General features: G+C 39.6%; 100 protein-coding genes and 3 pseudogenes (1 of these 103 only partly in view). 49 read left to right on the forward strand and 54 right to left on the reverse strand.

Annotated elements, in window-relative coordinates; all coding sequences use genetic code 11:
• The 4 genes in view from bcsB to bcsR are tightly spaced (each overlapping or abutting the next) and all read right to left on the reverse strand, a layout consistent with a single transcriptional unit that may run on beyond the window.
• Positions 1-1,659 carry the 5' portion of a cellulose biosynthesis cyclic di-GMP-binding regulatory protein BcsB gene (gene bcsB / locus J8Z25_RS05800; protein ID WP_250661818.1) on the reverse strand. It extends 591 nt beyond the left edge of the window, so 1,659 of the gene's 2,250 nt are visible here — the first part of the coding sequence; its start codon is at positions 1,657-1,659; its stop codon lies beyond the left edge, outside the window.
• Positions 1,656-4,322: a UDP-forming cellulose synthase catalytic subunit gene (gene bcsA / locus J8Z25_RS05805; protein WP_250661819.1), complete on the reverse strand. Its 2,667-nt coding sequence runs from the start codon at positions 4,320-4,322 to the stop codon at positions 1,656-1,658. Before bcsA ends, bcsB begins: the two co-directional genes overlap by 4 nt.
• The gene (bcsQ, locus tag J8Z25_RS05810) at positions 4,315-5,034 is read right to left on the reverse strand and encodes a cellulose biosynthesis protein BcsQ (protein ID WP_178926757.1); all 720 of its coding nucleotides are present in this window, start codon (positions 5,032-5,034) and stop codon (positions 4,315-4,317) included. Before bcsQ ends, bcsA begins: the two co-directional genes overlap by 8 nt.
• Positions 5,031-5,258, reverse strand: a complete 228-nt coding sequence (bcsR, locus tag J8Z25_RS05815) for a BcsR/BcsP family cellulose biosynthesis protein (RefSeq protein WP_178926758.1) — start codon at positions 5,256-5,258, stop codon at positions 5,031-5,033. Before bcsR ends, bcsQ begins: the two co-directional genes overlap by 4 nt.
• A 121-nt stretch (positions 5,259-5,379) precedes the next feature.
• Between bcsR and J8Z25_RS05820 the strand changes: the two genes are divergently transcribed.
• The 5 genes and pseudogenes from J8Z25_RS05820 (at position 5,380) to tyrR (ending at position 11,438) form a co-directional block, all read left to right on the forward strand.
• Complete coding sequence (locus tag J8Z25_RS05820) at positions 5,380-6,171, forward strand: BcsE family c-di-GMP-binding protein (protein ID WP_250661820.1); 792 nt, start codon at positions 5,380-5,382, stop codon at positions 6,169-6,171.
• A 65-nt stretch (positions 6,172-6,236) separates the two neighbouring features.
• Positions 6,237-7,136, forward strand: coding sequence for an IS5 family transposase (locus J8Z25_RS05825; protein WP_250661049.1), 900 nt, complete (start codon positions 6,237-6,239; stop codon positions 7,134-7,136).
• Between the two features lie 43 nt (positions 7,137-7,179).
• Positions 7,180-8,037: pseudogene (gene bcsE, locus J8Z25_RS05830) on the forward strand (cellulose biosynthesis protein BcsE); the annotation flags it as partial.
• Between the two features lie 169 nt (positions 8,038-8,206).
• On the forward strand, positions 8,207-9,787 hold the full coding sequence (gene bcsG / locus J8Z25_RS05835; RefSeq protein WP_178926760.1) for a cellulose biosynthesis protein BcsG: 1,581 nt from the start codon (positions 8,207-8,209) through the stop codon (positions 9,785-9,787).
• A 94-nt stretch (positions 9,788-9,881) separates the two neighbouring features.
• Positions 9,882-11,438 (forward strand): transcriptional regulator TyrR, encoded by a 1,557-nt coding sequence (gene tyrR / locus J8Z25_RS05840; RefSeq protein ID WP_178926761.1) that lies wholly within the window; start codon positions 9,882-9,884, stop codon positions 11,436-11,438.
• Positions 11,439-11,668: 230 nt separating this feature from the next.
• Here tyrR and J8Z25_RS05845 read toward each other — a convergent pair whose 3' ends face one another.
• Positions 11,669-12,157: a hypothetical protein gene (locus J8Z25_RS05845; protein ID WP_167658468.1), complete on the reverse strand. Its 489-nt coding sequence runs from the start codon at positions 12,155-12,157 to the stop codon at positions 11,669-11,671.
• 109 nt (positions 12,158-12,266) lie between these two features.
• On the opposite strand from J8Z25_RS05845, the gene J8Z25_RS05850 reads away from it, so the two are divergent.
• Entirely contained in the window at positions 12,267-12,797 is a 531-nt protein-coding gene (locus J8Z25_RS05850) for a thioesterase family protein (RefSeq protein ID WP_250661822.1), read from the forward strand.
• 59 nt (positions 12,798-12,856) lie between these two features.
• Here the strand turns inward: J8Z25_RS05850 and J8Z25_RS05855 are convergent, their stop codons facing one another.
• A complete protein-coding gene (locus J8Z25_RS05855) occupies positions 12,857-14,101 on the reverse strand; it encodes a DUF642 domain-containing protein (RefSeq protein ID WP_130051936.1) in 1,245 nt (414 codons plus the stop codon).
• An 88-nt stretch (positions 14,102-14,189) separates the two neighbouring features.
• On the opposite strand from J8Z25_RS05855, the gene J8Z25_RS05860 reads away from it, so the two are divergent.
• Complete coding sequence (locus J8Z25_RS05860) at positions 14,190-15,089, forward strand: IS5 family transposase (RefSeq protein WP_250661049.1); 900 nt, start codon at positions 14,190-14,192, stop codon at positions 15,087-15,089.
• A 371-nt stretch (positions 15,090-15,460) separates the two neighbouring features.
• On the opposite strand, the gene J8Z25_RS05865 is transcribed toward J8Z25_RS05860, so the two are convergent.
• From J8Z25_RS05865 to J8Z25_RS05925, 14 genes are all read right to left on the reverse strand, one after another.
• Complete coding sequence (locus J8Z25_RS05865) at positions 15,461-16,399, reverse strand: carbohydrate binding domain-containing protein (protein WP_250661823.1); 939 nt, start codon at positions 16,397-16,399, stop codon at positions 15,461-15,463.
• Positions 16,338-16,628 (reverse strand): hypothetical protein, encoded by a 291-nt coding sequence (locus tag J8Z25_RS05870; RefSeq protein ID WP_250661824.1) that lies wholly within the window; start codon positions 16,626-16,628, stop codon positions 16,338-16,340. The genes J8Z25_RS05865 and J8Z25_RS05870 overlap by 62 nt, the downstream gene beginning before the upstream one ends.
• A 328-nt stretch (positions 16,629-16,956) precedes the next feature.
• Positions 16,957-17,592 (reverse strand): hypothetical protein, encoded by a 636-nt coding sequence (locus tag J8Z25_RS05875; protein ID WP_250661825.1) that lies wholly within the window; start codon positions 17,590-17,592, stop codon positions 16,957-16,959.
• Between the two features lie 227 nt (positions 17,593-17,819).
• The gene (locus J8Z25_RS20880; RefSeq protein ID WP_502934598.1) at positions 17,820-18,053 is read right to left on the reverse strand and encodes a hypothetical protein; all 234 of its coding nucleotides are present in this window, start codon (positions 18,051-18,053) and stop codon (positions 17,820-17,822) included.
• A 37-nt stretch (positions 18,054-18,090) separates the two neighbouring features.
• Positions 18,091-19,584 (reverse strand): hypothetical protein, encoded by a 1,494-nt coding sequence (locus J8Z25_RS05880; protein ID WP_250661826.1) that lies wholly within the window; start codon positions 19,582-19,584, stop codon positions 18,091-18,093.
• A gap of 19 nt (positions 19,585-19,603) precedes the next feature.
• Entirely contained in the window at positions 19,604-19,861 is a 258-nt protein-coding gene (locus J8Z25_RS05885; protein WP_250661827.1) for a hypothetical protein, read from the reverse strand.
• A gap of 2 nt (positions 19,862-19,863) precedes the next feature.
• Positions 19,864-21,057, reverse strand: coding sequence for a hypothetical protein (locus tag J8Z25_RS05890; RefSeq protein ID WP_250661828.1), 1,194 nt, complete (start codon positions 21,055-21,057; stop codon positions 19,864-19,866).
• Positions 21,050-25,324, reverse strand: a complete 4,275-nt coding sequence (locus J8Z25_RS05895) for a hypothetical protein (RefSeq protein ID WP_250661829.1) — start codon at positions 25,322-25,324, stop codon at positions 21,050-21,052. Before J8Z25_RS05895 ends, J8Z25_RS05890 begins: the two co-directional genes overlap by 8 nt.
• Complete coding sequence (locus J8Z25_RS05900) at positions 25,309-26,052, reverse strand: hypothetical protein (protein ID WP_250661830.1); 744 nt, start codon at positions 26,050-26,052, stop codon at positions 25,309-25,311. Before J8Z25_RS05900 ends, J8Z25_RS05895 begins: the two co-directional genes overlap by 16 nt.
• A complete protein-coding gene (locus tag J8Z25_RS05905; RefSeq protein WP_250661831.1) occupies positions 26,042-27,235 on the reverse strand; it encodes a hypothetical protein in 1,194 nt (397 codons plus the stop codon). Before J8Z25_RS05905 ends, J8Z25_RS05900 begins: the two co-directional genes overlap by 11 nt.
• A 382-nt stretch (positions 27,236-27,617) precedes the next feature.
• A complete protein-coding gene (locus J8Z25_RS05910; protein WP_175081192.1) occupies positions 27,618-28,715 on the reverse strand; it encodes an ISAs1 family transposase in 1,098 nt (365 codons plus the stop codon).
• Between the two features lie 34 nt (positions 28,716-28,749).
• Entirely contained in the window at positions 28,750-29,538 is a 789-nt protein-coding gene (locus J8Z25_RS05915; protein ID WP_250661832.1) for a hypothetical protein, read from the reverse strand.
• Positions 29,525-31,798: a poly-gamma-glutamate biosynthesis protein PgsC/CapC gene (locus J8Z25_RS05920; RefSeq protein ID WP_250661833.1), complete on the reverse strand. Its 2,274-nt coding sequence runs from the start codon at positions 31,796-31,798 to the stop codon at positions 29,525-29,527. The genes J8Z25_RS05915 and J8Z25_RS05920 overlap by 14 nt, the downstream gene beginning before the upstream one ends.
• 16 nt (positions 31,799-31,814) lie before the next feature.
• On the reverse strand, positions 31,815-32,639 hold the full coding sequence (locus tag J8Z25_RS05925) for a poly-gamma-glutamate biosynthesis protein PgsC/CapC (RefSeq protein WP_250661834.1): 825 nt from the start codon (positions 32,637-32,639) through the stop codon (positions 31,815-31,817).
• Between the two features lie 405 nt (positions 32,640-33,044).
• Between J8Z25_RS05925 and J8Z25_RS05930 the strand changes: the two are divergent.
• Positions 33,045-33,945: pseudogene (locus J8Z25_RS05930) on the forward strand (IS5 family transposase).
• A 32-nt stretch (positions 33,946-33,977) separates the two neighbouring features.
• Here J8Z25_RS05930 and J8Z25_RS05935 read toward each other — a convergent pair.
• From J8Z25_RS05935 to J8Z25_RS05950, 4 genes are all read right to left on the reverse strand, one after another.
• Positions 33,978-35,567, reverse strand: coding sequence for a hypothetical protein (locus J8Z25_RS05935; protein ID WP_250661835.1), 1,590 nt, complete (start codon positions 35,565-35,567; stop codon positions 33,978-33,980).
• An 88-nt stretch (positions 35,568-35,655) separates the two neighbouring features.
• The gene (locus tag J8Z25_RS05940) at positions 35,656-36,198 is read right to left on the reverse strand and encodes a hypothetical protein (protein ID WP_250661836.1); all 543 of its coding nucleotides are present in this window, start codon (positions 36,196-36,198) and stop codon (positions 35,656-35,658) included.
• Positions 36,155-37,792, reverse strand: a complete 1,638-nt coding sequence (locus tag J8Z25_RS05945; protein WP_250661837.1) for a CapA family protein — start codon at positions 37,790-37,792, stop codon at positions 36,155-36,157. Before J8Z25_RS05945 ends, J8Z25_RS05940 begins: the two co-directional genes overlap by 44 nt.
• 329 nt (positions 37,793-38,121) lie before the next feature.
• Positions 38,122-38,775, reverse strand: coding sequence for an OmpW/AlkL family protein (locus tag J8Z25_RS05950; RefSeq protein ID WP_130051927.1), 654 nt, complete (start codon positions 38,773-38,775; stop codon positions 38,122-38,124).
• Positions 38,776-39,009: 234 nt separating this feature from the next.
• Here J8Z25_RS05950 and J8Z25_RS05955 point away from each other — a divergent pair, with 234 nt between their 5' ends.
• Together J8Z25_RS05955 and dapE are read left to right on the forward strand one after the other, a co-directional pair.
• Positions 39,010-40,428: an MATE family efflux transporter gene (locus J8Z25_RS05955; protein WP_250661838.1), complete on the forward strand. Its 1,419-nt coding sequence runs from the start codon at positions 39,010-39,012 to the stop codon at positions 40,426-40,428.
• A gap of 70 nt (positions 40,429-40,498) precedes the next feature.
• Complete coding sequence (dapE, locus tag J8Z25_RS05960; RefSeq protein WP_167658477.1) at positions 40,499-41,677, forward strand: succinyl-diaminopimelate desuccinylase; 1,179 nt, start codon at positions 40,499-40,501, stop codon at positions 41,675-41,677.
• Between the two features lie 52 nt (positions 41,678-41,729).
• Here dapE and olsF read toward each other — a convergent pair.
• Positions 41,730-43,449: pseudogene (gene olsF, locus J8Z25_RS05965) on the reverse strand (bifunctional ornithine lipid synthase OlsF).
• Positions 43,450-43,572: 123 nt separating this feature from the next.
• Between olsF and J8Z25_RS05970 the strand changes: the two are divergent.
• The gene (locus J8Z25_RS05970) at positions 43,573-44,493 is read left to right on the forward strand and encodes a 2-hydroxyacid dehydrogenase (RefSeq protein ID WP_167658479.1); all 921 of its coding nucleotides are present in this window, start codon (positions 43,573-43,575) and stop codon (positions 44,491-44,493) included.
• Positions 44,494-44,586: 93 nt separating this feature from the next.
• Positions 44,587-44,721 carry a hypothetical protein gene (locus J8Z25_RS20795; RefSeq protein ID WP_256854724.1) on the forward strand — a complete coding sequence of 45 codons (135 nt, stop codon included), beginning with the start codon at positions 44,587-44,589 and terminating at the stop codon, positions 44,719-44,721.
• Between the two features lie 223 nt (positions 44,722-44,944).
• Here the strand turns inward: J8Z25_RS20795 and smrA are convergent, their stop codons facing one another.
• The 3 genes from smrA to J8Z25_RS05985 form a co-directional block, all read right to left on the reverse strand.
• A complete protein-coding gene (smrA, locus tag J8Z25_RS05975) occupies positions 44,945-45,526 on the reverse strand; it encodes a DNA endonuclease SmrA (RefSeq protein WP_250661839.1) in 582 nt (193 codons plus the stop codon).
• Positions 45,527-45,674: 148 nt separating this feature from the next.
• The gene (locus tag J8Z25_RS05980; RefSeq protein ID WP_036969134.1) at positions 45,675-45,920 is read right to left on the reverse strand and encodes a hypothetical protein; all 246 of its coding nucleotides are present in this window, start codon (positions 45,918-45,920) and stop codon (positions 45,675-45,677) included.
• A gap of 100 nt (positions 45,921-46,020) precedes the next feature.
• Entirely contained in the window at positions 46,021-46,464 is a 444-nt protein-coding gene (locus tag J8Z25_RS05985; RefSeq protein WP_130051922.1) for a hypothetical protein, read from the reverse strand.
• A 151-nt stretch (positions 46,465-46,615) separates the two neighbouring features.
• Here J8Z25_RS05985 and J8Z25_RS05990 point away from each other — a divergent pair, with 151 nt between their 5' ends.
• Positions 46,616-46,999, forward strand: a complete 384-nt coding sequence (locus J8Z25_RS05990; protein WP_054561914.1) for a response regulator — start codon at positions 46,616-46,618, stop codon at positions 46,997-46,999.
• A 100-nt stretch (positions 47,000-47,099) separates the two neighbouring features.
• Here the strand turns inward: J8Z25_RS05990 and rpsT are convergent, their stop codons facing one another.
• The gene (gene rpsT / locus J8Z25_RS05995) at positions 47,100-47,360 is read right to left on the reverse strand and encodes a 30S ribosomal protein S20 (RefSeq protein ID WP_054561913.1); all 261 of its coding nucleotides are present in this window, start codon (positions 47,358-47,360) and stop codon (positions 47,100-47,102) included.
• Positions 47,361-47,603: 243 nt separating this feature from the next.
• Between rpsT and murJ the strand changes: the two genes are divergently transcribed.
• The 12 genes from murJ to J8Z25_RS06055 all read left to right on the forward strand — a co-directional run bounded on the left by murJ (position 47,604) and on the right by J8Z25_RS06055 (position 61,940).
• The gene (gene murJ, locus J8Z25_RS06000; protein WP_276319779.1) at positions 47,604-49,184 is read left to right on the forward strand and encodes a murein biosynthesis integral membrane protein MurJ; all 1,581 of its coding nucleotides are present in this window, start codon (positions 47,604-47,606) and stop codon (positions 49,182-49,184) included.
• Positions 49,185-49,257: 73 nt separating this feature from the next.
• A complete protein-coding gene (ribF, locus tag J8Z25_RS06005; RefSeq protein ID WP_130051921.1) occupies positions 49,258-50,184 on the forward strand; it encodes a bifunctional riboflavin kinase/FAD synthetase in 927 nt (308 codons plus the stop codon).
• Positions 50,185-50,209: 25 nt separating this feature from the next.
• Positions 50,210-53,035, forward strand: coding sequence for an isoleucine--tRNA ligase (gene ileS, locus J8Z25_RS06010; RefSeq protein WP_250661840.1), 2,826 nt, complete (start codon positions 50,210-50,212; stop codon positions 53,033-53,035).
• 9 nt (positions 53,036-53,044) lie between these two features.
• Positions 53,045-53,545 carry a signal peptidase II gene (gene lspA, locus J8Z25_RS06015; protein WP_130051919.1) on the forward strand — a complete coding sequence of 167 codons (501 nt, stop codon included), beginning with the start codon at positions 53,045-53,047 and terminating at the stop codon, positions 53,543-53,545.
• Positions 53,542-53,982 carry an FKBP-type peptidyl-prolyl cis-trans isomerase gene (gene fkpB, locus J8Z25_RS06020; protein WP_250661841.1) on the forward strand — a complete coding sequence of 147 codons (441 nt, stop codon included), beginning with the start codon at positions 53,542-53,544 and terminating at the stop codon, positions 53,980-53,982. Before lspA ends, fkpB begins: the two co-directional genes overlap by 4 nt.
• A complete protein-coding gene (gene ispH / locus J8Z25_RS06025) occupies positions 53,982-54,911 on the forward strand; it encodes a 4-hydroxy-3-methylbut-2-enyl diphosphate reductase (protein ID WP_130051917.1) in 930 nt (309 codons plus the stop codon). Before fkpB ends, ispH begins: the two co-directional genes overlap by 1 nt.
• 37 nt (positions 54,912-54,948) lie before the next feature.
• Positions 54,949-55,974: a sensor histidine kinase gene (locus tag J8Z25_RS06030; protein WP_250661842.1), complete on the forward strand. Its 1,026-nt coding sequence runs from the start codon at positions 54,949-54,951 to the stop codon at positions 55,972-55,974.
• The gene (locus J8Z25_RS06035; protein ID WP_175580442.1) at positions 55,971-56,681 is read left to right on the forward strand and encodes a LytR/AlgR family response regulator transcription factor; all 711 of its coding nucleotides are present in this window, start codon (positions 55,971-55,973) and stop codon (positions 56,679-56,681) included. The genes J8Z25_RS06030 and J8Z25_RS06035 overlap by 4 nt, the downstream gene beginning before the upstream one ends.
• A gap of 175 nt (positions 56,682-56,856) precedes the next feature.
• A complete protein-coding gene (gene pilV, locus J8Z25_RS06040; RefSeq protein ID WP_250661843.1) occupies positions 56,857-57,411 on the forward strand; it encodes a type IV pilus modification protein PilV in 555 nt (184 codons plus the stop codon).
• A gap of 1 nt (position 57,412) precedes the next feature.
• Complete coding sequence (locus tag J8Z25_RS06045; protein WP_250661844.1) at positions 57,413-58,408, forward strand: PilW family protein; 996 nt, start codon at positions 57,413-57,415, stop codon at positions 58,406-58,408.
• Entirely contained in the window at positions 58,396-58,878 is a 483-nt protein-coding gene (locus J8Z25_RS06050) for a pilus assembly PilX family protein (protein ID WP_250661845.1), read from the forward strand. Before J8Z25_RS06045 ends, J8Z25_RS06050 begins: the two co-directional genes overlap by 13 nt.
• A 14-nt stretch (positions 58,879-58,892) precedes the next feature.
• Positions 58,893-61,940, forward strand: a complete 3,048-nt coding sequence (locus tag J8Z25_RS06055; protein WP_250661846.1) for a PilC/PilY family type IV pilus protein — start codon at positions 58,893-58,895, stop codon at positions 61,938-61,940.
• 131 nt (positions 61,941-62,071) lie between these two features.
• Here the strand turns inward: J8Z25_RS06055 and J8Z25_RS06060 are convergent, their stop codons facing one another.
• On the reverse strand, positions 62,072-62,971 hold the full coding sequence (locus tag J8Z25_RS06060) for an IS5 family transposase (protein ID WP_250661049.1): 900 nt from the start codon (positions 62,969-62,971) through the stop codon (positions 62,072-62,074).
• 532 nt (positions 62,972-63,503) lie between these two features.
• On the opposite strand from J8Z25_RS06060, the gene J8Z25_RS06065 reads away from it, so the two are divergent.
• Positions 63,504-66,698: a pilus assembly protein gene (locus J8Z25_RS06065; RefSeq protein WP_502934592.1), complete on the forward strand. Its 3,195-nt coding sequence runs from the start codon at positions 63,504-63,506 to the stop codon at positions 66,696-66,698.
• Positions 66,699-66,857: 159 nt separating this feature from the next.
• Positions 66,858-67,283, forward strand: coding sequence for a type IV pilin protein (locus J8Z25_RS06070; RefSeq protein WP_250661848.1), 426 nt, complete (start codon positions 66,858-66,860; stop codon positions 67,281-67,283).
• Positions 67,284-67,286: 3 nt separating this feature from the next.
• On the opposite strand, the gene J8Z25_RS06075 is transcribed toward J8Z25_RS06070, so the two are convergent.
• Together J8Z25_RS06075 and J8Z25_RS06080 are read right to left on the reverse strand one after the other, a co-directional pair.
• Entirely contained in the window at positions 67,287-67,814 is a 528-nt protein-coding gene (locus tag J8Z25_RS06075) for a GspH/FimT family pseudopilin (RefSeq protein WP_167658483.1), read from the reverse strand.
• Between the two features lie 71 nt (positions 67,815-67,885).
• A complete protein-coding gene (locus J8Z25_RS06080; RefSeq protein ID WP_130051909.1) occupies positions 67,886-68,434 on the reverse strand; it encodes a GspH/FimT family pseudopilin in 549 nt (182 codons plus the stop codon).
• 139 nt (positions 68,435-68,573) lie between these two features.
• Between J8Z25_RS06080 and J8Z25_RS06085 the strand changes: the two genes are divergently transcribed.
• Positions 68,574-68,912 carry a P-II family nitrogen regulator gene (locus tag J8Z25_RS06085; RefSeq protein ID WP_054551748.1) on the forward strand — a complete coding sequence of 113 codons (339 nt, stop codon included), beginning with the start codon at positions 68,574-68,576 and terminating at the stop codon, positions 68,910-68,912.
• Between the two features lie 68 nt (positions 68,913-68,980).
• On the opposite strand, the gene J8Z25_RS06090 is transcribed toward J8Z25_RS06085, so the two are convergent.
• Positions 68,981-69,739, reverse strand: coding sequence for an outer membrane protein assembly factor BamD (locus tag J8Z25_RS06090; RefSeq protein WP_130051908.1), 759 nt, complete (start codon positions 69,737-69,739; stop codon positions 68,981-68,983).
• A gap of 129 nt (positions 69,740-69,868) precedes the next feature.
• Between J8Z25_RS06090 and rluD the strand changes: the two genes are divergently transcribed.
• From rluD to clpB, 3 genes are all read left to right on the forward strand, one after another.
• A complete protein-coding gene (gene rluD, locus J8Z25_RS06095; protein WP_130051907.1) occupies positions 69,869-70,846 on the forward strand; it encodes a 23S rRNA pseudouridine(1911/1915/1917) synthase RluD in 978 nt (325 codons plus the stop codon).
• A complete protein-coding gene (gene pgeF / locus J8Z25_RS06100; protein WP_502934599.1) occupies positions 70,846-71,574 on the forward strand; it encodes a peptidoglycan editing factor PgeF in 729 nt (242 codons plus the stop codon). The genes rluD and pgeF overlap by 1 nt, the downstream gene beginning before the upstream one ends.
• Before the next feature lie 98 nt (positions 71,575-71,672).
• Positions 71,673-74,249, forward strand: a complete 2,577-nt coding sequence (gene clpB, locus J8Z25_RS06105; RefSeq protein ID WP_130051906.1) for an ATP-dependent chaperone ClpB — start codon at positions 71,673-71,675, stop codon at positions 74,247-74,249.
• A 58-nt stretch (positions 74,250-74,307) separates the two neighbouring features.
• On the opposite strand, the gene J8Z25_RS06110 is transcribed toward clpB, so the two are convergent.
• A complete protein-coding gene (locus J8Z25_RS06110) occupies positions 74,308-75,855 on the reverse strand; it encodes a methyl-accepting chemotaxis protein (protein ID WP_167658485.1) in 1,548 nt (515 codons plus the stop codon).
• Positions 75,856-76,247: 392 nt separating this feature from the next.
• Between J8Z25_RS06110 and gshA the strand changes: the two genes are divergently transcribed.
• Entirely contained in the window at positions 76,248-77,822 is a 1,575-nt protein-coding gene (gshA, locus tag J8Z25_RS06115) for a glutamate--cysteine ligase (protein ID WP_130051904.1), read from the forward strand.
• A gap of 136 nt (positions 77,823-77,958) precedes the next feature.
• The gene (locus tag J8Z25_RS06120; protein ID WP_130051903.1) at positions 77,959-78,567 is read left to right on the forward strand and encodes a transglycosylase SLT domain-containing protein; all 609 of its coding nucleotides are present in this window, start codon (positions 77,959-77,961) and stop codon (positions 78,565-78,567) included.
• A gap of 87 nt (positions 78,568-78,654) precedes the next feature.
• Here the strand turns inward: J8Z25_RS06120 and queC are convergent, their stop codons facing one another.
• On the reverse strand, positions 78,655-79,335 hold the full coding sequence (gene queC, locus J8Z25_RS06125) for a 7-cyano-7-deazaguanine synthase QueC (protein WP_267894589.1): 681 nt from the start codon (positions 79,333-79,335) through the stop codon (positions 78,655-78,657).
• 121 nt (positions 79,336-79,456) lie between these two features.
• On the opposite strand from queC, the gene queE reads away from it, so the two are divergent.
• Positions 79,457-80,122: a 7-carboxy-7-deazaguanine synthase QueE gene (gene queE / locus J8Z25_RS06130; protein ID WP_130051902.1), complete on the forward strand. Its 666-nt coding sequence runs from the start codon at positions 79,457-79,459 to the stop codon at positions 80,120-80,122.
• Positions 80,123-80,258: 136 nt separating this feature from the next.
• Here the strand turns inward: queE and bcp are convergent, their stop codons facing one another.
• Together bcp and J8Z25_RS06140 are read right to left on the reverse strand one after the other, a co-directional pair.
• Positions 80,259-80,738, reverse strand: a complete 480-nt coding sequence (gene bcp, locus J8Z25_RS06135; RefSeq protein ID WP_130051901.1) for a thioredoxin-dependent thiol peroxidase — start codon at positions 80,736-80,738, stop codon at positions 80,259-80,261.
• Between the two features lie 10 nt (positions 80,739-80,748).
• Positions 80,749-81,282, reverse strand: a complete 534-nt coding sequence (locus J8Z25_RS06140; RefSeq protein WP_130051900.1) for a glycine cleavage system transcriptional repressor — start codon at positions 81,280-81,282, stop codon at positions 80,749-80,751.
• Positions 81,283-81,650: 368 nt separating this feature from the next.
• Between J8Z25_RS06140 and bamC the strand changes: the two genes are divergently transcribed.
• Complete coding sequence (gene bamC, locus J8Z25_RS06145; protein WP_130051899.1) at positions 81,651-82,712, forward strand: NlpB/DapX family lipoprotein; 1,062 nt, start codon at positions 81,651-81,653, stop codon at positions 82,710-82,712.
• Positions 82,713-82,783: 71 nt separating this feature from the next.
• Complete coding sequence (locus J8Z25_RS06150) at positions 82,784-84,151, forward strand: YjiH family protein (RefSeq protein ID WP_130051898.1); 1,368 nt, start codon at positions 82,784-82,786, stop codon at positions 84,149-84,151.
• Positions 84,152-84,184: 33 nt separating this feature from the next.
• On the opposite strand, the gene J8Z25_RS06155 is transcribed toward J8Z25_RS06150, so the two are convergent.
• Both J8Z25_RS06155 and J8Z25_RS06160 read right to left on the reverse strand, forming a co-directional pair.
• Positions 84,185-84,331 carry a DUF2897 family protein gene (locus tag J8Z25_RS06155; RefSeq protein WP_250661849.1) on the reverse strand — a complete coding sequence of 49 codons (147 nt, stop codon included), beginning with the start codon at positions 84,329-84,331 and terminating at the stop codon, positions 84,185-84,187.
• 39 nt (positions 84,332-84,370) lie between these two features.
• On the reverse strand, positions 84,371-84,907 hold the full coding sequence (locus tag J8Z25_RS06160) for an acyloxyacyl hydrolase (RefSeq protein WP_502934593.1): 537 nt from the start codon (positions 84,905-84,907) through the stop codon (positions 84,371-84,373).
• A 235-nt stretch (positions 84,908-85,142) separates the two neighbouring features.
• On the opposite strand from J8Z25_RS06160, the gene J8Z25_RS06165 reads away from it, so the two are divergent.
• Together J8Z25_RS06165 and J8Z25_RS06170 are read left to right on the forward strand one after the other, a co-directional pair.
• Positions 85,143-85,736, forward strand: coding sequence for an MlaC/ttg2D family ABC transporter substrate-binding protein (locus J8Z25_RS06165; protein WP_250661850.1), 594 nt, complete (start codon positions 85,143-85,145; stop codon positions 85,734-85,736).
• A gap of 300 nt (positions 85,737-86,036) precedes the next feature.
• The gene (locus J8Z25_RS06170) at positions 86,037-87,374 is read left to right on the forward strand and encodes an ankyrin repeat domain-containing protein (RefSeq protein WP_250661851.1); all 1,338 of its coding nucleotides are present in this window, start codon (positions 86,037-86,039) and stop codon (positions 87,372-87,374) included.
• Positions 87,375-87,456: 82 nt separating this feature from the next.
• On the opposite strand, the gene J8Z25_RS06175 is transcribed toward J8Z25_RS06170, so the two are convergent.
• Genes J8Z25_RS06175 through J8Z25_RS06195 form a run of 5 tightly spaced genes read right to left on the reverse strand, consistent with a single transcriptional unit; the run spans position 87,457 to position 90,992 of the window.
• A complete protein-coding gene (locus J8Z25_RS06175) occupies positions 87,457-87,912 on the reverse strand; it encodes a DUF2069 domain-containing protein (protein ID WP_250661852.1) in 456 nt (151 codons plus the stop codon).
• Entirely contained in the window at positions 87,909-88,463 is a 555-nt protein-coding gene (gene wrbA, locus J8Z25_RS06180; protein ID WP_130051893.1) for an NAD(P)H:quinone oxidoreductase, read from the reverse strand. Before wrbA ends, J8Z25_RS06175 begins: the two co-directional genes overlap by 4 nt.
• A complete protein-coding gene (arsC, locus tag J8Z25_RS06185) occupies positions 88,463-88,810 on the reverse strand; it encodes an arsenate reductase (glutaredoxin) (protein WP_130051892.1) in 348 nt (115 codons plus the stop codon). Before arsC ends, wrbA begins: the two co-directional genes overlap by 1 nt.
• A 54-nt stretch (positions 88,811-88,864) precedes the next feature.
• Positions 88,865-90,325, reverse strand: a complete 1,461-nt coding sequence (gene bepA, locus J8Z25_RS06190; protein ID WP_130051891.1) for a beta-barrel assembly-enhancing protease — start codon at positions 90,323-90,325, stop codon at positions 88,865-88,867.
• A gap of 1 nt (position 90,326) precedes the next feature.
• The gene (locus J8Z25_RS06195; protein WP_130052308.1) at positions 90,327-90,992 is read right to left on the reverse strand and encodes a hypothetical protein; all 666 of its coding nucleotides are present in this window, start codon (positions 90,990-90,992) and stop codon (positions 90,327-90,329) included.
• 366 nt (positions 90,993-91,358) lie between these two features.
• On the opposite strand from J8Z25_RS06195, the gene J8Z25_RS06200 reads away from it, so the two are divergent.
• Together J8Z25_RS06200 and J8Z25_RS06205 are read left to right on the forward strand one after the other, a co-directional pair.
• Positions 91,359-92,426 carry an AI-2E family transporter gene (locus J8Z25_RS06200; RefSeq protein WP_130051889.1) on the forward strand — a complete coding sequence of 356 codons (1,068 nt, stop codon included), beginning with the start codon at positions 91,359-91,361 and terminating at the stop codon, positions 92,424-92,426.
• Positions 92,427-92,544: 118 nt separating this feature from the next.
• The gene (locus J8Z25_RS06205) at positions 92,545-94,800 is read left to right on the forward strand and encodes an aminotransferase class V-fold PLP-dependent enzyme (RefSeq protein WP_250661853.1); all 2,256 of its coding nucleotides are present in this window, start codon (positions 92,545-92,547) and stop codon (positions 94,798-94,800) included.
• Between the two features lie 64 nt (positions 94,801-94,864).
• Here the strand turns inward: J8Z25_RS06205 and J8Z25_RS06210 are convergent, their stop codons facing one another.
• On the reverse strand, positions 94,865-95,896 hold the full coding sequence (locus J8Z25_RS06210; protein WP_130051887.1) for a LacI family DNA-binding transcriptional regulator: 1,032 nt from the start codon (positions 95,894-95,896) through the stop codon (positions 94,865-94,867).
• A gap of 348 nt (positions 95,897-96,244) precedes the next feature.
• Here J8Z25_RS06210 and pgi point away from each other — a divergent pair, with 348 nt between their 5' ends.
• The 5 genes from pgi to J8Z25_RS06235 all read left to right on the forward strand — a co-directional run bounded on the left by pgi (position 96,245) and on the right by J8Z25_RS06235 (position 105,347).
• Positions 96,245-97,891, forward strand: a complete 1,647-nt coding sequence (pgi, locus tag J8Z25_RS06215; protein WP_250661854.1) for a glucose-6-phosphate isomerase — start codon at positions 96,245-96,247, stop codon at positions 97,889-97,891.
• A 268-nt stretch (positions 97,892-98,159) separates the two neighbouring features.
• Positions 98,160-99,632: a glucose-6-phosphate dehydrogenase gene (gene zwf, locus J8Z25_RS06220; protein ID WP_130051885.1), complete on the forward strand. Its 1,473-nt coding sequence runs from the start codon at positions 98,160-98,162 to the stop codon at positions 99,630-99,632.
• A 5-nt stretch (positions 99,633-99,637) separates the two neighbouring features.
• A complete protein-coding gene (gene pgl, locus J8Z25_RS06225) occupies positions 99,638-100,348 on the forward strand; it encodes a 6-phosphogluconolactonase (protein ID WP_250661855.1) in 711 nt (236 codons plus the stop codon).
• A gap of 653 nt (positions 100,349-101,001) precedes the next feature.
• Entirely contained in the window at positions 101,002-103,596 is a 2,595-nt protein-coding gene (locus tag J8Z25_RS06230) for a TonB-dependent receptor (RefSeq protein WP_168990027.1), read from the forward strand.
• Between the two features lie 239 nt (positions 103,597-103,835).
• On the forward strand, positions 103,836-105,347 hold the full coding sequence (locus J8Z25_RS06235; protein WP_130051883.1) for a tryptophan halogenase family protein: 1,512 nt from the start codon (positions 103,836-103,838) through the stop codon (positions 105,345-105,347).
• Positions 105,348-105,385: 38 nt separating this feature from the next.
• Here the strand turns inward: J8Z25_RS06235 and J8Z25_RS20840 are convergent, their stop codons facing one another.
• The 3 genes from J8Z25_RS20840 to J8Z25_RS06245 are packed head-to-tail and all read right to left on the reverse strand — an operon-like array spanning position 105,386 to position 107,325.
• Entirely contained in the window at positions 105,386-105,538 is a 153-nt protein-coding gene (locus J8Z25_RS20840; protein ID WP_350338353.1) for a DUF6445 family protein, read from the reverse strand.
• A 16-nt stretch (positions 105,539-105,554) separates the two neighbouring features.
• Positions 105,555-106,652 carry an ISAs1 family transposase gene (locus tag J8Z25_RS06240; RefSeq protein ID WP_175081192.1) on the reverse strand — a complete coding sequence of 366 codons (1,098 nt, stop codon included), beginning with the start codon at positions 106,650-106,652 and terminating at the stop codon, positions 105,555-105,557.
• A gap of 34 nt (positions 106,653-106,686) precedes the next feature.
• The gene (locus tag J8Z25_RS06245) at positions 106,687-107,325 is read right to left on the reverse strand and encodes a DUF6445 family protein (RefSeq protein ID WP_250661856.1); all 639 of its coding nucleotides are present in this window, start codon (positions 107,323-107,325) and stop codon (positions 106,687-106,689) included.
• A 242-nt stretch (positions 107,326-107,567) separates the two neighbouring features.
• On the opposite strand from J8Z25_RS06245, the gene J8Z25_RS06250 reads away from it, so the two are divergent.
• Together J8Z25_RS06250 and J8Z25_RS06255 are read left to right on the forward strand one after the other, a co-directional pair.
• Positions 107,568-108,272 carry a SapC family protein gene (locus tag J8Z25_RS06250; RefSeq protein WP_130051881.1) on the forward strand — a complete coding sequence of 235 codons (705 nt, stop codon included), beginning with the start codon at positions 107,568-107,570 and terminating at the stop codon, positions 108,270-108,272.
• Between the two features lie 125 nt (positions 108,273-108,397).
• Positions 108,398-109,432: an isoaspartyl peptidase/L-asparaginase family protein gene (locus J8Z25_RS06255; protein ID WP_250661857.1), complete on the forward strand. Its 1,035-nt coding sequence runs from the start codon at positions 108,398-108,400 to the stop codon at positions 109,430-109,432.
• Positions 109,433-109,499: 67 nt separating this feature from the next.
• On the opposite strand, the gene queF is transcribed toward J8Z25_RS06255, so the two are convergent.
• Positions 109,500-110,345, reverse strand: coding sequence for an NADPH-dependent 7-cyano-7-deazaguanine reductase QueF (queF, locus tag J8Z25_RS06260; protein ID WP_130051879.1), 846 nt, complete (start codon positions 110,343-110,345; stop codon positions 109,500-109,502).
• A 59-nt stretch (positions 110,346-110,404) separates the two neighbouring features.
• On the opposite strand from queF, the gene syd reads away from it, so the two are divergent.
• Positions 110,405-110,944, forward strand: coding sequence for a SecY-interacting protein (gene syd / locus J8Z25_RS06265; RefSeq protein ID WP_250661858.1), 540 nt, complete (start codon positions 110,405-110,407; stop codon positions 110,942-110,944).
• Positions 110,945-110,994: 50 nt separating this feature from the next.
• On the opposite strand, the gene J8Z25_RS06270 is transcribed toward syd, so the two are convergent.
• The 3 genes from J8Z25_RS06270 to J8Z25_RS06280 all read right to left on the reverse strand — a co-directional run bounded on the left by J8Z25_RS06270 (position 110,995) and on the right by J8Z25_RS06280 (position 112,419).
• Positions 110,995-111,768, reverse strand: coding sequence for a Zn-ribbon-containing protein (locus tag J8Z25_RS06270; protein ID WP_130051877.1), 774 nt, complete (start codon positions 111,766-111,768; stop codon positions 110,995-110,997).
• Positions 111,768-112,034, reverse strand: coding sequence for a hypothetical protein (locus J8Z25_RS06275; protein WP_130051876.1), 267 nt, complete (start codon positions 112,032-112,034; stop codon positions 111,768-111,770). Before J8Z25_RS06275 ends, J8Z25_RS06270 begins: the two co-directional genes overlap by 1 nt.
• A gap of 154 nt (positions 112,035-112,188) precedes the next feature.
• On the reverse strand, positions 112,189-112,419 hold the full coding sequence (locus J8Z25_RS06280) for a DUF2789 domain-containing protein (RefSeq protein ID WP_036969581.1): 231 nt from the start codon (positions 112,417-112,419) through the stop codon (positions 112,189-112,191).
• A gap of 147 nt (positions 112,420-112,566) precedes the next feature.
• On the opposite strand from J8Z25_RS06280, the gene J8Z25_RS06285 reads away from it, so the two are divergent.
• Complete coding sequence (locus J8Z25_RS06285) at positions 112,567-113,214, forward strand: GNAT family N-acetyltransferase (protein ID WP_167658497.1); 648 nt, start codon at positions 112,567-112,569, stop codon at positions 113,212-113,214.
• 732 nt (positions 113,215-113,946) lie between these two features.
• Here J8Z25_RS06285 and J8Z25_RS06290 read toward each other — a convergent pair.
• Entirely contained in the window at positions 113,947-114,246 is a 300-nt protein-coding gene (locus tag J8Z25_RS06290) for a DUF3301 domain-containing protein (protein ID WP_130051874.1), read from the reverse strand.
• Positions 114,247-115,275, reverse strand: coding sequence for a DUF3549 family protein (locus tag J8Z25_RS06295; protein WP_250661859.1), 1,029 nt, complete (start codon positions 115,273-115,275; stop codon positions 114,247-114,249).
• Between the last annotated feature and the right edge of the window lie 68 nt (positions 115,276-115,343).

Consider the following 115,343-nt stretch of genomic DNA (forward strand, 5'->3'; position numbering starts at 1 on the left):
AGGATAGCCAGTAATAGCGCCTAAATGACCTGTGAAGTTAAGTAATAAGCTAATCGCATTAACTGAGCTGTTAGCTTCCATTACTAAAGTACTTTGGTGTAAATCGGCATATTTGGTGAATGGAAAACCACCATTTGCAAAAGCGCGTAAGTTTGGCATGGCAATGTAGTGATGGAAGTCACTTACATCAATCGTTGAGCTGCCATCAATTGCACCAAACTCACCACCGGCAGGAATGGCACTACACTCACCTGTTTTTACTACTGCAAAATTAAAATCATAAGTTAGTTGATTCTTAGTTGTTAAATCAAGGCCTGTTAATTCAAAATCTTGGCGAGTTTTTGTTGGGTTGTAATCTGAAAGTAGAGGCAATAAGGTATTGGTTGTAATAGTCTTACCACCTTCATTATCAAGAATAAAGCCATCCACAAATTTATCGTTTATCAGCATATTTAAACGCGACAACATGTTTTTCTCAACTGGTGTGTTGCGGTAATTCAAAGTAATAGGAATACCGTTTTCACGCCAAGTGAATAAATCTGGTGCAAAGCGTAAATCTAAACGAACTGGCAGACCGCGATAACCCTCTGACTGAAGTTGGGTTGGGTATTCAATAAACTCATCAAAGCTCACTGCGCGATCAGAACGCACCCACAGTGGCGCATCATAAGCTTCTCTAAGTGGTAAGTTGCTAATTGCATCAATAGTCGCACTGCGACCTGTCATCACTTTATAGCCAAAGACTAAACCAACAACGGCTTCTTTTAATTGTGCTGTGTCTTTACCTAAAACCAGAAGTATTTTGGCGTAGCGCTGAGTCGGGCTGCTGATAATTTCTACAGTTGGTTTTTCAACATCTGGGTAATTCAATAAAAAATCAGGTTTGTTGTCGTTTGTTGCAAAGACGACACTATGCTCTGTTGGTGTTGCATTGATTTGTACAGGGAATTGCGCTTTGCGCCATTTTGCTTGTGCGCCAAAAAAGCTTGATAGCGCTGCAGCTGCTTCTAGCGTATTTTCATCCGGTTGTGATGCAAAAACAAATGGTAAGGTTAGTCTGCTGTAATCACGTGAATCAAAAAATGGCGCAGGGAAATACTCAAGTAAGCTTTCTAGAGCTAGTGACTGACGGTCAATAGAAATACGGCTGCTTTTACTAAGCTCGGCCCATATTGTGTCACTGTAGCCATCTTGACAAACCATGTCGTAATAACCTACTAGTTCAAAACGTATTTGGTTGAAGTCTTTAATCAACTTAGGATTAAGTACAACACTCTGCTCAGACACTTTGCCAATTGGAGAGTCTTTCTTATCAAAAGGTAACACTGTTACTAAGTTTTCATTTAAGAAAATCTTTAAATGTGACACTCGGGCAAGAAGTGATGGTGACGATGTGTATGAAAAGTCTAGGGTTAGCTTTTTACCTAGCTTATCTAAGCGATTCGTAAAATCAACACGCGTACTGTTGCTAATACCATCAAGTTTAAACTTGCTTAAACCAAGCTTTTCAAAGCTTAATGTCATGGTTTCAATTGGCGCTTGTTCAGGGTAACCATCATCAAAAATAGCTTTATTAGGGAGAGGCTCAGCACTTATCGCCCAATTAGATGTGCTGAGTGTGACAACAGCTAATAACAAGGTCAAAATAGTTTTTATCATGATGTTTTTAGTACTTTTGTTGGTTTTTTAGGTAATAATGACGCCACAAAGTACAAGACCCTTGATACAAAGGAAATCACTGGTCTTAATTCATTTGGAGCATGGAAAATCAAGTTCTTAAAGCCTTTTAGGCTGGTATAAAAAACGTGAGAAAAACTGTATGAAGGCTTATCGTGTTTAAAGTTCTCTTGCCAATCAAGCCAAGCATCGGCACGTGAGAAAGTGCATTGAATAAAGGCTTTTTGTTTTTCTAAATCTAAATCTCTTAGGGTAAGACCCAGCTGCTTATCGCGGGTGTTACAGATATAAGTTGGAAATGAAAGCTGCTTTAAGCCACGACTCATTAACAGCTCTACCTTATCGTTTACACGGCAAAGATGGGTATGTTCAGTTTCCAGACCAACACCATTGTTTGAGTAATCAGTAATTTTAACTTTAATGGTACGGCCATTAGCCAGACGAATGGCTGCAGGGAAGTTTGCTTTTATACGATGTGAGCTGCGCACTTGTTTCGCTTCAGCGGCAACGGCCACAGCTGCACCTAGAATTATCACGTTATAGCTTGCCCATAACATGCTAATGACCAGTACACCTATTTGTGAGCTGTCACCAAAGAACAATCTGAACACGCCATAGGCCATACCCAACACGTTAACAAGTAACAAGATGATATAGGGCTTTGAAATCGTCCAGTCGTAGTGATCTTGTTTGTTTAAACCACCTTTTTCAGTCACGTTAAATTTGCCCTTATTCGGATTGATAAGCGCAACTGTGGTGGGTTTTAAGATATACCAAGCAAGTACTGACTCATAAACTTCGCCCCAAAATGAATAGCGGTACTTACCTTGAATTCGGGAATTGGTTATTTTTACTTGTAATAAGGTCGGTACAATATAAAGAAAGATGGCAACAAACGGTGCATAGATAATTTGCGCATTAAAATAAATTAATGCCAGTGGCGCTGTTAAGAACACAATACGCGGGATACCCGATAAAAAGTGCAGCATGGCGTTTAAGTAGCATAACCGCTGGGCAATATTTAAGCCTTTACCAAGCAGTGGGTTATCTAATCGGAATATTTGTGCCATGCCGCGTGCCCAGCGAATACGCTGACCAACGTGGGCAGATAAACTGTCAGTGGCAAGGCCGGCAGCTTGCGGAATATTAATATATGTTGTTTTGTAGCCAGCGCGCTGCATTCTCAAAGCAGTGTGGGCATCTTCTGTGACTGTTTCTACGGCAAAACCACCAATTTCTTCAAGGGCACTGCGTCTTAAAACAGCACAAGAACCACAAAAGAAGGTCGCATCCCACATATCATTACCATCTTGGATTAAGCCATAGAACAGCATATTTTCATTTGGGATTTTACGATGGTTTTTTAGGTTGCGTTCAAACGGATCGGCAGAGAAAAAGTGGTGAGGTGTTTGTACTAAACACACTTTACTGTCATTAATAAATTGCCCCATAGTCATTTGTAAAAATGAGCGAGCAGGGATATGGTCACAGTCAAAAATAGCAATGTAGTCGCCATTAGTTACTTTCATCGCATGGTTCATGTTACCGGCTTTGGCATGGTTGTTATCAGGGCGAGTTAAATAACCAACACCAATTTGCTTTGCGAATTCGGCAAATTCAGGGCGCTTACCATCATCTAAAATATAAATGTTAAGCTTATCTGCAGGCCAATCAATACTTTGCGCGGCGATTGTAGTCGGTTTAACAACATCAAGCGGCTCATTATAAGTAGGAATATAAATATCAACTGTTGGCCAGTTTACTGTGTTTTGATCTAAAGCGATTGGTTTACGGTTTAAAGGATTGATGGTTTGGAAAAAGCCTAATATTAGTACTAACCAAGCGTAACTTTCAGCAAGCAGCAAACCAATCCCTAGGGTAAGGGCTAAAGGGTCACCCCAGTTAAGAGTGTCAGTGTAGCGCCACCATAGATAACGTGTAGAGGTTGTCACAGAAAGGATGATCATCACAATAGTGGCTATTTTCCCTTCAACGCGTCTAAGTGAGTAAGCAACAATTAAAATTAAACTAATAAACACCGCTTGTGCTTCAATACTAAATGGTACAGTCACAAATATAGCTACGGCAAAAACAATGAAAGTGAAAAACGCGACTTTTAATGTGCTGTTTTTCCAAAGTGAAGAGCGGGTTAGTGTTTTATATGAGTTAGTATTTGTTTGATCTCTTGCAATTAACCAAAGCCCTTTAAAAGAGCGAACTAACTTATTATCTGCAAGTCTTAATAAGCGGGCTGATCGCGTGATTTTACGCCAAGATTTACGCTGCTCCGCGGCTATTTGTTGTTGTGAGGTTGTGGTGGTGTTGAAAAGCGCAAGGTACACACTTTGCAATACGATCCGAATGCAGTTAGTCGGTGTCAAAACAGGTTGTGAAACATGAGGGTATAAGCGTTTAAGTTTAAGCTTTAGTTCACGTTTTTTATTGTTATCTAATTTAATAAATAATGACAAAAAAAGTACAAAGAAAGGAAGTAAAAACGCACCCAACAAGCTCATTTTATGCTGATTGTAATAACTATAAAATTTAATAAATACAAAGCGCACAAGTTGTTTCGTTAAAAACAAACTTAAAAGGCCCTTGAGCAGGCGATGCGAAACCCCGTTTGAACTTGTATTATTACTCATTCTGACTCGCACGGCTTACAAGCCAACCAGCTAGCGTTTCAAAATCGTCATTGGCAACGCTATATGGCGCACAATTAATTGCCACATTACGAAACGCAGTGGCTTCTTTGATAACTTCATCTCTATTGATATATAAAGGTGCAATTAATGGTAATTCAGTTTGCCAAAGCTGCAATAAATCTGATTCAAGCTCAGAGGCTGAATTATATTTATTGGTTAAAAAATAATGCTGCCATGATGATTCAGCCTGCTTTAGAGTGTTTAAACGTTTGAAAGCAAAACTGTGACAAATTGCATCACAATTAATAATCTCAAGGAATATATCGTCTTCATTTAGCGAATAGCGGTGCACATCAACATGGGCTGGGCAGTCAAATAAAAACCAGCTGTCATCGCTGTCATTAAGCTGCTGACAACTCTCTATAATACATGAAAAGTCTAACCCTAAGTTCGAACGGCTGCCATAGGGTAAAAACTTTACGCCATCGTTATCTTGGTGAAACTGCTCACATGCAGAGGCAAAGTTTGGGTAATCACTCCAGCCTAGCTGATGCTCCCACGCAAGACCAAGATGTAGGCCTAAGTCGCTCTTTGGGTCTAAATCGATGGCATACACAGGCACATTTGATTTTCTCAAAGCACAAGCAAGGTTGGCCACAATAGATGTTGTACCTGTTCCACCCTTAATACCTTTCAAGAAAACTCGTTTCATTTATGATTCTTTATTGCGTTTTTGTTAATTTTTTCTGTGCGCAGGGCTTCTTTGGTCGCTAGTGCAATATCGTTAAGCAAAGGGTACTTTTCAATCGTTTTGCGATTTTTTTCAACATCAACAATTTCAACATAATCCGTTTCCTTGCCGCCAAATTGTCGTAACAGCTTTTCAATATCGTATTGAGTTAAGGTGTGTGAATTTTTTACTGCAAAGTCATTCATCTAAAAAACCGTTATGAGAAAAATTAGCTTAAAAATGTTCACGATCCATGGACATAATCTGCATTATATATAGAATAGCGTTTAAAACTAGTACTAAAGTATCTTTTTTAAGGGTTTGTTGGTGCCTCATTTAAATATTACAGGACTAAACGGAGCTTTCTCTGAGCTAAAGCGAGGCGCAAACTATGCTTTACTTGCCCCGCTAGATAATCAGCTATTAGAGTTAACAAGGCATCTTTTAACCAATCATAAAGACTCTGTTTTTTTGCTTTCTGAACAAGTCGAATTATTTTTCGAAGGAGAGGGAAGCGAGTTATTATTTACCTTGTTCGAACAAAAGGTGCTGCACCCATTCCATTTACATCATAATGAGAATGTATCAAAAAGTTTGCATTTTTCCCGTGGTGTTATTAACGAAATAAAACAGTATGAGCAACTGAAAAACAGTACGGTTATCGTGCATGTCGATTCAGAACATTTAGTCTCTTTGAACGAACAGCAGCTTGGTGAAAAACTCAAGCTCTATGTTGCTTTGTCACAATCAAAAAATGTCACTTTAGTGTTTTTAATGTCAGGTGCTTATGTCAGTGAATTGAGACGTCAGTTATTAGCCTTAAACCGTTTCTTTGATGGCCTTATTTATATAACTCAAGAGGCATCAATTCGCACTCTTGAGTATGATTATTGGTGTCATAAAGAAGGAGTTATCGCTGGGCGTTCGGTTAATTTACAGCTTCATGATGGTCAACTTGCATTAGTTGAGGTAGAGCAAGAGGCTGATGATAAGTCGCAAGCAACGGAGCAAGACTTTGATGAAGACGAGGTATGGCTAACTCAGAGTGCTGTACCTGAGGGTACAAAGCTACCCGTGTTTTATAAAATAATTGATGATAATGATGGCGTTGTTTCCTAAAAGTTTGAACTATCTTGCCAGCCTGTGATCAGATCATCTATATCCTACTAGCCCGTGCAACAACAATGAGCAAAATCACAAACTGGTCTCACTATAATCAAGCCCTCGTTAACCGCGGTAATATTCGCTTCTGGTTTGACGAAAAAGCAACGCGTCATTGGTATAACGAATGTACTCACGGTGGGCGTGGCCGCTCTAATCATTTCTCTGATCTTGCTATTGAAACTTGCTTAACACTCAAAGCTGTCTTTGGCTTGTCGTTCAGGGCACTACAAGGGTTCACACAATCGGTATTATCTTTGATGAAGCTTCCGCTTGAAGCCCCAACCTACAGTTGTCTGTGTAAGCGCAGTGCTGAGTTGAATATTAAATTTCGCAGTAAAGTCCGCACCACTGGATTTGTAGATATTGTAGTTGATAGCACAGGACTTAAGGTGTTTGGCGAAGGTGAATGGCATGCACAGAAGCACCACGTAAAGGCAAGAAAAAAGTGGCGAAAACTGCACCTTGCGGTGGATGCCAACACGCATGATATTGTGGGGGCGCAAATGACGCTCAGTAACGTCACCGACGGCGAGACCCTCCAAGATTTGATAAGACCATTACGCCGGCGTATAGATAGAGTGAGCGCTGATGGTGCTTATGATAGCCGCCGCTGCTATGCAGAAATTACTGAAAAAGGCGCGATACCTGCTATCCCGCCGAGAGAGAATGCACGGCTGTGGACTGATAAGCATCCACGCAATGAGGCTGTCATGTTGTGCAATAAGTTAGGAATCGCACAATGGAAAAAGCTCAGTGGATATCATGTGCGCTCATTAGCAGAAACAGCGATGTACCGTTTTAAACAGTTGATGGGGGCTAAGCTAAATGCGCGTGATTACAATCGCCAGCTGGTTGAAGCGATGATCAAAGTGAAGGCGCTAAATAAGATCAACACCCTTGGTCTGCCTAAATATCAGTAAGTTAAGTGAGTTTGTTAGAGAGCTGTATTTGATCAACAAGGCCGATAATGATGCTCTTTTTTCTAAAGGGCTTACCAAAAAATCAGCGACGTTAGTTTTTGCAGTTACCCGATACACTGATTTAAAAGCGTTAGCCAAAGATTGTTTCTCTCTTCGAAAGAAATGTGGTCGCCGACTGAAATTAGTAATTCAAAATGTTGATGGCATAATTCGTCATCAGGACGAGTGCTTATTTTTAACTTTAGGGGTTAACCTTATTTTATATAGTTATTCTGAGCCTTCGCGTTTGCTATCACAAATTCAGTCAATTCAAGGATTTCAATTTTCAAGACCACTCCCTAAATCAATTGATGATGTTCTGAAATACAGTGAAAATACCTTAGCAAAAGGCTATCTACCAATCACCAAGTTTGCACAGCAGGTTACCAAGCATAGCGATTCTGCGGCAAATCTTGGTGTAAGTGGGGTGCTTGTTATGCTAGAGCTTTTACCTCGCATTGATGCTATACACCCATTGCATTTATTTCATGTGAAACGTGAAGGAGATATTTTTAGTTTTGCAGATGGCTCGATTTATCTATATCTGCATGCTTGTCGAGAGCATGATGTAGAAAGTGCGATTAAGCATTTATTTAAATTACAGGTGAGTGACTTTTTTATGTCTAAAAATGTCATTGCCGATCATTTTTATATTCAGCAAGAATGTCGCCGTATACAACGTAATTTTGCAAATGTTGAAATAACTGATTTTACTCAACAATTACAAGAAAATGTGAGTTATATTTTTGATGCAAAAGGTTCAGATATAGCGACTTTAAATACAGAGACACCGGAATTCAAAAAAGTGATTCGACCAATATCCGAGCCAGTAAAAGTGACCTTAAAAGGTGATCTATCATGAGCTTAAATCAGTTTTTTATCACTTTTATTGTTGCAATGCTTATCGGTATTTTATTGAGTAATATAGGTAAGGCATTGTTTAATAAAGCAGTAGTGCTCTACCGAAAACTAACATTTAGGCATGTATTATTAACCCCTTATACGCCAAAACGACACAAGAAGGATAACAAGTGAGGCTTTCAGGATTAGGTGTTTGGAATTTATACTTTTTAGTTAAGTTTGTTCTGTATAGCCGAGGTGACATTTCTTTTGATTTAATTGCAAACTTAGCATTTTTTGCTTTTCTAGCTATCTCTTTTCAACATATATGGTTGTCTCGTTTTAAACACGCTGTGAGTGTGGTGGTAGGTGCGGCCTTGTTATATTACGATTCGTGGTTACCTCCAATTTCTCGGCTCACTAAGCAAGCCGGTAATGTACAAGATTTCAGTATTGACTATTTTTTTGAAATTACAGCGCGTGTCATCAGTCTTGATATGGTGTTGGCACTTTTCACTTTGGTGGTTTTTTATTGGTTAACTGTAAAATGGTTGCGCTATACCAGTATATCAATCATCGGCTTTGTTTATGCGTATTGGTTAGGGGGAGTCGCTACCGGTAATGAGGTTATGCCTCAAGTGGCAACTAATAGCCAAACTACAAAAAAACAAGTACCCGTTTTAGTTTCTGATACAGCAAAACAAAAGACACCGGATCAACAGTTACAAGACTTTTACCAGCAACAGAATTTACTACAAAGCCAGTTTCCTGACGTATTTAATGGCCAGCCATTTGATGTTGTTGTGCTAAATATTTGCTCTTTAGCGACGGCTGATTTAAAAGCGATAGGTGTTGAGCCACGTAACTTATTTGCTGATTTTGATATTCTGTTTAGCCAATTTAACTCAGCAACGTCGTACAGTGGCCCTGCGGCAATTCGTTTATTACGAGCAAGTTGCGGGCAAACAAGTCAAGAGCAACTATTTAAACCTGTTGATGAGCAATGTCAGCTATTCACTAACCTTGCTGAGCTTGGCTATAAAACCAGTGTGGCTCTTAACCACGATGGACATTTTGATGACTTTATAGGTTTGATCAGGCAATACGGTGGTGTCTCTGTGCCAAAACTGGATTTTAGCAAATTTAGTGCTGCGCAATATGGCTTCGATGGTAAACCGATTTATTCTGATGCGGATATACTCACTAATTGGTTGAAAAAGCAAGGTTCGAGTGAGCAGCCTAGGGCTCTTTATTACAACACCATTAGCTTACACGATGGCAATCAACTTGCTGGTCGTGAACGTATGAATAGCTTTGAAAGCTATCCGCTTAGACAACAGCGCTTATTTAATGACATCGATAAGTTTATAACTGAGTTAAAAGCGCAAGGTCGAAATGTAATGCTGGTGGTTGTGCCGGAACATGGGGCTGCCTTACAGGGTGATAAACTACAATTCTCTGGTTTGCGCGAAATTCCGAGCCCTTCAATAGTTTCAGTGCCAACTGCGGTTAAATTCATCGGTCCTGATATAAAGCATGATGGGCTGAATGTCGTTGATGAAACAATGAGTTATTTTTCACTGTCAGAGTTAATCAACAATACGATGAAGCTTGACTTGTTCACAGGTACGGTACCCATTAACCGAGTGCTTGATAATTTACCAACTTCAGCCAAGGTCGCCGAGAATGAAGATACGGTAATGATGTATATAAAAGGGCAGCCTTACATCCAATTAGATGGTGGAGAATGGACCAAGTACCCGACTAATTAAGTTATTTGTCCAAAATTGTTTACAATAGACTACCCAGTTGCAGGGAGTTAGCGTATCATTCTCATACTATAGGTTCCCGTTTTTTGAGGATGTAATGCGTTTAGATATCCACTGTGCTGACCGAATTGGTATCGCACAAGAGATTCTCAATATCTTGGTGAGTTACCAAGTTGATTTAAAAGGCATCGAAGTAGATTCGATTAATTGTCGAATGTATGTCAGCTTTCCGCCTATTGAATTTGAACAATTCCAAAAAATTATGCCATCTATCCGCTTGATAGATGGTGTGAAAGACGTTCGTACGACTGCATTCTTACCTTCTGAGCGAGAGCATAATGAGTTAAATACATTACTGCGTGCATTACCTGATGGTGTTATATCTATTGATGCTAAAGGGTGGGTGCGTTTATGTAATGATGCTGCTTGTCGCGACTTACAACTATCCGAAAGTGAAGTTATTGGCGCTAATATAAATAACTTGCTTAAAGGCTTTAACTTTACTCGCTGGTTAGAAGGTAAAGAAGTACTTGGCCAAACAACGCGTGTCGAAGTAGCTGGCGAAGACTTTATTGCTGATATTCTGCCAATTTCAGTACCACAAGGTGCAGAAGGGGATGTGTTAGCCGGTGCAGTTATCAATATCAAATCACAAAGTAGACTAGGTCAGCAAGTAAGTGCGTTTCGCCGTTATGGGCAAGAAAGCTTTGCAACTATACATAATTTTAGTACTGCAATGCGTCGTGTGGTTCGTGAAGCACGAAAAATGGCACAGCTTGAAGCGCCGATCCTCATTACTGGTGAAACAGGCACAGGTAAAGAGTTACTCGCCCGTGCTTGCCACTACGCATCAAACCGTTCAGTAAAACCATTTATCGCTTTATCATGTGCTTCTTTGCCAGATGATGTCGCTGAGTCAGAATTATTTGGTTATGCAGGCTATGAAGAGAATGCAGCACCTAAACGTGGTGTGCTAGAGCAAGCTGATGGTGGTACAGTGTTTTTAGATGAAGTCGGTGAAATGTCGACTCAGCTGCAAACTAAGTTACTACGTTTTTTACAAGACGGTACCTTCCGTAAGGTCGGTGATGAAAACGAAGTTAAAGTTAATGTGAGGATTATTGCAGCAACACAAAAAGACTTACCTGCAATGGTCCAAGAAGGAACATTTCGAGAAGATCTTTACTATCGAATTAACGTGTTAACCCTTGAAATTGCGCCATTACGTGATAGAAAAGCAGATATTGGCCCTTTGGCTGAGCACTTTATTCAAAAGTATGCCCAGCAAAATGGTCATTCTGTGCCTGTAATGTCTGAAGATTGTTTACGCTTTTTACAAGATTACCCATGGCCAGGTAATGTACGCCAATTAGAAAATGCGATTTATCGAGCAGTATCATTATTAGATGATAATGAATTGCGCATTGAGCATCTGCAGTTACCAACGTTTACCCATGATTTAGGTTATCTAGAGTCTGACTTTGAAGGAACCTTAGACCAAGCGGTAAAACGCTTTGAAGCGACTTTACTTCGCAAGCTTTACCCTGCTTATCCAAGCTCTCGTCAGCTTGCAAAGCGGTTAGGTTTAAGTCATACAGCAGTAGCAAATAAGCTTCGAGATTATGGGATTAATCGTAAGACTGTAAAGGTTTAATGATACTAACTTAATTTATTAAATAAAAAAGGCTTGGGTGAAAACTCAAGCTTTTTTCTTTGTTGTTCAATATCATACCAATCCGCAATAATACTTGACCATTTTGAGGTATTATAGCTGTCGCTACCTGCGTTAAAAATTTCTGATTTAGAACTACTAAATAACAAATTTTTTTGAAATCAACGAGGTTTTATTGCCTAAAAATAGACCAATTAATTAAGCGAATGGTATTACTGTTTGGTACCCATATCTTTGGTGACACCATCAATGGCGATATTCTTAATACCATCATTGTCGAATTTAATAACAATACTGATGTTATTGCGAGAAAAAAAGTAATCTCGGTTATCCAGGCTAATAACATAATCGCCTTTTACAGTATCGCTAAATTTGCGCTTTTCGAGTTTTAGGGTGTGATCGGCAATTTGCCAAGTGAATCCCTCAATAAAGCCATTATTAAACTCCTGCACCCATACTTGTTCCTCGTCTTTGCTAAGTGTAATTGCCACTGAATATGACTCTGGCAGAGACATGTCATAGCTTTTATCACCAATCGAGAATTTTTCAGCATCTTGTTGCCACGCAAAGCCAAAATTAAAGGCCTTTTCTACACCCGTTGGGTATTTTAAAGTACCTTCACCAGGAAAGTTAAAGTCAGCAAATGCTGAAGTGGTGAATAAACTCGCACTAAATAAAGTTACCAAACTAAAAAATTTCATTAGGTTATTCTTTTTTTATACTAATATATGCACAGATTAGAGCAGAATATTCGCCTTAGCAATATGCTGTGATACACTTTGTGCATCATCAACTGGTTAGACCTTTGCCGTGAACCTCTATTTTCGACTAATACTACTGTTTTTTAAAATTAAACGTAATCGTGATTATCAACAACTGTTAGACACAATTGATATTGAATTCAAAGCGTTACCAACGGATTGCGATATTAATTTCCATCTGACTAATTCTCGTTATTTAGCGATGATGGATCTTGCCCGTACCTGGATGACTGAGCGAGTAGGTTTATTAAAGCACATTATGAAAAGCCGTTGGTTTCCAATCGTTAACGCAACTGCAATTACCTATATTCGCGATATTAAACCAATGCAAAGGTACACTGTTAGTACACGTTTGGTTGGCTGGGATCATAAATACTTTTATATTGAGCAAAAGTTTCACTCTGATCGTGGCCTGCACGCGATTGCTTATGTGCGCGGTGTTTTTAAACGCAAAAAAGGCGTTGTAAGTGTCGAAGAGATGCTTGAGGTTGCTGGTTTTAATGGTGTAGCACCTATTCTGCCTGCAGAAGTAATGCACTGGAAAGAAATGTTAGAACAAAAGAAACTCACAAATAAGTGATGCCAAAGGTCAGTAAAAAAATGCCAGCTAAGCTGGCATTTTATGGCTTTAAACACAGTTTACTCTGCTGCGCAAACTGCTTCACTAACAAACGTTAAGTCGTTTACGTGTGCTGGGCCATCCATTACGAATGTCGCTTCAGCGGTGTTTTGATCTAAGGTGTAGATTTTTGCATTTTCGCCGCTTTCTCTACCTGAGATATAAATTGTCCCGTTATCAGCAATTGCAAGGCCTGATGCCCAGTTTATACCGTGCTCACCGATTAGTGTTAACTCTAGGCTACCTTCATCTAGAGTATATAGCGCCTTTCCTGTTAACACGTAAAGTACGTTGTAGTCACTTGAGTATGCGATGTCGCCGTCTGCAAATGTGTCACCTTCATACGAAAGCTTACCTAATACTGTTTTCTCACCTGTAGTTAGATCAAAGTCATACAAATACGTTTTGCTTGTCGCACGTAAAAACAGGCCATCTGCAGTTACCGTTGAGCGGTAAATAGGGAATGATGTCGCATCTACAACTTCAGCTTGTGTGTTAGTGGCTAAATTTAGGCTATAGATTTTTGATGCTTTGCTATTCTTATCAAGTTGCTCCATGAAATACAGCATACCGTCTTTGTTGGCAATATTTGATGCTGTATTGTTAAGGCCTGCAACAACAGTTACAGCGCTTGATTCTGGGTTAAAGTGGTATACATAGCCTTCAGTCTCAGAGCCAAAGTTATTAATACCATATAAACCTGTTGCAACAGCACATGGTTCAGCAACTTCAGTGACTACTACGTTATCGATGAATGCACCTACTGAATCAGATGTACCAGTACCTGCAAAGCTTAATACCGAGCTTGTGCTATCAGCTTCAACGATGAAGCTATATTTTGTCCAGCCTTTACTTGAGCTATTAACAACAGCTAAAGAGCTACCATTCCAAAAAACTTCAGCTTTATTTGTTGTTTCATTACCTTCCTTACGGGCAGAATAGTAAAAGGTTAACTCGTACTGTTTGCCTGGTTGTGTAGTAATATTTTGAGAAATACTGTAATTGGCTGTTGAGTCAAGCTCTAGATATTGGTTACCTTCTTGTGCAGTCACGATCCCTAGTTTATTTGTTTGAATTTCGAATTTAGCATGAGTACTTCTTGTCCAGCCAGGAATCTCGTTAAATAACTGCCATTGACCATTGTGATCGGTCACTGTATCTGTGTTTTCGAATGATCCGTTTTCTACTAAATTTGTGCCAGCCATTGCAATACCCGATACAATAGTTAGAGGTAAAACAGCTAGTTTAGTAACAAAGTTTTTCATGAATTTCTGGCGTTGTTTCCTAAAAGTTTGAACTATCTTGCCAGCCTGTGATCAGATCATCTATATCCTACTAGCCCGTGCAACAACAATGAGCAAAATCACAAACTGGTCTCACTATAATCAAGCCCTCGTTAACCGCGGTAATATTCGCTTCTGGTTTGACGAAAAAGCAACGCGTCATTGGTATAACGAATGTACTCACGGTGGGCGTGGCCGCTCTAATCATTTCTCTGATCTTGCTATTGAAACTTGCTTAACACTCAAAGCTGTCTTTGGCTTGTCGTTCAGGGCACTACAAGGGTTCACACAATCGGTATTATCTTTGATGAAGCTTCCGCTTGAAGCCCCAACCTACAGTTGTCTGTGTAAGCGCAGTGCTGAGTTGAATATTAAATTTCGCAGTAAAGTCCGCACCACTGGATTTGTAGATATTGTAGTTGATAGCACAGGACTTAAGGTGTTTGGCGAAGGTGAATGGCATGCACAGAAGCACCACGTAAAGGCAAGAAAAAAGTGGCGAAAACTGCACCTTGCGGTGGATGCCAACACGCATGATATTGTGGGGGCGCAAATGACGCTCAGTAACGTCACCGACGGCGAGACCCTCCAAGATTTGATAAGACCATTACGCCGGCGTATAGATAGAGTGAGCGCTGATGGTGCTTATGATAGCCGCCGCTGCTATGCAGAAATTACTGAAAAAGGCGCGATACCTGCTATCCCGCCGAGAGAGAATGCACGGCTGTGGACTGATAAGCATCCACGCAATGAGGCTGTCATGTTGTGCAATAAGTTAGGAATCGCACAATGGAAAAAGCTCAGTGGATATCATGTGCGCTCATTAGCAGAAACAGCGATGTACCGTTTTAAACAGTTGATGGGGGCTAAGCTAAATGCGCGTGATTACAATCGCCAGCTGGTTGAAGCGATGATCAAAGTGAAGGCGCTAAATAAGATCAACACCCTTGGTCTGCCTAAATATCAGTAAGTTAAGTGAGTTTGTTAGAGAGCTGTATTTGATCAACAAGGCCTGAATTTCTCCATTATTTTTTAATATTAAAATTTTAATGTTATTAATTTAAATATCAAATATTTATATTTTATATTTTATATTTTTTATTTTAATTGTTTTTTGTGTTTAAGTGTTTGAATCTTAATGTTGTTTTTTAGGGTAGGAAATTTCTTATTTTACTTTTCTATTTTTTTATAATTTTTTGTCTGATATTTTTTTATTGCTTTAAGTTTTTTTGTTGATATTTTGTTTTTATTTTTTTTTGAGGGCGTTAGGTGAGTGTTTCGTGTTGAAGTTTTTATAGTTATAAATGCCAGTATTTAACTGGCATTTATAATATTAAAAGTTTACTGTGTTGAGCAAGTTGACCCACTAATAAATGTTAGATCATTTAGATTAGCTGGACCTCGCATTATATATGTTGCTTCAGCAGTGTTTTGATCTAGCGTATAAAGCTTCGCGCTTTGACCACTCTTTCTTCCAGTAACATAGATCGTACCATCATCGGCAACTGCAAGGCCTGATGCCCAGTTAACTCCATGCTCACCTACTAATGTAAGTTCTAAAGTATCTTGATCAACTGTGTATAGTGCTTGTTCAGTTAATGCATAAAGTACGTTATTGTCACTTGAGTATGCAATATCACCACCTATGAACTCTTCACCTTCGTAGCTTAGTTTTCCTAGAACTGTCTTTTCACCAGTTTCAAGGTTGAAGTCATACATGTAGGTTTTGCTTGTTGCACGTAAGTTAAGACCATCAGGAGAAACTGTAGAACGAATAATAGTATAAGAGTTAGTATCTGCGACTTCGCTTTGCGTATTTGATGCTAAATCTAGACTGTAAATTTTTGAGTCTCTAGTCTCACTATCTAGCTTTTCCATAAAGTATAGCTTACCGTCCATACCTGCTATGTTTGCAGCTGTATTAGTAACACCAGCAACTTTTGTTACAGCTGATGTTTCAGGGTCTAAGTGGTAAATATAGCCTTCTGAATCAGAACCATATTTATTAATTGCATACAAACCCGCTTGGACTGAGCAGTATTCTGTAGCTTCACTTACAGAAACATTATCGATGAAGCCACCCACACTACTTCTGCTACCAACGCCAGCTAATGTAATCTCTGAACTTGTGCCAGTTGCCTCTACAGTAAAGCTGTACTTAGTCCAACCTTTAAATTTAGCATTAACAACACCTAAGGATTCACCATTCCACAGCACTTCAAACTGTACTCGCTGTATCATCACCAGACACACGTGCTGAGTAATAGAAGCTAATTTCATACATTTTACCAGCTGTTGTAGCTACGGCTTGAGACACGCTATATTGCTGCGTAGAGCCAAGTTCTAGATATTTTTGGCCTTCTTTCGCTTTGAGAATTCCTAGACTACTCGTTTGTATTTCAAAAGGTGCGTTTTCGCTGCGTGTCCAACCAGTGATTTCATTGAATAATTGCCATTGGCCATTATGATCAGTGACAACCTCGGCTTCGAATGATCCATTTTCAATCAAATTGTGTGTTAGCCACGGCAAGTGCAGAGGTAATAGCAAGTGGTAATACAGCTAACTTATAAAATAAACTTTTCATATAACTATCCTTTGTATTAGATAAAATGTTTTATCAGTTATATTTTTATCTTTTATAAAGTTATTTTCAATTTAGGTACGCTGTTTTATTTTGTTTTATTTTTAATTTGCACATAATATATTGATGAGGCTGGTTATTTTTGTTTGTAGGAAATTTCTTATTTTTGTTTTTGTTTTATTTGTGTTTTCTTTTTTGAATTTGTTTTTATTATTTTTCATTATTGTTTTTATTTTTATTGATAATAAAGTTCTCTTATTTTTTGTCGTAAAGTTTTCGTTTATTTGTGAACCAACCTGACTTTTGGTTACGGTTCATCTCGCTAAGTAATTTAATTGCTTTTTCTAATGTTATGCGCTGTTCTGCTATATCATTGTATATTTGAATAGCACGTTTTTTACGTTTTACAGCAGCACCTGCATCTAAAAATGATTCGATCACTTGGTTAAAGTAACGAGTAGGGCGAGATTGCGAATTTTCTTCGTCTACTTTTAAATACTCCTCATTAACTTTTTCTTGAAGAGTCGTTATTTCTGCTTGGCAGAACTCATTTTGAGCAAGCTGACTTTTCTTCAATATATCTAACTTTTGTTTTAAGTAGTCAGTTTCAAGTAAGTTAAATGACACTATCATATTTAAACTAGTTAATGCCGTTCTGAACTCTTTAGCTGTGCAGTGCTTACTCAGCATATTCGTAATAGTTTGTGATATTTTTTGCCATTGCTGCCAGGCATAAACGTAATTTAACCCTGCTCCTTTAATGTTTTGCATACCAACAACGACCTGATGAGTATTGGGCAAAGCTAAATCCGCAATCGAATTGGTTATTTCATCTGCAGATATATTGCTATCGTCAAGTAATGTGACTTTAGATTGGAGGATGGAAATCAAGCGTTCTTTTATTTCTTTATTATTCTTTGCGATATCACTTTTTAGGTAATCCCAGGTGCATACGCTGATAATAAATACTTAGGGTATAGAGAATTGTGGTTAGTTCTTGATCAGGGATCTCTCCTGTGATCTCTTTTATGTAAGATTTATTAACAACCCCCTCGCTAAGTGTAAGTAAATTCTCAGCTGCTACACTGCCATATGCAATTCTAAACCTTGCTCTAACTTCAGCTCTGGTGAGTAAAATTAAATTGCTCTAGAAGCTTATCTAGGCTTTCGAGATCATTAATTTCAATTAACTTTTCTACTCTTTCTATAAATGCATCGAGAAAGTAACTGTAGAATCCCTCTACATTACTTCCTATTACCACAACACGGTCAAAACGTAGGTCATTACTGAGCATCGCAGCAAAAACTTTTGAGCGCGCGACACGGTCGTTACGATTATTTATAAGCGCGATTACCTGGTTTTTTGGGTCGTTATTTAATCTTTCAAGCTTAAGGCGCTGCCAGTTTTTCTAATGTAGCTAAGCGTTCGTTTGCAGACATGCTATTGACGAACGATTGACTAATTTTTCCGATAGGCGCTTCAGTAAAGTGCTTTAATACGCCAATATCAGGCACTATTCGTGCGGATGTTTCTTTGAATACATAATCTTTATTTAAGCCGATATGTTCCGCCATTTTGCACACGAGTGCTATATTGGATGGGTGTTCCTGGTAGGGGTATAAAGAGCGAATGTCATCAGTTATTTGCAAACCATCGGCCCAGTGAACTTGAATTAAGTTAGCGTTTTTTTGTTTTGCATTTAATTCAAGAATTGGGTTCATATTTTGTTCGCTGGTGAACACTAAACTATTCTCACCGATAAAATGGCTTGTTTCATTTGCAACATCAATTCCTGTTGGACCTAATGTATCCTCATGGTCTGGGTAAGCATTGGTAATAGTTGAAAAGTTATCATCCATCCAATTCCTTAATATTTTTACATAGCGCGGGGTCAATCCCATACATTCCCAAAGAAATACATCGGCTTTTACTTTTGTTGCAAAATGCAAAACATCGCTTTGTTCCCAAATACTCGCTTTATCAAAAGGTCTGAATAATGGAATTTCGAATTGCTCTCCACTTGCTCTTGCATAAATAAGAGTTGCTTCACAACCTGTTGTTTTACTAATCACTTTAAGAGTTAAACTACTAAATAATGCTGCTTTTAATCGTTCAGTTCCTGACTTTCCTCGTGTTCCCCAACCCCCGATTGAAACGGGAATTTTGGCTCTATCTGACTTTATTTGCCTACTTATTTTTATGTGGCGAGCCCAAAAGTAGGCTGAGAAAGCCATAACGAAAAAGATCAGTTGACCAATACTATTTTGATAAAGCGAATAGGCATATTCTTTAAAGCTTGACCACATATTAAACAAGAAGGGCGTGAGGGATAGTTTTTGATATAAGTTGGCAATACTCGGCTCAACAGGGAATTCGGCATTAAGCACTGATCCATATTGTTGGAAATCAAGTGTGAAGCCTCTTGCTTTTATTAACTCTAGAAAGTCTTGTTGTTCGTGGTCAGAACCATTTCGTAAATCATCTAATTTTTCAAAGTTGAAAGAAATCCAGCTATACGCAAACATGCGTTGGAGTACGTTACAGGGAGGGGTGACGATTAAAATACCATCAGGAGTGAACGATTTAGCTGGCGTTTTCAGATTGTCTTGTGACAATGTACTCAGTAGAAAATCTAACATAGGTAAATGAGGTCGAGCACTAAACTGTTTAGCATCAAACCGGGGCTCTCCAGGTACCTCCGTTTGGCTAATCTCCGCGACGGTGCAGCTCGGCACATGCATAAATGCACTTGGTTTTCTGGCTTGTACATGATTAAAGCTTTGGCGTTTACCTGTACTTGGATTTTTAAATTCATGCCATACCCGCCAAAAACGAAAGCCCCGCCTGTAACCTCGTTGTATTTGCCAGCCTTTATTTTTCATTGCTACATTAAAGGCTTCATTATTCTGGCGCTTGCTTACTCAAAAGTCGGCCTAATAAATCTTGCTCAACCCATTCAGAGTTTAAATTAATGGTAAAGTTTGAGTTTAAGTTAAACTCGAGCTCAGCGACTTGTTGCTGGTACACAAAGCTGACAAGCTGCTCTCTGACACGGCTAATAATTCGCTTTACGGCAGTATCTTTCTCATTTTCAAGCTGCGTATTTAAGACATTGATAAAAGACTTAAACCAATATATCTGCTTGGCTTTGCTGATCATAATCAACTTGTAAGTTGAACAATATCCTTGGCGTTAACTCGAGTAATAAACGCTTCTGGGCAAAGCTTTGTGCAATTTTCAGTTGTTTTCGCCATATGTGAAAAAACTTGCAACTCTTTGGTTAAACGAGGATCTGTTAATTGCTTAATGAGTGTTAGTCGTACCGCTTCATGGGTTTCTTTTTGGAGCCGAACTGTTAATAGTTTGAGAGCAAATGCCCTGGGTAATAATGCGCATTGTTCAATGACACTTTGCCTTACTCGAGGGTAAGTATGCTTAGCAAGTAAAATGAGAAGCTTATAATTAGCTTCACTTAATTTAGGCTGTTTACATATAATTTTTGAAAATGACGCCAATAAAAACAGGTGCTGAGCTTCGATTTTTTCATTTGGTAAAACATCTAAATCAATTTGAGAGCGCATAAAATAGTGAGTAAAAGTGGGTCTTAAATTGATCAGAATTTCTAAAATATCTACTTTTGCAGCATGTGGGGTTGATTGTTTTTCAAGAGATAGTAATAACAGCTCAACAAGATCAGAATCGAATTGAGTTTCACTTACATATTCGCTAATTAAGTTTACCTGGTTGGCAAGGGCGCGAAAAATAGAGTTACGAATAGCTTCGTTCTCACTTTTTTCTAGTAGCCCCAAAAAGAAGCTTTCTAAATTGAGTGTTAACCATGATTTTGTTATTTCCCCCGAGTGGATCCGTAAATAGCGATTAGTTAAATCACCCAGTTTACCTATTAGAAACTTAAGAGATTGCTCAAGTTCAGAGAGTTTATCTTGGTATCTGTTGATGATAGCTCCCTCATCAAACCAGCGTTGAAAAGCATCTTGATCTTTTTTTAATTGTTCTCGGTTTGCACCTAAAGTATACGCGTAATCGAGAATATGAAACTCACGCTCAGCTTTTAATTCGGCATGATTTAAACGCTCGATAAAGCGCCTGTGATCGGCATCAATTTTGATTAATTGACTTTGTAGGGTATCAATTTTATGAGTTAAAAATGAAATAGTTTGCAGTAGTAACCAATCATCTTCCTCATAGTCATCAGGCTGATTTTTTATTAATTCCCATTCACTTAATTCATCAACTAGTTCGCGGTATTTTTGGCGATATAAGTCTAACCAAAAACTGGCAATGTCTGCGAAAAGCAAGTTTTCAAGGCGTTTTGTAAGTAAGTGGTTACTCATAGTCAGTGTGCTCTAGCAAATGATTTAATTGAAGTGCTGGGAAAATGATTTCATCATGGGCAAAAGGGGTAAATCCGGTATGTTGGTTGTTACCAGATGAAAACTCGATGCTAATATTGTGGTTGTCCCATACCCAATCCTGTTGTAGTCGCACCTTTAGCCAACCATGTGAAAAATCACCTAAACTAATTTGTGTTTGCCAAGCAAACTGTGTGATGTATTGCCACGTAGCTGTGGCACGGTTGTCATCTTTAAAGCGGTAATAGCTATCAATGCCAAGTTGGAAAATGTGATCTTGATAATATTGATTCCAACTGGTGTTGAAGTGCAGATAGTCTAAGCTCGTCCAATCATCGTTTGAGCTTGATGACACACCAAAATTTAAATAATTATCGACCCAAGGGTGATAACGATATTGATAAAACCCTTGCCATCCCGAGGCATGGTTTTCACGGTAAAAATTAAATACATTTGAATTAAGTAGGTCGTCATTGAGGTAATCATTTAAATCAGCACTACTGTAACGAATAAATGGAGTTAGCTGCCATTGGTGACGATGCGAAGAATCACATTGCCATTTTTGTCCTACACTGAAACTACTATCAAGGGCATATTGAAGATCAAATCCATTATGACTTGGTTGCCAACGGCTTTGAATTTGCGCATCAACATACCAAGGAGTTGTATCATCTTGCCATGAATAGTAACCATTGAGTGCAATTAGATCCGTTTGTTCTTTACTAAATGAGTAGTAACCTTCTAATTGGTACCAATCATTGTCGTCGTTAATACGTAAACGAGCGCCAATATCAATGCTTTGTTGGGTTGGGATATTTTCAGCGGTTTGAAATATTTCTTGTTGGTCAAATTGTATAAAACCTTGCCAATTAAGATCATCACTTTGAAATGACTTTTGATCACTTACAATTGTTTGCTTTTCTGGTACTCGATAAGTTACTAAATCAGGCAAAGGAATTTGTGCTTGTGTAAATTCTGAAATCTTATTATTGAGATCACTAAGCTCCCAAGTATACAGGCGAACATGTTCAAGTTCCGATGATTTGACTTCAATTTTGCCTGCAGGATGGAAAAATTGGCGTTCACTTCGACTATAGCTATTTATCTTTTCTAACTTGATTAAACGATCTGCATTTAAAGTCGCAAGCAAAGGGGTAGTGGGAATAACAGAATAAAATAGTAGCGTTGTAGGTAATTCTATCTTTCTCCACCGACCCGCAATATATTGCTGTACTTCAACTTTTAGTTGTTGAGATAAATAGGGGTTAAGCCAGTGTAGGGCAATGACATTATTATCTAACTCCCGTTTATTAAATGTAAAGGGAATGCTTTGCTGCTCCGTAACAGACCATATTTTTAAACTGTTAGCCAGTTGTATGGATAAGTTTGCCACATTAGCTTGGGCAAGCTCTGCGGTAGAAAAATTAAATACAAAGCGAATTTGTTCTGCCTCTGTTTCGGCCAAATCTATATAAAGGGTATGAAATGGGCGAATCAATAAACCATCATTATTTTTTAGATGCGTCTTGAATTGGTTAAACCTATCAGCAAAGCTAGTTTGTGCTGCACTTTGAATATTAAAAAGACGCGTACCTGCATAATCGATTAGGCTATCTAAGGGTTGCCAGTGGCCAAAACTTTCTATTCTATTTTGTAAAAAGGTCGATGCGGCACTCGCAGGAATTGTAGCTATTCGCTGTAATAGTTGCGTATATTCATTATTGTTTAAACGCTTTTTAGATAATAGATATAAGCCATTAATTAAAAGGTCGTTTTGTGTGGCATCATAGGCGTAAACTAATGACATAATATCGTCTGTAGCAAGCTGGTTTGCAGCATCAGAGCGGTAATCAAAAGCTTCATATAATGCGTCAGGTATATTTTTAAACTCTATAAAGGCTTTCTGATCAGCTGATAGAGTGAGTGTCTCTCCTGCTTTCAGACTCACAATCATTGTTGATGCAACAGAAGCCGCTTTTTGGCTTTCAACAATGAGTGTTGTTGATGGAATATCGCTGTATATTGGCATTAATTTATGTTGGTATTGACTATCAGCCTTTAACCAAGCAGTTTGATACTCGCCGTTTTGTTTGGCTTCTGTGCGCGCTTTTATACTTAAATTAACCGCTTCTATCGCAGTGTACTTCCAGGGCATATGCTGTGAAAGCACAGTGTTTTGCAATTTTCCTTGAGAGTTTATTAATGTTTCTTGGGCTCCAGAAAGTAATTCATATTGCTTATCTTCAGCTTTTAATCCAGGACTTAAACTGTGGTAGTCAAGTGCCATATAAGCTTGCTTAATTGTGTGAGTTTCATCCTTTTTGTTTAAAAGCCATATTGCGAGTCTATTTTTCTGTTGTTTAGTTGCAAGCTTAGTGAGAATACTATTACATTCTTCCAATAAGCTTTGGTTTCCTGCGCACAGAGCAAACAACTTTATTTCTTGGTGCTCATCTTGGTAGGTTTTTAATAGAGACTTTAAAGCAAACTCCTGTAATTCCCTTTGTTGAGTACTCTTGTATAGTCCTTCTAAGTAACTTGTTGCAAGATGAAACTGTTGTTGTTCACGCAAAATATTTATTTTAATTTGCCATGCTTCAATAGCAACCTGTGGATTTGGGTTTTGAGTTAATGGTTTTAAAAAGGCAAGCGCATCTAAAGGTGCTGACTTAGCTAAGTCTTTAGCTGTTAGCAAAGATTGCTGCCAATTAACTAATTTAATTTTTCTTCTTGCTGGGGCATAAGGCTCAATTAGCGCTAAATAGTCACTATATAATTTCCTTAAGTGCTCAGTTATTAGCTCTGCTGTAATAGGGCTTTTTTCAGAAAGGGTTCCCGGTTGTAAATAAAGTACTTCATTACTTGGAAAATCTGTAAGTGTCCTGGCATAAACAGCAAAATCAATACCAGGCACATCATCAGTGGTTTTCTGAATTGTCATCGTTTTGCTGTTTAATGGCACTGAGACGTGAATTGTTTGGTATTCTTTTGTAGCTTTAACATTAACCAACCAGCTTTTATCACCAACATTAAGTTTAAATTGACTGTCTTTATTACTACGGGCAACGAAGGTAAGCCACGGCGTGACTCGTTTTTGGCTTAATAAGTCAAAATTCAAAGCCATCTGTGAAAGCGACGTAATATGTCTGACCTGTTTATTAATGCGTGGATAAAATTGATCATCAACTAATCTTTGCTCTTCAAGTTCAGTAATTAGCCGTTTTTTTGATTGGCTCGAAGCATGAACTACGCTGCTCCCTTCTAGTAAAGTTTGTGTGGACATTAAGCTAAGCAAATCATAGTAGCGCTTAACTGCGAGGGAGTTATTTTTTGTAAATACACTGTCACTAAAAACATTCAACGAATACTCATTGTAAACTGATTCCATTGCATCATTGGCAGTTTTTAACCAGTAGGGGAGTAGTAGTTTTTCTTCAACTTTTATGGCTGTCGAATCATCGTATATGGCTCTGTGGCTTTGCGATATTTTTACATACGAATCGGCATAGCTTTTAATGGTTAAATATTGGCCCGCATCAATAGCTAAATAGTCACTATTCACCAAGCCAACATTTTGGTTTTGGTATTCAAGGGCCGGGTTATTGATGATGTTAACTTTTGCAGTAAGAACTTCATCTGTGTAGGCATAGACAGCACCATGGCTATCTAAAGACTCCATATTCTTTCTGACCGAAAGCTTAATTTTTTTTGCATCAGGAAAATATAGAGTGACCTCATCACCTTTATCGAACTTATAAAACCGTTCGCTGCCTTTTCTTGAAGAAAGTAATACTGATGGCTTAGCAAGTTTTAGGGCTCGTTTAAAGCTATCAACAGTGGTTTGATAGTGACCGACTTGCGCAGAAAATTCAGCCCGCTCATTTTGGCGGTTTTTAATCGCTACAACACGGTTATGCCCAAGAGCAGGAAGTTGACACCGTTTTTCTAAACATAATAAGTCACGATCCATTTGAACTCGTTGCTGTATATATTGTGTGTTACCCACACTCATAATGAACTTGTCGAATAACTCAGGGTTGAACTCTAACCAGTGCCCTTCGGGTAGCCATAAATATTGATGCTCATACGAATCAAATTGCATCTCTTGTGTGGTTGCGAGCACGTCAAGCTTTGGAGAGGTTTTTAGCCAGATAGGAGGCTGCAGAACAGCATGCTCTTGTTGTACGGCAAGAGCTGGTTTATAGGCTAGCAGCGTTAATGTTATAAAGGCTATTATGAAGTAAGGCATAGGCTAAACTGCTTTAAAAGTTGGTTGTTAATTATTAACTGCTCTCGCAGCTCGCGACTTAACTCGATATGGAAAAACTGACTATTAACAGGAGCCAGCGAATTAAGAACATTGTGTGTTCCACCAAACTCATGCACATCGCGCCCATAAACCAATGCATTAATACCTAGCTTATTAATGAGGCATTGAGCAATGTCTAAAGTTCGTTTAGAGGCGAATACATGGCCTTCGCTTAAAATAATATCTGCTTTTCGTCCTTGCTCTGTGGTTCGCTTTTCCTTTGCAAATCCATGGATTTGATAAATCGAAAATGATTTAACTGAACTGCTGTACGCAAGTATAAATGCGTTACTACTGCTATTTTTATATTTGCTAAAATCGATTATTTTGCCATCGGCATCACGGCTATTTCGGTGTTTCGTATTAGTCAATAACACTTGGCACTCACTAAATAAGGCTTTAGCAATTTGCAATGTGTGTTTATCAAAATATCTATGTGGAGCATAAGAAATACAGGTGTTCCCTTTAGCTTTAAAATGTATTTCACCACCCGAAAAAAGAGACTTATTGGCTACTAAAGCCCCATTCTTAATGGAAAAGTGCTCTGGTACACGTTGTTGGTTATTCAACCAAACTCGTAGGCTGGAAGTGAGTTTTTCTAGCTGAGCGGCCTCACAACATGCAGCGGTAAATAATATAAGAACAGTAACGATAATTTTATTGTTCATTATTCCACCACCTTACTTTTTGATCCTTTACAAGATACTCTTCAAGTATTGATAGCCAAATCGTTTCGGAAGAGGTTAAAGTCACGGACTGCAAAGAATCTATATCATTAGCGACCTTGAATGTAACGCTAGGATAGCTAGCTAATTGGCTCTTTTTAGGGTGAATTAAAAATGATTCTAATAGCTCAGAGTTATGTAGCTGATAACTTTGCTTTGCAATACTGTACTCACTAGTCAGGCCAAGTTTGTAATTAGCAGTATGTTCAAGACTCAATATAATAGGTTTATTACTTTGAGTACGAAATGCTTTAAAGACAATGCTTATTGGGTGTTTGTTCTTCGAATAAAGCAGCTTAATTGGCTTATTTTTATCTAATTGGTAAAGGCGTTGTTTTACCCAAGGGCGATGACCGTACCAATTTTGATAAACAGTATTTGCTTCATCAATTAATTTCATTTTTTCTGACAAAGAGATATCAGCGGTTTTGACTTCATTAGCACTATTGTTATTTATTTTTAATATCAGCCGGTTATCGTTTTCGCCAGAAGAGGGGAAGTAGTGATTGTTATTATAGATCCCAAAATTAAATTCTTGTGATGGCTCTGGCTTTTCATAATATCGTTTTGGATTTAAACCAAGTGCCACATTTGATAATGGCAAAACATTAAATAATTCCTTAGATTGGTAGTATGTTGTTGTTTCCTCAATATCTCTAGGTGGAGTGAAAGTACGAATATTTACGAAATGTTCTCGCTGCGCCAAGTCGTAATGGTTACTTGCTTTTTGCTCATACCAGGCTGCAATATCATAAAAGCCATCTGTTGATTCAGTCGTAAGCGGTTGATGTGCAGTGCGGCGTTGATAATGAAAGTTAGCGAGTCTTGACTTTACACGCAGGTATACATCGTCGCTAGATTCAACTTTAATATAGCGTGCTTGTTGCGGTGTACGCAGGTAATACGATGTGAGCATGCCTACCGCTTGTCTCTGGGTATTGCTAGCAATTAACCGGTCAAATTTAGATGCTTCACCTTTTATAGTGACGGCATATCGTTCGATTTGTTTTTTATTATTGTCGTATAAAGTTACGTATATTTGGCTGCTATTTAATGTTCTAAGTTCTAAATTTAGATGGCTTTCAGGGACGATATCAAATTCAACTGACACTTTTGGGTTTATCAAATAACTGCCAGCATAACTTGTTAAAATAACTGCCCCAGACTCTGTTCGCCATTGAGTTAATAATTCTTTTTCACTGCAGATTGTAATTAACCCCGCATTAAGTAATGGGGTTTTGTACGTGTTTACTTCATCAGTTTGAGTAAAGTTTATTTTTTTTGGCGCTTCAAACTGAAGTTTGTCATACCAGATCAATGAAGGGGGTTTTTGGTTATCACTGACAGTGAAAATTAAGCTATCACTTTCATCTAACTTGACACTGGCACACAAACTACCTCTAGTATAATAAGCTGCAAGGCTATACTGCTGCTGACTGAAGTCATAACTAATTACATTATACGGTAAGCTTTCGTATCAGGGTGAGAGCATACTTTGTTAACAAGTATTAACCAAAGATAAGCTCAGCCCTGAATTCATCGTCAAAACTAGCCCTAACACACTTACTGCGTATCGAGTCTTTACGGCCTTTGTGCTGTTTTACCAGGTTGCGAACAACCCGTCTGAACAGCGCCATATTCTCCGCCGAAATCGGCTCGCTTATCTGGCAAGCGTCTTCCTTAAAGACGACATCCAACACCCAGTGCTGCTGATTTTCTATGTGCCAATGATGGCGGATTGCTTTCTGCAACATCTGTGCATCTGGCTCGACAGAAGTAACATAAAAGTGCGTGTCTATTTTTATTATTGAGTCGGACTTATTGTGCCTTTCGACTGCGACCAACGAAGTAAGCCCTGGCCATTTTTCTTTTATCTCTTTAGGCAGTTTGTCTGCTTTTAGAGCGTAAGTGATCCGTGTTTCCTGACGTCCATGCCCATTGCTGGTTTGTACGTCCTCAGGCAAATCTCCCTCTTCTTCAAAAGCTTTTTCAAAACATGAAGCGACTGCTTTATAAAGCGTTTTCTGATTTGCTTTGACCTGAACCAAATAGTCCGCATCTCTTGAAGTCAGTGCTGAGAGTGTCGCTTTCTGACAATGTAGTGCATCTAGTGTGATGATAGAGTCTGAAATATCGAGCACATCTAATAAGGCCCTAACTGCTGGGATCTCGTTAGATTTACTTTCTACGGTACGCTGATACAAAGTTAAACCAGATTCACAATCAAAAGCGGACACCAAGTGTAAGTTATCCTCACGCTTTTTACTGGCACCACGCAGAGTTTTCCCATCAAATGCAATAATTGGCTTGTCAGATTGAGTTCGTTGCTCGTTAACCCAACTAAGCAGGGCCAAAATCAGAGAGTCAGTTTCCACTGTTTTAAGAATACGAGCAATACTATGTCGCGTTGGAATACCATGTTTAAATGCTCTGAACTGTCGGAGCCAAGACAGCTTGCTGTGTCCAAACACTTCGATATCTTTCCAGCCTTCACAACCAGATAAAACCGCCGAAATGATAAGAAATAAGACATCAGTAAGGTCATGATGTTGATTGATGAAAGAACGCTTATCTTCCACAAGTTCAAGGTGGCTAAATAACGACATAATTAACAAGTAGATAGTGACAATATGGGCGTTATTAGATCAGAAAAGAGGCGGATGTTAAAGCCTTTTTACAAAGTGCGATCCCGCCGTGGCTTTCGTATAGGATGTCTGACTTAAAGTCGATTTCAGGAATACCTTGTGGTGCAATTTTTTGCCACCAAAATGCCATTGCATTCGTTATTTCAGTATTTGTTAGAGTATTTTCACCCATGGTAAGGTAATCAGTTGCGCGCTTACGTCTATCTAGAGGCCGTTTTAACCAACTATTAAGTGGATCAACGTTTTGAACGGGGGTTTTCGCATGAACTCGAACTACCACGCCTTGAATTGATTTTTCTTCAGGGATAAGTAATAACGCTACGCTTTTTGCCGTAGGGTAATGAGCTATTGGCAGGTAAAATGATTGCCCAGACGCAACATTAAGCGATTGTTTATTCTCAATGATTTGTTTGATCTGTTGCTCTTCACTTTGGTTAACTAGCTTTGAAGCGTGGTGGTAAGTTTCATCTAAGATCACCTCTTTTTTATCATTATAAAGAGTATATTTGATGGCATAATTAACTGGTTTATCAAGAGTAACCGATTGATCAAATACAGCATTTGAAAGTATACGCAGTGAGTGAGTCCGCTGATTAGAAAATGTATAAGTCAGTGGCTTTTTAGTACTTAACCATTGAACTTTTGAGCGAGTCTCTTTACTGGTTTTTGGGTTTACCGGTTCTGCTGAATCCAGCCAAATCAAAAAGCTATTCCAAGTAAATAAGGCGATTAATAAAACAGTGATAATAGCTAAGATAGCTAGGAAGCGTTTAATTAGATACATTAAAGCCTCCAACCATCATGTTGTTAAAAACATCTATATCAATCAGTTGATTGCTAGCTGGGTTATAGATGGCGATGAGGTTATTTTGCTTTTTGATCATCAGTACGAATTTATTCAACTGTTCTAATTTTATTGTCTGTAATACACACTCATTTAGTTCAGAACATATCGTCTTTAAGGCCGCAGTTTGTTTATCAGCAGTATATTTATTAATTTTTCGTTGGATTATTTGTTTATCATGGCTAGTGAGCGCTGCCCAGTTTGAAGGCGACAAAGTAGCTAGATTTATTGTGGTTACAGTCGGGTTATTCGAGATAGCGAGAAGGCGCATCAGAAGGCTGTTTTGATCAATTGAAAACTGTTCTTTAAAGTCAGATGCAATCCATAAGGTTGCCAGTTCACTGTTTGAATTAAACTGTTGATATCCATATTGTGGCGAACTACCAATTTCGAGGCCCCTAGTGGCTTTTTGACCTTCTACTACTTGATAGCTGACTCCTAGACTGCTTAAGTCTTTAGTGAGCTTTTCCATTAGAGGAGTTGCAATATCCCTTACTTGGGTATTTGAAAATGCAATTGCGTTAGGGCGGATCCATGATGGCGCACTGTGGCTACGGATCTGAATATTTAAGCTTGGTTGTTGTGCTTTAAAACGTGAATAGCTTTGATGAACAACATTGAATAATGAACCGACATTATTTGCTGCAAGAACATTTGCCTCAGGGTGAGCGTAGGGATGTGCACCTGCAATTAATAAGTTGGCAGCATTTGAATTAGTGAAAAGCTCACTTGCGAAACTTAACGTATTCCCTTCGAATATTGGCCTTGGGACACTTAAACTGATTGCTTCATGTTTACTCAGTGAAAATGCATATATACCTTGCCCAAGAGCCTGTGTATCATTACTTTGCAATGGGCTAAGCAGTATGTATCGCCCATTACTATTTTGTACAAGTTGTAGCTGGTAATTGAGTAATTCGGCTGTGCCATTAATCTGTTTTAAGTGATTTAATACATCTTCATTAAGTGATGAGTTGCCAATTTGCTCAATTAACTTATAAAGTGGTGTTAAGACTTCAAATTCCCAAAGGGCTACTTGGCTGTGAGTTAATGGCTGATAATTGAAACTGCCTTTACTGCTGATATAAGCGGAAAAGTCATCGACAATATGAGCCATATCTTCATTGATAATATTAAGTTTTAAATTACTATAGCGATAATTTTCACGGTAAATATACGCCAAAATATTGGTGTAATTATCTCCATCAAGAAAGACCTCAAGCATAGACCCGGTAAAGTCTGTTGCTGGTAAACTACTTTTGGCGGCTTTACCAAAATAAGTTGCTTCACTGCCTAAAAATTCATGGATCTCGCGCTGACTTATAGATTCTGGAAGTCGATTAAAGATCCAATATTGGCTTTTTACATCACTAGGAGTGCTTTTGAGTAAAGCTGCAGTATGACGGTTAGATTCGCGAACCTGTAACAGCTCATTAATTTCCAATGCATTAATGAAAGCTTGGTAAAATGGACTTTGTTGATTTTCTTTCGTCAACGTTACTTGAGGCGTCCTTGTGGCTCCAAAAACGAGTGCTTTGCTTTTTAAGTGTTGAAAGATAAGAGCTGCAGAGTCACTAGCAAGGCCCTCAGTTATAGGGTAGGGCACAGTGATTATTAAATTTGTCTGTGGTTTTTTATTAATTACAAATAAACCACGTTGTTGATTCTCAACAATATCTATTAGATATACATAATTATCATCACTCACAAGCTTAAAGCCGATAGAATTGAACATGGCACTGAGATGCCCCATTTTTTGCTTATTCTCGATGGCTTTGTTCAGTTGATAAATAGCATATTTGAAGTCAGATACAGCTTGACTTGCTTTATAGCTACTTACCGTTACTCTATTGGAGCGAGTGGTATATAAATAGCTTTTATACTGACTCACTTGCTGGTTAAGTGTTATGACTTGTAAGTTTTCTGCTTCAGGGCTAATACTTTGTTTTATTAGTAAAGAAGGCACAAGCATGACTAAAAAGCCAACAATAATGGCAAGGCTTCCACCTATTACAGAAGTTTGAAATGTAGCTCTAAGTACAAGACCCAGCGCATTTTTTTGATAAATCTTAAGGGCAAGTAAGGTAGCGAGCATATACCCAAATGCAAAGGTGTCGGTTACTTTAACCGTTGGAAAGAACCAAACGACGATATAGTTTAAAACAAGCTTAAAAATAAAGCCTATGGTAAAAAATAGCATCAGTAATCTGGCACCTTCAATATGTGCATGCCTTAGGCGAGTATAATGAATCAGAGAGCTTCCTACCGTTAATATAACGGCAGTTTTCTATAAATGAGGTTAAAATTTTACTTGGTTGCGTTAGCTGTAAAGCTAATAACGCAGGTAGCATGATACCGTTAAATTCCCAGCCATACTTTAAATTTGCACGAGAGGCCAAAAAGGCTGTAATAACCAAAATAATATAGGCTTTAGGGGCAGCAATAATAGATGCGGCAACAGCTTCATACATTATACCTAAATTAGCGATGCTAAAATTGGTAAACGGCATGAGTACAAATCGCACCAATATATAAGTGATGAATAACTGAATAAAACTTACTTTCAGACCATACTTAAAACCGCCATTCCACATTACGTTAGCTGTTAATGCGATAATAATAAGACCTAAAGAATAAAGCTGAGATGCATAATCAAAAGTAATATCCCATAGGCTTAACTGGTCAGCTATGATTGGCCAAAATAGAGTATCCATACAAACACGGACTAAGATACTGATTAAGATGATGGCAAAAAAGCGGTCTCTGCCAAACATTTCACTGTAACCAAAGCGCTCCATCAAGTAACTTGCACTTATACGCATAAACCCATATACAACAATAGCTTCTATAATGATAACTGCTGCTGAGGTGGGGCTAATTATGAGTAATGGCACAAGGTAACCCGGAACTACAAGGCCTGTAAGTGGAAATCCAAAGCGCAAATTGAGTAGGCATACAACGGAAGTCCCGACCCAAACAGTTGTAATAACGGATTGACCCAGTCCGCTACCTGCAGGAAAAAGCGCTAAAACGAAGTCCATTAAAGTCTAGCCTCCGGAATTACTTCTGGAGTGTCTTTAATAAATTCAAATAATATTCCAGACACTTGAAAAGGCGCACCGGATGCGGTTTGCGAGTTATCGGAATGAAGTGCTCTAATAATAAGCGTATAACTATGTTTATCTAGGTTAGCAGGTAGCTCAACAGTGGCTTTATTTAGAGTTATGTAGCGTAATTTCCCTTTTGCAGTTTCGATATCAAGTGCGCAACTTCGACAAAGTAAATCAAGGGCTGTCGTTTCAAAAATAGCAATTTGGTGCTGCTTAGCAAAGTGCTCTAAAGAAGCATTGGTTTGAATAATTTGACGGCGTTGTTTCCTAAAAGTTTGAACTATCTTGCCAGCCTGTGATCAGATCATCTATATCCTACTAGCCCGTGCAACAACAATGAGCAAAATCACAAACTGGTCTCACTATAATCAAGCCCTCGTTAACCGCGGTAATATTCGCTTCTGGTTTGACGAAAAAGCAACGCGTCATTGGTATAACGAATGTACTCACGGTGGGCGTGGCCGCTCTAATCATTTCTCTGATCTTGCTATTGAAACTTGCTTAACACTCAAAGCTGTCTTTGGCTTGTCGTTCAGGGCACTACAAGGGTTCACACAATCGGTATTATCTTTGATGAAGCTTCCGCTTGAAGCCCCAACCTACAGTTGTCTGTGTAAGCGCAGTGCTGAGTTGAATATTAAATTTCGCAGTAAAGTCCGCACCACTGGATTTGTAGATATTGTAGTTGATAGCACAGGACTTAAGGTGTTTGGCGAAGGTGAATGGCATGCACAGAAGCACCACGTAAAGGCAAGAAAAAAGTGGCGAAAACTGCACCTTGCGGTGGATGCCAACACGCATGATATTGTGGGGGGCGCAAATGACGCTCAGTAACGTCACCGACGGCGAGACCCTCCAAGATTTGATAAGACCATTACGCCGGCGTATAGATAGAGTGAGCGCTGATGGTGCTTATGATAGCCGCCGCTGCTATGCAGAAATTACTGAAAAAGGCGCGATACCTGCTATCCCGCCGAGAGAGAATGCACGGCTGTGGACTGATAAGCATCCACGCAATGAGGCTGTCATGTTGTGCAATAAGTTAGGAATCGCACAATGGAAAAAGCTCAGTGGATATCATGTGCGCTCATTAGCAGAAACAGCGATGTACCGTTTTAAACAGTTGATGGGGGCTAAGCTAAATGCGCGTGATTACAATCGCCAGCTGGTTGAAGCGATGATCAAAGTGAAGGCGCTAAATAAGATCAACACCCTTGGTCTGCCTAAATATCAGTAAGTTAAGTGAGTTTGTTAGAGAGCTGTATTTGATCAACAAGGCCTAATTTGACCGAACAAATTAAATAACACTGTAGCAGGACTGGTATGGTTAAATACCATTTCTAAGGTGGTTAGCTTTTGCTCCATTTCATTAAGTGAGCTTTTAACCTTCTGGCTAACCGATTCGTGAAGCTTAAATGTAAGTAGTCTATTAATTAGAGTTCGATTCTTAGCCTGTGTTGTTTTAAATATATGGTAATGGAATAGGAGCTCAGCAACTTGGGCAGCAAACTTATTAACGTTTTTTTCAAACGCTTGCTGATGAAAGCTTTGGTTAGGAACAATTGATAGAGCCCAAAAGCCACGTACATCACCAGCGTATACAAGTGGCGCAATGAATTCAATTTCACCTTTAATGACCTGTTTAAAAAAAGGACGGTTTATTTTCACAATGCCTAATGACTTTAACGCATTACTATAAGGTGTGCGTTGATAGTCTCTTCTCATTTCTTGGATATCATCGAGTTGGCAATTTATTGCGCGAATTTCAACTACTCGGTGGTCGTCTTCTTTACGGGCTAAAAAGATTGATTTTTCCAGATCTAATTGCTGACTTATTAATTGAATAATGGGATCCCATGGGGATGGGTGCTCAATAAAACTTTGAGGAATATAACGGCCCATCATCATCTGCTGAATGTTATTTACATCAGCTGTGAGCTCTTTGTCTTCAGAAATTTTTCGAGCAACTACAACCCAAATTAAAGTTGCAAAGGTCAGTGTGATGTATTGACCAATTGGAATGAAAAGTTTTGTAAAGTTCACTAAAAAGTAGCCGGCAGCACACCAAAATATAGTTATGCCGAAAGCGACTAGAAATGAATAACTTATAGATATTTTTTGATAGAAAAACAGCAAAGTAAACACAAAAACCTGTGCAAATACTACCGATATAGCAAAATTAAGCTCATTTATAGTGCTGTTTTTCTCAATACTATCAGCGATGTAAGCAAAAAGAAGTAAAGGATCATTTAGGCCTTCAAGTTTAGGAGCATGTATATTTACATTAAATTCAGCAGCTTGTTGACCAACAATGAGCACTTTATCTTCAAGTTGTTCACTCATAACGTCGAAGTTAAGTATTCGCTTAGCGGTAAATTTTGGAAGCGCAGATACGTCTAATCTGAAATTAATCAGTTTAGATTTGTCATGGTTATAATTAAAAACAGCTTGCCATACACTTTCACATTCAAGATTATCAGCAGCGGGGATACGCATTTGATAGGTTGCCCAAATTTCCACTTTTGGCATGCAATAATCACTACCAGCATAAGGATAGAAAACCCCTTCCTTGGTTGCAGGCTGTAGTGGCTCATCAGCTAACATGATGATTGCTCTTGGCTGATACTCGGATAGCTGAGTGACTAAGTCTGAATGATTAGTGCTGAGACTTTCACTTGTGATGAGCACAACGTTTGTTTTCTGAGTGCTACTAAACGAACTTATTTTTTTATAGAAAAATGCATCACTCGCTTGAAATATGTTCAGCAGGTTACTAAAAAGCACAATCGCAAATAAGAAAACAGTGAACCAAAAGGCTCTTTGTTGCGTTAATCGCAACAACTGTTGTAATGCAGCCAAAATTCCTCCTTAATCAAGTACAGTGAATGTAAGCTTTAAACTTACCTCACCACTTGAATTGACTTTTAAAAAGTCGAAACCGTGCATTTTATCCGGTCTTCCATTGTCCGTTTTCTAGGTTAATACTTTGCTGCCAGCTAATCATAGCGACATCATCTAGGCGAGTGATTGCTTCACCTGTATTGGGTGGATAGTGCCTAAACTGTAACTTAACACCACGAGGTGGGAGTTCTTTAGGCCCAAGAGTAAGTTCATCTGAAGGTAAACTAAAATCATAGCTAAAAGCGTGCCATGGCTGATCGCCTCCTTCGCTGACTGGAACTATGTTTTCTGCAAAGGTAAGGTCATCTATTTCAGTGGTATAGGTCAATAACGCTTCGAGTTGTCCACCGTTCTCTGACTGCAAATAGGTCAGTAACGAAAAGTCTTTACTTAGATCAAGTTTGCCTGATTCGTCGGTTAATTCCATGACTCGCATTGTATGTCTAAATGGAATAATAGAAGGGGTATTATCAAATCTATCACGCGTTGAGCACAGGGCCTGCAAGCCATTAAGTGGCTTATCAGTGCAAGGTAAAACACTTTCACTACTGTGATCCCATCGACTTACTTTCAAAGGCTTCGGTGTCATTGTCCCAATCTTCAAAATCACCAAACACCATAATATCACGGCCAAGTAAAAGGTTATCAAGCGCTTCATTGTTCACTTCAATAGATGAAACATAGGCTGCTGAAGATGGCGAATACTGTCTTAAATCGATGATGTCTGTAGTCGCGTCAATATCAATGGTCACTTGCTGAGATTTTTTACTTGCTTGATTAGCTGTAAAGTATATCTCTGCGTAGTTTTCACGGGGGATAAGGGTAATATTATCATCAGAAAGCTCAGCGATTCTTCTCAATAAATAATGACTTAAAAAACCGTTTGTGAATCGAGGCTTATAGTCCTCTAAATATATTGGGTAGGCAAAGCCGCGATTAATAGTTTGGCTTTGGGTATCAAGATCAAGCATCACAGCAAGACCTAACAAAGTGTCAAGTCTAGGCTGGTCAAATACAAAATTACCTAAACCTAATATGGCCGGTATTTTATTATATACAGCAAACCCTTGAGCAATATGAGGATGATGGCCAATTAATAAATCGGTGTTCTGCGAAGAAAGAACCTTAAATCGGCTACCTATATAGGGTGAAGGCGTATATGAGTATTCATCGCCACCATGCATTTGTGCGATTACAAAATCATTAGGATCAAGTTGCTCAAGTACTGCTCTAACTTCTTCTGAGTTAGTCAAATCCGCAGCCCCACCTTTATTCGCATCAGCGACATACGTATATTGGTGCTCTTTTCCCGTAATTGTGGTTGCTGCAAAAAGTGTTAAGTTAACATCTTCAAGGTTATGTGAGACAGTTTTAAATGCTTCAGAGTCGTTAAGGCCTGCACCGCTATTAAGAAATCCTGCACTTGAGACTTCAAGCAAGGTATCTTCAAGGCCATTTTGCAAATAGTCATAGATGTGATTATTACCGAGGCCGACATAATCAATGCCAATTTCAGTTAGGCTTTGCAATGATTCTGGTAATGAAAAGAAACTGAACTCTTTGGTTGGGTGTACATTCGTTGGCATTGTCGTCACTGGCGACTCAAGATTGACTGATGAAAAGTCAGCAGCCCTAAACAGTGTTGCCACTTGGTTGGTAATCGCAATACTGTCTTCTCGCGCTGAGTCAGGTCTAATTAGCGCATTACTAACATCAGGTACTGATGTACCCATGGTGTCTAACTTGGGGTCTAGAAAACGTCGACCAAACATTGTATCACCTGCAAATAGCAAACTCTTTGAGTTAGCAGGCTTTGTTTCTAACTGAATATGGGAAGTGAAAAAGTTAGGCTGATTTACTAAAATGCTCGCTTTAGGGAAATAGCCTAGTTGTGTAATGAAAATTGCATGGTTACCAAATGAAAGGTTATTGATAGAGACTCGTCCATTTACATCAGAGAGATACTCTTGAGCTGCTACAGAAACAGTTACATTACTAAGAGGCGCTTGATTCTCATCTGTTATAGTAAATTCGACGTCAGTAGAACCAGCAATTAATGCTTCACGGTCACTAATTGAATCTTGCTTTTGTTGTTGTGGTTTATCTTCATTGGGGTCTTTTACTTTACATGATAATAAAGTTGCGCAAAGAATTAACACCAAGGAATTAATAACTATTCTCAATTAACACCTCAAGCTGACACCTAGTTTAGTTTAAATAGGTCAAAATTATTACGGTCATTTTATAATTGCGTAGGGGTGGGAACAACACGTCTAGGGCTCTGAAAATTCAGATATTGCAGTCAAAAACGGTAAAAATGAGAAGCGTTAACTAAATAAAAATTAAAAACTAATGATATAAAATGGTTTATTTTTGAGGTGCAACCTAAATTCATTAGTTGGTCAGAGAGGATACACTAAGCTAGTTTTTAATATGGAATTGGCTATGAGAATTAAATAAAAAAGGCCAATATATGGCCTTTTTGTGCGTATGGGCTTTCACAAAATGAAAGTTAGAATTTGTATTTAACACCGAACATAGCAACAACTGGGTCGATTTCTACAGTTGAAGTTAATGCTTTTGCGCCGTCAGCATAAACTGTAGCGTCTGTATCGATGTCGATTAGTGAAACCATGCCATGAAGGCCCCAGTTTTCACTCATCATGTAGTTAAAACCAGCTTGAGCTGCAAAGCCAAATGAATCATCTAGTTTAACTTCTACATCGTCAGTACCTAGTGTTGCTTTTAAAGCTGCTGAAGGTTTCTCATCAAAGAAAGTTGTATAGTTAAGACCAACACCCACAAATGGACGGAACTTATAAGTTGAGTCTAAGAAGTGGTATTGCGCTAAAAGTGTTGGTGGTAAATGTTTGATTGTCGCAATTTTGTTACCTGCTAAACCACCAGCACCTTGAACATCATGACTAAAAGGTGTTGCTGCTACTAATTCAATTACCCAATTGTCATCAAGCGCATAATCTACAGTAATACCTAATTGAGTATCATCATCTGCACGTAGACCTAATGTTGGTGCTTCATTGATTTTTGAACTGTCGTTATCAGGGTTTACATTAATTGCACCTACGTTCACGCTTAAGTTTGCGTTTGCAACAGGAGAGAGTGCTAATAGTGAAGTAAGTAATGCAATGCTTAATTTAGTTTTCATGTTGTTCTCCGCGAACTACTTGTCTTATTTGGTTGACGCTATTATTACCAAGTTGAAGCGGACAAAACCTGTTCTAGATCAAAGTTTCAAAAATGTTTGAACTAAGTGAAGGCATTTATTGATTTAGATTAAGTTTTTAAGCGGGTACAGCAAAAAAAAGATTGACTCTTATTGACTCTATATTCATTTACGGCTGGTAAACTAACGGTGTTATTTGCTTATTAGGTGTTTTTCATGGCTGATCCCCAGCATTTATTTCTTCATGGCTCGATTTCAAAAGCGCTACTTAAATTAGGTATCCCGATCATCTTAATCAATATTTTGCAGTCGGCTTATCAGCTGACCGATGCATTTTGGGTAGGACGTTTAGGGGCAGAGCAAGTAGCTGCTGTTTCTGTCAGTATGCCTGTTACTTTTTTAGTGATTGCTATTGGCTCTGGGTTGGCTATGGCGGGCGCTATTTTATCTGCTCAATATATGGGAGCTGGCCAGCAAGATAAGGTAAATCATGTTGCTGCGCAAACCATGTTAATGGTGACAATAACCGCAGCCTTACTTGGCTTAATTGGCTATGTGCTATCACCTTACTTTTTGACTTTATTAGGTGTTGAAGAGCAAGTGTTTGGTGATGCCCTTAAATTTATGCATGTATCATTTATTGGCGTTGTGTTTGTGTTTATTTATGCCATGTTTCAAGCTCTAATGCGTGGCATAGGGCAAACCAAGGTGCCGCTTTATATAGTAAGCGGTACTGTGTTACTCAATTTTGTGCTCGATCCCTTACTGATTTTTGGTTTTGGTGAGTTCTCTGGCTTTGGCGTAATGGGGGCTGCATTAGCTACACTTATCACGCAAAGCTTAGCGGCTGCAATCGGAGTATGGGTGTTTTTACGTGGCCGTCATGGTATTCAACTTAAACTCTCTAGTTTTAAACCAGACTGGCAATATATGAAGCAAGTCTTCTTTTTAGGGGCTCCTGGGTCGGTTGAACTATCAGCGAGAGCATTTGGTTTAATCATTATGTCGTTTTTGGTGGCTAGCTTTGGTACGCATACCATTGCCTCTTATGGTGTAGGATCTAATATTTTGCAAATGGTGATGATCCCAGCAATGGGTCTTTCAATGGCTGTTTCGACCTTGGTTGGTCAAAATATGGGGGCGAGAAACCCACAGCGTGCTGCACAAATAACACGTTTAGCCTCGCTTTGGGGGCTGCTAGGCCTGACATTAGTAGGCGTTATAGCTTATGTATTCGCTGAATACTTGGTGGCTTTTTTCATTCCCGATGATGAATCTGTGATTGCTGGTGGTGCAGAGTTTATCCGCGTTATGTGTTTAACTTGGGGCGGAATAGGCGTACAGCTTTGCGTGGTTGCTGCATTTAGAGCTTCAGGTAACATGCTTAATGCTATGGTTGTCTCACTGCTTTCACAGTGTGTTATCCAATTTCCAACAGCCTATATTTTGTCTAAACATACCTCACTTGGACCGCAGGGCATATGGTATTCCTTTGCAATCACCAATGTACTCGTGGCGCTAATTACTTATCTTTGGTTCGCAGCAGGTCGTTGGCAACGAACACAATTAACGAAAGAAGACAAAGAGATTGCTAAGGTGACCCAAGAAACACTCATCGAAGAAGGAAATCATTAATTTAACTTTCACACTGCGGTCATAATCTCTCGTTGTAATAACCCAAGCTTTCTAAATGACTAGGGTTATTATGAGTTTGGTATCAAATGTTGAATTAGTATCACACCCATCAGCACAGTTTGAGGTGGTAAAAGCATTACAAACCTTGATTCGATTTAAATCGGTAACACCTGCTCAAGCAGGCGCGATTGATTGGCTTGAGGACAAGTTAAGCCAATTGGGCTTTGAATGTGAGGTGTTTAGCTTTAATCACGTTACTAACTTAATCGCTAAAGTAACCTTTGGTGATGGGCCTGTTGTTGCTTTTTCGGGTCATATTGATGTGGTGCCTGCCGCTCAAGGTGATTGGCGAGTTGACCCTTTTAGCGGCGAAATAGTTGAAGGCAATATTTATGGCCGTGGCGCGGCAGATATGAAAGGTGGTGTTGCTGCAATGTTTTGCGCAACCAAACGCTTTTTAGCGCAAAATAGCAATAAACGAGGCACATTTTACTGGTTAATAACCTCAGATGAAGAGGGCGAGGCTGAATACGGCTCTTTATTGATTGCTGAGCGTCTAGCCAAACAAGGCGTCGTGCTTGATGGTTGCCTAGTTGGCGAGCCGACGAGTCACTTGCATGTTGGTGATACCATTAAAAATGGCAGACGTGGCGCATTGTCTGCTCGATTATCTATTCAAGGTAAAGCTGGACATGTTGCCTATCCAGAAAACACCATAAACGCAGCGCATTTAAGTGCAGAGGTTGTGAAGCGCTTAACGGCAATTTGCTGGCACAAAGATGAAGCTGGCTCGGCAACAACACTGCAAGTGACCGGAATTAATATTGCTAATGTGGTAGATAACCTTGTTCCTGCTCAATGTGAGCTCACTTTTAACGTGCGTTATAGTCATGGCTATAAAAGTAAAGACGTTAAAGAAGAAATTCAGTTTGCATTGGCAGATTTAGCATCGCAGCTAACGCTTGTTTGGGAGCGCCCGTGCGAATCATTTTATACCATGCATCAAGCAAGCAATTGCTTATTGCAGCAGCTTGAACAAGCTGTGCATGAAGTAACTGGCAGCTTTCCTATGCTTAGTACCAGTGGTGGCACATCTGATGGCCGCTTTTTTGCTAATGAGCACACGCAAGTGATTGAATGTGGTGTGAGAAACCATACTATTCATCAAGTTAATGAACACGTTCCCATTGCAGATTTAAAAGCCATTGAGCAAATATATTTAGCTGCGCTTAGAAATATATTTAATTAAAAAAAGAAAAAGTCGGCGCGCTTGCCGACTTTTTTTAGTTATTTTATAACGACTATTCGCGTATCTGTCCTAAGTAGCGTTTGGCTTTACTCGCTTTCACTTTATCTAAGTCGACAAGCACTAAACCATCAATGCAGTTATTAAACTCAGGGTCGATACTAAAACTTAAAAATTGTACGCCACCTGGCTCACAAAGTTCTGTATATTGTTTGAATAAGGTAGGGACTTGCGCGCCAATATTGGCGAGTACATGCTTAAGTTCAACAAAATCTTCTTTAATATCATCCCCAGCGAATAACTGAGCACATTGTTCTTTTTGTGATTCGGTATGACGATATTCATTGTTTGGAATTGCTAACACTTGTTTTGCACTATAATAATGCTGGTAATAATGAACGAGTAGCGATTTAGCTTGCTCGGGGAGTGCGTTAGATACACTGACTGCACCAAACAAGTAGCGGTATTGTGGGTAACGATTAACAAAGGCGCCGATGCCGAACCACAAATAGTCTAGGCTCTTTCTGCCCCAGTATTTGGGTTGCACAAAGCTGCGACCGAGCTCAATGCCTTTTTCAAAAATACGGATCCATATCATCGCTGTAGCTAAATAGGCTATCAGTATATAAACCTTTGCGGCCATGTTTTTCTATAATATCTTGTGCGCAGGCAAGTCGGTATGCGCCGACTAGTTCAAGTTGCTTAGCATCCCACAGTACGAGGTGTTGATAATCCATGTCGTATTTATCTATATCTCGGCGTTTACCACTGCCTTCACCGACTGCACGAAACGCAATTTCACGAAGTCGTCCTAGCTCACGGAAAATTGGTGAGCTACCACAGTATTGATATAGGTAAATTTTCATACCATCAGAGGTTTCACCCAATAACTCACACTCTTCAATGGCTTTTTTTAGATCTTTTGTTGCTTCTGGACTTGCAATGGGGGTTTGCGTCTTTAACGGCAGAGGTTTTTTAGTGATAAGTCGATACAGTTGCTTTCTTATAAGCTGGGCTATTTCTTTATCTTTTAAATTCTCAATTAAATATGACTCAGGAGGGATGGATGCCCCAATTTCAAACTCTAGTGACTTCTGTCGCTGTTTAAACATTTCTTTGACTAATAATAAACTAGCTAATGGTTTATAAATCATTGAAGTGCCATAAAATAGTGGGCTGTTTTTCGCTTTGATATAAATTGGCAAAATAGGTGCGTTGGCTTTTTTTGCCATCCTTAAAAAGCCAGAGTTCCATTTACAGTCTTTTATTCCGGTTGGACTTAACCTTGAAACTTCACCGGCAGGGAAGATTAATAGCGCACCGTCTGATTTTAAATGCTGTTGGATATTAGCAAGCTCTTTCTTTTTACTTGTGCCAGAGAGGTTATCAACGGGAAGAAGTAACGAGTGCATAGGGGTAATAGACATCAGCATACGGTTTGCAACGACTTTTAAGTCAGGGCGCACACTTGATAATACTTTTATCAGCGCTAATGCATCGAGTGAACCAATAGGGTGGTTAGCCACAATGACGACATTACCCTCACTCGGAATATGTTCCATTTGCTTAGGCTTGTAGCGCGTGTCAAAGTCCAGCTCATCAAGTACTTGCTCTACAAACTCTAGTCCTTGTAAGTGTGGGTATGCATCACCAAAGGCAACAAACTCTTGCTCATGTAATAAATAACCCAGACCTTTCTTTACTAAGCCTTTTACTTTTGGTGAATTTTCTAACTGTGGTAAATTTGCTTCTATTACTTTATCAACACTGATCATACAAACCTCAAACATAAACGCATTCAGCGATGAGGTTAGGGTAAGAGTTCGCTGTGACAGTTAGGTTGCAGTTGTGTGACTTTTTAAAGAGCGCTTCGAGTACGAGGCAAAATGGAGAAGACAATGATTTTACTTGTAGCTGTAACTGGCCGAGATTGCAGCCAATTAATTGCCCGATTACAAGCGTTATTACCAGAGGTTGACGTGCAGCTTTGGTCTGAGTGTACTGACTACGAAGCAGTTGAGTTTGTACTGGCTTGGAATGCCCCTGCTGATTTATGGCCTAAGCTGGTAAATTTAAAAGCGGTTTCTTCATTCGGTGCAGGCGTTGATAGCATCGACTTAACGAAGATAGCAGCGCATGTTCCCGTTGTTAGAATTGTTGATGATAACCTTGCAAATGACATGGCAGAGTATGTGTTGACTCATGTGTTAGCACACAAGCTTAGGCTTAAAGAATATTATTTAAAACAATCAGCCTGCACTTGGAAGCCAAAGCGAGCGTATTCACATCAACATGTGGGTATCTTGGGTTATGGCGAACTAGGTAAAGCCTGCGCTAAGCGTTTACTTCGCAACGGTTTTCAAGTAAGTGCTTGGTCTAATAGTGAAAAACATGATTCTGAGGTGAATACGTATTACACGCAGCAGGGTTTATATGAAATGCTTGGTCAAATTGATTTTCTCGTTTGCTTACTTCCACTTAATCAACACACTCAGGGCATTATCAATAAATCACTTCTTAGTAAACTGCAAACCCATGCAGTGCTAATTAATGTTGCCAGAGGCAAACATGTGGTTGATGAAGATTTACTGAGGGCACTTGATAGTGAGCAATTACGAGGTGCAACGCTTGATGTATTTAGTGAAGAGCCCTTACCTAAAACACATCCATTTTGGTCTCATGAAAAGATAACCTTAACGCCTCATTGCGCTGCATTATCAGATTTAGAGTCAGTCACTTTGCAAATTGCGGGTAATGTTAAAAGATTAATTGAGGGTAAAAATCTAATAAATCAGGTTGATAGAACAAAAGGTTATTGACGCATTACAAATTAGTTTAATAAACACCTTGTTAACATCTGTAACTTTGCTATTCTGTTGTTGCTCAATAAAAAAACAATAAAAAGAGGCGTTATGAAATCTAATCAAGGTGGGGCTAAATTTAGCCTAGTCGTAGTGTCAGTTATCGTTCTAGGTGTGTCAGCATGGTTTAATCAAGCTAATGCATCTGAGCAACCAGCTCAGGCCATTGATATTAGCCAATCATAACCACAAATCATTGTCAGCTAATGCAGCATGTATAATACCAATCCGTAATAATACTTAATCTTTTTGAGGGATTAAACCTGTCGCTAACTAGGTTAAAATTTTTCATTTAGAACAACTAAATAACGAAATTTTTGCCTTGTTATCAACGAGGCTATGTTACCTCAAAATAGACTACTAAATTAAGCGTATTGGTATAAATGCTGCACTTCAATCGCTTATTCAACTAACTTCTTTTTGAATGTATTTCTCTGTTCTCGTGTTTTTTCTCGTCTGACTTTTTAATCATTACATACGTTGCACCGCTACCACCATGATGTTTAAGAGCACTATGAAACGCTAAAACGGCTGGAATTTCTTGCAGCCATTTGTTGGTGTAACTCTTTAAAATACCCGGCTGTGATTTATTTTTAATGCCAATGCCATGGCGAATTAGTACAACCCGAATATTTCTTTTATGGCAGTCATCAATAAAGTTAAATAGTGTGGTGCGAGCTCGTTGCAAGGGCTGACCATGTAAATCAAGGGTAGCGTCAAGTTGATATTTTGCTAAGCGAAGATTTTTATATACTTGCCCTTGAACGCCATCTTTCTTAAATGCCAATATGCTATGCGGATCTAACAGCTCGACGTATTCACTACGTAAATAATATTCATCAATTGCTAAATCACACTCTGCGGCTTTACGTTTTTCTTGTTGTGCTAACGAAGGACCTTGCTTTTTGGAATCAAATTGAACTGTGTCATGTTCAAGAGGTTTGACGTCTTCCATTGATGAGAGAAATAAGTCGAAGTCGTTTAATGACATAAGGTACCTCCAAATTATTTATATACGCCGTTTATGGTATCTCAGTTCAATTATTTTGTAAGTAAAAAAAAGCCCAAACAGAAGGCTGTTTGGGCATAAAAGATGATAGATGGGATAGCCTATTCTATCAATTTATCTTAGGAGAAGATTAACCTTGATTGATATTCAATTGGCCAAATGTGTAGACCTTGAATAAATAAAATGTGTTGATCAACACCAAGCTCATATTCGAGATAACGCTTGATGACATCAGATCTAAACTAAACGATAAAAATAATAAACTACACGCGCTAATTGCCGCAAAACGCAGTAATGTGAGCTGGTTAATAAAAAATGCACCTAGCCCTAGTGCAAGTAATGTAAAGTTTAAAAGCCAATCTAGCTCGTTTAGCATGGTCGTATCTGATCGTGTCTGTGTTGAAAAAGGAGCGCCATTATGGTGATCTTTTACACAGCTTTCAACCAAGTAATTTTTAATTTTCGGATTAGATTTTTTAATCTATTAATAGCTTTTTCATTGCTGCAATAAAACCGCTTTGTTCTGTTACACGATACTTCTGACAAGTATCTGGTTTATGCTTATCTTGGCATAAGTATATAGTGTTGCGGCTTAGGTCTGCGCGCGGGCTGAGGCTTGAATCAAATAAGTTTGCACCATAGCCAAAAACACCTGGCCAAAATACACTTTGTGAGACCATACCAAGCTTTTCATAAGTGATTAACATCGGTTTTGGTGTAATTAATAGAATTAATACAACAGCTGCGAGTGCGTACCAACGTGTTTTGCTTTTTTTAAGTTCTACTTCAGGGGCTGTTTGTTGCGCTACTTGTGCGCGAGCTTGTTGTTGATTTGACGGTCTTTGACGCTTGGCTTGCGTTGGTTTTTTTCGTTCAGGTGTTTTACCAAGCAAAGATTGTTTTTTTATTTTATTAGACATAAAGCTTATCTGGCCTTTTAAATGTAGGTATCTATAATGAGATTATAACGAAGTTTTTGATATAATAGTCAAATTCAAATCACTTATAGGTTAAATGCGTTACACTCTTGAGTGCAATGAGTGTTTATCTTCATAGTTTAAGAGGAATAGTATGGATACGCAGCTTTCAATTCTTATTGTGGACGACGTAGGCACGGTTCGCAGTTTTTTAAATCAAACATTAATGCACCTAGGTATAGACAATGTGCGTGAGGCTTCTACGGCCGCGCAATGTTTAAGCGCATGCAAAGAAAAAGAATTCAATATTATCTTTTTAGATATTGAATTACCTGATGGTGACGGTAAAGAGATTATCTCACAAATCAATGAAATTTCGCCTGAAGCAAATGTGGTCATGGTTTCGGCCCATTCGACAGTAGAAAATGTTAAAGAGGCGATCGAAAAGGGGGCTAAAGGATTTGTTGTTAAACCTTTTACACCTAAGAAAATTGCAGCGATGCTGAAGAAGTTTTACCCTGAGCTGGAAATTGTCTAGCTAATTAATTTAATGAGGTAAATTGAGCGATTACTTTGTTAAATTCTAAATAAAAAAAAACCGGCATAAGCCGGTTTTTTATATATTCATCAAAAACAAATTATAGCGCTTTGATTTTAGCTGCTAAACGGCTCTTATGACGAGCTGCTTTGTTCTTGTGGATTAGACCTTTAGTTGCGTAACGGTCTAGGATAGGTGTTGCAACAGCGAATGCTGCTTGTGCAGCTTCTTTGTCGCCCGCTTCAATAGCAGTAACTACTTTTTTGAAGTAAGTACGCATCATTGAACGACGGCTTGCGTTATGTTGACGATTTTTTTCGCTCGTAATAGCGCGTTTTTTTGCAGACTTGATGTTAGCCAAGGTTTGCTCCTAACAATCTTAAAATAAGCTTAATTTAAAGGCCGTGGAATATGCCTGTTTTTATCATGAATGTCAACGAAATTTTGACATCTCAAGAAAAACTGCTCCTTATAACGAACATCAATTTGCCGCTTTAGCAGTTAATATCGCCATTGTAACAAAGGGTCGGGTTCGAGCCTAGTGCTTTAAAGATATTTTAGGCATAATCGCCCATCTTAGAGGTTTTTTGATAATAGGTTTAAGGTGGCAAAAGGATTATTTCGTTCTGGGATGATTGTCAGTGCAATGACAATGATTTCGCGTATTTTAGGATTAGTGCGAGATGCTGTTGTAGCGAACCTGCTTGGCGCCAGTGCCGCTGCAGATGTATTTTTGTTTGCCAATCGTATTCCTAACTTTTTAAGACGTTTGTTTGCCGAAGGTGCATTTGCACAAGCCTTTGTGCCGGTTTTATCTGAAATAAAAGAGCAACAAGGTGATGACAAAGTCAGGCTGTTTGTTGCTCAAGCTGCTGGCACTTTAGGAACTATTTTATTAATTGTTACCTTGTTTGGGGTCGTTGCTTCCCCTGTCATAGCAGCCCTATTTGGCACTGGCTGGTTTATCGATTGGTGGCAAGGAGGCGAAAATGCTGAAAAGTTCGTACTTGCCAGTGCGCTTTTAAAACTGACTTTCCCGTATTTATTTTTTGTAAGTTTAGTTGCCCTTAGTGGTGCGGTAATGAACGTATATAATCGTTTTGCTGTTGCGGCGTTTACTCCAGTGCTGTTGAATATATCGATCATTAGTTGCGCTATCTTACTTCATGATAAATTTTCGGTAGGGGCATATGCGCTTGCTATCGGCGTGTTTGTCGGTGGTTTAGTGCAGTTGCTATTTCAATTGCCATTTTTATACCGTGCACGCATGCTGAGCCGCCCAAAGTGGGGATGGCAAGATGAAAACGTTAAAAAAGTCCGAAAACTAATGCTTCCTGCGTTGTTTGGTGTTTCTATCAGTCAAATAAATTTGTTACTCGACACCATGATTGCCTCAATGTTGATGACAGGCTCTATCGCTTGGCTTTACTACTCAGACCGTTTAATTGAGTTTCCTCTTGGCTTATTTGGTATCGGTATCGCAACGGTAATTTTGCCGGCACTGTCAAAGTTGCATAGCACCAAAAGTACTAGAGATTTTCAGCTGACCTTAGACTGGGGAGTAAGGTTTGTTATATTTTTAGGTTTGCCTGCCATGTTTGGTTTAATGGTGATAAGCCCGCTAATTATTACGGTTTTATTTGACCATGGCGCGTTTCAGGACGGTGAAATTGATCATGTGAAAGCGGTAAGTTACGGTGTGATGGCCTATTCTGTGGGATTGGTTAGTTTCATGTTGATCAAGGTGTTAGCACCCGGCTTTTACTCTCGCCAAGATACTAAAACCCCCGTAAAAATAGGCATTAAAACACTCGTGTTGAATATGGTGTTTAATATTATGCTAGCACCATTTATCGGTTATTTGGGGTTAGCGTTGGCAACAGCGATGTCGGCCAGTTGTAATGCTTATTTGTTGTATCATCAACTGCGTAAAGAAGGGGTCTATCAGTTTTCAGTGATGAGTTTAGGTTTTACATTTAAGTGTTTGTTTTCAAGTATATTAATGGCTGCTTCGGTGTGGTTTGTTGGTCAGCAATTTGCGTGGAGAACATGGCACTTTACTGAGCAAGTGCTGCTGTTGAGCGGGTTATTAGTGTTGGCGGTTTTTGTGTACTTTGCGGCCTTATTCATTTTAGGTGTGCGACTAAATACGATAAAAAGTGTTGCAACTACTGAATCAAACTAAAAAAAAGATTATAATCGGCGTTTCAAGCTCGATATCAATGTTTTGGGCTCGCTTATAAAGGCAAAAAGGTGGCATGGAGTTAATTAGAGGTATTCACAATATTCGCGCGCAGCACTATGGCTGTGTGTTGACCATTGGTAATTTTGATGGCGTGCATTTAGGTCATGCTGAAGTGATTAAAGGCTTGCTTCAAGACGCACAAAAACATCAGTTGCCAAGTACCGTGATGTTATTTGAGCCTCAGCCACAAGAGTTTTTTGCCAAAGATAATGCACCAGCGCGTTTGACTCGACTTCGTGATAAGCTCAGCTTACTTGCTAAATTAGGAGTGGAGCGGGTGATTTGCATTAGTTTCAATCAGCAATTTGCCAATATGGAAGCCGAGCAGTTTGTTAGTCATGTACTGGTTGAAAAATTAGGTGTCAAAGCATTAACCGTGGGCGATGACTTTTGCTTTGGTAAACGTCGCCGTGGTGATTTTGCGCTACTGAAAACTATGGGCGCTGAGTTAAACATGGATGTGAAAAGTACTGCAAGTTTTCGCAGACTCAATGATAGGGTGAGCAGTACTCTTATTCGTCATGCGCTTGCTGCAGGGCAATTAGAAGATGCTAAGACCATGTTAGGTCATGGATACGCAATTTCTGGGCGCGTTATTCATGGTTGGGCAAAAGGCCGTGAATTAGGGTTCAGAACCGCCAATATTGCATTGAAACGCCAAGTATGCCCTGTGAATGGGGTGTTTGCGGTGCGAGCAAAAGTTGGTAATAAAGAATTATTTGGGGTTGCAAATATTGGCAACAAACCCACATTTAATGGGACACGTGCATTGTTAGAAGTTCATCTCTTCGACTTTGCGCAAGACATTTATGGACAATTCATGCACGTGGAGCTAATCAAGAAGCTTCGCGATGAGAAAAAATTCGAGACATTAACACAACTGACGGCGCAGATTGCAGATGATGTAACCGCCGCTAAGCAGTGTTTTGGTTTAAATTAGGTAGCCGATACGGAAAGTAGGATTAATGAGCGACTACAAACATACTTTGAATTTACCGGAAACAGCGTTTCCAATGCGCGGCAATTTGGCACAACGTGAACCAAAGATGCTTAAGACATGGTATGAAGACGATCTATATGGTCAAATTCGCAGCGCTAAAAAAGGTAAAAAAACCTTCATTTTGCATGACGGCCCTCCGTATGCAAACGGTGATATCCATTTAGGCCACTCGGTAAACAAAATCCTTAAAGATATTATTGTTAAGTCAAAAACCTTGTCTGACTTCGACGCACCTTATGTGCCGGGTTGGGACTGCCACGGTTTACCTATTGAATTAATGGTTGAAAAGAAAGTAGGCAAGCCTGGCGTGAAAGTGTCTGCCGCTGAGTTTCGTGAAAAGTGCCGTGCATACGCCAAAAAACAAGTTGAAGGTCAAAAAACAGACTTTAAACGTCTTGGTGTATTTGGTGACTGGGACAAGCCTTACTTAACAATGAACTTTGACTTTGAAGCGAACGCAATTCGCGTACTTGGTCGCATCATTAAAAATGGTCACTTACATAAAGGTGCTAAGCCTGTTCACTGGTGTACAGATTGTGGTTCAGCACTCGCTGAAGCGGAAGTTGAATACCAAGATAAACAGTCACCAGCAATCGATGTTCGTTTTGAATTTGCTGATCAAGAAGCTGTTATTGATGCGTTCGAACTAGCAGAGGGCCATCATGGCACTGGTGCTGTTAGTACCGCCATTTGGACGACAACACCTTGGACATTACCAGCTAACCGTGCAGTAGCAGTTCACGAAAAGCTTGAATATGCCCTAGTTCAAGTTGATGACGAAGGCGCACAGCAGCGTTTAATTTTAGGTTCAGAGCTAGTAAAAGATGCAATGGACCGTTATGGCTTTAAGCATTACCATGTACTAGGTTATGTAAAAGGTGCGGCACTTGAGAATTTACAGGTTGCTCACCCGTTCTATGACTTCACAGTGCCTGTAATTGTTGCTGATCACGTAACGACTGATTCTGGTACTGGTGTTGTTCATACTGCGCCTGGTCACGGTCAAGAGGATTTCGCGGCAGGTCTTGCTTATGGTTTAGAAGTTGCTAACCCTGTAGGTGCAAACGGTGTTTACTTACCTGACACACCTTTGTTCGCAGGTCAGCACGTATTTAAAGCAAATGCGAGCGTAATTGACGTATTAACTGAAAACAATGCGTTATTACACCACCATGCGCTTACACATAGCTATCCACATTGCTGGCGTCATAAAACACCAATTATCTTCCGTGCTACGCCACAGTGGTTTGTAAGTATGGATCAAGCTAACCTTCGTCAAGATTCATTAAATGAAATCAAAAAGACTGAGTGGTTACCTGAGTGGGGCGAGAGCCGCATTGCTAACATGGTTGAAGGCCGTCCTGATTGGTGTATTTCACGCCAACGTACATGGGGTGTGCCAATTGCACTATTCGTTGATAAAGATACTGGTGCGCTTCATCCAAATACGCAAGAGCTAATCGAAGAAGCTGCGAAACTGGTTGAAAAATCAGGTATTCAAGCTTGGTATGACTTAGACCCTGCAACCTTGCTTGGTGATGACGCTGAGCAATACATGAAGGTACAAGATACCCTAGATGTATGGTTTGATTCAGGCGTGACTCACGCATGTGTGGTTGATGCTCGTGAAGATTTAACGAGTCCGGCAGATCTTTATTTAGAAGGTTCTGATCAACACCGTGGTTGGTTTATGTCGTCAATGATGACTTCGGTTGCTATCAATGGTCATGCACCATATAAGCAAGTGTTAACTCACGGTTTCACGGTTGATGAAAACGGTCGTAAGATGTCTAAGTCATTAGGCAACGTAATTTCGCCTCAAAACGTGATGAACAAACTAGGTGCTGATATCTTACGTTTATGGGTTGCATCAACTGACTTTACAGCCGAAATGACTGTATCTGATGAAATCTTTAAACGTTCAGCTGACCGTTACCGTCGTATCCGTAACACCAGCCGTTACTTACTTGCGAACCTTAATGGTTTTGATCCTAAAACGGATCAAGTTGCAATTGAAGACATGGTTGAGCTTGATCGTTGGATTGTGGGTCGTGCAGCTGAGCTGCAAGATGAAATCTTAGCGGCTTACGACAAATACCAAATGCTGCTTGTAACACAAAAGCTAATGAACTTCTGTACTGGTGAGCTTGGTTCGTTCTACCTAGACGTAATCAAAGATCGTCAATACACAGCGAAAAGTGACAGCCACGCGCGTCGTTCATGTCAAACTGCGCTTTACCACATTGCCGAAGCAATGACACGTTGGATGGCACCGATTTTAAGCTTCACTGCGCAAGAAATTTGGGAAGCATTACCAGGCGAGCGTGACAAGTTTGTATTCACCTCAGTATGGTACGATGGCTTGCAAGCCTCTTCACAAGGTAAGTTCAGCAATGATGATTGGTTAACAATCCTTAATGTTCGTGATGAAGTAAACCGTGTGCTAGAAGCTGCTCGTAAAGAAGACGTTATTGGTGCAACACTACAAGCAAACGTAAGCATCTACGCTAGTGAAGAGCTAAGCTCGAAATTAGCTGCATTAGGTGATGAGCTGCGCTTTGTACTATTAACTTCAGGCGTGACAGTTGAAACAGTGACAGCGCAGCCTGAAGGTACTCAGGCGACTGAGATTGATGGTTTATTCATTAAAGTTGCCGCAACAACTGCTGAAAAATGTGAGCGTTGTTGGCATTACTGTGATGATGTAGGTGCTGATCCAGCACACCCTGAAATCTGTGGCCGTTGTGTAAGTAATGTTGACGGCGATGGTGAACAGCGTCAGTTCGCATAGGAGTTGTTAGTGAGCAAACTAGCCGGAAAAAGTGGCTTGGTTTGGTTATGGCTGAGTCTACTACTTTTAGTAGTAGACCATGCGACAAAAACACTTGTCGTTAATACCATGGCCTACAAAGAGTCGATAGATATTCTGCCGTTCTTTAATTTCACCTATGTACATAACTATGGTGCAGCATTTAGCTTTTTAAGTGATTCTGGTGGTTGGCAGCGCTGGTTTTTTAGTTTGATTGCTGTGTCGATCAGTGTGTTATTAGTGTGGTGGCTTAAACGCTTACCAGCGACGAACAAGGTCTTGTGTTCTGCTTATGCGTTAGTGTTAGCCGGCGCGATTGGCAATTTATACGACCGCATCGCTTATGGCTATGTTATTGACTTCTTACACGTATATTATGAAAATTGGCACTTTCCTGTTTTTAATATTGCCGATTGTGCAATTTGCATCGGTGCCGCATTACTTTTATTTGATGCCTTCACAGGCGAAAGTCCTAAGGAGCAACAAGCATGAGCCAAGCTGTAATTGGTGAAAACTCTGAAGTGATCTTTCATTTCTCAATTAAATTAGAGGATGGCTCAGCAGCCGATTCAACTAAGGTGCATAATAAACCTGCAAAATTGCGAATGGGTGATGGTAGCCTGACAGAAAACTTTGAAAAATGTTTACTAGGTTTAGCTGCTGGTGACAGTAAGTCATTTGTGTTGGAGCCAGAGGATGCATTTGGTCAGCCAAATCCAGATAACATTTATTATGTAGACCGCAGCAAGTTTGGTGCAGAGACCCCTGCTGAAGTAGGTAATATTATAGCTTTTACTCAGCCTGATGGTACTGAATTACCAGGACTTGTTCGTGAAGTGCAAGGTGACTCTGTCACGATTGATTTTAATCACCCACTTGCGGGACAACGCTTAACCTTTGAAGTCGATATTTTAGAGGTAACAGGTTAATGGATATTTTATTAGCAAATCCACGTGGTTTTTGTGCCGGTGTTGATCGTGCAATTAGTATTGTGGAACGTGCACTTGATATCTTTGAAAAACCTATCTATGTGCGCCATGAAGTGGTTCATAATCGATATGTTGTTGATGGACTTAAAAATCGTGGTGCAGTATTTGTTGAAGAGCTAGATCAGGTGCCTGACGACAGCATTGTCATTTTTAGCGCTCATGGTGTATCGCAAGCTGTTCGCAACGAAGCAAAACGTCGTGATCTTAAAGTGTTTGATGCAACTTGCCCACTAGTAACAAAAGTACATATGGAAGTAACACGTGCAAGCCGCAAAGGGACTGAGTGCGTGTTAATCGGTCACCATGGGCACCCTGAAGTCGAAGGTACAATGGGGCAGTATGACAACGAAAAGGGTGGTATTTATTTAGTAGAAACCCCTGAGGATGTTGCTAGCTTAACGGTTAAAAACCCTGAAAATCTGTTTTACTGTAGCCAAACAACCTTATCTGTTGATGATACGGCAGATGTGATTGATGCACTTCGTACTAAGTTTCCGGCGATTGATGGTCCGCGTAAAGATGACATTTGTTATGCTACGCAAAACCGTCAAGATGCTGTTCGTGACTTGGCAGATAAAGTAGATGTACTGCTTGTTGTGGGGGCTAAAAATAGCTCTAACTCTAATCGTTTACGTGAGCTTGCTGACAAAATGGGAACGACCGCTTATTTAATCGATGATGCGAGTAATGTTGAAGCTGATTGGTTTAACAATGTAAATGCTGTCGGTGTCACTGCAGGCGCATCTGCACCAGAAGTTTTAGTTCAGCAGGTAATTGCCCGTCTAAAAGAATTAGGTGGTAATCAAGTTGTTGAAAATCCAGGTGAAGAAGAGAACATAGTATTTGCTGTTCCCGTTGAGCTACGCTAATCTAAACAGTTAGTAGACAACAATAAAAGAGGAGCCCATGAGCAAACAGCCAAATTCAAACGGCTTGCTGATTGCGGCTCTTTTTCAATCCCGTGGTGTCCTTGCCACACTGATCGTCAGCCAAGTCATTGCTATTTTACTCGCTTTCTCGCCAATGAGTTTAGGTGATGTGTGGTCACGTCTTGCAATATTTAGCTGCTTTTTACACCTTATCTTTCTTTCTAGTTTATCTTTACTTTATTTGAGTCGAGTTATACTCATAAAGCTATCACAGACGCATCAGCTGACCATTTTAATTTTATCCTTACTTGGATTAACTTACGTTTATAGCTGGCTGTTTTTGACTCTATTTTCAGATGTTTTTTCTATGGAGTCGAGAGCAAACTTTATTGGCAGTAACCTACTAATTGTGTTTTTAGTAGCGGCACTATTTGGTCAGTTTTTGTATATTCATAATCAAAAAGAGCTGCAAACTAAAGCGTTAGCTCAGGCTGAGCTAGATGCATTGCAAGCAAGAATTCGGCCCCATTTTTTGTTTAATAGTTTGAATACGGCCGCTGAGCTTACACATTATGATGCTGACGCCGCAGAGCAGGCAATTTTAGCACTGGCGGCGCTATCACAGGCAGCTATGCGAAGCGGTAAAGCGATTAAGCTTGTTGACGAAATCACCTTGTGCCAACAGTATGTAGCACTTGAACGTTGGCGCTACGGTGAACGGTTAGCTTTAAGTTGGAAATTACCTGAGGCGCTGCCAGATATTGATATTCCCTGTTTAACAATTCAACCAATTATTGAAAATGCCGTATTTTATGGTGTGGAGCCCGCTGAGCTGGGAAATATCTCGGTCGAAATGCATCAATCAGACAAAGCTTATACCTTCATTATAACTAACCCAGTCGCAGCACAAGTGAGCCATTCGCGAACAGGTAATGGTATGGCGCTTGATAATATTCGTCAGCGCTTGGCGCTGTTTTATAATCAAAGAGCGCAACTTACGACTACTATTCGTGATGGAATTTTTAGAGTGAAGCTAGTTATACCAAAGCAGAGGGGCGCATGATAAAAGTATTGATTGCTGATGATGAGCCTTTAGCAAGGGCACGTATCAAACGTTTATTATCTACTAATGAGGGTTATACTGTGGTTGGTGAAGCAAGTAATGGTGAACAAGCGATAGAGCTTTGTAAGTGCTTGCAACCTGATTTAGTCATGCTTGATATTAATATGCCTAAGCTGACTGGGTTAGAGGTAGCAGCAGAGCTAAAGCAGTTTTCTATCCCTCCTGCAGTTATGTTTTTAACAGCACATGCAGAGCATGCGTTAACTGCATTTGAGCTCGCTGTTGATGGTTATTTAGTTAAACCTGTTTCTGAGCAAGCATTAACCAAAGCAATGGCTCAACTCAGTAAATTAAACCGGACTCAAGTAAGCCCACTTGAAAATAACTATATTAGTTATCAACTTGCTGGCGTATTGAGAAGGATAAATGTGGATGATGTTATATGCTGTATCGCTGAACAAAAATACACTCGAGTTGTATTTTTCAAAGGTGAAGCGCTTATTGAACAGAGTTTAAAGCAACTCGAGCAAACCTATCCGTTACAGCTACTGCGAATTCATCGCAACACGCTTGTGAATTCACAGCATATTGTAAGCCTTAATAACTCGTTGACGGGGGGGCATACCGTGATTATGAAGCAATTTGAAGAGCCGTTAGCTGTTAGTCGTCGAGAGCTTAAAAATGTTAAAGCTGCGATGGGTAAGTAAAAGTCACCTAATTAGTCTTTCCTATTAGTTTTGGCTCTTTCTGGGTCAATGGTATTAGCTTCAATGAGGGAGGAATACCGCTTATCGAGCATTTTGACCGCTTATCCATATTCAGATTGTGATTTATTAGTGTTCTTTTATTCTTACGGTATGTAAAAGTATCCGTAATTTCATCATGTTTAAACATCCTGACCAGCAAGGTTTTACTTTAATCGAAGTACTTATTGCCTTTGTTATTTTAAGTTTTGGTTTATTAGGCGCTGTGGCCCTCCAAGCAAAAGCTAAGCAAGCAAGCTTCGATGCATTGCAACGCTCTGCTGCAATTGCGTTAGGCAATGACATTATTCAACGCATGCGAGCTAATGATTCTTCAGGCTTTGCAGGTTTGTATAATGGAGAATTTAGCAGTGAATCTTCGGCTGGTGCAGCACAACCGTGTCTTAACGCTAGATGTTCTGCGCAACAAATCGCAGCATTCGATAAACAACAGTGGATACGAGCCATTCAAGCCCGTGAAAATACAGGTGCTTTAGATGACGCAACAGTGTGTATAAGTAGCACCCCTGTCGCTGCAGGGAGTGCAAATGAGTTCAATATTCAAGTTGTGATCAGTTGGCGAGGTAGACAAGAGTTATCAGCCAGCAAAGAAAATAATGCTGTCAAATGTGGCGCTGCTAATGATAAGCGTCGTTTGGTTGTTCTTGATAGTTATATCTATTTAAGGTCTTGATATGAATAAACATAATGGATTTACGCTGGTTGAGGTAATGGTCGCTTTATTTATAGGTGGCCTGGTTCTTGGTGGCGTGATGTTTACTTATATCAGTATGAAAGTAACTACAAAAGATACAATGGCTATTGGTGAGTTACAGGAAACAGGTCGTTTAGCATTAAATATAATGCAACGAGATATAGAACAAATCGGCTTTTGGGGCACCTTTTATGAAGACTCGTTTTCGAGTGATAACACTGATACCACACGGGTTAATAACCCAGGTAATGACTGTTCTGCAGGCTTGAACAATGCAAGCTTTCCAGATGCTAATGCAAATACAAACTTTCGCTCGGTTTATGCAATAGAAGCAAGTTCAGCCAATGCTTTAGGCTGTATTAACGATGCTAATCAAAACTCCGATATTTTACAGGTTAAGTTTTTAGAAGGACTACAAATCCAACCTAACAGTACTAATAACAGAAACTTTTATTTTGTTGCTGAGCAAGAGTTTGGGCTTTTTTCTCGAGGACCGATAGTTGCAGGCGCAATAAATGGGAATGCAACAATTTGGCGTTACAGGCACCATGTCTACTACATTTCAGAGCAAACGTTTAGTTTTAACAAAAAGACAGTCAAAGTACCCGCTCTAAAACGAATGAGGCTAACAGTAAATGAAGGTATGAGAAAAGAAACCATCATGGAAGGGGTTGAGAATTTACATTTTGTTTTTGGCTTGGATACGACTAATAACAGTCGTGTAGACACTTATAAAAGTATTACTGATATGACAGAAAGTGACTGGGAAAATCGCCGAGGAATTTTAACGGTTCAGGTGTTTTTATTAGCCAGAACGCTGATGCCTGATGCAAATTTAAAGGTTACTAATCAAACATACACGTTAGGAGAAGGTACTAGCGGTAGGGTGCTTAAATTTAATGACAATTACAGGCGAGCTCTTTTTACAACAACAATTAGGCTTAACAATGTGGGGGCAAATTTATGGCGCATGTAACCTTAGCAAAAAAGCAACAAGGCGTTGTATTAATTGTAGCATTGATAATGGTGGTAGCTGTTACAGGGATTGCTGTTACTTTAATGAATAGTAGTTCTATTGATATAAAAATAACAAACGCAGTACAAGAACGTGAAGTCGCTGAAAATGAGTTATTTGGTAATGTTCAGCAAGTAATTTCAGCGGAGGCCACAAAAGGCGGCGATAGTGCTTTTCTGATGAAAGCTGCAGAAATACCTGAGGGGGGCTTTGTAATTGGAAGGGTTGGCAATACAACTAACACCATGACTAACTTAAATAATGGTGCCTTAGATTTACCTTGTCCTCGAAAATATAATTTCACCTCAGGCGTAGCATGCAACATGATTGAGGTTAATAGCACAATAACTTATGGCAAGAAAAGTACTCATGTTCTGACAATAACTACGGGGGTTGCCCAAGAAATGGCAAGCCTAAATACGGGTGGTTAGAGAAGGAAAGCAAAATGAAAGCCAGTACTATTTTACTTTTTTTTATGTGTATATTTGCCTTAATATTTATCGTGCCAGGGTATGCTGATGATACAGAGCTATATGTAAATTACGATAAAGATTTAGCTGAAAAGACACGAGTATTATTTGTGTTAGATACATCAGGAAGTATGCTCCGTTCAGCAGAAACTGGTTTACAATGTCGTGATCCATACACTAGCTTTTTATTAGAGTGTCCAGATAGCCGAATAAATGCAGCCCGAAATGTAATTACAAGAGTTATTAACTCCAACCCCGATATGGATTTTGGTTTATTTCGTTTTTCAGCGAATGAAGGTGGATATTTAAAAGCAAAGTTAGGAACAGATCACAAAACAATAAAAAATATTATTAGTAACATATCAGCTGGAGGATCTACTCCAGTCACAGAGACTTTATGGGAAACTTATCGGTATTTAACCGGGCAAAGTGTTGATTTTGCGAAACTAATTGATCCTTCAATGCGAGATACGACAGCGGAAAAAGATCAGCAATATGTGTCGCCTTTTAGTTCTCCAAATAAACGGTGTGATAATACAGTCAATATTATTCTTATTTCTGATGGTGAGCCTCAGTGGGATAATAGCCGTGATGCTTATATACAAAATATTTACCGAAACTATTTTGGTACAACAGCGCCTTCTTATCCTGTGAATGATTATGAACCAGATAGCCATTTAGCTGCATTAGCAAAAATTATTCATGGAACAAAGAATGTAAAGGTTGATTTGTATACCAAAACATCATCTGTAAATGACCAAGGGGTAATTTATACCGTAGGTTTTGGCAGTGGTATCACTGATAACAATGAAGCACTGCTTACGAAAACTGCTGAGTTTGGTGGCGGCCAATATCTTTTTGCAAATAATGCGAAAGGGTTATCTGAAGCAATCGATAAGGCCTTCGCAGTCATTAGAGAGGATAGTGGAGATTTTACTGCACCCGCTATTACTTCGAATAATAGAGATCAGACTCGTAGTAGAGATGCTTTGTATTACACGATGTTCTATCCAAGCACTAACGCTCGTTGGCGAGGAAACCTAAAGAAATTGAAAGTGTCGGGTGATTCAATCGTTGATGCAACTGGTAAGTCTGCATTGAATACTCAAGGACTAATTGCTAAGAATGCAAGAACATTTTGGCTTCCAGATGAAGAGAGCCCTGATGGTAATTCTGTTGAATTAGGTGGGGTCAACCTTTACTTATCAAGTATTTCAAGTTTACCAAAAGGTGGACGCAAAGTTTTAAGTAACCTTAGTGGGCGTATGCTTAACTTTACCCGCTACCGTGTTGTTTATCACTATAAGACAATTGCAAAGGCTGCTGCAGTTTTTGAAGCAAAACCAGAAGAAGTTGAAGATTTAATTAATTGGTCAAGAGGTCTCGATGTAGATGATGAGAATAATGATTACTCAACATCTGACTCACGAAAAGATATTTTTGGTGACCCACTTCACTCTAGGCCTGTCACTATTGATTATGGTAACGATGACGTTCGTATTTTAATAGGTACAAATGCTGGCTACTTACATATGTTTCAAGATAAGAACGATGTGTTAAGTGAAAGTTGGGCTTTCATTCCTAGACATCTATATAAAATTATAAAACCGCTGAGAGATAACCAGAGAAATAATAAAGTTTATGGTATCGATGGGCCTATCTCGGTATTTTTTGATGATAAAAATAAGGATGGTATTGTTGGTAAAGGTGATCGAGTTTGGGCATTTTTTGGTTTAAGGCGAGGCGGTAATAATTACTACGGACTTGATATTACAAAGCCTGATTCACCAAAAGTATTGTGGGGGGGACCAATTGTTGGCGGTTCTGGTGATTTTCAAGAACTAGCTCAAACATGGTCTAAAGCACAAGTAGCCTATATAAATTTGCGAGGCTATAAAGACCGTCCTGTACTCATCTTTGGTGCGGGCTATGATACCAACAAAGATAATAGACAACGTTCATCAGACTCTAAAGGAAGGGGAATATATATTGTTGATGCAGAGACAGGAAAAAAAATCTGGGCGCTGACACCATCGCAAAATGGTTTCCAAGGAAAGCATAGTATAGCTTCTGATATTGCTCTTGTTGACTCTGACTATGATGGTTATATAGATCGTTTGTATGCGAGCGACACAGGTGGAGATATTTGGCGAATTGATATGGCTACAGATAACTCCAATAATTGGACACACTTCAAGTTAGCGAGCCTTGGAGGTACTTATGCTAGTACAGATCGGCGTTTCTTCTATAAACCAACTATTGCAAGAAGTGTGTACAGTAAAGTTTCTGAGGTTGTTGTTAATGGTAAGTCAACAATAACACGTTTAGATACTCCGTTTGATGCGGTTTTAATAGGCAGTGGGAACCGTGCAAAGCCGACTTTGACATCGGTAAAAGATCAGTTATTTATGATCCGGGATATAAATACTGTGACTAAGTCTTTCACTGGGAATAATGTCCCTACTACAATTACTCACTCTGATTTAATGAATGTAAGTTCTGATCCATTTGCCAAGCAACTAGATGATATTAAAGGCTTTGTTAACCTTGAAGTTGAGTTATCTCGTTTTCATGGTTGGTATTATAACTTGCCGATAAAAGGAGAGAAATCGTTAGCCGCAAGTACTGTTGTGGGTGGTGTCGCCTACTTTACAAGTTTTTCACCGGGTTCGACAAGTAATATTACAGACCAATGTAGTCTAAGCGGGGGAAGTGGGGGGCTCTATGCTTTTCACTTGCATTATGGAACAAAAGTATATGATGAACTTAAGTACGAAACTGGGAATGATGTACCTGATACACCGCAATTATTTTTCGGTGAAAATGATAAAGGTGAAAGCCAGTTCATGTTGATTGGAACTGGAATCATTGGTGAAAAAGCGCCATTTGTGGCAAAAGGGGTTTTGGGTCCCGGATTGAATATTGAAAATGGTAAAGTCAAATTAGTCAGTAATGATCGGCTTGGATTTGAAGTTCAACAAACTTATATATATAAACAAGAAAGGTTTGACCAAAGTCAGTGAAAATTAATGGTTTATAATTGATTGCTGATGATAACCTTTATTTGTGGTGTTATTTCTCTCTTTTTGGGATGTTAAATACCATTATAATGGCCTTGTTGATCAAATACAGCTCTCTAACAAACTCACTTAACTTACTGATATTTAGGCAGACCAAGGGTGTTGATCTTATTTAGCGCCTTCACTTTGATCATCGCTTCAACCAGCTGGCGATTGTAATCACGCGCATTTAGCTTAGCCCCCATCAACTGTTTAAAACGGTACATCGCTGTTTCTGCTAATGAGCGCACATGATATCCACTGAGCTTTTTCCATTGTGCGATTCCTAACTTATTGCACAACATGACAGCCTCATTGCGTGGATGCTTATCAGTCCACAGCCGTGCATTCTCTCTCGGCGGGATAGCAGGTATCGCGCCTTTTTCAGTAATTTCTGCATAGCAGCGGCGGCTATCATAAGCACCATCAGCGCTCACTCTATCTATACGCCGGCGTAATGGTCTTATCAAATCTTGGAGGGTCTCGCCGTCGGTGACGTTACTGAGCGTCATTTGCGCCCCCACAATATCATGCGTGTTGGCATCCACCGCAAGGTGCAGTTTTCGCCACTTTTTTCTTGCCTTTACGTGGTGCTTCTGTGCATGCCATTCACCTTCGCCAAACACCTTAAGTCCTGTGCTATCAACTACAATATCTACAAATCCAGTGGTGCGGACTTTACTGCGAAATTTAATATTCAACTCAGCACTGCGCTTACACAGACAACTGTAGGTTGGGGCTTCAAGCGGAAGCTTCATCAAAGATAATACCGATTGTGTGAACCCTTGTAGTGCCCTGAACGACAAGCCAAAGACAGCTTTGAGTGTTAAGCAAGTTTCAATAGCAAGATCAGAGAAATGATTAGAGCGGCCACGCCCACCGTGAGTACATTCGTTATACCAATGACGCGTTGCTTTTTCGTCAAACCAGAAGCGAATATTACCGCGGTTAACGAGGGCTTGATTATAGTGAGACCAGTTTGTGATTTTGCTCATTGTTGTTGCACGGGCTAGTAGGATATAGATGATCTGATCACAGGCTGGCAAGATAGTTCAAACTTTTAGGAAACAACGCCCATTATAATATTTTTGTGAGGCCTTTGGGTTTATAAATTAATATCTACTGGAATATGAAAATAATCCTTTTAGGTTGTTTGGGTTTTGTTTTTTGGTTATTTTTTACTGCTTTTTTAAGGTGTTAACTAACCCTTTGAATGTTACTTATAGCTAATGAATACTTTTTCAAATGGTTAAATGTTTATTGTAGTGAATGTCTGTATTAAAAAGTGGTGTTTTCTATAAACAAATTTCAGTACTTATGTTTTAATTCAATATAATTGGTTATAATTAATGTAATCTAGATTTTAGTTTTAATTATACATATTAAGTTATATCTTTATCAAAGAGTAACTAGATTTTAAGTTTGAAAAATAACTTAGTACTATGAACAATTGCAGGCAAGTAAGTTAAGCATTGGGCTACTTGAACTGCACTCTTTTTTAACATTGGCATCGAGTTGGGTTTTGTGATGAAAATAGGAAAATTAATTAGCAAACTCTTGCTAAATTGTGCTGTGATTTTCAGTATGATGACCCATGCGGAAGACATCGAATTGTATGTTAATCACAATGTTGATTTAGATGAAAAACCACGCGTACTCATTGTTTTTGACACCTCAGGTAGTATGGCGTTTTCAACCAGCTCAGGTAATAGTTGCGGTTATTCTGGTGGCTATATTTTGTGCAGCGATAGCCGATTAGGCGTTGCACAAGATGCGATAACTAAACTTGTAGATGGTAATGATGATATTGATTTTGGTCTTATGCGTTTTAATAGTACTAGCGGTGGTTATGTACTAGCGGGTATTGGTTCGCCAATGTCAACGCTGAAAACGACGATCGCCAATTTACCTGCTGATGGAGGGACACCGCTAACTGAAACTCTCTGGGAAGCGTATCTATATATTACTGGGCAAAGTTTATATTATGGCGAGAAAGTTAATGAGCTATTTCGCGATACTTCTGTAGAAAGTAAAACATCAACAACAAATAGAGTCAGGAAGTGTAACTGGTGGGGGTGCTGGTGGGAAAATGAAACAGTTACTAATTACACTTATATCTCTCCTTTTGATAACCCTGATGAAGTAAAGCGCTGTGATAACTCAGTTAATGTAATTTACATGACTGATGGTGACCCATCTGCGGGCTCTGATAATGAGCAAGACTCAAACATAAGCAGTTTACACAAGTCGTATTTCGGTAGCTCTCTATCAGATAGCGATAAAATTGCTGGTGTGTATTTGCACAAGCTTGCAAAAATTATCCATGGAACTGACAATGTTGAAGTTGATCTACGTCCAGATACTTCTGAAATTCATGAAACAGGTCGGGTTTACACCATAGGTTTTGGCTCTGGAATGAGCGACAATGGTAAACGTTTGTTGTCTGAAACCGCTCGCCTTGGAGGTGGTAAGTACCTTCATGCCAATACCTCTGATCAATTATCAGAGGCTTTAAAAAATACCATAACTCAAATTCGAGAGGTCAATGACAGTTTTACAGCTCCCTCTGTAGCGAGTAACAACGTAGATCAAACACGCAGCCGAGAATCAATTTATTATGCGATGTTTTATCCTAAAACAGGAGCTCGTTGGCGTGGTAACTTGAAAAAGTTAAAAGTGTCTGGTGACCAAATTATTGATAAAGATGGTAAACAGGCTCTAAATGAAGATGGTCTTATAGATAAAAATGCAAAAACATTTTGGTTACCAAGTGGTGAAAATGCTGATGGCAATTCAGTAGAGCTAGGTGGCGTGAACTTATATCTTTCTAATTCTTCAAGCGTTCCTAATCAAGGCAGAAAGGTTATCACCAATGTTAATGGCCGATTACTTAATTTCACACGTTACCGAGTTGTTTTTCATTATGGAACAATAGCAAAAGCAGCAGTCGATTTTGAAGCGGACGCCAATGAAGTTGAGGATCTTATAAATTGGTCAAGAGGTCTTGATATTGATGATGAAGATAAAGATGGTTCAACAACTGATTCGCGCAAAGATATCTTTGGTGATCCACTACATTCAAAACCTGTAACGATTGATTATGGAAATGATGATATCCGTATTTTAATCGGAACTAATGCAGGTTATTTGCATATGTTTCAAGATAAAAATGATGTACTAAGTGAAAGCTGGGCATTTATCCCTAGAAGCTTATATAAAATTATAAAGCCACTTCGTGAGAATCAAGCAGATACAAAGGTCTATGGTGTTGACGGGCCAATTTCAATATTTTTTGATGATAAAAATAATGATGGGATAGTTAATGACTCAGATCGTGTTTGGGCATTTTTTGGCCTAAGACGAGGTGGTAACAAGTATTATGGCCTTGATATTACTAATCCTGATTCTCCCAAATTATTATGGGATGAGCCTATTACAGGTGGAACAGGCGACTTTTCAGAGCTGGCACAAACATGGTCTAAGCCAACGGTGACGTACATTAACTTAAGTGGATACAAAGATAAACCTGTGCTTATATTTGGTGCAGGTTATGATACCAACAAAGATAATGTTATTCGTACAAACGATAGTAAAGGACGAGGCGTTTTTATTGTTGATGCCGAAACAGGAAAGAAAATATGGGCCTTAACGCCAAATGAAAATGGATTTACAGGTAATCACAGTATTGCCTCAGATATAACGGTTTTAGATTCTGACTACGATGGTTATGTTGATCGTTTATACGCAACAGATACAGGTGGAGATATTTGGCGAATTGATATGCCATCTGAGAATTATAATGATTCAACAGAGCCATGGACACATTTTAAGTTAGCTAGTTTAGGCAGTACATTAGCTACCCAAGATCGTCGTTTTTTCTATAAGCCTATGATTGCCAGGACCATGTTTAGCAAAGTATCTAAAACAACTTATCAAGGTGAATCAATTACAACACGTATTGATACTCCATTTGATGCGGTATTAATAGGTAGCGGGAATCGCTCAAAACCGTTATCAACAGCAACAAATGATCAGCTTTTTATGATACGCGATATCAATACGGTAACTCAGTCATTTATGGGAACGGATGTACCAGCGCCTATCACTCAAGCTGATTTAATGGATGTGGGGTCAGATCCATTCGGTAATGCACTAGATGACGTGGATAAATTTACTCAGCTTGAAGTAGAGCTGGGTGAATTTAGCGGTTGGTATTACAACCTACCAACTACCGGTGAAAAGTCACTAGCGGCAAGTACCGTAATAGGTGGCGTTGCTTACTTTACAAGTTTTTCACCAGCATCCACTACTGATTTAGTAAATCAATGTTCACTTACCGGGGGCTCTGGTAGCTTGTATGCTTTCCACTTACATTACGGCACTAAGGTATATGATAACTTAAAATTCACTACTTCTAATGATGTGCCTGACACACCTCAGCTCTACTTTGGTATAGGCGATAGCTGTGTCGATGGTAATAGTGATGGTTTCTGCGATGACAATACAAGTGAAAAGGTAAAAGAGCAAAGCCAATTCTTGTCTATAGGACCAGGTATTAAAGGTGAGCAAAACCCGTTTAAGGTTCAAGAAATTTTAGGTCCAGGGCTTACAATTGAAGATGGTAAAATCAAATTAGTGAGTGATGCAGTGCCAATTGGCTTTGGATTTAAAACACAACAGACATTTATTTATAAGCAAGAAATAAACGATAACAGTAATTAATTCCCGTTCAAAGACTCTGCTTAATAGTTTAAAACTAACTTAGGCAGCGTTGTATGATGGAATTGAGTATTTATCTAATTGCATAATCGCGACTCTAAACCTATGATAAGTTTAAAGCGAAGAATGCTCTGAATTAACAAAAGCATAGGTATTAATTATATGAATATAATAAGGAAAAAAAACCTAAAAGGTTTTACATTAATTGAGCTGATGATTGCTGTAGCAATCTTAGGAATTATTGCGAGCATTGCTATCCCAAGTTATTTTGAACATGTAAAACGTACAGCAAGAACAGAGGCAATAACCTCATTATTAGACGCGGCTAATAAACAAGAACAATACTTTGTTGATAATCGTGAGTACACAACTTCACTCTCTGCTCTAGGTGTTGCAGAAACAACAGAAAACAATTTTTATAAGTTAAAGGCGACTGTCAATAATAATGCCGGTACCTTTGAATTAGAGGCAACACCAGTATCAGGTCCGCCACTACAAGATTCAGAATGCACTAAATTAATAATTACAGACACAGGCCTTAAAAAATCTCAAGGTTCTGCTGATTCGAACACTTGTTGGGGGAAATAGGCTTTAGCACTTATCAGTATCAATCATTCTGACTCGACCTATTGTACTGACCCTAATAGCAAGCCCTTTGAGGCTTGCTTTTATGTATTCTGGGCAGTATATAAAAGTGCCATTGTTTAAACCCACTGGCATACCTGTTGGGCTAAATGTTACTGAGTGACGTGGATAAGTCAGCATATCTAATTTATTTATTGCTTCAACTTCCAATAATTTGGTATCGCCACTTTCAAACACACCAAGCTCGCCTTTATCGACAAAGACAGTTAAAGATTTATGCCACATCGCCTTGTTACAACGGTTAAGCTCTAAAGCACAAAATGTCACATAGGCATTATTAGTTTGTGCCTTGAGGCGAGTAAATTGTAGTGCTCTTTTAACTGTATGCATATTACTTTCTAAGCGGTTATTGGCGAGGAGTGGCTTATATTCAAATAAAGCGAAATGCAGTAAAAACGAAAAAATTGATAAGACTATTAGGATTTCAATTAACATAGCACCTTTAAGGCTACGCAAGTAATTATTTGTCTTCATCCTTGAAGACTCCAAATCGCGACTATTTATTAAAATGTAATAGGAGCTTTGTATTTGTCAATTAAATAGGGTTAATTACATGTTTTTGTTGTTGTTCCTTCATACATTGCGGTGCCAGACTGTGAAATAGATAAGGCTTTATTGTTATCATTATTGCTACTTGAAGGGCAATATACGAATGTGCCTGGATCAGTTCTAATCATACCGCTAGTTTCAAATCTTATAACTCTTGCACCAGAAAAACTGAGCGAGCTATTATTGGGTATCTCTTCCATTACGCGCAAAATGATATCCCCTTGGCCAGGATTAAAAGTACCGTTAGGGCTTTTATCTACAAATACAAAAATACTTCCCAGGCTCCAGTCTCTTGAACAAAATATAGATTTATTTTGTTCAATTGATTCTGTATCGCCTGCGCAAACAATGACTAATTCATCACTACTCGTCGCTTTTGCTCGTGCAAAGCTGAGCGTGCGTTTTAATTCAAGCAAGTAGCTTTCGGCGCGGTCGCTTTCTAACATATCTGAGCTATCCCATAGCGCAATGACAGCAACGATGCCAACAATGGCAATCGTGACCATTAGTTCCAATAATGTAAAACCCCGTTGTAATGATTTCATTGTTATCTCTATTCTGAATCACTTTGTTTAATAATATCATGATTGCTGATTTAATCACCGTAATTCATAGCTTTGTTTGCCATCAGCAATTGGATTGTCTAAAATCGAGTCAATCGAGAAATAATAAGTAACCCTTAAAATGAAAAAAATCGAAGCAATTATTAAACCATTCAAGCTTGATGACGTGCGTGAAGCATTATCAGATGTTGGCATCACAGGGATGACGGTAAGTGAAGTTAAAGGCTTTGGCCGTCAAAAAGGACACACCGAGCTTTATCGTGGCGCTGAGTACATGGTGGACTTTTTACCTAAAGTAAAATTAGACATCGTTTTAAGCGATGAAGATGTTGACCGTGCAATTGATGTTATCGTTAAAACATCGCAGACAGGAAAAATTGGTGACGGTAAAATCTTTGTCACTGATGTTGAGCGAGTAGTGCGTATTCGTACCGCGGAAGAAGATGAAGACGCGATTTAATAAAATATTAGATTAATCGCAAACATTAAAAAGGCGCCCTAGGCGCCTTTTTTGCTTTTTAAATTATTTTAACGCTTGTTTGCTTCTCGCGTTGCTTTAGCGTGTTCACTTAGCTCAGATAAGCCAAGTTTATTGTAGCTTTTTTCCATGATCTCAAGCGCTTGATCAAGGTAACTACTTTGTGAGTAGTGCTCAACTACATATTTGCCACGGTTAGCAGCAGCAAGGTATGCTTCACGCTCATAGTAGTACTCAGCAACTTTTAACTCGTAGCGTGCCATTTTATTGAGTAACCACACAACACGTCTTTTTGCCTCTGGTGCATAAACACTATTAGGAAAACGTTTTAATAGTGTTGATAAATCAGTAAATGCAACACGAGTACGGTTTGCATCTCTGTCTGCACGGTCTACACCAAAATATTCTTGGAAGGCGTTTTCATCCGCTTTGATATTCACTAAGCCACGCATGTAGTACATATAGTCTAAATCTTTGTGGTTTGGATTTAAGCGAATAAAACGGTCGATAGTTGCCAGTGCTTGCTCAGTATTACCTGCTTGATAATGTGCATACACTAAGTCCATTTGTACTTGTTTTGATAGAGGACCAAAAGGGTAGCGAGAATCAATAGCGCTTAATAGCTCAATTGCACGAGCATATAAGCCAGAATCTAATGTTTGTTTGGCATCTTCATATAAAGCTTGCGCAGATTTATTAGGAACGCGTTGGATATCTTCTTGGTCGGGTGCTGATGAACAGGCACCTAAGCCAAGTACAGATACTGAAAAAACTATGGCGAACGCACGTTTCCCTATTTTATTTATCATTTTATTTCTTACCTTCGATGTCTTCGGCTAGGCCAAGTGAGGAAAACCGAGTAAACTATACGTATTATATTAAAGCGATTCTAACCCAGTCGAGCACAGCTTGCACTGGTAAATTGGGTAAAGTTACTAATGTCAGAGCAAATTTCTCTCCAAGCCGAGGTTCCAATTGACCTTGGCGGTAAACGTCTAGACCAAGTATTAGCGCAATTGTTCCCTGATTATTCTCGTTCACGTATAAAAACGTGGATTTTGGATGATAAAATCACTGTGAACGGCGAAATTTTAAACACACCACGTGAAAAACTACTCGGTGGCGAAACGGTGAGTGTTGAAACAACCATCGAAGCCCCTCGTGAATATGAAGCACAAAATATCAAATTAAACATCGTTTATGAAGACGATGATATTTTGGTAATTAATAAACCTATGGGGTTAGTGGTACATCCTGGTGCAGGTAACCCAGATGGCACTGTATTAAATGCTTTATTACACCATTACCCAGAGATCATCAATGTACCCCGTGCAGGTATTGTCCATCGTCTAGATAAAGACACCACAGGATTAATGGTGGTGGCTAAAACTATTCCGGCACAAACACATTTAGTATCTGCACTGCAAAAGCGTGAAAACTTCACCCGTGAATATGAAGCAATTTGTAATGGCACAATGACTGCTGGTGGTATGGTTGAAAAACCAATTGGTCGACATGCAACAAAACGTACTCACATGGCCGTGCATGAAATGGGCAAACCAGCGATAACACATTACCGTGTAGCAGAAAAATTCCGTGCTCATACACGCTTACGTTTACGATTAGAAACTGGTCGTACTCACCAAATTCGTGTACACATGGCTTACTTGAACCATCCATTGGTTGGTGATCAACTATATGGAGGTCGCCCGCGTCCGCCAAAAGGGGCGACACCTGAGTTGTTTCAAATGCTACGTGATTTTAAACGTCAAGCCTTACATGCCGTTAAGCTCTCTATTGCGCATCCAATTACGGGTGAGTTGATGACATGGCAAGCTCCAATTCCAGATGATATGGCTGCCATGACAGAAGCATTACGCGCAGATACCAAAGCAAACCCAAATATCGAGCTTTAATTGTGATGATCACACCAGCATGGACTGCACCAAAAACTGTTAGCGCAATCAGTACCACTCGAAAGGGGGGTGTTTCATTCGCACCGTTTGATAGTTTCAATTTGGGTTTACATGTTGGTGATGATGAACAAGCTGTACTTGCAAATCGTGCGCTACTAGCAAGTCACTTACCAAATCCCGCGGTTTGGTTAAACCAAGTTCATAGCAGTGATGTGGTTGTGGTTGATGAAAGGTGTGATTTAAGCCTAGTTCATTCTGCTGATGCGCTGTATACCAATATAGTAAAACAGCCGCTTGCGATAATGACAGCTGATTGTTTGCCTGTGTTACTTTGCTCGAATTCTGGCAATGAAATTGCAGCAGTGCATGGTGGCTGGCGTGGCTTATCACAAGGTATATTGGCAAAAACCATTTCGCATTTCAAAGTGCCTACAAGCGATATTATTGCTTGGTTAGGCCCTGCTATTGGCCCCTTACAATTTGAAGTTGGGCAAGAGGTTAAAGATTGCTTTTGTTCGCAAAACCAGCTTCACCAACTAGCATTTACAGCCAAACATGAAAAATACATGGCTGATATCTACTTATTAGCACGTCAGCAATTAGCGCAATTAGGCGTGGCCAATATTTCAGGTGGTGAATACTGTACAGTCAGTGATAAGTCACAATTTTTCTCTTATCGCCGCGACGGACAAACTGGTCGCATGGCTAGCTTGATCTGGCGCAATTAATACGCCTTTTTTGTGATTAAATTTTCTTCTCTTACTTGAACAAATCACTAACCATACCCATTAATTAAGCAATTAGATTTTTTAATAGGTAAACCCTTATGCGTTTAGATAGATTTACAAGTAAATTTCAATCTGCGCTTTCAGATGCGCAGTCATTAGCACTTGGGCGAGATCATCAATTTATTGAGCCTGTGCATTTAATGTATTCATTGCTTCAACAAAATGGCTCGAGTGTGCGTGCGCTACTTGCACAAGCCGGTGTGAGTGCTGATGAGTTAAACACCAAGTTATCTCAAGAAATCGAAAAACTGTTTAAAGTTGAAGGCATTGGTGGCGATGTTCAGCTGTCAAACAACCTGATTTCGTTAATTAACTTGTGTGATAAATATGCTCAAAAGCGAAAAGATAAATTCATTTCGAGTGAGTTATTTGTTCTTGCCGCGTGTGACGATAAAGGCCCATTAGGCGACATTTTTAAAGCGCTAAATATTACTTCTAGCAAAATTGAAGCAGCAATCGAAGCTATTCGTGGTGGTCAAAAGGTTGATGATCCGAATGCTGAAGAAACCCGTCAGGCATTAAAAAAATTCACAATCGATTTAACTGAGCGAGCAGAGCAAGGCAAGCTAGACCCTGTAATTGGCCGGGATGACGAAATTCGTCGTACTATTCAAGTATTACAACGCCGTACTAAAAATAATCCGGTGTTAATTGGTGAACCAGGCGTGGGTAAAACGGCGATTGCCGAAGGTTTAGCACAGCGGATCATCAATGGAGAGGTACCTGAAGGCTTAAAGAATAAGCGAGTATTATCGCTTGATTTAGGTGCTTTAGTTGCTGGTGCTAAATACCGTGGTGAATTCGAAGAGCGTTTAAAGTCAGTGTTGAATGAACTAGCCAAAGAAGAAGGGCAAGTCATCCTCTTTATTGATGAAATCCATACTATGGTAGGCGCAGGTAAAACAGACGGCGCAATGGATGCAGGTAATATGCTAAAACCAGCACTTGCCCGTGGTGAGTTACATTGTGTAGGTGCCACAACTCTTGATGAGTATCGTCAATATATTGAAAAAGATGCCGCTTTAGAGCGTCGTTTCCAAAAAGTATTTGTTGATGAACCATCGGTTGAAGACACCATTGCGATTCTACGTGGTTTAAAAGAGCGTTATGAGCTTCATCACTCAGTTGATATTACCGATCCGGCCATTGTTGCTGCGGCGCAGCTGTCGCACCGTTACATTAGTGATCGCCAATTGCCAGATAAAGCGATTGATTTAATTGACGAAGCGGGCTCTTCAATTCGTTTGCAAATTGACTCAAAACCGGAATCTTTAGATAAGCTAGAGCGTCGTATTATTCAGTTAAAACTGGAAGATAACGCCCTTGCAAAAGAGAAAGACGAAGCGAGCCAAAAACGTCGTACTGAGATGCAAGAGTTGATCACTGAACTTGAAGCCCAATACCGCGAACTAGACGAAGTTTGGAATGCTGAGAAGGCTTCATTACAGGGCACACAAGTCATTAAAGCTGAGCTTGAGCAAGCGCGTCTTGATTTAGATGTTGCGCGTCGTGCAAGTGATTTACAGCGCATGTCTGAACTCCAGTATGGTCGTATTCCTGAACTTGAGCGTAAACTTGACCTTGCTTCACAGGCCGAAATGCAAGAAATGAGCTTGCTTAAAAACCAAGTTGGTGAAGACGAAATCGCAGAGATTTTATCGCGTTGGACAGGTATTCCTGTATCCAAAATGTTGCAAGGGGAGCGCGAAAAGCTACTTAAGATGGAAGATGAACTGCATCATAAAGTGATTGGTCAAGATGAAGCCGTTGTAGCGGTTGCGAATGCAATTCGTCGCTCTCGAGCAGGGCTTGCTGATCCAAATCGCCCAATCGGTTCATTCTTATTCTTAGGCCCGACAGGGGTAGGTAAAACTGAGCTGACCAAAGCACTAGCCAGCTTCATGTTTGACACTGAAGATGCCATGGTGCGCATTGATATGTCGGAGTTTATGGAGAAACACTCGGTGGCACGTTTAGTGGGTGCACCTCCGGGTTATGTTGGCTATGAAGAGGGGGGCTATTTAACTGAAGCAGTTCGCCGTCGTCCGTATTCAGTCATTTTATTGGATGAGGTCGAAAAAGCGCACCCTGATGTATTTAACATCTTACTGCAAGTACTTGATGATGGCCGCTTAACGGATGGTCAGGGCCGTACCGTTGATTTCAAAAATACGGTTATCATTATGACTTCTAACTTAGGCTCTGACATTATCCAAGAGCAAGCTGGTTCAAATGATTATGCAGGCTTAAAAGAAAAAGTGATGGGCGTATTGGTTAGTCAGTTCCGTCCTGAGTTTATTAACCGAATCGACGAAACTGTGGTATTCCATCCACTTGCTAATGAACACATTAAAGAAATTGCTGACATTCAGTTAAGTAAGCTACGTGAGCGATTAACTGAAAAAGGCTACATTCTTGAAGTAACGGATGCAGCCCTAGACCGCATCGCTGAAAGTGGTTTTGATCCAGTGTATGGGGCAAGGCCTTTAAAACGTGCTATACAACATACCATTGAAAATCCATTAGCACAGCGATTATTAGGTGGGGATTACCAGCCGGGTGCCATCATCCATATTGATGCTGATGAGAATGGACTTGTTTTCTCGAGTCGTTGATTAGCCCTAAAAACAAAAGCCGCATCATTTTGACGCGGCTTTTTTGTATCAGTTAAGTTTAAACTTTAAAGGTTAACAGCATATCGTTAACTTTGCGCGAGCCTTCAACAAGCCCCGCTGCATCTTTAGCGACGTTGTAGCTAAGCTTTAAGTTCTCTTCGCTGTGTCCTTTTATGCTTTCTACATTTTCGCGTATATCGGTGCTGACAACTTGTTGTTCCTCTGCAGCCGTCGAAATCTCAGTCGCAAGGCCTGATATTTCATCAATTTGTGCGAAGATGCTCGCTAGCTCAGTTTGAGTGTGAGCAGTAGTATCAACACAATTATCTGCTTGCGCTTTAGTTGATTGCATCACTTTAGACCAGCTAAATAACGTATCTTGGATCTCTTTAATTGAGCTGTGAATTTGTGCTGTCGCATTTTGAGTACGTGAAGAAAGTGCGCGTACTTCATCTGCTACAACCGCAAAACCACGGCCATGCTCACCTGCACGTGCTGCTTCAATTGCAGCATTCAGCGCTAATAAGTTTGTTTGTTCAGCAATGCCTTCAATCTCACTCATTACTTGGCCTATTTTGTCAGCTTCACTAGCAAGAGAGTTAGCGGTAGTGGCTGCTTGCTCTACTTGGTTAGCTAGATCAGACACCATGCTGCTATTATCTTCAATATGCAGTTTGATATCATTACAGCTTTGGTAAGTTGTTTTAACCTTGTCAGCAGTGTGATGAGTATTTGCTGAAATCTCGCCAATAGTTGCACTCATTTGTGTCATTGCCGTAGCAATATCACTTAAACGTTGACCTTGTGCAGCAATACCTTGCTCGGTTAGTGACGATTGTTTATCTAAGTTGGTAGCAATGTCTTTGAATGAGTAAGTAGAGTCTTTAACACGACCTAATACAGTTCTAAGCTTAGCGAACAGCATTTGCTGATTATAGGCAGCAATACTAAAAGGGTGTGAACCTGAATACACATAGCGTGATACTGAATCAAACTCTGCACGTTGCTGCTTTAAATGGCTTGGGGTTACAACGAGCTCGTCATAATTTAATGCAAAAAGGAGTGCTACAACGGCACAGCTCGCTAAGGCAACCATCCATGAAGTAGTAAACGCTAAGCCGACAATGCCTGCAAATAAAATAACCGCAGACAAAATTTGTCTCAGCGAAATATTTTCACGAAATGACGCGACTGATTTTCCATTATTAATCTTAGTGTACAGTGCCGTTGCACGGTCTTTTAATTGTTCAGATGGCTTAGTTCGAACTGACTGATAGCCAACCAACTGACCATGTTCATAAATGGGTGTAACAAATGCATCAACCCAATAGTAACGACCATCTTTACAGAGATTTTTAACCATGCCACGCCAAGAATGGCCTTGCTTTAGTTTTTCCCACATTTCTTTAAATGCCGCTTTTGGCATGTCAGGGTGGCGAACAATATTATGATTTTTTCCGAGTAGCTCTTCCTCGGTGTAACCTGCAATCGTACAAAATTCCTTATTTACGTATGTGATGACACCGCGTAAATCTGTAGTAGAGACAAGCTCTTGATTATCAGAGTATGTCACTTCTTGATTAATGATTTCTTGCCCACGACGCATATGAGTCCTCGAAATATACTTTTTTATGGTGTGCGGATTATAGTCTCAGAAAAATGTAAGGGAAGGGGGTGCATATAGATAACTATGAAAGTTTTAAAAATTTCATCTTCCCTTTGATCTAAAACAATATCTTGCTTGAATTATTATGTTTAGCCTCAGTCTTTTATATTAGTTAAAAGGCTCAGTATCCTCAAGAAATAAGTCTAAATAGTATTTTAAATGTTTTTAGCAACAATGAAGTGCCGCCAAAGCAATTGTATATTGTCCCTCACAATGGCAAGATTGAGCATCAAGTGAACGGGTACTAAATGAAACTGATTTTTCTGACTTGAGTAATTACTTTTTGCCCCCATACACTTAGGATTACAGCCACGTGGCTCGAGGAAGCATTTTTGATAAAACATGATTTAAATAAAACGCTAGAGGCGTTAACAGTACAATTTCCTAACGCAATTAATGGGATTAAACGTGGTATCGAGCGAGAAGCATTAAGGATCAAACCAAATGGTGTTATCTCACAGCAAGGTCATCCAAAAGGCGTTGGTAGCGCTTTAACTAATGATCATGTCACCACTGATTTTTCGGAATCGCTATTAGAATTTATTACACCGGTAAGTACGTCTGCAGAGCAAACCTTAGCTCAGCTAAAAGATCTGCAAAAGTTCACCTTGTCTCAGATGGATGATGAGCTCTTATGGCCTATCAGCATGCCGTGTTTTATTGAGCATCAAGACGACATCGTACTGGCACAGTTTGGTGACTCAAATATTGGCCGCATGAAAACACTTTATCGTGAAGGTTTAAAGAATCGCTATGGCAGTATGATGCAAGCAATTGCTGGTGTGCATTTTAATATTTCTTTTCCTGAGAGCTTATGGCAAAGCTTGTATAGTTTAAACGGCAGCCAAGGCACACTCGCTGATTCTATTTCGAATGGGTATTTGGGACTTATTCGTAACTTTAAACGTGAGCTTTGGTTGATCAGCTTTTTATTTGGTGCATCGCCAGCATTGTGTAGTTCATTTTTGCAAGGGCGCGAAACAGACTTACCATTTAAAAAACTAGGTAAAGGTACTCTTTACTTAGAAGTTGGCACAGCGCTGCGTTTGGGGAACCTTGGTTATACCAACAGTGCGCAATCGTCTTTGCGTGTTATGTACAACTCATTAGAAGAATATGTAGCAGGTTTAAAAGAAGCGATTCATACGCCATCTGATATTTATGACCATATTGATGATTACACAAGTGCTGAACCAAAGCAGTTAAACAAAAATATTCTGCAAATCGAAAATGAGTTTTATTCACCAATTCGTCCTAAGCGCAACGCAGCATCAGGCGAAACTCCTACAGATGCATTACTTCGTGGTGGTATAGAATACATTGAGGTAAGGGCATTAGATGTTAACCCATTTAGTGAAACGGGTATCGACTTACAGCAAATACGCTTTTTAGACGTATTCCTAACTTACTGCTTATTAAATGACTCTCCAGAGATGGATTGGCAAGAACAAAAGTTGAGCACTACCAACCTCGATGCGGTTGTTAATGAAGGCCGAGATCCAGAATTAACACTTAACAAGCAAGGCGAAATAGTTCGCCTGACAGATTGGGCTAAAACAATTTTTAGTAATTTAACTGCCGTTGCACGTTATATGGATAATGCATACGGGGTAAGTTATTACAGTGAAACTATTGCTGAGCTTGCAACCTGGGTACAAGATCCTAGAAAAACATACTCTGGCAAATACGTAGCAACACTTGCAAAAGAGAACCTAGATAATGGTAATTTTGCATTAGCACTTGCACAGCAGTACAAGCAAAGCCATCTTGCGTCAGAGTATCAATTTTATGATCATGCATTTTTAGCGAAACAAGCTGCTGACTCTGTGCTTAAAGAGCGTGAAGTTAAAGCTGCCGATAGCGAAACGTTTACTGCTTTTTTAGATGACTATTTTGCTAAAGCTTAGTAAGGTGAAGACATAAAAAAACGCAGCCTATGGTGGCTGCGTCAAAGATTCTTCAGGGATGAAACAATGCTATACTGCTGCATTCATAAGTTCAGACTGACCTGAAAAGAAAAAGTTCAGCGAGATCCAAAAAAAAATGAAAAAAAGTATAATTATTTTATCGCTGGCCGCATCATTGGCTGGATGTGCAACCGCTCCTCCAGAGCAACCCCATGATATCTGTAAGATTTTTGAAGAAAAGCCTGATTGGTACTACGATGCCCGCGATGCTCAAGAAAAATGGGGATCGCCTAAACATGTGCTAATGAGCATGATGTATCAAGAAAGCTCATTTCGTCATGATGCTGCTCCGCCAATGGAATACTTCTTATGGGTTATTCCAATAGGTCGTGCCAGTTCTGCCTATGGCTATTCACAAGCGAAAACACCTACTTGGTCAGATTACATCCGAGAAACAGGCAACAGCGGTGCAGACAGGGATGATTTTGATGATGCTATCGACTTTATGGCGTGGTTTGTTTACAAAACTCATAAAGTAAATGGTGTATCGAAATGGGACGCGTACGCACAATACCTAAATTACCATGAAGGATGGGGCGGCTATAAGCGTGGTACTTATAAAAGTAAAAAGTGGTTAATGAGTGTTGCAAATAAAGTTAAACATCGAGCTAGCCGTTATGGCGCGCAACTTAAAAAGTGTGAAGCAGATCTAGATAAAAACTGGTTTGAGCGTCTATTTAGTTAATAGAGCATTGACGCAACCGTTTGGACTTTAAATTTTTACCAAATGTGTCTTTAAAAAGGCTATCAAAGATTTGATAGCCTTTTTTGTTTATTCGTATTCGATAGGATCGGTAACGTTATTAAGTGCAAAGGCTTCCAAGCGCTCTTGACAAGCACCACATTTGCCACAGGCTTTGTCACGGCCGTTGTAGCATGTCCAAGTTTGGCTGTAATCAAGACCCATTTTTAAGCCGTCTGTTAAAATATCGATTTTAGTATTGTTTAAATATGGACTGAAAATCTCAACAGCGTCGTAGTTGGCAATACGGCAAACATCATCCATTTTTTGAACGAATTCAGGGCGACAGTCAGGATAAATTGCATGATCACCAGAATGTGCGCCATAGTAAACTTTGCTGGCTTTTAAAGACACCGCATAACCCACTGCAAGTGATAGTAAGATCATGTTGCGGTTTGGCACTATTGTGCTCTTCATGCTTTCTTCTTCGTAGTGACCCTCTGGCACATCGATATCATCGGTCAGTGATGAGCCCCCAATCAATTGATTGATTGCTGAAATATCAACAATCTTGTGAGAAACACCTAATTTTTCACACACTTGAGCAGCTACTTTAAGCTCTTTAACATGACGCTGGCCGTAGTCGAACGACAGGGCATATACTTCGTGGCCTTGTTGCAGGGCTTTATTTAATACGGTAAAAGAGTCCATACCGCCGGAATAAATCACAACTACTTTTTGCGTCATATCTGTTTTGCTCTTACTTTTGATAGAGGTTTACTTCAGGGCGCGATATACTACACGGCTCGGGCCTAAATAACAATTTTTGCGCGTGTTTTTGGTTTTTTGATGGTATGCATTATATATCGTTGCGTCGTAAGTGAGATCTCTTTTGTACAAAATTAACGAAGTGTTTGAAACAATTCAAGGTGAAGCAAGTTTTACTGGTACACCTTCAATCTTTTTACGTTTACAAGGCTGCCCTGTAGGCTGTGCTTGGTGTGATACAAAACAAACATGGGACGTTGATAATGTATATAAAGTGTCACTTGATGACACGGTTGAGAAAAAAGCAGACTCAGATCATTGGGCAGAAGCAACTGCGGAGCAAGTGTTAGCGCTATTTAAAGAACGTGGCTACAACGCAAAACATGTGGTGATCACAGGTGGTGAGCCTTGCATGTACGACCTAAATCCAGTGTGTGAGTTATTACACGCAAATGGTTATTCGACTCAAATTGAAACCAGCGGCACATTTGAGATTTTAGTCCCTGAACAAACATGGGTGACCGTATCACCGAAGATTAATATGCGTGGCGGTTACAAAGTATTACGCAGCGCTATGCAGCGCGCTGATGAAATTAAACACCCAGTGGCAATGCAAAAGCATGTTGAAGAGCTCGAAGATTTATTCTTAAAAACAGGTGTTAATCCGCGTCTAGTGTACCTTCAACCAATTAGCCAAAAGACCTCAGCAACTAAACTTGCCATTGAAACCTGTATTGCAAAGAACTGGCGTTTATCAGTTCAAGTACATAAGTATTTGGGAATTAGTTAGGGTTTAGCCGTCAGCCGTCAGCCGTCAGCCGTCTGATCTGACCCCGATAAAGTAGACACTGGGTTTAATATTTCCAGTTAAAAACAAAAAAAGCGTTGCACCATGGCAACGCTTTTTACTTTTTAGCTTATCGCTACTAATTCTGCGCTAAATAATCCAACACAACCTGATGATGGTCTTTGGTTTTGAATTTATCGAACACATGCTTGATTTTACCGTCTTGGCCTACAAGGAAGCTAATACGATGAATTCCTTCGTACTCCTTACCCATAAACTTCTTATAACCCCAAATACCAAACGCATCTGCAATCGCGTGATCTTCGTCAGCTAATAAGTCAAAATTAAGCTCTTTTTTGGTTTCAAAATTCTTTAAACGCTTTATTGGGTCTGGGCTGATACCCACGACACGTGTGTTTAATTTAGCAAGCTCAGCTTTTTCATCACGTAAGTTTTCAGCTTGTACGGTGCACCCTGGAGTGGATGCCTTTGGATAGAAGTAAACAAGCACTTGCTGCTCTTTTAATAGCTCAGCGAGTGTGATTGTTTCATCATTTTGATTTTGTAAACTAAAAGCAGGGGCTGTATCACCGGCCTGTAATGGATTAATTGTTTTCATGCTTTGCTCCTTAGCGAATGCGTCTGAAAATATAATCTACGTTCAAACTGCGAGAAAGATCTTCAAAGCTCACTTTAAAGTTATCAATATCGACTTCAACGGGAATATTAAACTCTAGCTCACAACGCATTTTTAGCTCATCACCTTCGTCGTACGTATCAGATTTAAGTGAACAAATGCTGATGTTATTGTCAGCAAAAAAGCGCGTAACTTTACTTAATGTTCCAGGTGTATCAATACCTGTGTATTCGAGGGTGTAACCGGCGCAAAATTCACATGCAACATGACTTGCTGTGCGTTTCATCATGGTTAAAAGGCCAAGTTCCATGCCTTTAGTTGGCAATGTATGCTCAATGCGGCTAATGGCCGACATATCACCTGCTAACAGCATGATAAAGGTAAACTCGTTGCCCAAAATAGCAATGCGACTGTCAATTATATTGCAATGGCAATCACTCACTAACTGAGTTAATTCGCTAACGATACCGGGTCTATCTTCGCCAATCGCAGTGAGCACTATCTGATGATTTGTAAAAGCAGTCATGGAATTTTAAATACCTAGTAATTAACAATACCAATGGATATAAGCTTGAGTAAGCTTTGATTTCACGTGAGTTTAATACCGCACGGCGGCGAAGTTTAACATAATTTGCATCGTTAACGATAGCGACGATTAATTAAGCCGTGAATAAAGTGCGCTCTTTCTTGTTTTTAGGGGCATCTGAAAGTACCATAGTTAAAATTTTGCAAGGCGACAAGCAAACAAATACGTTACGCTAGCCGAATCTATTCGGGTTTTTTGCATAAAAACTATAAATGTAAAGTTAAAAGTGATTTTACAGTGAACCAAATCGGCATTACCCACTCATATATTTGTTAAAAAAATTAAGGGTTTGCTAAGGAGAAATATCTGTGCAGTATTGGATCTCAAAGGCGCTTGCTGTAAGCGTAATGGTAAGTTTAACAGGGTGTGGTGTATTTACCGACGAAGCACATCAAAAACGTAATTATCGAGCAAATGAACCGGTCAAAGCACCAGCAGGTTTAGCGCAACCAGCTCTAGATCCAACATATAAAATGGATGTTGCGCAATATGACAATAATCCTGAAGCTAAAAACTATCGTCCGCCAGCGCAAGTTATTACCATTGCTCAAGGTACTTGGGTTGAAGAAGGTGACACTGAAGCGCGGGTCTATTTTGATAAAAACGATGGTATAGAAGATTTAGATGTATTTATCTGGAACTCTATAAAAGCCGTTCTAGCTGAAAAAAATACCGCAGCTTTGAAAGAAGATAAAGCATCAAATTCAATTGAAACAGGTTGGTATGCGATTATTAAACCTGAAGAAGGTTGGTTTTGGGAAAGCGAAACCGAAGTATCACAACAACGTTTTATATTTACTATTGAAGAAAAGTCGCATCAGCGTACAGCTTCTTTAACAGCTAAACTTGCTGATTATAAAAGCGACTCAGTACCGTTAACACCATTACTACAGCAACAACTTGAAGTACGTGCTTTAAACCAAGTGATTGCTGAGTTTGATTACCGTTACCGTCAACTTGAAGTTGAAATGCGTAAACAACAAGGCATTATTTCATTAGAAATGGGCTTTGATAACAAAGGTAATGCGGCACTGGTTACTGAGCAAGATTACAACATGGTGTTTGATCGTTTCTCTGGCTTCTTAGAGCGATTATCTTTCACTATCGTAGAGATTGACCAAGAACGTGGTTTGATTACGGCTGATTACAAAAAGCCTGAGTCAAGCGTATGGGATTCAATTTGGGGTGAAGAACTAGCTGAGCTACCAATTGAAGAAGGCCAATATCAAATTCTTGTTAGCCGTACCAATGATGGCGGTACAAGTTTAACTTGGATGGACTCTGAAGGTTCGACATTAGAGCCTGGTACAATGAATGACCTCCAGCAAGCATTAGAAAATGCACTGCGTCAACGCGGTATCAATATTTAATAATTAAAAAAGTTAAAACCACCACAAAAAGAGCTTCGCCGCTCTTTTTGTGGTTTTTACAGGTTGAAAATATGTCTAACTTAAACACAGCAAATCGCAGTGACTTGCGAACCTTGTTTACCTTTTTCGTTCCTTCACTTATAGGTGTCTTTTTGTTTATGACGCCGGTACCCATAGGTGAAGCAATGACTATTCCGATTGCTGTTATGGCAAAAGCAGTGCAAGAGTGGATTGCCCCATTTGCATTGGGTTTAATCACCAGTATCGTTTGTATCACCGGTGTTTTATCTTTGATAATAAAGCTGTTTAAACCACAGCCATTACTTAAGTTTTTTATCATTAAACACTTATTTGATGTTAGTTGGCTGTGGCTGAGTGTTCGGTTACTGGGCATGATATTTATTATTCTGACTTACACGAAGCAAGGTCCTGAAATGATTATTTCAGGGAATACTGGTGCGTTAGTATTAAACGACTTGCTGCCCGTATTGTTTTCTGTGTTTGTTCTAGCGGGATTATTATTACCGTTATTATTAAATTTCGGTCTCCTAGAACTAGTGGGTACGTTATTAACTAAGGTTATGCGCCCACTTTTTGGTGTTCCTGGTCGAAGTGCAGTTAACTGTGTGGCATCTTGGTTAGGTGATGGTAGTGTAGGTATTTTGATGACCGCTCGTCAGTATGAAGATAAACATTATACACAACGTGAAGCAGCCATTATTGGTACCACTTTCTCAGCTGTATCAATTACCTTTTGTTTAGTTGTTATTGGTCAAGTAAAGCTTGAACACCTATTTGCACCGTTTTATTTAACGGTGTGTTTAGCGGGTTTAGCAGCTGCGCTAATTGTGCCTCGCTTACCACCGCTACGCTTTAAAAAAGATCTCTATGTAGATGGAACTGAGCCTGATAAAGACGCAGAATCAGTACCTGAAGGTAAAACATTGGTTTCTCACTCACTTGATGTGGCACTTGCTAAAGCACGCACTGCACCGGGTTTTGCTGGTACAGTGAAAGAAGGCTTACATAACGCATTTGATATGGTATTTGCTGTATTACCTGTGGTTATGGCTGTGGGCACATTTGCTTTGATTATTGCTGAATATACGCCAATTTTTGAATATATGGGCAAACCTTTTGTTCCATTCTTAGAGCTATTACAAGTACCAGAAGCTGAAGCTGCTGCACAAACAATTATGGTTGGCTTTGCTGATATGTTTATTCCGTCGATTCTTGCGGCTGGTAGTATCGAAAGTGATGTAACACGCTTTATCATTGCTGCAATGAGTGTGACGCAATTGATTTATATGTCGGAAGTAGGTGCACTGCTTTTAGGTAGCAAAATCCCGGTTAATATTATCGAATTGTTCTTCATCTTTATTTTAAGAACCTTAGTAACATTACCGGTGATTGTCTTAATGGCACATTGGTTAGTGTAAACAAAGCTAAAACCTTAAATAGAAAAGCCCTGATTATTCATCAGGGTTTTTTTTATCTTCATTATCATCGCTTTTAGGCACTTTGAAGTCCATTTTTGCTGCATGTTTTAGCAACATAAGGTTACCAACTACCACACCAAATACGGCAACAACAATGGCTATAATTTGCCAAGTTTCCATCTTTAAATCCTGCCGATATACACAGCGATATAGTAGCACTTAAAATCGTCTTGCATAAGACAGTGAAATAAAATCAAGGCCAGGGTTAGGGTTTTTGAAGCCCGCATTTGAGTAATGCAAATATCTAACTGCTAAGGTTGAGTCATCATCTAAGTCTGCAACTAAGCCCAATCTATCTTCAAACTGATAGTGAGTACTAACGTTTTTGCCTGCAAAATGGGTGTCATCTAACAATGAAACACCAATCCCAAACTCCACATAAACAGGCATGTTTTTCAGATTAAATACAGGGTATTGGATCACCGGAGACATAGCTAACACGATATTAGTTTGATGTTTGTTGTCTTTGCCATACTGCCAAATATTAAAACTAGACTCGAAGTACAAACGGGGGTGTTGAAAAGGCAGCTTTTCATTGGGTATATGGTACTGGTAGGCCAGCTTTAAGCCTTTCACATCACCTTCACCTTGGATGTAATCAACCGCATAGCCATGGTTTGAAGCGGCATAAGTCGGTGTTGCTAGTAGGGCGGCTACACTTAACATAAGTGCTTTTAGTGGGTGCTTTAGTTTCATCTCGGTACTTCTCATTATGACTGTGAGCAAGTAGATAAGGGTGAGGGTAGGGGCTTTTCAATGTGCGTAAAAACACAGAAGCTGTGCACATTCTCATATTTTTTAGCAATTGACTGAAAACTATGGGAAAAATCGATTGGTGCTTAATTGGCATTAAAACGGTGTCGGATTGTTTCTTTTTTTATGGATTTAATATCGGTATATTAGCGAAAATTTTCGTTGAGAGGTGAATACGATGACCAAACTAGTTAACTCATTTTTGCTTATAGCTGCGCTTTTTACTGCAACTGCTTTTGCCAGTGAAGACCGCTCGCCTAAGCAACTATTAGAATCAGTCACAGCAGATTTATTTGTTGATATCGCAAATGTAAATGCGAAGGGTGATGCAAGTTCAGAAGCAATGGCAAGCATTGTAGAAAAACGTTTATTGCCGCACATGGATATTAAGTTTGTATCGTATAAGCTTTTAGGTAAGCACATTAAAGGCCTACGTCGTGAGCAAGCTGTTGATTTTATTGCTGCAGTTGAGCATTACTTAACAGTAACTTATGCCGGCGCACTGATGAAATACACAGGCCAAAAAGTAATTTTTGATCAATCACAATTCATCGACGATGGTTATGCAACTGTAAAGACACAAATAGTTGATGACAATGCGCCAGCCATTGATTTGCACTTTAAATTACGTCAAGGCAAAGATAAGCAGTGGAAAGTATACGATATCGTTGCTGAAGGTATCTCACTGTTAAGTGCAAAGCAAAAAGAAGTATTGCAACGCATCAGTCAAGTGGGTATCGACGAAGTCACAAGCGAATTAGCAAGTAAGTAAGTTAGCTTAAAGCTCGATTACCTTCACCTCATCGAGCATTTTAGCTACTTTCAGTCTCCAACCAAGCAGTGAGCACCGTTCATGTGCCGCTGCTTTTCTATTTTCTTTAAAAATCACCTACTTTGCGCTAGCACCTGTAACCCTCTGTGGTAGAATCATGCTACTTTTCTTGTTTACCAAAGTATCTGTTCAGATACTGTGTTATTGGTTGCAATATTAAGCAAACTGTCAGTTAAATTTTGCTATAACTGAGTGCTTAATAAGACATCGAATAATGTGCAGCGGAGTTGTGTTTTTTTAATGGAAAATGTACTGATTTGGCCAAAGGAATACCCGTTACTGATCAAAGGATTAGCTGAGCAAAACGGGGCCTATATTTTAGATGCTTTAGAAGCTTGGCCGGCATGTCGTTCTACTAATGAAGATGACGGTGTGTGTACGACGGTTCTTCCGCCTATTTACTACCTCACTTGGTTGACTCCTCTTGAACCGTTTGAAGAGTGTTATTTCCAACACATTTCTGAGTTTGATGAAGCTGCGTTGCATTATGTTAATGCTATGAAATCGCACTTTTTAGAAAACGACTACACCCCTGAGAGTCTTGTGTTAATGCTGTGCCAGCGCTTAGAGAAATACGCCAGCGCATTTGCACAGTCGGCAGTTAAAACACCTATTACACTCATTCACCAGTTATTTAATCGTCGCTATTTCACGGTGATAGAGCATGTACTTAATCAAGGTGCGAAAATGTCTGCGGACGATGTGCTGGAGCTCTGGACTGAAGTTGACTTTAGAGAACGCTTTAGTGGTTTTATTCCAGAGTCTGTTGCAGATCTTGAACCTTTAACTGTGCTAGCAGCAGAAAAGGTAGCCCATGGCGAAGATTATTTCACGTTGCTTAAGCTTGTGTCACCAGACGTTGATTCTGCATCGTTACTTGAACAAGCTTTACTTGCTCACTTAAGCCATGAAAATGCTAAACAAACAATGGCAAAGCGGTTTATTGAGCAAGGTGCAACCGGTGCATTAGCTGACGCAAACGGTAAAACAGCCTTTATGTGGGCTACCGAAAAAGGCTATGTGAATGTTGTTGAGACTTTGCTTGAGTATCAAGATAAAAAATCCCAAGACAACAAAGGCAATACGGCATTACATTATTCAGTTTTAGCCGAGAATGGACCGTTACTTGTGCTGCTTCTAAAAGCAGGTTATGACTTTAGAGTTCGTAACAATGATGGTTTAAGTTGCTACCGATTAGCAGTAAGCATTAAAGCGGATAGCTTAGTGAAGTGCCTTGAGCATGACTTTGGCATCAAAGAGCTTTCACCTGAAGGGCAGTTTGATCGCATTAAAAAGGTACATTTATTACATGCGATTGTAACTTTGTTACTTCCTGTGCAGCTGTTCTTCTTTTTTGATGACAGTATTTCGATTAAAAGTGAGCTAACACTTAGCTTTACGCTAATTTCAATTTTATGTTTTTTCTTTGCGACAAGCTTGAAACGATGTGCGCTTTACCCACATATACGCCATCCTTGGGGACTTTTTATTTTAAGATTGTTTTCGTTGTTTAGCTTAATTGGCCAAGTGGGTCTAGCAAGTATTGTCGCGCTAGCCACCTTAGCTGAGTTGGTGTGAAGACATAAAAACTATATAAAGTGACATAAAAAACGGCAACCTAGGTTGCCGTTTTTTGTTTCATTTTTCTAAATAAAAGTGTTTATTTGTCGTGCTCATGTGCCGCTTTTTCTTCAGCCAGCTCTTCTTTTAATTTACGTATCTTAAGGCCAAGTTCTTGTCCGCGATGGCGTGCATAATAGGTGCAGCCAATGAACATTAGGCTCGCAAAGGTTAATTCAAGTAATACCCAAATCAGCTGTTCTTGCGCGACCCAAAGTAATGTAAAACCATGGATGAAATAGAACATGACAATAAAGTTCGCCCATGCATAGGTATAAGGCTTATCTTGAATGATACCTTTTAGCGGTAGCAGCAGAGGCAGGATATATACAACAAAGATAAAGGCATTACTATGGCCTTCTCTTGGGGCAATTAAAAACAACCAAACTGGCATTAAAATTAATAAGCCGATATAACCAATCAGTGCGAAACGTTGGAATCGTTTTGTAATTGGTTTTTTGGCAACAGGCTGATTTAACTCAGGTTCCAAGCTCATTGTAATTTACTCGCAATTAGTGTCAGGCGCTTACCAACGCTTTGACATATTTTAATTTCGTCTTTACTTAACACATTACTGTTATTGCTACCGGCTACATGAGTCGCACCATATGGCGTACCGCCAGTTTCAGTCGCTAGTAATTCAGGTACTTCATAAGGCACACCTAGCAACATCATACCGTGATGTAATAGTGGCAGTGATAGATTTAACAAGGTTGCTTCATTACCACCGTGCATGCTGCTTGATGACGAAAAAACGCAAGCGGGTTTATCTATCAGCTGACCTTTAAGCCATAGATCACTGGTGGTTTCCCAAAAGCTCTTTGCTTGCGAGGCCATCATGCCAAATCGAGTAGGAGTGCCAAAGGCTAAGCCATCACAATTAATAAGATCATCTTTGCTGATCACAATATCGTGTGACTGACGCTTAACAAAAGTGCGCAACAAGGCTGTTGCACCTTGTTGCTCAATCGACTCGGCTATCTCATGAGCCATAGCTTCTACAGAGCCATGGCTTGAGTGGTATAGCACAACAATGTTTATAGCCATTAAAGCACGCTTAATACGTTTTCTGGTGGACGACCTAGAGCAGCTTTGCCTTTATTTTCAACAATTGGGCGCTCGATTAGTTTTGGATTGGCAGCCATCGCAGCAATTAACTTATCTTCATTTTGTTCATTTTTAAGCTCAAGCTCTTTGTAGATGTCTTCTTTAGTACGCATTAATTCACGCGCTGAAGTAAAACCTAGCTGACTAATTAAAGTCGCAATTTGTTGTTCATTAAGCGGTGTTTTTAGGTATTCAACAACACTTGGTTGAATATTATTGCTTTCTAATAGGGCAAGAGTTTCACGCGATTTTGAACAACGTGGATTATGATAAATAGTCACAGACATGGTGTGTTCTCACATTTAATATTTTGGCTTATTTTAGGGCAAGCGCCGCGAGACTTAAAGTCTCGCAAGCTCTTTTTGTAATTGACGGTATTGTGTAAGTAGGGCTTTTAAACGTTGTTGTTTTACTAATTCTTCAGGCTCAACAAAGTTTAGTGCTTTTTGAATTTCATCGGCTGCTTTTAAATAAGCGCCATATTGAGCGAGCACATCGGCATGAGCTTCATGGTAGGAAGCCATATTTTCTTGCTTTTTATAGACATCAGCAATGAGCTCTTTGGCTAGATTGTTCTCAGGTTTTGCTAACAAGTAAGATTTTAGAATACGCTCCGCAAGGTCAAATTGTTTTGCTTCAATAGCGGCATTTGCATAGTTTAAGGCAATCACCTGATTGTTAGGTCTATCGATATCTAACTTAGCTAAAAATTCTACAGCCTCGTTAGCTTTACCTTGAGCAATTAGTAAGTCTGTATGGGTATCGATATAAAATAAGTTTTTTGGATCTTGCTCAAGCAATGGATTCAATACGTTGGCCGCTTCATCAAGCTTTTTCTGATCCAACAGGCTAATACCTAAACCGTATTTGAGAGCTGTGTCGTTGTGAACAGTATTTGCACGCATTAATTTACGAAACAAATCCTCCGCTGCTTTTGACTTTTGCTGATAACGAGCAATCACTCGGCTTTTAGCCAAATTGAATTCTAGGCTGTCAGCATAGTGTCTTTTTGGGTATTGCTCGGCACGTAAGCGTACATCAGATACACGACTTTCTGGTAATGGGTGAGTCAGTAAAAATGCTGGCGGCTTATACTTATAACGAATTTGTGCAGCAAGCTTAGTTAAAAACTCACTTGATTGACGGGGGTCAAATCCTGCGTTATTAAGGGTTTGCATACCAATACGGTCAGCTTCTTGCTCAGCAGCACGGCTATGCGTTAATTGACTAAATGCCGCTTGTGTTTGGTTCGCTGAAATAATTGCAATTCCGGCATCAGGTGCAACAACTGTAGCCAAAATACCAGCAATCATGCCTGCGATGGTTAATGCGCTGTTGTCTTGCTGCTGTTGAATACGGCGCGCTAAGTGGCGTTGTGTGACGTGAGCTATCTCGTGTCCAAGTACTGAGGCAAATTGGCTTTCGTTATCGGCTTGTGCGATGAGGCCTGTATGCACACCTACATGGCCGCCATAGAATGCAAATGCATTGATTTCTGAATTGTTTAGCCAGAAAAATGAAAATGGAAAACGTACATCGTTAGCGTTTGCGACCAAACGTCTGCCCAGAGTAGTGAGGTATTCATCGAGAACGGGGTCATTCACAACAGGCGATGAACCACGAATTTGCATCATCATCACTTCACCGATTGCTTGCTCTTTTTCAATCGGCAACGCTTGCAAAGCCGAGGTCCCTAAATCGGGCAGCTTAAAGTTAGTTTGTGCCTTCAACGGCTCACTATGCAGTATCGAGAATGTCAGTAATGCACTGCATAGTGTAATAAAGGCTAATTTTAGTCGCATCTTATTCCTTGTTGATTTGCTCACCTAACATGACTTTTGCTATGTCTATTTCGTCGCTGCATGCTCGGCTGTCTTTTTCGCACAATTGATAGAAATCTTTTATTGTGACTCCATCTAGCTTAACAACGTTCAATTCTCGTTGTAAAAAAGTTATGATTTTATGAGCTACTTTATGGGCATGAAGAATTAATGCTTTGTCTGCTTTATCGCCTCTTTCAAAGTAAAAACCAATGAACTTATGGAGCTGATTAAAGCGAATAAGGTTTTTCATGCTGTGCGGATCCCACACCTTAAACTCCATAAAGCGGTTGTCTTTAATAAATTGATCTACAGTAACATCTTTTGCATAAGGGTAAGCCCATAATTCAAAGCCTCGATCTGTAAAGCTTTGATGTAATGCGATTCGTGGTTTTTGCTCGCAAACAATTTCGCCCATTTCGGTTACATGGCCTCCTAATAAATCAAGGTTCCAGTTACGTGGGTCAATTAATCGCTTAACAGCATTATCAAAACCGTGGTCTAAAATCCCTTCTGATTCGCTGACTGATGATGCCACCATATGATAAAAAGGCGGCAGCTCGCCCCAGTTAATTTGTTTTTTATACCAATTTATCTCTTTAAGAGTTGGATTCGCAGGTAATTGCGCTTTATTATGCGAGCCAGGCATCATGTTTCCTTTACTACCAGTTATTGATTAAGGATAAACTATTGTTTTGCGTGTTTTAAGCAAAAAATGAGTTGTTTCTCATTATAAAGACTTATTTCCGCAAGATGCTGACATCTTATACTTATTATTCATATTAATAACGCAGTTGATTCGCTATGTTAACGGTTGATTTAAGGGACTATAAGTGCCCCCAACAATTTATTCAGTTTAAATTAGGGTTGAATAAGGCAATATCAGTTAAACAACCCGTGACTTTTACATTTAATGCTGCAGAGGCAACGGACGATATGCAGCGATTTTTAGAAAAACATCATTACCATTTTAAAATTGACCTAGAATTAGGTGTGCTAACTGTGGAGCCCATTCGTGTTTGAGTATGTAAAAGCCTGGTACGAAAATAAATTTTCAGATCCCCATTCAGTAACCTTGTTGTTACTGCTTATTGCAACCTTTGCATTTTTCTACTTTTTTGGCTCGCTAATCGTGCCTGTTTTAGTTGCCTTGGTGATTGCCTATTTACTAGATTGGCCCGTTGCTCATTTAGAAAAGCTGGGTTTAAAGCGCTTTACTGCAACGATTCTTGTTATGTTGGTATTTAGTGGCTTGATGATCATGATTATTGTTGGCATGGGGCCTGTGCTTTGGCAGCAAACCAGTAATCTAGTTCAAGAAACCCCATATATGATTGAGAAAGGAAAAGCACTGCTTTTACACCTTCCTGAAGATTACCCAAGTTTGATTACTGAAGATCAGGTTAAATCAATTGTTACCAGTGTTGAAACTAAAGCCATTGAGTTTGGTCAGTTGGTGTTATCCGTGTCGCTAACCTCCATTAAAGATGTAGCAGCTTGGCTGATTTATCTGATTTTAGTACCACTACTGGTGTTCTTTATGCTTAAAGATAAATTAGAGCTGACGCAAAGTGCTGAGCGTTTATTGCCAAAGCAGCGCCGTTTGATCATTCAAGTGTGGCAAGAAATGAATCAGCAAATCATGAATTATATCCGCGGGAAGGTATTTGAGATTTTAATTGTTGGTACTGCATCCTTCATCTCCTTTGCAGTTCTTGATCTTCGTTATGCAGCCTTATTAAGTGTTTTGGTTGGCTTATCAGTTCTTATTCCATTTGTAGGGGCAGCATTGGTGACTATTCCTGTGGCAGCGGTGGCGTTATTCCAATTTGGCTTAGAAACACAATTTTGGACCATTCTAATTATCTATGGCGTGATCCAAGCACTTGATGGCAACGTTTTAGTGCCATTGCTGTTCTCTGAAGCTGTCGATTTAAACCCTGTGTTTATCATAGTGGCTGTGCTGTTTTTTGGTGGCTTATGGGGGTTTTGGGGCGTATTTTTCGCGATACCACTTGCGTCATTGGTTAAAGCACTTATTAATGCATGGTCTTCAAAACAGGTTGAACTAATCGAAAATTAGCTTAGTCTTAAAAAGTATAGAAAACGCACTTTACTGACTAATTGATTATTATAATTTAGCCGTGAAAAATGTAAAATAGGTTATAAGATATATCTTTTAGTAATATGGTGCGTTTTACATGGCAAATTTTTACCTTCCTGACGATGCTAATCAGCAAATTTATTTAGATGCGAATGCAACGACTCCTGTACTTCCTGAAATTGCCGATGTGGTTTCGCATACGATGCGAGTATGTTTTGGTAACCCATCAAGCTCTCATATTACTGGTATTCAAGCAAAGCACTTATTAGAGCAAACGCGTAACAAAGCCCGTGAAGTAATTGGCGCAACCGACGGCGATATTTTATTTACCTCTGGTGCAACCGAAGGTATTCAAACGGCGGTTGTTTCAACGCTTATTGCTGCGAAAAATCACCCAATTGAGAACCCAGTATTACTTTATGGGGCAACAGAACATAAAGCAGTGCCAAATACCCTAAAACATTGGAACAGCGTGCTTGATATTAATGCACAGGTGTTAGCTATTCCCGTTGATAAAAACGGTATTTTAGATCACGAATTTATTCGCAAACATGCAGCTAATGCGCTGATGATTTGTACTATGGCGGTCAATAACGAAACCGGTGTATTCCAAGACTTAATCGCTATTGAGCAAGTTATTCGTAGTGAAAACACCCATGTTGCTTGGATGGTAGACTGCGTACAAGCCTTAGGCAAAACCAACTTAGCGCTAAGCCAAACAACCATTGATTACGCCCCATTCTCAGGCCATAAATTGTATGCCCCTAAAGGAATTGGCGTACTTTATATTCGTGAAGGCAGTGCATATACACCGTTTATTGCTGGTGGCGGCCAAGAAAGCGGTATGCGATCAGGCACCGAAAACTTACCAGGTATTGCCGGTTTAAATAAGCTGTTCTCGTTATTACTTGATAAACAAAACCAAACATTCAAACCAATTGAGCAGCTACATGTTTATCGTGAGCAATTATTAGGAGCACTAACAGACACCTTTGGCAGCATCACGTTTAACCACAGTTTTGAGCATTCAGTGCCAACAACGTTGAACTTTGCAGTTAATGAATTAACGAGTAAAGAAGTGATGGATTTATTTGATGCTGCGGGTATCCGTGTTAGTGGCGGTTCTGCATGTAGCTCAGGCGCAAATCGTAGTTTTGTACTTGATGCGATGGGGGCCAGTGATTGGCAAAGTGAAAACGCGATACGTATGTCGTTTGGCCCTGCTGTAAATCAACATGAAATTGACTTTGCTTGCGATAAAATTCGTTCTTTAAAACCGATTCTAGAAGCAAACTGCCTTGTTGTGTCTGATAGTACATCACCTCAACACGAAGTCTGTGCGATTGGCTTAACACAACTTCGCCATCAAGCTGCGTGCTGCTGGCTTTATGTTGATAGCGATAAAAACGCAGTGGTGATTGATCCTATCATCGAGCTTATTCCACGTATGGCGAAAATTGTTGCGACACAAGGTCTAACAGTAAAAGCGATTTTAGATACCCATAACCACCAAGAGCGTTTATCGGCTCGTTGTTTGTTAACCAAAGAGCTAGCAGAGCGTTATGTTGCTAGCGAGATAGATGAACTTGGTTGGCCTAAAGAGTCACAGGCTATCGAATTAACTGGTGTACGCTTAACTAAATTAGCGACACCGGGACATAGTAAAGATAGTGCCAGCTACTTATTAACAGATACTCAAAGTGGTAATGTGAGCTATTGCTTCTGTGGCGATTTAATCTTACCGGGTGGTTTAGGTAACACGGCTATTAGTGGCGGCGATGCTGCGCAAATGGCACAGTCATTAAAGCAGCTTGCTATAGCAATACAAGATTCAACGGTGATTTGTTCGGGTCATGATTATCAACAATGTTTTGCTATGGATTGGCATGCGCAAAAAGAGACCACGCCGCTATTAGCACAGTTATTGAATGACCAAATGTCGGATACGCAGTTTATTGAGTTAAAACATCAAGCTGATGAACAAAAGCATACTGCAAGTCATTCTTTATGTGGTTATGTTGAAACCCTTGAAAGCGCACCTATGAAACAGCTCACTGCAGCGGATGCTAAAGCGATGCTTGACTCTCAAGCTACTTATATAATTGATACTCGTGAGCCTTATGAACATGGCGCGAATAACCTTTCAGAGTTATTTTCCGTTGCTAATAGTAAAGTGATCAACATTCCATTGAGCCGTATGGCAAATGCTATCGTCGAAGAGCAATTAGATAAAACGCATACTTATATCTTGGTTTGTCGAAGCGGTAACCGCTCAAAGCAAGCAGCAAATAACCTGTCACAGCTTGGTTTTGAAAAGGTATATAACTTAGATGGTGGTTTAGCGTTGTTGTAAAAGGTAATTTAAGTCGTTCATTAAAAAAGCCGCTATTGAGCGGCTTTTTTGTAAGCTGTTTAAGTTAGGCTGTTATGGGGCCTGAACTTTCACGTACCACTAATGATGGGGTAAAGGTCGTGATAATGTCTTTATCTTGATTCCGTGCACCACGGGTTTTTCTGAACAACAGGCGTGCTGCATGCTGTGAAATTACATCATTTGCTTGATGGGCTGTGGTAAGCTTTGGCCAAGTTTGACGCGAGAATGGAGAATCTTCGAACCCAGTAATTGATAACTGCTGTGGAATTTCAATACCCATTAAGCGTGAGGCGAATAACGCGCCAGCTGCCATTTCATCGTTTCCGCCAAGTAGGGCAGTGATGCTTTTCGGGTTACTCTCACCAAGCAATGCTTTTGCACCTTCAACACCTGATTCAAAAGAGTACTGGCCTTCGTAGATTAGCTCATCCTTCAATGAGATGCTGTGATCTTTTAATGCAGCCTGATAACCCGCTAAACGTTCAGTCGTAGATTTATGTTCTTTATCGCCGCATAAAAAACCAATGTTTTTATGACCAAGCGAGAGTAAGTGAGAAGTAATTTCGTACGCAGCCGCGTAGTCATTTACATAAATACAGGTGTCTTGGTCTTCCTCAGTAGGGCGACCGGAGAGTACACGCACATAATGAATGCCCATTTCATCAAGCATATCGATGATACTGCTTTGTTCTGATAGGGGGGGTGTTAACACTAAACCAGCCAAACGAGAGCGCTTTATCATGGTTTTGAAGTCTTCTTCCATGTTGCCATCGAGGTAGTTACAAGGGTGAATGACTAGTTCATAGCCTTCTTCTTTACAACGCGACAATACGCCATTTTGCATGTCGATGACATAATAAGCATTCGGGTTGTCATAAACTAAACCAACAGTAAAAGACGATGTGCCTGCTAGGTTACGAGCTGCAAGGTTTGGTTGATAGTTCAACGTGTTAACAGCGTCCATCACTATGTCGTAAGTTTTTTTTCTGACCGATGGCTCTTTATTGATCACTCGCGAGACTGTTTTCATTGAAACACCAGCGAGCTTGGCTACATCATTTATGGTTACTTTCATACTGTTACTTTATAGTTAGTTATATTTGTATTATAATAATATTGAAAAGTGTTCGCTAGAGCGCTTTTTCTTAATAGGTACATTAATATTTAATATAAGTTAGTTAGTGTATCTAATGTTCTACTAAATTAGCAGTAAAATAATTGAGATAATTTTTATGATACCGGTGTCAAAAGAGAAAAATTGCGCTATTATCTCGACTATAAAATGTAAAAGTAGAGCATTGACAGCGTTGTCATTTTGACTTAGTGTTAATTTTCATCTTATTTTTTATTGCTGTCTTTATTCAACATTAATAAAAAGATATTTAAAAATCAGTTTGTTGCAAGTTTTTAGGGGATTATATATATGAGCAGCCGTTCGCAATTAGCTAGTTGGCAAGCACTATCTGAAAGTGCCAAAAAGATGAAACAAATTCATCTTAAAGATTTATTTGCCAAAGATAGCACGCGTTTCGAGCAATTCTCTGCTCAGATCCCAGGTGTATTATTCGATTACTCGAAACAACAAATTAATAAAACTGTTTTTGAACAATTAATTGCTTTAGCGAAAGAGTGTGACATTAGCGCATGGCGAGACAAAATGTTCAGTGGTGAGAAAATTAACATTACTGAAGACCGTGCTGTACTTCATACTGCTTTACGTAACCGCGCTAACACTGCTGTAATGGTTGATGGCGAAAATGTAACGGACGCTGTTAACGCAGAGCTTGCTAAAATGAAAGCGTTTGTTAGCAAAGTGCGCAGTGGTGAGTGGTTAGGCTACACAGGTAAAGCTGTGAAAGATGTTGTTGCAATTGGTGTGGGTGGTTCAAACCTAGGTCCGCAAATGGCAACAGAAGCGCTTGCTGCTTATGCTGATGACACATTAAATGTTCACTATGTATCTAATGTTGATGGTGTTCAGATTGCATCTGTTTTACAAGGTTTAGACGTTGAAACAACATTATTTGTTATCTCATCTAAAACGTTTACGACCTCAGAAACTATGACTAACGCTAAATCGGCTGTTGAGTGGTTTCTACAAACAGCCCAAGCTCAAGAGCATATTGCTAAGCACTTTGTTGCTGTAAGCACCAATTTAGAAAAAACAGCGGCCTTTGGTATCGCTGATGAAAACGTATTCACAATGTGGGATTGGGTAGGCGGTCGCTTTTCTTTATGGAGTGCGATAGGATTACCAATCGCCTTGTACCTAGGCTTCGACGCGTTCGAAGAGATCCTAGAAGGTGCGTTTGAAATTGATGAGCATTTTAAAAATGCTGAATTTGAAAATAACGTACCATTATTGATGGCGCTTTTAAGTGTATGGAACACTAGCTTTTTAGGTTATACCGCACAAGCAATTTTACCGTATGACCAAGCATTACACATGTTACCTGCGTATTTACAGCAAGGTGAAATGGAAAGTAACGGTAAGCATGTTACTTTTGCTGGTGAAACTGTTCCTTATACGACGGTTCCTATTATTTGGGGTATGACAGGTATCAATGGCCAACACGCATTTTACCAATGTCTGCACCAAGGTAATGTAATTGTACCTGCTGACTTTATTGCTTCAATTGAGCCGCAAGTAAATGTTGGTAAGCACCATGATATTTTATTATCAAACTTCTTTGCACAAACCGAAGCGATGATGGCCGGTGTTGATGCAGAGCAAGTCACTGCTGATTTGACCGCAAAAGGTAAATCTGAAGCAGAAATTGCAGAATTATTGAATCACAAGATTCACCAAGGCAATCGCCCAACAACGTCAATGTTATTAGATAAAGTTGATGCGAAAACGGTAGGACGTTTAATTGCGCTTTATGAGCACAAAATTTTCTGCCAAGGCATTATTTTAGAAATCTGTTCATTTGACCAATGGGGTGTAGAGCTAGGTAAAGGACTTGCCTCGAAAATTGAAGCTGAACTATTTGATGACTCAGTTAGTCATCCACACGATAGCTCAACCAACGGACTGATCGCTTACTATAAGACACATCGTAAGCAGTAACAGATTCGCAGCAGCTGCTGCAAACAGAATACCTTTGAACGGGTAGCGCTGGAGTTCTTAGGGCCTGTATTTTTGTGAGAGGATTTACAGAGCCCCTAAGACTCATTTACTTCAGCCAACATAAGAATAATGAGTAAGCTACTTACAAACAAATTCAACAGGCTTTGTTAAAGGGATCATCTAACACAGCCAATCAACCAGATAACAACACGCACTGCCATACTGAATGAGTCGATTAACATGGCATTGCCAATGTAGAGAGTGATATATGTTAAATCCATTTGATATCGTAATTTTTGGGGGCGGCGGTGATCTTGCGCTACGCAAGTTACTTCCTGCAATGTATCGCGCTTATCAAGAGGGCAACCTTCCTCAAGGTTCTCGTATCCTGCCTACGGTACGCGAAGAAAGCAAACGTAAAGAATATATCGAAACAGCGCACAAAGCCTTACAGGACTTTTTAGGTAAAGGTGAATACAACGCAAAAGATTGGAAAGCTTTTTCTGCTTACCTTGTGCCAGTTGTATCAAATGTGACTGAAGCAGATGATGACTGGGATAAACTAAGAGATATCCTTAATGAACACGACGCTGATAAGTCTCGTGTTTTTTACCTTTCATTACCGCCTGCAGTATACGGTAGCTGCTGTGAAATTTTATCTAAGAAAGGCCTGATCACAGAAACATCACGTGTTGTTGTTGAAAAACCAATTGGTTACTGTGGTGAATCAGCTGAAGCCATTAATGCGAAAATTGCAGAGTACTTTAGTGAAGAACAAATTTTCCGCATTGATCACTATTTAGGTAAAGAAACTGTACAAAACCTAATGGCATTGCGTTTTTCAAACTCACTGTTTGAAAACCTGTGGGATGCTAAATCAATCGATAACATCCAAATCAGCTTATCGGAAACTGTTGGTTTAGAAAGCCGCGCTGGTTTCTACGATAAAGCGGGTGCATTACGTGATATGGTACAAAACCACTTGCTACAATTACTTTGCCTAGTAGCGATGGAATCACCAAACAAATTAAATGCTAACAGTATCCGCACTGAAAAACTGAAAGTACTTGAGTCGTTACGTCCGTTAGTGGCTGAAGATGTGGATGCGAACATTGTACGTGGTCAGTATGTGCCAGGTAACTTAGACGGTAAAATCGTCCCTGGTTATTTAGAAGAGCTAAACGAAGGCGCAAGTAAAACAGAAACTTTCGTTGCTATTCGTGCGCATATCGACAACTGGCGTTGGGCTGGCGTGCCTTTCTACCTACGTACTGGTAAACGTATGAAAAAGCGTTGTGCTGAAATCGTTGTTGAATACAAAAAAGTTTCACACAATGTTTATACAGACAATGTAGGTAATATTGAGCCAAATCGTCTTGTTATTCGCCTACAACCTGAAGAAACAATTCAATTAACACTGATGTCTAAGCGCCTTGATAATCTTGAGATGCAATTAGAACCAGTGACGATGAACATTGAGTTATCACAGGCATACAGTAATGGTTTCCATTCTGATGCTTATAAGCGCTTAATGTTAGATGCAGCTGCAAATAATCCATCACTGTTTATTCACCGTGATGAAGTTCGTCAGGCATGGAAGTGGATCGACCCAATCATTGAACGTTGGCAAGAAAAAGGTGCACCATCTTTATACCGTGCAGGTACATGGGGCCCAGAAGATGCTGATGAATTGTTAGAAGAAAACAACCATGTATGGTTTAACACAGGCGATAAGGCGTAATTAAGATGGCAACAATTGTTGAAAAATTCTTTGCAAACAAAGACGAATTAACAGCTGAGCTTTCTTCAAGCCTTGAGCAAAGCCTTGTTGCAGGTATTAAAGAAGATGGTCGCGCGGTACTGATGGTATCGGGTGGCTCATCGCCAGCACCTGCTTATAAACACTTATCAAACCTTGACCTTGACTGGGCAAACATTGATGTTGCTATGGTTGATGAGCGTTGGGTTGATGCTGATCATGAAAAAAGTAATGAAGCTTTTATCAAAAGCACGCTATTACAAAACCATGGCGCTGCAGCTAATTTTGTAACAATGAAAAATGACGCATTAACGGCACAAAACGGTGTAGCTGAATGTGAAGCTGCATACAAAGCATTAAAGCGTCCTTTTGATGTGACAATTTTAGGCATGGGTCCTGATGGTCATACGGCTTCTCTTTTCCCTCATGCTGAAGGTCTAGAACACGGCCTTGCGACAGATGATTTAGTATGTCCAATTAACGCTATTGAAAGTGATGTGACTGGTAAAATCACCGAGCGTATGACGTTAACTTTATCTGCTATCGCAGATTCTAAAGTAGTGAAGCTTTTAATTAGCGGTGAAGAAAAACTGGCTGTTTATAAGCAAGCGAAAGAGGGGGGGGCAGTTGCTGATATGCCTTTACGTGCAGTATTGAATCACCCACATATCAATATTGAAGTTTATTGGGCCCCTTAAAAGCAGATTAAACCTAACTTTAAAAGCGAGCTGTTATGCTCGCTTTTTTGTTTTTAAATAATCACTTTTTGTGATTCATTTGAATCAATACGCTTTCTTTAAATAACGCTATAAAGTGTTAGACAAGAACAAAAGGGCTCTATATAATTAAAAATGACAACACTGTCATTGTTATTGATTTTTATTCTCAGTATTCCTTTAGCTCATTCTGCCCAGAAAAAGTTAAAAAAATTTGTCTATGACAGCATGCTTTTGGAAACAAGCAAGTTTATTAAGCTAATTTATTGTTAGTTAAAAGGTTTTATATAACTTTTAGTTATGGTTAATAATTACTCAGTGGAAACTAAAGCTTACAAAAATAGATGTTATTTTTAGTTATTGTCAAAATCTCACTCCTCAGGTCTTTTCATCTGCGATAACAGTCATGCTATATTTGCGCCGTTTATTTGTAACAATTCTTAAAAACTCAATATTAAACATTAGTTATATCAATAACTTGATTATTTTGTTGTAAATTTTTTGCACAAATTAACCAAAAAGATGTAGCACAAATGTAATTTAGAGTGTATGGTTTGTTACTAGATGACAGCGTTGTCATCATCACTGGGCAGAAGTGATATAAAAAACCAACAAAATGATTCAAGGGGAATCCTGTGTTAGCTAAAAATTTTAAGAAAAGCTTATTAGCAGTTAATATCGGCCTCGTAATGAGTGCTGGGTTCACTGGTGCTGCATACGCAGCAGAAGAAACTAAAGTTCAAGAAGATGTTGAAGTAATTGAAGTCCGCGGTATTCGCCGTTCACTTGAAGCTTCAATGAATACTAAGCGCTTTGCTGACAGCGTTGTCGATGCTGTTTCTGCTGAAGATATTGGTAAGTTTCCTGATGGCGATGTAGGTGAAGCACTTGGTCGTATTTCAGGTGTTGCAGTTAATCGTCAATTCGGTCAAGGTCAACAAGTGTCGATTCGTGGTGCTTCAAGCCAATTAACACGCACACTTTTAAACGGTCAAACTGTTGCATCAACAGGTTGGTATGACCAACAATCAATCGACCGTAGTTTCAACTACACACTTTTACCACCTGAACTAGTTGGTGAAATCCAAGTTTATAAATCTTCTCAAGCTGACGTTGTAGAAGGTGGTGTTGGTGGTACGGTTATCGTTAACACTCGTAAGCCGCTTGATCTTGACGCTGGTACGACTTTCTTAAGTGTAAAAGGCGATTACGGCACAATCTCTGAAGAAACAGATCCTCAAGTTTCTGGTTTGTTTAGCTGGAAAAATGATGAGGAAACATTCGGTTTACTAGGTTCAGTATCTTGGGCAGAAACAAATTATCAACGTAACGGTATTGAGTCACTTATCGGCTGGGGTGATATTGTGCCTACTACGTTCCAACAAGAACGTGAGCGTACTGCACTAAATGCAACTTTCCAATATCGTCCTACAGAAAACCTAGAGTTAGGCTTAAACATTATGAGCCTTGAGTTAGATGCAAACAATGCAAACACCTCAAACTTCGTGATGTTCCCAGACGACAAAGAAGCTGCATGTGAGCAAACAAATGCATCTGGTACATGTACTTTCTACCGTCGTACTGGTGAAGGTGCAAACCCGGGTTGGACTCAAACTTGGGCACGTATTGCAAGCATGTCATCTGACACAGCTGATTTCAGCCTTAAATACGAAGGTGAAAATTTCACATTAAAAGGTCGTTTCGGTACAACTGAATCAGAAGGTGGTACAGACCTAACTGCAAACTACGGTAACTTCATTGGTGTTCCATCTGATTATGCTGGTACTTATGATGCAACTGGCGATGTGATAAAAATTGATATTAATAACAAGTACTTTGAACCATCAGACTTTGCAGGTCCATTATCTCCAGCTGGTTGGGCTCTGAAAAAACAACCTAACACAGATGAAGAAACATATGCACAGGTTGATCTATCTTTCCCTGTAGACTTTGGTGCTATTACTGCAATCAAAACAGGTTTCCGTTGGGCAGACCACGAAGTAAAACAAGAAACTTACTCAACTACTTTAGTTGATACATTACCTAGTGGCGATGGTGAGACTTACTACTCAGGTACTATGTCATCAGGTGCTGGTTTCACTTTACCAGAGCCAGATTTTGACAAGATGGTAGCTGATGCACGTGCTGCAATTTCAAGCTTCGATAATGATTCAGCTGTATATCGTTCAGGTTACGGTACAATCGAAGAAGAAAACTTTGCAGTTTACGCAATGGCTGAATTCTCTGCAGAATCTATCCGCGGTAACTTCGGTTTACGTTATATCTCAACAGATGCAGAGTCAGATTACTACGGTTTTGCAAACGGTGAGTACGAGAGTTCACTTAGTACTGATAAAGCAAGCTACAACGACGTATTACCTAGCATCAATATCGCATTTGATTTAGCTGAAGATGTTATTTTACGTACCTCTGCAGCACAAGTTATTGCACGTCCTAACTACACTGATATGTTCTCTGCATCATCTTTTGCAGGTTACGCTGATGGTACAGCAAATAATGAGGTACTAACTAAAGGTAACGTTGGTCTTAACCCATTCAAAGCAACTCAAGCTGATTTAGGTATTGAGTGGTACTTTGATGGTGATGGTATGGTAAGTGCAACTTACTTCTTCAAAGACATCACATCATTTGTTACCTCAAGCCAAATCTTAAATCAACAAATTGGTGTCGTGGACCCTGATACTCAAGGTGATAACTGGACTCTATCTACTAAGCTAAATGCAAGTGGTGGTCAAATCGAAGGTATCGAGCTACAAATTCAAGATGGCTTTGATAGTGGCTTTGGTTACTCAGCAAACTACACATTTGTTGATGCACCATCAGAAGCTGAAAACTACCCAGATATGATCCCATTATTCTCAGATTCGTCTAAGCATACTGTGAACCTTGTGGGTTACTATGAAACAGATACTTACTCAGCTCGTTTAGCTTATAACTGGCGTTCAGAGTACATGATCCGTGAGCTTCCAGGCTTCTACGGTAACCGTGAGCACCAATCATACGGTACACTTGATTTCAGTGCTAACTACAGCGTAACTGATAATATTGACGTAACGTTTGAAGCTGTTAACTTAACTGAAGAAGATAGCGTACAAATCGGTGTTGCTCCTTCAGATGCAGAAGTTGTTCCAGAGCTTCGTAACGGCTACCCAGCATGGAGCTTTGAAGGTGAAGCACGCTACAAGCTAGGTGTATCACTACGTTTCTAATTTGATTTAGATAACGAAATTAAGAAAGCCCAGCTCGTACTGGGCTTTTTTGTGAGTAATACCAATCCGCAATAATACTTAGTTATTTTGAGGGATTAAACCTGTCGCTACCTGCGTTAAAAATTTCTGATTTAGAACAACTAAATAACGAAATTTTTGCCTTGTTATCAACGAGGTTTTATTGCCTCAAAAAAGACCATTTAATTAAGCGAATTGGTATAAAAAGTGGGCGAGTATAAATGATAAAAAAAATCGCAATTGTTGGTGGCGGGACCGCAGGTTGGTTAGCTGCTAACCATTTAGGTCATGCACTGTTACAAAGTGGCATTGAAATTACATTAATCGAGTCACCTAATATTGCCAGCATCGGGGTTGGTGAGGGTACAGTTCCTTCGATGCGTAACTCTTTACAAAAGTTTGGTATCAGTGAAAGTGACTTTATCAATGAATGTGATGTTACTTTTAAGCAGTCAATCAAGTTTGTAAATTGGCTAGATAAACACAAACATGGTGCTAACTTTTACCATCATTTATTTGATCACCCACATATTTTTGGTGAGCAGTTAACACAGCAGTGGCTTGCTGAAGGTAGCGGTAATGATTACGCTGAGTTTGTTTCTAAGCAGCATGCGTGCTGTGAAAATAATTTAGCACCAAAAACAATTGCGACTCCACAATATGCCGGTGTCAACGGTTATGCCTATCATTTTGATGCTAAAAAGTTTGCTGCATTCTTAGGAAGTCATGCCACGCAACATTTTGCTGTTAAACACCTGTTTGCAGAAATTAAAGATGTCACCTGTGATGAGCATGGCTTCATTACACACCTAATCGACTCAGAAGGTACTGCCTTGCAGTTTGACTTTATTATCGATTGCTCTGGTTTTTCGGCTGCCTTTATAGGACAAAAGCTGGGAGTTGGTTTTGTTGATAAATCAGATAGCTTATTAACTGATACTGCAATCACATTGCAAGTGCCTACACAAAGCGATGATGAAATACCGCCCTACACAATTGCAACGGCACATCAAGCAGGGTGGATTTGGGATATTGCGCTTACAGAGCGAAGGGGAGTGGGTTTTGTTTATTCATCTAAGTATATGAGCGACGAACAAGCTCATGAAAAGTTACATCGTTACTTAGGTAACAAATTTGAGCACTTAACGCCAAGAAAGATCCCGATGAAAGTAGGGCACAGAGAAAAAATGTGGCACAAAAACTGTGTCGCCGTAGGGTTGTCGCAAGGGTTTGTTGAGCCACTTGAAGCCACAGCCATTTTAATTGCAGATTTTTCTGCGGGGTTATTAGCCAAACGCTTTCCTCGTACCCGAGATGATATTAACTTAGTTGCTGATGATTACAATCAGCATGTTAATTATGTATGGCAACAAACCTTTGATTTTATAAAAATGCATTACTGTATTTCGGATAGAACTGACTCGGCCTTTTGGCGTGATAACAAAAAAACCGACCAGTTATCAGAAAAACTAAAAAGTAACCTAGCACGCTGGCAGCGCTTTACACCGGTACGAGAAGACTTTGCCAGTAAGTTCGATTTATTTGACTTAGAAAACTACTTATATGTACTGTTTGGTATGCATTATGTACCGGCAAGGCAGCAAACCAAACAGAGCGACAATCAACAAGTTGCTGAATTTAAACAGCAACGCATAAAGCAGTTATTGAATGAGCTACCTGAGCACAGGGAGCTGTTAGATAAAATAAAGAAATTTGGCTTACAGAAGTACTAAATTTCACTTAGATGATCTGGCTATCAAAGCTAGCCAGTTCATTCTATTCTAAAAAAAGAAGAGACAGATAATCGGCTGTTGTTTATGTCATTACTATACTTTTTGGTATTAAAAAGAGCTGCGCTATGCAGTAAGTTACTCTTATAAATTACTAGTCTATTCACTTTGGCTTCTATACAGGGTGAGAGCATACTTTGTTAACAAGTATTAACCAAAGATAAGCTCAGCCCTGAATTCATCGTCAAAACTAGCCCTAACACACTTACTGCGTATCGAGTCTTTACGGCCTTTGTGCTGTTTTACCAGGTTGCGAACAACCCGTCTGAACAGCGCCATATTCTCCGCCGAAATCGGCTCGCTTATCTGGCAAGCGTCTTCCTTAAAGACGACATCCAACACCCAGTGCTGCTGATTTTCTATGTGCCAATGATGGCGGATTGCTTTCTGCAACATCTGTGCATCTGGCTCGACAGAAGTAACATAAAAGTGCGTGTCTATTTTTATTATTGAGTCGGACTTATTGTGCCTTTCGACTGCGACCAACGAAGTAAGCCCTGGCCATTTTTCTTTTATCTCTTTAGGCAGTTTGTCTGCTTTTAGAGCGTAAGTGATCCGTGTTTCCTGACGTCCATGCCCATTGCTGGTTTGTACGTCCTCAGGCAAATCTCCCTCTTCTTCAAAAGCTTTTTCAAAACATGAAGCGACTGCTTTATAAAGCGTTTTCTGATTTGCTTTGACCTGAACCAAATAGTCCGCATCTCTTGAAGTCAGTGCTGAGAGTGTCGCTTTCTGACAATGTAGTGCATCTAGTGTGATGATAGAGTCTGAAATATCGAGCACATCTAATAAGGCCCTAACTGCTGGGATCTCGTTAGATTTACTTTCTACGGTACGCTGATACAAAGTTAAACCAGATTCACAATCAAAAGCGGACACCAAGTGTAAGTTATCCTCACGCTTTTTACTGGCACCACGCAGAGTTTTCCCATCAAATGCAATAATTGGCTTGTCAGATTGAGTTCGTTGCTCGTTAACCCAACTAAGCAGGGCCAAAATCAGAGAGTCAGTTTCCACTGTTTTAAGAATACGAGCAATACTATGTCGCGTTGGAATACCATGTTTAAATGCTCTGAACTGTCGGAGCCAAGACAGCTTGCTGTGTCCAAACACTTCGATATCTTTCCAGCCTTCACAACCAGATAAAACCGCCGAAATGATAAGAAATAAGACATCAGTAAGGTCATGATGTTGATTGATGAAAGAACGCTTATCTTCCACAAGTTCAAGGTGGCTAAATAACGACATAATTAACAAGTAGATAGTGACAATGTGGGCGTTATTAGATCAGAAAAGAGGCGGATGTTAAAGCCTTTTTACAAAGTGCGATCCCGCCGTGGGCTTCTATATTAATCACTTTTTCAAAAAGCTCTGTTGTTTCATTTAAGTAACCTTGATGAGTTGCGCTGTGTTTTTCTGTATCAGCAATCATTTGATGCACACTATTTTGATTATCGGCTGTCACTTTAATAATGTTATCGGGTAAGTATTTGTATATCCCTGTGCCACCCCATTCTTTTGGAGACAAATAATGCACAGCTGCAAATGTTTTATCATCGGTTGAATCAATATGTGGCATACGCTGCAACGTATTTAATTCATTTGCATTTTGAGTAACTAGTGAAAGTTTGCAGCGATGGAGATATAAATTGTTTTTACCACTTGTAATAGTTCCATGTTCTAAAAGCTCGCTAATTAACTGCTCAAAAGCACGATAATAGGGGGCTGGCATTTCATCACGCTTACCTGGGTAGAGTGTTCCATCACTACCAAGAGGCTGAAAGTACGCAGTATTTGCGGCAAAGTGATAAACTGGCTCTAGGTATTTTAAAAAGTCATCAATAATGAACACTGCTTCATTAATTTCAGTAATGAATACACTGCTTACTTTATAGTCTTTATTTAATTGATAGCCTTCCATTGTTTGCCTCACTCATTCCATAATTATTGAATATACTAACAAAAATAGTGGCTTATGAGTGATAATATTTGCATGGTTATAGTTTGTTTTTTCGCCGTTTAAGGTTAATTGATAAGGTAGCTAAATTTGTTAATTTATAATGTACAAACTGCCACAAAATTTTCACTTCCTTTTTGTTGCCAAAACCTATAGGCTTTGGGCACTAACAGCAAAAACATATATAAAATTAATGGAGCAGTATCATGGCGGAGCAACAAGTACAGCCTTTACATAACGAAAAACATGCCAACATTAAAGTTCAAAATGGCATCAACATTGAGTTCATGAAAACTCAGCACTTAGTACCTGTGGTTGCACACGAATTTGCACGCATGGCAAATGAATTCCCAATGGCATTTGTTAAAAACAACGAATCAGGCCAATTCCAAGCAGTTGCTTTATTTGGTCTAGAGCCAGGCGAAAACCTTTTCATTCAAGATGATAAATGGACAGCTGCATTTGCACCTATGTCTATGACTCGTTACCCTCTTGGTCTTGTTAAGCACCCAGAAGCTGATCAGTTTGGTATTGTAATCGACGAAGCAAGCCCGCTTGTAAGCGAAGAAACGGGTAACGCACTTTTCGAAAACGGTGAAGAAACTGAATACCTTAAGCGTCGTAAAGAAGCACTTGTTTCTTTCATCGAGTTTTCTCAGGTAACTGAAGCATTCACTAAATACCTTGCAGATAAAGAACTACTTGTTGCACAAACGCTAACTGTAGAAATCAAAGGTGAGAAAAAAGACATCAACGGTATTTACCTTGTTGATGAGAAAAAACTTAACTCACTAAGCGATGAAGAGTTCTTAGATCTTCGTAAACGTGGCTATTTAGCACCTATCTACTCTTTCTTAACGTCTACTCACCAAGTAGCTCGTTTAGCACGTTTAAAAGCAGCAAAAGCTTAATTTTAAACTGCTAAAGAAAAAGCGCCATTAGGCGCTTTTTTTGTTTCTTTCATCGGTTAATGCTTGAAAAGCAGCGCCGAATTATTCACATTGGGCTTACAACTAAAAGAAATATAAGTGCCCCTATGCTAAAAACATTACTCACCTCAGCCATTGCGCTTAGCGCATTATCATTAAGTACCTTAAGTCACAGTGCCGAGCAGCCCTTTGCTATTGCCATTCATGGTGGTGCAGGGACGATTGAAAAGAGCCGCTTTACTCCAGAGCAAGAAAAAGCTTATCGCGCAAAATTAAAAGAAGCAGTAGAAACAGGCTATACCGTGCTTGAAAAAGGCGGCGAGAGCCTAGATGCCATCACCGCGGCAATTAATGTACTTGAGAACTCTCCGTATTTTAACGCCGGTCGCGGTGCTGTATATACCTATGATGGTGCCCATGAGCTTGACGCATCAATTATGGATGGCCGTACGCGCCAAGCAGGTGCTGTTGCTGGGGTTAAACATATTGAAAACCCCATCAATCTTGCTCGCCTAGTGATGGAAAAATCAGTGCATGTCATGCTCAGTGGTCAAGGTGCAGAAGAGTTTGCAAAAACGCAAGGTATGCCGCTGGTTGAAAACAACCTATTCGATACAGAAAATCGCTACAAAGCGTTATTAAAAGCGAAAGAAAAACTCGATAAACAAAAAGTAACGAGCAAAGATTACCAAGCAGCACACAAAGCGCTACCAGTTAATTATAAAATGGGTACGGTAGGTGCGGTTGCACTTGATAAAAACGGCAATATTGCTGCAGGTACTTCAACCGGTGGTATGACGGCAAAACGCTTTGGCAGAGTAGGCGACGCACCAGTAATTGGTGCAGGTACCTTTGCTGAGAACGAATCATGTGCAGTATCTGCAACCGGCCATGGTGAGTATTTCATTCGTTACAATGTGGCAGCAGACATTTGTGCTCGCGTAAAATACCAAGGTAAAACTATTGTTGAAGCAGGTAACGAAGTGATCCATGATGTTTTAATGCCAGTGGGTGGTACTGGTGGAGTGATCATCATTGATACCAACGGTAATATTAGTTTGCCGTTTAACACTGCCGGAATGTATCGTGCGAGTAAATCAAATACATCACCAACTTATGTGGGTATTTTTAAAGGCGAATAATGGCATTCAGTAGGTGCCAGACATAAAAAACCGAGTTTGTAACTCGGTTTTTATTGCTAATAAGGATTTATTGGCGATTAATCTTCACTTTGAATGGTGTTTCGTCTTGATTCGTTGAGCGATAAGGATTGATATCTAAACCGCCTCGGCGTGTATAGCGGGCATATACTTCAAGCTCTTCGAGATTTAGCTGTTGCATTAAATCACAGTAAATACGCTCTACGCATTGCTCATGAAATTCGTTATGAGTACGAAACGAAATCAAATATTTTAATAAGGCTTCATGGCAAATTGCTTGGCCTTTATAACGAATAATCACACTAGCCCAATCTGGCTGTGAGGTGATCAAACAGTTCGATTTTAGTAAATGGCTGTGTAGTGTTTCTGAGACAATGTCATCACCATGGTGGCGAAGTGAGCTTGCATCAATATCATAGCTCGTAATTTCGATATCAAGGTCATCGATACATTCTCCCGGTAACGCTGTAAATGGTAAACAGTTGAAATCGTCTGCTTGGTATAAATTAACCGTAACAGGCGCATTCACGGCCTCTGACAAGTCTTTACTAAGCGCGTGGTGTACATCTTCAATAGCTGCAAAACGTGTCTGATTAAAACTATTCAGATATAGCTTGAATGATTTTGACTCAATGATGTGACTGCTTTGGCAAGGAAATACAAATATTGCCACAGCGACCATAGGCTTACCCTTGCTATTTAGCCACGATAATTCATAGCCAGTCCAAATATCTTGACCTTTAAATGGTAAGTTATCTTCGCTAACCCCTAATGCATCACGGTTTAGTTTGCGGGCAATAGGAAACAATAAGCTTGGTGTATAGGTATCAACGTACTCTGTGCTTTTACCAAGAACACTGTTTTTCAGTTCGGGTGAGTTGCTGTAATCTGTCATCTTTACACTTTTGTAGTTACAATGGAGGCATTATACCTAAAGCCAATGAGTTTCGCAGTATGTCTGTTTCTACAAAATTAGATAAGTTACATCAAGCATTTAGTGAAAAATGCCTAGAACGCACAGGAAAGCTTCCTGTTATTGAACATGATAAAGCATGGCCAAGTCCATGTGAGCAGGGCGAGGTTGATGAGCAGGGTCTTATTCAGTGGTGTGCAGTCCCACAGCAACCTGCCGGAAGTTTAGATGACTTAGCCAAAGCGCTTGAGTTATCTTTTCCTGATGACTTAAACCCATTGTTTGGTCATTTATATGCGGGTAATTTGTTATTGAGTGTTGATGATCATCACATTGAACTGCTCCAAGCATGGAATGAAGATGATTTTAGCCGCTTACAGCAAAATATTACCGGTCACGTGCTGATGAAGCGTAAGTTAAAGCAACCAGAAACGGTGTTTATTGGCCTGACAGAACAAGATGATTTACTTATTACTGTGCTAGTAGAAAGCGGTGAGGTTTGCTTAGAATACGTAGGTAAGAAACCACATCATGTGTTAGCAAATAGCATTAGTGAATTTTTAGATAAAGTAACGGTTTAACTGTTTGGTTAAAAAGGGGCTATTGCCCCTTTTTTGTGTTTGAAAGCAAGTTATTGAAAATCCCACGATATATTAGAAACAATACCGCAAGGCTCACAACAAAAATCAAATAAACCAAACCAAGGTTCAGATAATTTCCAGTCGCCATCACAGCTTGGGCAGCGACGTTTTAGCTCTGACTCTTTATCCACTCCGCCAACACGATATAAATAATAATAAACCGGCTTCTTTGTTAAGTAACTAATACGCTTAGTGATATCGCGACCACGGCGATATAAGTCACTGTTGATGCTAGTCAGCTCTTCAAGAGCAGGAAATTCACAACGGGTAGCACCATTAATCTGAATTTGATCGCATGCTTGCCAGTCTTCTTGCCATTTTATCAGTGTTTTGTAATCGCCATTGGCAATCGCCGGAATACGAAATAACGGTACGGGTAAAAAGTCATCACCGCAATAAAGAGGGCTGCAGGTGTGAACATAAGTGGTATATAAAATATAGCATGAGGGGTCATTACACATGTCTGCGCCATTTGAGTGAATGTCTTGGCCGACCACTTTAACTTTTGGTGCTAGTAATCCTGCAGTGTTTAATTGCTCAATACTGTGCTTTACAAACGGGCTATGATTAAGTGGATGCATTGCATCTTCGGTTGGGCACATCACTCGGGTAATAAAAAATCCATCCTTTAAAACGGTTGGAAATTCGTCACCAATAATTTGGCCGTTAAAACGAAGTGCATTGACCAGGCGATTTATCGCCTGCTCAGCAAGTTCTAAGGTAGTATCTTGGTAGCAATCAAAAGTCAGATCGACAACAAACATTATTTCTTCTCAAGCAGTGCTAATAACCTATCCAATTTAGCTTCAATACGATCCAATTGACTTTCTTTTGGTGTAATTAGTTGCTCATTCGACGGGTTATTTATGAAATTATTAATTGAATCCGGGTTGTTTTTATATTGGCTAACAGCTGCGATGATCACAGGCATCGGCATTGGTTGAGTTAGCTTACTTTTGGTTAAGGCAACTGTCGGGGTTTTACCTTCATCAAGAAGGGTTTTAATTGCATCAAATACAACGGCATTCATTTTTGTGTTAACTCTTTAATAAAGACTAAAAAGCACCGCAGTATATGGGCTGCAGTGCGCGCGTATGGTAGCAATAATAGATGTGGAGTGAAATTACTTTCCTTATTTACGAGCTAAAAATTGTAATTCGAGCTCGTAAATAAGTTAGCTGGAGTTACTGGCGTAACCTTGCATCTAATTCATCAATCACTTCACTCCAAGCACCATCTTCAGCAAGTGATTCTGCTAAAAAGTGTTGCTGAGCTTCATCCCAAAAAGGTGCCTCCTGCAATAGGGTCGTATCAGACAGTTGATGTGATGCTATAAAAGCATCTATTTCACTTTCTTTGCTTGGCAAACCAAGTTGTGCAAATAGTGTCGAAATGTCATGTTTTGTCGTATCCATAGTTCTGCTCCTTGTGTATGGCGATAATTATTACTGCTTGAACTTAATGATGATGAACAGCAGTTTAACTTACGCTGAATTTGTCTTTAATCGCAGTAGGGTATATACCTTATAGTCTAGTACTAAAATAATAAAACAAATAAAAGGATGAGTATTTTGACAGTTGCTGAACCCGAAACCTTAAGTGTGCAATACCTAAGTGCTGAAGATATTAGCACTGCTGCAAGCCTTATTTATCAGGCTTATCATGATGACCCTGTTCTTCAGAATGTACTAGGTTTTCAAAAAGATAGCCCAAGTAAATATGAAACTAAATTACGTGCTTTGGTGCGTGAAGAGCTGGCAAGTTTTTGGCAAGAAAAACAGCCATTAATAGGCCTTTACTCGCAAAGTAGATTAAAAGCGATTGCTTGTGTATTTGATTCTGCAAGTGAACTACAAGCTGAACGATATTGGCATTGGCGCTTAAAGTTGATGCTCAGTGCAGGCTATTTACAGACAAATCAGCTTATAGAAAAAGAGCGCACTATCCGTGAAGCTCTTTCGAGCAAAGGTCATTATTTGTTTTTAGCCTTCATTGCCGTTGACCCACACTTTCAGGGACAAGGCTTAGGGCGCTATTTGCTTCGTGGTCTTAATGATTTAGTTGAATCAAGCAATCAAGCAAGCGGGTTAGCAGTATTTGTTACCCGCCCTGAGCAACGTGAATTTTTTAGCTCTGAAGGGTTTGACGTATTCAAGGGTCTTAGTTTTAATCAAGTCGAAGGAGATTTGATGTTTAAAGCTGCAAATTGATGAAAGGACGTTTTGGAAATAGCAATGTGAGATAAGTCTTACATTGCTGTGCGCATTGTCAGTTTAATGCTGTTATTTTTGTACCTAAAATCGTTCATCTTAGTGATTTTAAAGGGTTTATTGTTTTTGTCTTTTTTGTGACATGGAAAAAATTACTTTTTATGCCTATCAAGAATTCCTCGTTTCTCTAAACTTAACAATGTCAGTAAGACACAGGTTCAATGATTGAACTGATGCCAAGGATTAGGATTATGGCAACAAAGCAAGATGCTTAGCAGGAAGCAAAGGGACAAGAGCTAGGGAAGCAAGGAAGAACGAGGACACTGCCAGGATGCAGTACAATCGCGGAGCGATTGAAAAGGACTGACCAAAGGATGATTTTAGCAGGAAGCTAAAAGGAGCGTTTGGAAAACGAAGTGGATAGCCATTGACGGCAAGAGGACGGCACTAGGATGTGTTAAATGTTACATGAAGTAGCATGGTGGGTGTATCGGATGTATACCCGTTCAGGGGAAAGATAAAAAGGCAGCTTCGGCGTAAGTAAGGATACTTAATCATGGAAGTAGCAAGATTGGGGCGTGGCTAATAGCTACGCCTTAGTTCTTTATAGGGTTTGCATTTTTCGCAGTAACAGTTAATTTGTAAAACTCGCAACTCGCAACTCGCAACTCGCAACTCGCAACTCGCAACTCGCAACTCGCAACTCGCAACTCGCAACTCGCAACTCGCAACTTAAATCTTATGGGGCGGTATTACTACACTTTTAAGCATTTCATTTTCCATGATCAAAACACCTTGATACACGCTTTGTCCATCACTTGAAAACTCAAAAATAAACTCGCTTTTAATGCCTGGTTTACCGCTTTTTAAAATGCCAATTCTGCGTTTGTTACAAGCAACACTCATCAATTGCACATTCAATTGCTCAATTTGTCTCTGCGCATGAAGGTTAGCAGCTTCGGCTACTTTTCTGTTTAACCAAAAAAAATAGATGATGCTGCCAATGATGATGAGTGTCCACAAACCTGCCATTTACGAAAATAACCTTCCAATTGCTCGAGCGAGTGTTTCGCTACGATTTTCTTGTCTTAATAAACCAAGTAGGTGAGGGCGAATACTAGGAATTGCAACTAAATCGGTGAAAATACTCACAAACAGCTGCTCAATCTCAGTATGGTGCGCACAGCAATCCATAAACACATGTAAGCGGTCAGGGTCTTCTAGCGTTCTAAAACAACGCCCTGCAATCGTTAATAGTACATCAGAGTGGCTATTCATATCCGAGCGTAATACAGCATCAACAAGTTGTGCAGTTAAACCTTGCGCCGGTGTTTTTGATAAACTTCTAAGAGCTGCGACAAGGGCGATGTCGTCTTTATGCTCTTTGGCATTTAAACCATAGGCTAACAATTGCTCTGCAAACACGGGTTCGATTGCAACATGTTCAAGCATGGCACTAAGCGGCTGTAATACTTCTACAGGTAATTGCCCCCAAGCTGCTTGTAGGTTCGCTAAGTTGTTGTCGTTATCTAAACGCATTGCAAAATCAGCAATACCTTGTACTGCAACACTTTGCCAATTATCAAAACCAAGCTTGCCTGAAAAATAAAGCTGAGCATATTCGTAATACTGTGAGGCACTTTGTTTAAGTAAACATTTAACCTGCGCATTAAATGCTGCTAGCTTGTTCGCGTTTGGCGTAAATACATACGGATTGTTATCTAGTTTGCCTTCGGCATTTTCACTGGTAATTTCAGTGCCGAGTGCTTCAATTACCATATTCGCGAAGTGGTCGCGGCTTGCGCTTACTAGGCGGCTTTGCTCATCTAGTGGGAATTTTAAAAACCATACATAAGGTTCTTTAGACGCTTTTACATCCCAAAATTGAATAGCAAGCCAAGCATGACCAGCAAGCGGGTATGGGTAAGGGATTTTTGTCTCTTCAATGGCAAGAAATTGTTTTTTGTCTAATTTAGTGATGTGTCTGCCAATATCGAAGGCACGCCAAGTGGTACCTGCTGCATCCAGAAGTTGCCCTAAAGTGGCGATCTGCTCAGTCATAAAATCTCAATTACCGTTATTAATCTATATCAGTCGTGAATTATACGCCATACCATGGCGCCTTGGAA

The organism is Pseudoalteromonas sp. SCSIO 43101 (assembly GCF_023650775.1).
In the GTDB taxonomy this organism is placed as follows: Bacteria; Pseudomonadota; Gammaproteobacteria; order Enterobacterales; family Alteromonadaceae; genus Pseudoalteromonas; species Pseudoalteromonas apostichopi.

What these genes read in the sequence shown, in the direction of transcription:
- bcsA (WP_250661819.1), bottom strand. Translation starts at nt 4,322, where the DNA reads ATGAGTAATAATACAAGTTCAAACGGGGTTTCGCATCGCCTGCTCAAG.
- bcsQ (WP_178926757.1), bottom strand. Translation starts at nt 5,034, where the DNA reads ATGAAACGAGTTTTCTTGAAAGGTATTAAGGGTGGAACAGGTACAACA.
- bcsR (WP_178926758.1), bottom strand. Translation starts at nt 5,258, where the DNA reads ATGAATGACTTTGCAGTAAAAAATTCACACACCTTAACTCAATACGAT.
- J8Z25_RS05825 (WP_250661049.1), top strand. Translation starts at nt 6,237, where the DNA reads ATGAGCAAAATCACAAACTGGTCTCACTATAATCAAGCCCTCGTTAAC.
- tyrR (WP_178926761.1), top strand. Translation starts at nt 9,882, where the DNA reads ATGCGTTTAGATATCCACTGTGCTGACCGAATTGGTATCGCACAAGAG.
- J8Z25_RS05845 (WP_167658468.1), bottom strand. Translation starts at nt 12,157, where the DNA reads ATGAAATTTTTTAGTTTGGTAACTTTATTTAGTGCGAGTTTATTCACC.
- J8Z25_RS05855 (WP_130051936.1), bottom strand. Translation starts at nt 14,101, where the DNA reads ATGAAAAACTTTGTTACTAAACTAGCTGTTTTACCTCTAACTATTGTA.
- J8Z25_RS05860 (WP_250661049.1), top strand. Translation starts at nt 14,190, where the DNA reads ATGAGCAAAATCACAAACTGGTCTCACTATAATCAAGCCCTCGTTAAC.
- J8Z25_RS05865 (WP_250661823.1), bottom strand. Translation starts at nt 16,399, where the DNA reads ATGAAATTAGCTTCTATTACTCAGCACGTGTGTCTGGTGATGATACAG.
- J8Z25_RS05880 (WP_250661826.1), bottom strand. Translation starts at nt 19,584, where the DNA reads ATGAAAAATAAAGGCTGGCAAATACAACGAGGTTACAGGCGGGGCTTT.
- J8Z25_RS05885 (WP_250661827.1), bottom strand. Translation starts at nt 19,861, where the DNA reads ATGATCAGCAAAGCCAAGCAGATATATTGGTTTAAGTCTTTTATCAAT.
- J8Z25_RS05890 (WP_250661828.1), bottom strand. Translation starts at nt 21,057, where the DNA reads ATGAGTAACCACTTACTTACAAAACGCCTTGAAAACTTGCTTTTCGCA.
- J8Z25_RS05895 (WP_250661829.1), bottom strand. Translation starts at nt 25,324, where the DNA reads ATGCCTTACTTCATAATAGCCTTTATAACATTAACGCTGCTAGCCTAT.
- J8Z25_RS05900 (WP_250661830.1), bottom strand. Translation starts at nt 26,052, where the DNA reads ATGAACAATAAAATTATCGTTACTGTTCTTATATTATTTACCGCTGCA.
- J8Z25_RS05910 (WP_175081192.1), bottom strand. Translation starts at nt 28,715, where the DNA reads ATGTCGTTATTTAGCCACCTTGAACTTGTGGAAGATAAGCGTTCTTTC.
- J8Z25_RS05915 (WP_250661832.1), bottom strand. Translation starts at nt 29,538, where the DNA reads ATGTATCTAATTAAACGCTTCCTAGCTATCTTAGCTATTATCACTGTT.
- J8Z25_RS05920 (WP_250661833.1), bottom strand. Translation starts at nt 31,798, where the DNA reads ATGCTATTTTTTACCATAGGCTTTATTTTTAAGCTTGTTTTAAACTAT.
- J8Z25_RS05925 (WP_250661834.1), bottom strand. Translation starts at nt 32,639, where the DNA reads ATGGACTTCGTTTTAGCGCTTTTTCCTGCAGGTAGCGGACTGGGTCAA.
- J8Z25_RS05940 (WP_250661836.1), bottom strand. Translation starts at nt 36,198, where the DNA reads ATGACACCGAAGCCTTTGAAAGTAAGTCGATGGGATCACAGTAGTGAA.
- J8Z25_RS05950 (WP_130051927.1), bottom strand. Translation starts at nt 38,775, where the DNA reads ATGAAAACTAAATTAAGCATTGCATTACTTACTTCACTATTAGCACTC.
- J8Z25_RS05955 (WP_250661838.1), top strand. Translation starts at nt 39,010, where the DNA reads ATGGCTGATCCCCAGCATTTATTTCTTCATGGCTCGATTTCAAAAGCG.
- dapE (WP_167658477.1), top strand. Translation starts at nt 40,499, where the DNA reads ATGAGTTTGGTATCAAATGTTGAATTAGTATCACACCCATCAGCACAG.
- J8Z25_RS05970 (WP_167658479.1), top strand. Translation starts at nt 43,573, where the DNA reads ATGATTTTACTTGTAGCTGTAACTGGCCGAGATTGCAGCCAATTAATT.
- J8Z25_RS20795 (WP_256854724.1), top strand. Translation starts at nt 44,587, where the DNA reads ATGAAATCTAATCAAGGTGGGGCTAAATTTAGCCTAGTCGTAGTGTCA.
- smrA (WP_250661839.1), bottom strand. Translation starts at nt 45,526, where the DNA reads ATGTCATTAAACGACTTCGACTTATTTCTCTCATCAATGGAAGACGTC.
- J8Z25_RS05980 (WP_036969134.1), bottom strand. Translation starts at nt 45,920, where the DNA reads ATGCTAAACGAGCTAGATTGGCTTTTAAACTTTACATTACTTGCACTA.
- J8Z25_RS05985 (WP_130051922.1), bottom strand. Translation starts at nt 46,464, where the DNA reads ATGTCTAATAAAATAAAAAAACAATCTTTGCTTGGTAAAACACCTGAA.
- J8Z25_RS05990 (WP_054561914.1), top strand. Translation starts at nt 46,616, where the DNA reads ATGGATACGCAGCTTTCAATTCTTATTGTGGACGACGTAGGCACGGTT.
- ribF (WP_130051921.1), top strand. Translation starts at nt 49,258, where the DNA reads ATGGAGTTAATTAGAGGTATTCACAATATTCGCGCGCAGCACTATGGC.
- ileS (WP_250661840.1), top strand. Translation starts at nt 50,210, where the DNA reads ATGAGCGACTACAAACATACTTTGAATTTACCGGAAACAGCGTTTCCA.
- fkpB (WP_250661841.1), top strand. Translation starts at nt 53,542, where the DNA reads ATGAGCCAAGCTGTAATTGGTGAAAACTCTGAAGTGATCTTTCATTTC.
- ispH (WP_130051917.1), top strand. Translation starts at nt 53,982, where the DNA reads ATGGATATTTTATTAGCAAATCCACGTGGTTTTTGTGCCGGTGTTGAT.
- J8Z25_RS06030 (WP_250661842.1), top strand. Translation starts at nt 54,949, where the DNA reads ATGAGCAAACAGCCAAATTCAAACGGCTTGCTGATTGCGGCTCTTTTT.
- J8Z25_RS06035 (WP_175580442.1), top strand. Translation starts at nt 55,971, where the DNA reads ATGATAAAAGTATTGATTGCTGATGATGAGCCTTTAGCAAGGGCACGT.
- pilV (WP_250661843.1), top strand. Translation starts at nt 56,857, where the DNA reads ATGTTTAAACATCCTGACCAGCAAGGTTTTACTTTAATCGAAGTACTT.
- J8Z25_RS06045 (WP_250661844.1), top strand. Translation starts at nt 57,413, where the DNA reads ATGAATAAACATAATGGATTTACGCTGGTTGAGGTAATGGTCGCTTTA.
- J8Z25_RS06050 (WP_250661845.1), top strand. Translation starts at nt 58,396, where the DNA reads ATGGCGCATGTAACCTTAGCAAAAAAGCAACAAGGCGTTGTATTAATT.
- J8Z25_RS06055 (WP_250661846.1), top strand. Translation starts at nt 58,893, where the DNA reads ATGAAAGCCAGTACTATTTTACTTTTTTTTATGTGTATATTTGCCTTA.
- J8Z25_RS06060 (WP_250661049.1), bottom strand. Translation starts at nt 62,971, where the DNA reads ATGAGCAAAATCACAAACTGGTCTCACTATAATCAAGCCCTCGTTAAC.
- J8Z25_RS06065 (WP_502934592.1), top strand. Translation starts at nt 63,504, where the DNA reads ATGAAAATAGGAAAATTAATTAGCAAACTCTTGCTAAATTGTGCTGTG.
- J8Z25_RS06070 (WP_250661848.1), top strand. Translation starts at nt 66,858, where the DNA reads ATGAATATAATAAGGAAAAAAAACCTAAAAGGTTTTACATTAATTGAG.
- J8Z25_RS06075 (WP_167658483.1), bottom strand. Translation starts at nt 67,814, where the DNA reads ATGAAGACAAATAATTACTTGCGTAGCCTTAAAGGTGCTATGTTAATT.
- J8Z25_RS06080 (WP_130051909.1), bottom strand. Translation starts at nt 68,434, where the DNA reads ATGAAATCATTACAACGGGGTTTTACATTATTGGAACTAATGGTCACG.
- J8Z25_RS06085 (WP_054551748.1), top strand. Translation starts at nt 68,574, where the DNA reads ATGAAAAAAATCGAAGCAATTATTAAACCATTCAAGCTTGATGACGTG.
- J8Z25_RS06090 (WP_130051908.1), bottom strand. Translation starts at nt 69,739, where the DNA reads ATGATAAATAAAATAGGGAAACGTGCGTTCGCCATAGTTTTTTCAGTA.
- rluD (WP_130051907.1), top strand. Translation starts at nt 69,869, where the DNA reads ATGTCAGAGCAAATTTCTCTCCAAGCCGAGGTTCCAATTGACCTTGGC.
- clpB (WP_130051906.1), top strand. Translation starts at nt 71,673, where the DNA reads ATGCGTTTAGATAGATTTACAAGTAAATTTCAATCTGCGCTTTCAGAT.
- J8Z25_RS06110 (WP_167658485.1), bottom strand. Translation starts at nt 75,855, where the DNA reads ATGCGTCGTGGGCAAGAAATCATTAATCAAGAAGTGACATACTCTGAT.
- J8Z25_RS06120 (WP_130051903.1), top strand. Translation starts at nt 77,959, where the DNA reads ATGAAAAAAAGTATAATTATTTTATCGCTGGCCGCATCATTGGCTGGA.
- bcp (WP_130051901.1), bottom strand. Translation starts at nt 80,738, where the DNA reads ATGAAAACAATTAATCCATTACAGGCCGGTGATACAGCCCCTGCTTTT.
- J8Z25_RS06140 (WP_130051900.1), bottom strand. Translation starts at nt 81,282, where the DNA reads ATGACTGCTTTTACAAATCATCAGATAGTGCTCACTGCGATTGGCGAA.
- J8Z25_RS06150 (WP_130051898.1), top strand. Translation starts at nt 82,784, where the DNA reads ATGTCTAACTTAAACACAGCAAATCGCAGTGACTTGCGAACCTTGTTT.
- J8Z25_RS06155 (WP_250661849.1), bottom strand. Translation starts at nt 84,331, where the DNA reads ATGGAAACTTGGCAAATTATAGCCATTGTTGTTGCCGTATTTGGTGTG.
- J8Z25_RS06160 (WP_502934593.1), bottom strand. Translation starts at nt 84,907, where the DNA reads ATGAAACTAAAGCACCCACTAAAAGCACTTATGTTAAGTGTAGCCGCC.
- J8Z25_RS06165 (WP_250661850.1), top strand. Translation starts at nt 85,143, where the DNA reads ATGACCAAACTAGTTAACTCATTTTTGCTTATAGCTGCGCTTTTTACT.
- J8Z25_RS06170 (WP_250661851.1), top strand. Translation starts at nt 86,037, where the DNA reads ATGGAAAATGTACTGATTTGGCCAAAGGAATACCCGTTACTGATCAAA.
- J8Z25_RS06175 (WP_250661852.1), bottom strand. Translation starts at nt 87,912, where the DNA reads ATGAGCTTGGAACCTGAGTTAAATCAGCCTGTTGCCAAAAAACCAATT.
- wrbA (WP_130051893.1), bottom strand. Translation starts at nt 88,463, where the DNA reads ATGGCTATAAACATTGTTGTGCTATACCACTCAAGCCATGGCTCTGTA.
- arsC (WP_130051892.1), bottom strand. Translation starts at nt 88,810, where the DNA reads ATGTCTGTGACTATTTATCATAATCCACGTTGTTCAAAATCGCGTGAA.
- bepA (WP_130051891.1), bottom strand. Translation starts at nt 90,325, where the DNA reads ATGCGACTAAAATTAGCCTTTATTACACTATGCAGTGCATTACTGACA.
- J8Z25_RS06195 (WP_130052308.1), bottom strand. Translation starts at nt 90,992, where the DNA reads ATGCCTGGCTCGCATAATAAAGCGCAATTACCTGCGAATCCAACTCTT.
- J8Z25_RS06205 (WP_250661853.1), top strand. Translation starts at nt 92,545, where the DNA reads ATGGCAAATTTTTACCTTCCTGACGATGCTAATCAGCAAATTTATTTA.
- J8Z25_RS06210 (WP_130051887.1), bottom strand. Translation starts at nt 95,896, where the DNA reads ATGAAAGTAACCATAAATGATGTAGCCAAGCTCGCTGGTGTTTCAATG.
- pgi (WP_250661854.1), top strand. Translation starts at nt 96,245, where the DNA reads ATGAGCAGCCGTTCGCAATTAGCTAGTTGGCAAGCACTATCTGAAAGT.
- zwf (WP_130051885.1), top strand. Translation starts at nt 98,160, where the DNA reads ATGTTAAATCCATTTGATATCGTAATTTTTGGGGGCGGCGGTGATCTT.
- pgl (WP_250661855.1), top strand. Translation starts at nt 99,638, where the DNA reads ATGGCAACAATTGTTGAAAAATTCTTTGCAAACAAAGACGAATTAACA.
- J8Z25_RS06235 (WP_130051883.1), top strand. Translation starts at nt 103,836, where the DNA reads ATGATAAAAAAAATCGCAATTGTTGGTGGCGGGACCGCAGGTTGGTTA.
- J8Z25_RS20840 (WP_350338353.1), bottom strand. Translation starts at nt 105,538, where the DNA reads ATGCTCTCACCCTGTATAGAAGCCAAAGTGAATAGACTAGTAATTTAT.
- J8Z25_RS06240 (WP_175081192.1), bottom strand. Translation starts at nt 106,652, where the DNA reads ATGTCGTTATTTAGCCACCTTGAACTTGTGGAAGATAAGCGTTCTTTC.
- J8Z25_RS06245 (WP_250661856.1), bottom strand. Translation starts at nt 107,325, where the DNA reads ATGGAAGGCTATCAATTAAATAAAGACTATAAAGTAAGCAGTGTATTC.
- J8Z25_RS06250 (WP_130051881.1), top strand. Translation starts at nt 107,568, where the DNA reads ATGGCGGAGCAACAAGTACAGCCTTTACATAACGAAAAACATGCCAAC.
- J8Z25_RS06255 (WP_250661857.1), top strand. Translation starts at nt 108,398, where the DNA reads ATGCTAAAAACATTACTCACCTCAGCCATTGCGCTTAGCGCATTATCA.
- queF (WP_130051879.1), bottom strand. Translation starts at nt 110,345, where the DNA reads ATGACAGATTACAGCAACTCACCCGAACTGAAAAACAGTGTTCTTGGT.
- syd (WP_250661858.1), top strand. Translation starts at nt 110,405, where the DNA reads ATGTCTGTTTCTACAAAATTAGATAAGTTACATCAAGCATTTAGTGAA.
- J8Z25_RS06270 (WP_130051877.1), bottom strand. Translation starts at nt 111,768, where the DNA reads ATGTTTGTTGTCGATCTGACTTTTGATTGCTACCAAGATACTACCTTA.
- J8Z25_RS06275 (WP_130051876.1), bottom strand. Translation starts at nt 112,034, where the DNA reads ATGAATGCCGTTGTATTTGATGCAATTAAAACCCTTCTTGATGAAGGT.
- J8Z25_RS06280 (WP_036969581.1), bottom strand. Translation starts at nt 112,419, where the DNA reads ATGGATACGACAAAACATGACATTTCGACACTATTTGCACAACTTGGT.
- J8Z25_RS06285 (WP_167658497.1), top strand. Translation starts at nt 112,567, where the DNA reads ATGAGTATTTTGACAGTTGCTGAACCCGAAACCTTAAGTGTGCAATAC.
- J8Z25_RS06290 (WP_130051874.1), bottom strand. Translation starts at nt 114,246, where the DNA reads ATGGCAGGTTTGTGGACACTCATCATCATTGGCAGCATCATCTATTTT.
- J8Z25_RS06295 (WP_250661859.1), bottom strand. Translation starts at nt 115,275, where the DNA reads ATGACTGAGCAGATCGCCACTTTAGGGCAACTTCTGGATGCAGCAGGT.